The sequence below is a fragment of the Enterococcus sp. DIV1089c genome, from assembly GCF_050530965.1.
Classification (GTDB): Bacteria; Bacillota; Bacilli; order Lactobacillales; family Enterococcaceae; genus Enterococcus_B; species Enterococcus_B hirae.
This window is the reverse complement of sequence record NZ_CP172888.1, coordinates 2,512,501-2,627,843: the sequence shown is the minus strand read 5'-3', so window position 1 is coordinate 2,627,843 and position 115,343 is coordinate 2,512,501. Positions and strand designations below refer to the sequence as shown.

General features: G+C 37.8%; 103 protein-coding genes, 1 tRNA gene, 2 rRNA genes, 1 riboswitch and 1 other annotated feature (2 of these 108 only partly in view). Of the genes, 87 read left to right on the top strand and 19 right to left on the bottom strand.

What is annotated here, in order from left to right; genetic code table 11:
- A protein-coding gene (gene rpsI / locus IGL30_RS12420; RefSeq protein ID WP_002287505.1) for a 30S ribosomal protein S9 crosses the window boundary here: on the top strand, positions 1 to 203 show its 3' portion. 190 nt of this gene lie to the left of the window's left edge; 203 of the gene's 393 nt are visible here — the last part of the coding sequence; its start codon lies beyond the left edge, outside the window; it ends in the stop codon at positions 201 to 203.
- A gap of 437 nt (positions 204 to 640) precedes the next feature.
- Here rpsI and IGL30_RS12415 read toward each other — a convergent pair whose 3' ends face one another.
- Positions 641 to 784, bottom strand: a complete 144-nt coding sequence (locus tag IGL30_RS12415; protein ID WP_123875124.1) for a type I toxin-antitoxin system Fst family toxin — start codon at positions 782 to 784, stop codon at positions 641 to 643.
- A gap of 488 nt (positions 785 to 1,272) precedes the next feature.
- Between IGL30_RS12415 and IGL30_RS12410 the strand changes: the two genes are divergently transcribed.
- The 8 genes from IGL30_RS12410 to IGL30_RS12375 all read left to right on the top strand — a co-directional run bounded on the left by IGL30_RS12410 (position 1,273) and on the right by IGL30_RS12375 (position 8,008).
- Positions 1,273 to 1,494, top strand: coding sequence for a hypothetical protein (locus IGL30_RS12410; RefSeq protein ID WP_430618372.1), 222 nt, complete (start codon positions 1,273 to 1,275; stop codon positions 1,492 to 1,494).
- Positions 1,495 to 1,850: 356 nt separating this feature from the next.
- The gene (locus IGL30_RS12405) at positions 1,851 to 3,794 is read left to right on the top strand and encodes a BglG family transcription antiterminator (RefSeq protein WP_123875123.1); all 1,944 of its coding nucleotides are present in this window, start codon (positions 1,851 to 1,853) and stop codon (positions 3,792 to 3,794) included.
- A 1-nt stretch (position 3,795) separates the two neighbouring features.
- Positions 3,796 to 4,257, top strand: a complete 462-nt coding sequence (locus IGL30_RS12400; RefSeq protein WP_123875122.1) for a PTS sugar transporter subunit IIA — start codon at positions 3,796 to 3,798, stop codon at positions 4,255 to 4,257.
- A 23-nt stretch (positions 4,258 to 4,280) separates the two neighbouring features.
- Positions 4,281 to 5,627, top strand: a complete 1,347-nt coding sequence (locus tag IGL30_RS12395; RefSeq protein ID WP_096708634.1) for a PTS galactitol transporter subunit IIC — start codon at positions 4,281 to 4,283, stop codon at positions 5,625 to 5,627.
- Positions 5,628 to 5,649: 22 nt separating this feature from the next.
- Positions 5,650 to 5,934, top strand: a complete 285-nt coding sequence (locus IGL30_RS12390) for a PTS sugar transporter subunit IIB (RefSeq protein WP_010720673.1) — start codon at positions 5,650 to 5,652, stop codon at positions 5,932 to 5,934.
- A gap of 26 nt (positions 5,935 to 5,960) precedes the next feature.
- Positions 5,961 to 6,788 (top strand): class II fructose-bisphosphate aldolase, encoded by an 828-nt coding sequence (locus IGL30_RS12385; RefSeq protein WP_088745225.1) that lies wholly within the window; start codon positions 5,961 to 5,963, stop codon positions 6,786 to 6,788.
- Between the two features lie 12 nt (positions 6,789 to 6,800).
- Complete coding sequence (locus IGL30_RS12380) at positions 6,801 to 7,496, top strand: triose-phosphate isomerase (protein WP_088745224.1); 696 nt, start codon at positions 6,801 to 6,803, stop codon at positions 7,494 to 7,496.
- Positions 7,493 to 8,008 (top strand): YjbQ family protein, encoded by a 516-nt coding sequence (locus tag IGL30_RS12375; RefSeq protein WP_088745227.1) that lies wholly within the window; start codon positions 7,493 to 7,495, stop codon positions 8,006 to 8,008. The genes IGL30_RS12380 and IGL30_RS12375 overlap by 4 nt, the downstream gene beginning before the upstream one ends.
- A 250-nt stretch (positions 8,009 to 8,258) precedes the next feature.
- Here IGL30_RS12375 and IGL30_RS12370 read toward each other — a convergent pair whose 3' ends face one another.
- The 4 genes from IGL30_RS12370 to IGL30_RS12355 all read right to left on the bottom strand — a co-directional run bounded on the left by IGL30_RS12370 (position 8,259) and on the right by IGL30_RS12355 (position 11,601).
- A complete protein-coding gene (locus tag IGL30_RS12370; RefSeq protein WP_010737241.1) occupies positions 8,259 to 8,864 on the bottom strand; it encodes a response regulator transcription factor in 606 nt (201 codons plus the stop codon).
- The gene (locus IGL30_RS12365) at positions 8,857 to 9,972 is read right to left on the bottom strand and encodes a sensor histidine kinase (protein ID WP_088745223.1); all 1,116 of its coding nucleotides are present in this window, start codon (positions 9,970 to 9,972) and stop codon (positions 8,857 to 8,859) included. Before IGL30_RS12365 ends, IGL30_RS12370 begins: the two co-directional genes overlap by 8 nt.
- Positions 9,969 to 10,721, bottom strand: a complete 753-nt coding sequence (locus IGL30_RS12360) for an ABC transporter permease (protein ID WP_088745222.1) — start codon at positions 10,719 to 10,721, stop codon at positions 9,969 to 9,971. Before IGL30_RS12360 ends, IGL30_RS12365 begins: the two co-directional genes overlap by 4 nt.
- A 217-nt stretch (positions 10,722 to 10,938) precedes the next feature.
- On the bottom strand, positions 10,939 to 11,601 hold the full coding sequence (locus IGL30_RS12355) for an ABC transporter ATP-binding protein (protein WP_249509819.1): 663 nt from the start codon (positions 11,599 to 11,601) through the stop codon (positions 10,939 to 10,941).
- A gap of 585 nt (positions 11,602 to 12,186) precedes the next feature.
- Between IGL30_RS12355 and IGL30_RS12350 the strand changes: the two genes are divergently transcribed.
- The gene (locus tag IGL30_RS12350; RefSeq protein ID WP_088745220.1) at positions 12,187 to 13,620 is read left to right on the top strand and encodes a 6-phospho-beta-glucosidase; all 1,434 of its coding nucleotides are present in this window, start codon (positions 12,187 to 12,189) and stop codon (positions 13,618 to 13,620) included.
- Between the two features lie 122 nt (positions 13,621 to 13,742).
- Here IGL30_RS12350 and IGL30_RS12345 read toward each other — a convergent pair whose 3' ends face one another.
- Positions 13,743 to 14,096 carry a hypothetical protein gene (locus IGL30_RS12345; protein WP_260222093.1) on the bottom strand — a complete coding sequence of 118 codons (354 nt, stop codon included), beginning with the start codon at positions 14,094 to 14,096 and terminating at the stop codon, positions 13,743 to 13,745.
- Positions 14,097 to 14,341: 245 nt separating this feature from the next.
- Between IGL30_RS12345 and IGL30_RS12340 the strand changes: the two genes are divergently transcribed.
- From IGL30_RS12340 to essC, 11 genes are all read left to right on the top strand, one after another.
- On the top strand, positions 14,342 to 15,991 hold the full coding sequence (locus tag IGL30_RS12340) for a MutS-related protein (RefSeq protein ID WP_123875120.1): 1,650 nt from the start codon (positions 14,342 to 14,344) through the stop codon (positions 15,989 to 15,991).
- Between the two features lie 300 nt (positions 15,992 to 16,291).
- Positions 16,292 to 17,227, top strand: a complete 936-nt coding sequence (locus IGL30_RS12335) for an ABC transporter ATP-binding protein (RefSeq protein WP_010720660.1) — start codon at positions 16,292 to 16,294, stop codon at positions 17,225 to 17,227.
- Positions 17,220 to 17,990 (top strand): ABC transporter permease, encoded by a 771-nt coding sequence (locus IGL30_RS12330; protein WP_010737247.1) that lies wholly within the window; start codon positions 17,220 to 17,222, stop codon positions 17,988 to 17,990. Before IGL30_RS12335 ends, IGL30_RS12330 begins: the two co-directional genes overlap by 8 nt.
- Before the next feature lie 260 nt (positions 17,991 to 18,250).
- Complete coding sequence (locus IGL30_RS12325; protein ID WP_088745216.1) at positions 18,251 to 18,769, top strand: GNAT family N-acetyltransferase; 519 nt, start codon at positions 18,251 to 18,253, stop codon at positions 18,767 to 18,769.
- Positions 18,770 to 18,885: 116 nt separating this feature from the next.
- Positions 18,886 to 19,848 (top strand): tRNA dihydrouridine synthase, encoded by a 963-nt coding sequence (locus tag IGL30_RS12320; protein ID WP_088745215.1) that lies wholly within the window; start codon positions 18,886 to 18,888, stop codon positions 19,846 to 19,848.
- Positions 19,849 to 20,708: 860 nt separating this feature from the next.
- On the top strand, positions 20,709 to 22,199 hold the full coding sequence (locus IGL30_RS12315) for a phytoene desaturase family protein (RefSeq protein WP_088745214.1): 1,491 nt from the start codon (positions 20,709 to 20,711) through the stop codon (positions 22,197 to 22,199).
- Positions 22,186 to 23,055 (top strand): phytoene/squalene synthase family protein, encoded by an 870-nt coding sequence (locus IGL30_RS12310; RefSeq protein WP_088745213.1) that lies wholly within the window; start codon positions 22,186 to 22,188, stop codon positions 23,053 to 23,055. The genes IGL30_RS12315 and IGL30_RS12310 overlap by 14 nt, the downstream gene beginning before the upstream one ends.
- Positions 23,056 to 23,315: 260 nt before the next feature.
- Complete coding sequence (locus IGL30_RS12305) at positions 23,316 to 23,609, top strand: WXG100 family type VII secretion target (protein WP_088745212.1); 294 nt, start codon at positions 23,316 to 23,318, stop codon at positions 23,607 to 23,609.
- 151 nt (positions 23,610 to 23,760) lie between these two features.
- On the top strand, positions 23,761 to 24,036 hold the full coding sequence (locus IGL30_RS12300; RefSeq protein WP_088745211.1) for a type VII secretion protein, YukD family: 276 nt from the start codon (positions 23,761 to 23,763) through the stop codon (positions 24,034 to 24,036).
- Positions 24,037 to 25,209 carry a type VII secretion protein EssB gene (essB, locus tag IGL30_RS12295; protein WP_088745210.1) on the top strand — a complete coding sequence of 391 codons (1,173 nt, stop codon included), beginning with the start codon at positions 24,037 to 24,039 and terminating at the stop codon, positions 25,207 to 25,209.
- A gap of 214 nt (positions 25,210 to 25,423) precedes the next feature.
- Positions 25,424 to 29,593, top strand: coding sequence for a type VII secretion protein EssC (gene essC / locus IGL30_RS12290; protein ID WP_409541778.1), 4,170 nt, complete (start codon positions 25,424 to 25,426; stop codon positions 29,591 to 29,593).
- 347 nt (positions 29,594 to 29,940) lie between these two features.
- Here the strand turns inward: essC and IGL30_RS12285 are convergent, their stop codons facing one another.
- Together IGL30_RS12285 and IGL30_RS12280 are read right to left on the bottom strand one after the other, a co-directional pair.
- The gene (locus tag IGL30_RS12285) at positions 29,941 to 31,173 is read right to left on the bottom strand and encodes an SWIM zinc finger family protein (RefSeq protein WP_034700067.1); all 1,233 of its coding nucleotides are present in this window, start codon (positions 31,171 to 31,173) and stop codon (positions 29,941 to 29,943) included.
- A 156-nt stretch (positions 31,174 to 31,329) separates the two neighbouring features.
- Entirely contained in the window at positions 31,330 to 31,797 is a 468-nt protein-coding gene (locus IGL30_RS12280; protein WP_088745209.1) for an Rrf2 family transcriptional regulator, read from the bottom strand.
- Positions 31,798 to 31,924: 127 nt separating this feature from the next.
- Here IGL30_RS12280 and IGL30_RS12275 point away from each other — a divergent pair, with 127 nt between their 5' ends.
- Together IGL30_RS12275 and IGL30_RS12270 are read left to right on the top strand one after the other, a co-directional pair.
- Entirely contained in the window at positions 31,925 to 32,773 is an 849-nt protein-coding gene (locus IGL30_RS12275; protein ID WP_088745208.1) for an SDR family oxidoreductase, read from the top strand.
- Between the two features lie 444 nt (positions 32,774 to 33,217).
- Complete coding sequence (locus IGL30_RS12270; protein WP_088745207.1) at positions 33,218 to 33,658, top strand: DUF2798 domain-containing protein; 441 nt, start codon at positions 33,218 to 33,220, stop codon at positions 33,656 to 33,658.
- A gap of 153 nt (positions 33,659 to 33,811) precedes the next feature.
- Here the strand turns inward: IGL30_RS12270 and IGL30_RS12265 are convergent, their stop codons facing one another.
- Positions 33,812 to 34,327, bottom strand: a complete 516-nt coding sequence (locus IGL30_RS12265; RefSeq protein WP_088745206.1) for a PadR family transcriptional regulator — start codon at positions 34,325 to 34,327, stop codon at positions 33,812 to 33,814.
- 112 nt (positions 34,328 to 34,439) lie between these two features.
- Here IGL30_RS12265 and IGL30_RS12260 point away from each other — a divergent pair, with 112 nt between their 5' ends.
- Together IGL30_RS12260 and IGL30_RS12255 are read left to right on the top strand one after the other, a co-directional pair.
- Positions 34,440 to 35,654, top strand: coding sequence for an MFS transporter (locus IGL30_RS12260; protein ID WP_034700062.1), 1,215 nt, complete (start codon positions 34,440 to 34,442; stop codon positions 35,652 to 35,654).
- 262 nt (positions 35,655 to 35,916) lie between these two features.
- Positions 35,917 to 36,234 (top strand): hypothetical protein, encoded by a 318-nt coding sequence (locus IGL30_RS12255; RefSeq protein WP_010720643.1) that lies wholly within the window; start codon positions 35,917 to 35,919, stop codon positions 36,232 to 36,234.
- Positions 36,235 to 36,322: 88 nt separating this feature from the next.
- Here IGL30_RS12255 and IGL30_RS12250 read toward each other — a convergent pair whose 3' ends face one another.
- The 3 genes from IGL30_RS12250 to proB form a co-directional block, all read right to left on the bottom strand.
- Entirely contained in the window at positions 36,323 to 36,667 is a 345-nt protein-coding gene (locus IGL30_RS12250; RefSeq protein WP_010720642.1) for a hypothetical protein, read from the bottom strand.
- 103 nt (positions 36,668 to 36,770) lie between these two features.
- Positions 36,771 to 38,015, bottom strand: a complete 1,245-nt coding sequence (locus IGL30_RS12245; protein ID WP_088745205.1) for a glutamate-5-semialdehyde dehydrogenase — start codon at positions 38,013 to 38,015, stop codon at positions 36,771 to 36,773.
- Positions 38,012 to 38,818, bottom strand: coding sequence for a glutamate 5-kinase (gene proB / locus IGL30_RS12240; protein WP_010720640.1), 807 nt, complete (start codon positions 38,816 to 38,818; stop codon positions 38,012 to 38,014). The genes IGL30_RS12245 and proB overlap by 4 nt, the downstream gene beginning before the upstream one ends.
- 201 nt (positions 38,819 to 39,019) lie before the next feature.
- Between proB and IGL30_RS12235 the strand changes: the two genes are divergently transcribed.
- The 12 genes from IGL30_RS12235 (at position 39,020) to IGL30_RS12180 (ending at position 49,453) form a co-directional block, all read left to right on the top strand.
- Positions 39,020 to 39,550: a dUTP diphosphatase gene (locus tag IGL30_RS12235; RefSeq protein ID WP_010720639.1), complete on the top strand. Its 531-nt coding sequence runs from the start codon at positions 39,020 to 39,022 to the stop codon at positions 39,548 to 39,550.
- Positions 39,551 to 39,601: 51 nt separating this feature from the next.
- Complete coding sequence (gene radA, locus IGL30_RS12230; RefSeq protein WP_010720638.1) at positions 39,602 to 40,972, top strand: DNA repair protein RadA; 1,371 nt, start codon at positions 39,602 to 39,604, stop codon at positions 40,970 to 40,972.
- Positions 40,973 to 41,005: 33 nt separating this feature from the next.
- Positions 41,006 to 42,166: a PIN/TRAM domain-containing protein gene (locus tag IGL30_RS12225; protein WP_123875117.1), complete on the top strand. Its 1,161-nt coding sequence runs from the start codon at positions 41,006 to 41,008 to the stop codon at positions 42,164 to 42,166.
- A gap of 216 nt (positions 42,167 to 42,382) precedes the next feature.
- Positions 42,383 to 43,843 (top strand): glutamate--tRNA ligase, encoded by a 1,461-nt coding sequence (gene gltX / locus IGL30_RS12220; RefSeq protein WP_088745203.1) that lies wholly within the window; start codon positions 42,383 to 42,385, stop codon positions 43,841 to 43,843.
- Positions 43,840 to 44,080: a binding site (T-box leader), on the top strand. Its footprint overlaps the gene before it by 4 nt.
- Positions 44,081 to 44,155: 75 nt before the next feature.
- Complete coding sequence (gene epsC, locus IGL30_RS12215; protein WP_088745202.1) at positions 44,156 to 44,692, top strand: serine O-acetyltransferase EpsC; 537 nt, start codon at positions 44,156 to 44,158, stop codon at positions 44,690 to 44,692.
- Positions 44,689 to 46,101: a cysteine--tRNA ligase gene (gene cysS / locus IGL30_RS12210; RefSeq protein WP_053765951.1), complete on the top strand. Its 1,413-nt coding sequence runs from the start codon at positions 44,689 to 44,691 to the stop codon at positions 46,099 to 46,101. The genes epsC and cysS overlap by 4 nt, the downstream gene beginning before the upstream one ends.
- On the top strand, positions 46,098 to 46,493 hold the full coding sequence (locus IGL30_RS12205) for a Mini-ribonuclease 3 (RefSeq protein ID WP_088745201.1): 396 nt from the start codon (positions 46,098 to 46,100) through the stop codon (positions 46,491 to 46,493). The genes cysS and IGL30_RS12205 overlap by 4 nt, the downstream gene beginning before the upstream one ends.
- Entirely contained in the window at positions 46,486 to 47,373 is an 888-nt protein-coding gene (gene rlmB / locus IGL30_RS12200; RefSeq protein ID WP_088745200.1) for a 23S rRNA (guanosine(2251)-2'-O)-methyltransferase RlmB, read from the top strand. The genes IGL30_RS12205 and rlmB overlap by 8 nt, the downstream gene beginning before the upstream one ends.
- Before the next feature lie 4 nt (positions 47,374 to 47,377).
- Complete coding sequence (locus IGL30_RS12195) at positions 47,378 to 47,908, top strand: NYN domain-containing protein (RefSeq protein WP_034700055.1); 531 nt, start codon at positions 47,378 to 47,380, stop codon at positions 47,906 to 47,908.
- Positions 47,909 to 47,985: 77 nt separating this feature from the next.
- Positions 47,986 to 48,564 carry a sigma-70 family RNA polymerase sigma factor gene (locus tag IGL30_RS12190; RefSeq protein ID WP_034700053.1) on the top strand — a complete coding sequence of 193 codons (579 nt, stop codon included), beginning with the start codon at positions 47,986 to 47,988 and terminating at the stop codon, positions 48,562 to 48,564.
- A 113-nt stretch (positions 48,565 to 48,677) separates the two neighbouring features.
- Positions 48,678 to 48,923 carry a Veg family protein gene (locus tag IGL30_RS12185; RefSeq protein WP_005875105.1) on the top strand — a complete coding sequence of 82 codons (246 nt, stop codon included), beginning with the start codon at positions 48,678 to 48,680 and terminating at the stop codon, positions 48,921 to 48,923.
- 92 nt (positions 48,924 to 49,015) lie between these two features.
- Entirely contained in the window at positions 49,016 to 49,453 is a 438-nt protein-coding gene (locus tag IGL30_RS12180) for a GNAT family N-acetyltransferase (protein WP_088745199.1), read from the top strand.
- An 89-nt stretch (positions 49,454 to 49,542) separates the two neighbouring features.
- Here IGL30_RS12180 and mscL read toward each other — a convergent pair whose 3' ends face one another.
- Positions 49,543 to 50,007 (bottom strand): large conductance mechanosensitive channel protein MscL, encoded by a 465-nt coding sequence (gene mscL, locus IGL30_RS12175; protein ID WP_010720627.1) that lies wholly within the window; start codon positions 50,005 to 50,007, stop codon positions 49,543 to 49,545.
- Between the two features lie 235 nt (positions 50,008 to 50,242).
- Here mscL and yfmF point away from each other — a divergent pair, with 235 nt between their 5' ends.
- From yfmF to rny, 7 genes are all read left to right on the top strand, one after another.
- Positions 50,243 to 51,511 (top strand): EF-P 5-aminopentanol modification-associated protein YfmF, encoded by a 1,269-nt coding sequence (yfmF, locus tag IGL30_RS12170; protein ID WP_123875116.1) that lies wholly within the window; start codon positions 50,243 to 50,245, stop codon positions 51,509 to 51,511.
- A complete protein-coding gene (yfmH, locus tag IGL30_RS12165) occupies positions 51,504 to 52,793 on the top strand; it encodes an EF-P 5-aminopentanol modification-associated protein YfmH (protein ID WP_088745198.1) in 1,290 nt (429 codons plus the stop codon). Before yfmF ends, yfmH begins: the two co-directional genes overlap by 8 nt.
- A gap of 230 nt (positions 52,794 to 53,023) precedes the next feature.
- On the top strand, positions 53,024 to 53,914 hold the full coding sequence (locus tag IGL30_RS12160) for a RodZ domain-containing protein (RefSeq protein ID WP_010720624.1): 891 nt from the start codon (positions 53,024 to 53,026) through the stop codon (positions 53,912 to 53,914).
- Positions 53,915 to 54,082: 168 nt separating this feature from the next.
- Positions 54,083 to 54,661 (top strand): CDP-diacylglycerol--glycerol-3-phosphate 3-phosphatidyltransferase, encoded by a 579-nt coding sequence (gene pgsA, locus IGL30_RS12155; protein WP_010720623.1) that lies wholly within the window; start codon positions 54,083 to 54,085, stop codon positions 54,659 to 54,661.
- A 315-nt stretch (positions 54,662 to 54,976) separates the two neighbouring features.
- Positions 54,977 to 56,224 carry a competence/damage-inducible protein A gene (locus tag IGL30_RS12150; protein ID WP_096709822.1) on the top strand — a complete coding sequence of 416 codons (1,248 nt, stop codon included), beginning with the start codon at positions 54,977 to 54,979 and terminating at the stop codon, positions 56,222 to 56,224.
- Positions 56,225 to 56,329: 105 nt separating this feature from the next.
- The gene (gene recA / locus IGL30_RS12145; protein WP_010720621.1) at positions 56,330 to 57,370 is read left to right on the top strand and encodes a recombinase RecA; all 1,041 of its coding nucleotides are present in this window, start codon (positions 56,330 to 56,332) and stop codon (positions 57,368 to 57,370) included.
- Positions 57,371 to 57,939: 569 nt separating this feature from the next.
- Positions 57,940 to 59,496 (top strand): ribonuclease Y, encoded by a 1,557-nt coding sequence (gene rny / locus IGL30_RS12140; protein WP_010720620.1) that lies wholly within the window; start codon positions 57,940 to 57,942, stop codon positions 59,494 to 59,496.
- 160 nt (positions 59,497 to 59,656) lie between these two features.
- On the opposite strand, the gene proC is transcribed toward rny, so the two are convergent.
- Complete coding sequence (proC, locus tag IGL30_RS12135) at positions 59,657 to 60,463, bottom strand: pyrroline-5-carboxylate reductase (RefSeq protein WP_088745196.1); 807 nt, start codon at positions 60,461 to 60,463, stop codon at positions 59,657 to 59,659.
- A 234-nt stretch (positions 60,464 to 60,697) separates the two neighbouring features.
- Here proC and mprF point away from each other — a divergent pair, with 234 nt between their 5' ends.
- The 9 genes from mprF to thiT all read left to right on the top strand — a co-directional run bounded on the left by mprF (position 60,698) and on the right by thiT (position 71,631).
- Positions 60,698 to 63,211 (top strand): bifunctional lysylphosphatidylglycerol flippase/synthetase MprF, encoded by a 2,514-nt coding sequence (mprF, locus tag IGL30_RS12130; protein WP_275692992.1) that lies wholly within the window; start codon positions 60,698 to 60,700, stop codon positions 63,209 to 63,211.
- Between the two features lie 241 nt (positions 63,212 to 63,452).
- Positions 63,453 to 64,301 carry a 4-(cytidine 5'-diphospho)-2-C-methyl-D-erythritol kinase gene (gene ispE, locus IGL30_RS12125; RefSeq protein ID WP_014834412.1) on the top strand — a complete coding sequence of 283 codons (849 nt, stop codon included), beginning with the start codon at positions 63,453 to 63,455 and terminating at the stop codon, positions 64,299 to 64,301.
- A 324-nt stretch (positions 64,302 to 64,625) separates the two neighbouring features.
- Positions 64,626 to 65,576, top strand: coding sequence for a metal ABC transporter substrate-binding protein (locus IGL30_RS12120; protein WP_010720614.1), 951 nt, complete (start codon positions 64,626 to 64,628; stop codon positions 65,574 to 65,576).
- Between the two features lie 17 nt (positions 65,577 to 65,593).
- Positions 65,594 to 66,274, top strand: coding sequence for a metal ABC transporter ATP-binding protein (locus IGL30_RS12115; protein WP_010737272.1), 681 nt, complete (start codon positions 65,594 to 65,596; stop codon positions 66,272 to 66,274).
- Positions 66,247 to 67,071, top strand: a complete 825-nt coding sequence (locus tag IGL30_RS12110) for a metal ABC transporter permease (protein ID WP_010720612.1) — start codon at positions 66,247 to 66,249, stop codon at positions 67,069 to 67,071. The genes IGL30_RS12115 and IGL30_RS12110 overlap by 28 nt, the downstream gene beginning before the upstream one ends.
- 165 nt (positions 67,072 to 67,236) lie before the next feature.
- Entirely contained in the window at positions 67,237 to 68,055 is an 819-nt protein-coding gene (purR, locus tag IGL30_RS12105; RefSeq protein ID WP_010720611.1) for a pur operon repressor, read from the top strand.
- Positions 68,056 to 68,431: 376 nt separating this feature from the next.
- Positions 68,432 to 69,805: a bifunctional UDP-N-acetylglucosamine diphosphorylase/glucosamine-1-phosphate N-acetyltransferase GlmU gene (glmU, locus tag IGL30_RS12100; RefSeq protein ID WP_088745195.1), complete on the top strand. Its 1,374-nt coding sequence runs from the start codon at positions 68,432 to 68,434 to the stop codon at positions 69,803 to 69,805.
- Positions 69,806 to 69,898: 93 nt separating this feature from the next.
- Positions 69,899 to 70,867, top strand: coding sequence for a ribose-phosphate diphosphokinase (locus tag IGL30_RS12095; protein ID WP_010737274.1), 969 nt, complete (start codon positions 69,899 to 69,901; stop codon positions 70,865 to 70,867).
- Positions 70,868 to 70,884: 17 nt separating this feature from the next.
- Positions 70,885 to 70,986, top strand: a riboswitch (TPP riboswitch).
- A gap of 84 nt (positions 70,987 to 71,070) precedes the next feature.
- Positions 71,071 to 71,631, top strand: coding sequence for an energy-coupled thiamine transporter ThiT (gene thiT / locus IGL30_RS12090; protein ID WP_010720608.1), 561 nt, complete (start codon positions 71,071 to 71,073; stop codon positions 71,629 to 71,631).
- Positions 71,632 to 71,707: 76 nt separating this feature from the next.
- On the opposite strand, the gene IGL30_RS12085 is transcribed toward thiT, so the two are convergent.
- The gene (locus tag IGL30_RS12085; protein ID WP_010720607.1) at positions 71,708 to 72,484 is read right to left on the bottom strand and encodes a hypothetical protein; all 777 of its coding nucleotides are present in this window, start codon (positions 72,482 to 72,484) and stop codon (positions 71,708 to 71,710) included.
- Positions 72,485 to 72,745: 261 nt separating this feature from the next.
- Here IGL30_RS12085 and IGL30_RS12080 point away from each other — a divergent pair, with 261 nt between their 5' ends.
- The 18 genes from IGL30_RS12080 to IGL30_RS11995 all read left to right on the top strand — a co-directional run bounded on the left by IGL30_RS12080 (position 72,746) and on the right by IGL30_RS11995 (position 90,939).
- On the top strand, positions 72,746 to 74,428 hold the full coding sequence (locus IGL30_RS12080; protein ID WP_123875114.1) for a patatin-like phospholipase family protein: 1,683 nt from the start codon (positions 72,746 to 72,748) through the stop codon (positions 74,426 to 74,428).
- Between the two features lie 2 nt (positions 74,429 to 74,430).
- Positions 74,431 to 74,649 (top strand): YdbC family protein, encoded by a 219-nt coding sequence (locus IGL30_RS12075; RefSeq protein WP_010720605.1) that lies wholly within the window; start codon positions 74,431 to 74,433, stop codon positions 74,647 to 74,649.
- An 18-nt stretch (positions 74,650 to 74,667) separates the two neighbouring features.
- Complete coding sequence (locus IGL30_RS12070) at positions 74,668 to 75,558, top strand: YicC/YloC family endoribonuclease (RefSeq protein ID WP_010737276.1); 891 nt, start codon at positions 74,668 to 74,670, stop codon at positions 75,556 to 75,558.
- 16 nt (positions 75,559 to 75,574) lie between these two features.
- Complete coding sequence (locus IGL30_RS12065; protein WP_010720603.1) at positions 75,575 to 75,859, top strand: hypothetical protein; 285 nt, start codon at positions 75,575 to 75,577, stop codon at positions 75,857 to 75,859.
- Positions 75,860 to 76,162: 303 nt separating this feature from the next.
- Positions 76,163 to 76,777, top strand: a complete 615-nt coding sequence (gene gmk / locus IGL30_RS12060; protein WP_010720602.1) for a guanylate kinase — start codon at positions 76,163 to 76,165, stop codon at positions 76,775 to 76,777.
- A gap of 4 nt (positions 76,778 to 76,781) precedes the next feature.
- Positions 76,782 to 77,087, top strand: coding sequence for a DNA-directed RNA polymerase subunit omega (rpoZ, locus tag IGL30_RS12055; RefSeq protein WP_010720601.1), 306 nt, complete (start codon positions 76,782 to 76,784; stop codon positions 77,085 to 77,087).
- A 245-nt stretch (positions 77,088 to 77,332) separates the two neighbouring features.
- Positions 77,333 to 79,741, top strand: a complete 2,409-nt coding sequence (gene priA / locus IGL30_RS12050) for a primosomal protein N' (protein WP_088745194.1) — start codon at positions 77,333 to 77,335, stop codon at positions 79,739 to 79,741.
- 13 nt (positions 79,742 to 79,754) lie between these two features.
- Positions 79,755 to 80,246 (top strand): peptide deformylase, encoded by a 492-nt coding sequence (def, locus tag IGL30_RS12045; RefSeq protein ID WP_010720599.1) that lies wholly within the window; start codon positions 79,755 to 79,757, stop codon positions 80,244 to 80,246.
- On the top strand, positions 80,239 to 81,180 hold the full coding sequence (gene fmt / locus IGL30_RS12040; RefSeq protein WP_034700030.1) for a methionyl-tRNA formyltransferase: 942 nt from the start codon (positions 80,239 to 80,241) through the stop codon (positions 81,178 to 81,180). Before def ends, fmt begins: the two co-directional genes overlap by 8 nt.
- Positions 81,180 to 82,538 carry a 16S rRNA (cytosine(967)-C(5))-methyltransferase RsmB gene (rsmB, locus tag IGL30_RS12035; RefSeq protein WP_088745193.1) on the top strand — a complete coding sequence of 453 codons (1,359 nt, stop codon included), beginning with the start codon at positions 81,180 to 81,182 and terminating at the stop codon, positions 82,536 to 82,538. Before fmt ends, rsmB begins: the two co-directional genes overlap by 1 nt.
- A 12-nt stretch (positions 82,539 to 82,550) precedes the next feature.
- Positions 82,551 to 83,291: a Stp1/IreP family PP2C-type Ser/Thr phosphatase gene (locus IGL30_RS12030; protein ID WP_010720596.1), complete on the top strand. Its 741-nt coding sequence runs from the start codon at positions 82,551 to 82,553 to the stop codon at positions 83,289 to 83,291.
- The gene (gene pknB, locus IGL30_RS12025) at positions 83,288 to 85,321 is read left to right on the top strand and encodes a Stk1 family PASTA domain-containing Ser/Thr kinase (protein ID WP_088745192.1); all 2,034 of its coding nucleotides are present in this window, start codon (positions 83,288 to 83,290) and stop codon (positions 85,319 to 85,321) included. The genes IGL30_RS12030 and pknB overlap by 4 nt, the downstream gene beginning before the upstream one ends.
- A gap of 128 nt (positions 85,322 to 85,449) precedes the next feature.
- Positions 85,450 to 86,349, top strand: a complete 900-nt coding sequence (gene rsgA / locus IGL30_RS12020) for a ribosome small subunit-dependent GTPase A (protein WP_088745191.1) — start codon at positions 85,450 to 85,452, stop codon at positions 86,347 to 86,349.
- A gap of 12 nt (positions 86,350 to 86,361) precedes the next feature.
- The gene (gene rpe, locus IGL30_RS12015) at positions 86,362 to 87,012 is read left to right on the top strand and encodes a ribulose-phosphate 3-epimerase (protein WP_010720593.1); all 651 of its coding nucleotides are present in this window, start codon (positions 86,362 to 86,364) and stop codon (positions 87,010 to 87,012) included.
- Positions 87,013 to 87,648: a thiamine diphosphokinase gene (locus IGL30_RS12010; protein ID WP_123875112.1), complete on the top strand. Its 636-nt coding sequence runs from the start codon at positions 87,013 to 87,015 to the stop codon at positions 87,646 to 87,648.
- A gap of 155 nt (positions 87,649 to 87,803) precedes the next feature.
- Positions 87,804 to 88,658, top strand: a complete 855-nt coding sequence (gene mreC, locus IGL30_RS12005; RefSeq protein WP_010720591.1) for a rod shape-determining protein MreC — start codon at positions 87,804 to 87,806, stop codon at positions 88,656 to 88,658.
- Between the two features lie 3 nt (positions 88,659 to 88,661).
- Entirely contained in the window at positions 88,662 to 89,171 is a 510-nt protein-coding gene (mreD, locus tag IGL30_RS12000; RefSeq protein ID WP_010737284.1) for a rod shape-determining protein MreD, read from the top strand.
- A 217-nt stretch (positions 89,172 to 89,388) separates the two neighbouring features.
- Entirely contained in the window at positions 89,389 to 90,939 is a 1,551-nt protein-coding gene (locus tag IGL30_RS11995; RefSeq protein ID WP_088745190.1) for an NlpC/P60 family protein, read from the top strand.
- 463 nt (positions 90,940 to 91,402) lie between these two features.
- Here the strand turns inward: IGL30_RS11995 and IGL30_RS11990 are convergent, their stop codons facing one another.
- Positions 91,403 to 93,205 carry a M3 family oligoendopeptidase gene (locus IGL30_RS11990; protein WP_123875111.1) on the bottom strand — a complete coding sequence of 601 codons (1,803 nt, stop codon included), beginning with the start codon at positions 93,203 to 93,205 and terminating at the stop codon, positions 91,403 to 91,405.
- Positions 93,206 to 93,323: 118 nt separating this feature from the next.
- Between IGL30_RS11990 and IGL30_RS11985 the strand changes: the two genes are divergently transcribed.
- Positions 93,324 to 93,830, top strand: coding sequence for a VanZ family protein (locus tag IGL30_RS11985; RefSeq protein WP_088745188.1), 507 nt, complete (start codon positions 93,324 to 93,326; stop codon positions 93,828 to 93,830).
- A gap of 238 nt (positions 93,831 to 94,068) precedes the next feature.
- On the opposite strand, the gene IGL30_RS11980 is transcribed toward IGL30_RS11985, so the two are convergent.
- The 3 genes from IGL30_RS11980 to IGL30_RS11970 all read right to left on the bottom strand — a co-directional run bounded on the left by IGL30_RS11980 (position 94,069) and on the right by IGL30_RS11970 (position 97,175).
- Positions 94,069 to 94,512 (bottom strand): hypothetical protein, encoded by a 444-nt coding sequence (locus IGL30_RS11980; protein ID WP_088745187.1) that lies wholly within the window; start codon positions 94,510 to 94,512, stop codon positions 94,069 to 94,071.
- A 111-nt stretch (positions 94,513 to 94,623) separates the two neighbouring features.
- The gene (locus IGL30_RS11975) at positions 94,624 to 96,030 is read right to left on the bottom strand and encodes a L,D-transpeptidase family protein (protein ID WP_010720585.1); all 1,407 of its coding nucleotides are present in this window, start codon (positions 96,028 to 96,030) and stop codon (positions 94,624 to 94,626) included.
- Between the two features lie 170 nt (positions 96,031 to 96,200).
- Positions 96,201 to 97,175: an L-lactate dehydrogenase gene (locus tag IGL30_RS11970; RefSeq protein WP_005875171.1), complete on the bottom strand. Its 975-nt coding sequence runs from the start codon at positions 97,173 to 97,175 to the stop codon at positions 96,201 to 96,203.
- A gap of 353 nt (positions 97,176 to 97,528) precedes the next feature.
- Between IGL30_RS11970 and pth the strand changes: the two genes are divergently transcribed.
- From pth to IGL30_RS11895, 15 genes are all read left to right on the top strand, one after another.
- A complete protein-coding gene (pth, locus tag IGL30_RS11965; RefSeq protein ID WP_088745186.1) occupies positions 97,529 to 98,089 on the top strand; it encodes an aminoacyl-tRNA hydrolase in 561 nt (186 codons plus the stop codon).
- A 15-nt stretch (positions 98,090 to 98,104) separates the two neighbouring features.
- Positions 98,105 to 101,626: a transcription-repair coupling factor gene (gene mfd / locus IGL30_RS11960; RefSeq protein ID WP_010720583.1), complete on the top strand. Its 3,522-nt coding sequence runs from the start codon at positions 98,105 to 98,107 to the stop codon at positions 101,624 to 101,626.
- Between the two features lie 15 nt (positions 101,627 to 101,641).
- Complete coding sequence (locus tag IGL30_RS11955) at positions 101,642 to 103,252, top strand: putative polysaccharide biosynthesis protein (protein ID WP_088745185.1); 1,611 nt, start codon at positions 101,642 to 101,644, stop codon at positions 103,250 to 103,252.
- Positions 103,252 to 103,527 (top strand): RNA-binding S4 domain-containing protein, encoded by a 276-nt coding sequence (locus IGL30_RS11950; protein WP_010720581.1) that lies wholly within the window; start codon positions 103,252 to 103,254, stop codon positions 103,525 to 103,527. Before IGL30_RS11955 ends, IGL30_RS11950 begins: the two co-directional genes overlap by 1 nt.
- Positions 103,528 to 103,589: 62 nt before the next feature.
- A complete protein-coding gene (locus IGL30_RS11945; protein ID WP_010737290.1) occupies positions 103,590 to 104,003 on the top strand; it encodes an FtsB family cell division protein in 414 nt (137 codons plus the stop codon).
- 44 nt (positions 104,004 to 104,047) lie between these two features.
- Positions 104,048 to 104,530 (top strand): S1 domain-containing RNA-binding protein, encoded by a 483-nt coding sequence (locus IGL30_RS11940; protein ID WP_010720579.1) that lies wholly within the window; start codon positions 104,048 to 104,050, stop codon positions 104,528 to 104,530.
- 110 nt (positions 104,531 to 104,640) lie between these two features.
- Positions 104,641 to 106,083 carry a tRNA lysidine(34) synthetase TilS gene (tilS, locus tag IGL30_RS11935; protein ID WP_123875109.1) on the top strand — a complete coding sequence of 481 codons (1,443 nt, stop codon included), beginning with the start codon at positions 104,641 to 104,643 and terminating at the stop codon, positions 106,081 to 106,083.
- Positions 106,083 to 106,628 carry a hypoxanthine phosphoribosyltransferase gene (gene hpt / locus IGL30_RS11930; protein WP_010737292.1) on the top strand — a complete coding sequence of 182 codons (546 nt, stop codon included), beginning with the start codon at positions 106,083 to 106,085 and terminating at the stop codon, positions 106,626 to 106,628. Before tilS ends, hpt begins: the two co-directional genes overlap by 1 nt.
- Before the next feature lie 90 nt (positions 106,629 to 106,718).
- Entirely contained in the window at positions 106,719 to 108,791 is a 2,073-nt protein-coding gene (gene ftsH / locus IGL30_RS11925) for an ATP-dependent zinc metalloprotease FtsH (RefSeq protein ID WP_088745184.1), read from the top strand.
- Positions 108,792 to 109,005: 214 nt separating this feature from the next.
- Entirely contained in the window at positions 109,006 to 109,893 is an 888-nt protein-coding gene (gene hslO, locus IGL30_RS11920) for an Hsp33 family molecular chaperone HslO (RefSeq protein ID WP_010720575.1), read from the top strand.
- Positions 109,894 to 110,889, top strand: coding sequence for a tRNA dihydrouridine synthase DusB (dusB, locus tag IGL30_RS11915; protein WP_010720574.1), 996 nt, complete (start codon positions 109,894 to 109,896; stop codon positions 110,887 to 110,889).
- A gap of 118 nt (positions 110,890 to 111,007) precedes the next feature.
- Positions 111,008 to 112,504: a lysine--tRNA ligase gene (gene lysS / locus IGL30_RS11910; RefSeq protein WP_010720573.1), complete on the top strand. Its 1,497-nt coding sequence runs from the start codon at positions 111,008 to 111,010 to the stop codon at positions 112,502 to 112,504.
- Between the two features lie 888 nt (positions 112,505 to 113,392).
- Positions 113,393 to 114,952 (top strand): 16S ribosomal RNA (locus IGL30_RS11905).
- A 78-nt stretch (positions 114,953 to 115,030) separates the two neighbouring features.
- Positions 115,031 to 115,103 (top strand) — tRNA-Ala (locus IGL30_RS11900).
- Between the two features lie 179 nt (positions 115,104 to 115,282).
- A 23S ribosomal RNA gene (locus IGL30_RS11895) occupies positions 115,283 to 115,343 on the top strand; it runs 2,853 nt beyond the window's last position.
- The 16S and 23S rRNA genes sit together here with 1 tRNA gene alongside, the layout of an rRNA operon.

The following is a 115,343-nucleotide window of genomic DNA, read 5'->3' as shown; positions in this document are numbered from 1 at the left end:
TTGTTAACGTAAACGGCGGAGGCTACGCTGGACAATCAGGAGCTATCCGTCATGGTATCGCTCGTGCATTGCTAGAAGTTGATCCTGACTTCCGTCTAGCTCTTAAACGTGCTGGCTTACTTACTCGTGACGCACGTATGGTTGAACGTAAAAAACCAGGTCTTAAGAAAGCTCGTAAAGCTTCACAGTTCTCAAAACGTTAAGACTACTATTATATCAACGTTTCAGACACTTTCCATTTTTGGAAGGTGTCTTTTTTTGTACTTTTGGGAACGACAATGATTTGCATTTATTGGATAAAACAATGTCTTCATTAGATAGTGTTTCCAAAGAGAGTATTCCTAATTTAGCGCCAGGACAAGTTATATTGACTGGTGTATTATTTGATCTTTCAATAATTATACAAGTTGAACCCTGTAAAAAAAATTATCTTTTTTTGAGGCGTTAATAGGCTACTACTTATGAGTACCGAATCCTTTAATATAGACAATTTGATTTTTTACATTCTTTTTGATATGTTAATTATGCGAAGCAATACTATTTTTATCAATAAAGCACAAAAGCCACTCTACTGCGAATAGAGTGGTTTTCTTTTTCATCCGTTGCGACTACGAATGAGTGGGCTAGAAGCAACTTACTATTAGTCATTGTCTGTCTCATCTAACCAGTAAGAAAAAAGTTTGATAACGATACCTACAAAAATAGGCGCAATGACCAAGGATACTATATTTTTCCAATAAAGCACACCCCCTTTGAGGATAAGTTTCCAAAGTGAGTATAGCATATTGTGTATTAGAAAGTGACTTTAAATTTTATGGGTGAGGAATTGTTATTAAAGGGTTATCCATCCCTTTCCAAATTTTGGAGAGTGTCTTTTTTGTACTTTTAGGTATAGAAATGGGTATGATTTTTTTAAACCTGCCATTCATTTTCCGTTTTTTACTTCTGCTAATCATTGTTCAAATTTTTCATAAGTGGATAGATCGATAATTTAGTAGTTATCTTAGGAATGTTTGGGGTATTTAAATAATGATATTGGATATTTCTTGACTTTTCTTGACTAGAAAATGTTGTTTTTTTCTAGTGTAGAGAAAATATAATAAATGAAATACTTTCTCCGCCATTATTTGTTTTTCTCCGCCAAATAATATAAAATGGCGGAGAAAATAAGTGGATGGCGGTGAAAGAATTTAATTATTCTACACGCCTTTTGTTCGTTATCTTGTCGGAATCATTTTGCGAGCTTACGGAAACTTCTCGGAACGATTTGACATGATTATTAATCGTGAACTAACGCCTGCTGAGCGGTTAGTAGAAGAATTACAAAAGTCATTTGAACCTCTAAGCAGAGCAGATTTGGAGAACTTGTTACCAGATATTAGTCGACGAACGATTGAACGGGCATTATCTGAGTTACAAACAGAAAACAAGATTCAAAAAATTGGGCAGGGGCGTTCGACTAAGTATCAATTATTGAATACGCTTAAAGCTTAATACGATTCACCATCTCTCACCAGAAGAGGAGTGAAATCGGGTGGTTTAAGCACAAAGCCAATTGAAATTTGATATGAACTTTTCAGACAGATCGGGCGAGTTACGAGAATCACACTGGTCAAAGCTATGCTGAGCGCAGTTACCTTGAGCAGGACTTTCAAGACACTTTCCAAACTTTGGAGAGTGTCTTTTTTCATTTTAAATCATAAAAAAGTTGTCGTGAGTTTCACTGACATCAAAAATTATAGGGTCATAATAATCTGTTCCACTTTAATGTGGAACAGATTACGTATTTATATTTAGTGAGAAAAACTCTATGATATAGACAAGGAAAACGTTTTCTGAGGTGATGATGGATGTTATCAAAGCGCGAGAGTCAGTTAATTGAATTACTTTTAGAGGAGGAGAATTTTCAACCAGCAAGTTTCTTTAGTGAAAAACTCAATGTTTCGAATAAAACAATTTATCAAGATATTCAGAAGCTGGGACAGTTCTTGAATCGTTTTGAGTTAAAAATTGAAAAAAAACCTCGCATTGGGATCTACCTAATTGGAACGTCAACTAAAAAAAATGATGCCAAAATATTTATCACTAGTAAAGAAGCCATGTCAACAGAGGTAAAGTATAGTTCAAATTATCGGAGAGTGTACTTATTCGCCAATCTAATTTTTAAAACGGATAAAAAAAGATATGAGTATTTTGAAAAAAAGTTTTTTGTCAGTATTGCAACTTTACGTAAGGACTATGAGGAAATCATCAAATATTGTCGGTTAGCTGGGATTAGGATTACTTCAAATCATGTAATAGATACACAAAAAACACCTGAAGAGTTGATCCAGCGGACATTTGTTAATTATTTTGAAAAAAACATCGGTGTAGGGAATGAAAAATGTCAATATCACTTTGTTTTTGATCAAGCGATGGTTCAGTTTGTGGATGATTTTGTAAAGAATTTTTACCAACAGTCTAAACAGCAACCAACAAATTATATTGTCCATTCACTCAAACTTTCGTTGTTAACTTTGATTGGTCGAGTAAAGCATGGCTACCATTCACAAACAAATAAAAATCCTTTGTTTGTCGAAATAAAGAAAATGGAATTATATATGGTGGCACTAGATTTTTCAAATGGGATCAAAGATGAATTGAATTGTTCCTTTACGATAAATGATCTTTACTTTATTTGTTCGTTGTTTATGGGACATGGAGTGAGACCGTTTGTGAATCTGGCAACCCATAGTCAACAAATCATGGAGACCACCAAAAAATTTATTCAAGATATGTCGACACTGGTTGAGAAGGATTTGGAGCAAGATAGTCAGCTGCTTCAATCTCTATTTGCCCATATTGAGCCAATGGTTTATCGGTTGCAAATGGGGATTACCATTAAAAATCCTTTAAAAGAGGATATCATTCGGCAATACAGCACAATGTATACGCTAACAACTTACTGTATTCCAAAATTGGAAAAAGCAATGGGGATCAGAGTAACGGATGATGAAATTACTTTTTTGACTATTCATTTTCAGTTAGCTTTTGAAAAAATTGTGAATACGAAGCATGTTTTTCTTATTTGTCCAACTGGGTTGGGAACTTCGCAATTATTATTTCAGCGTATTCGTCATAGTTCTCCTAGTACCGTAGTCTATGAAGTGATTGATGTTCAAAAGTTGCAGGATTACAACTTAGATAGTGTCGATTTGATTATTTCAACAGTCAAATTGGAAAATGAGTATCAAACGCCGATTATTTATGTTCGACCATTACCAACGAAAGAAGAAATTGCATTGATTAATCGTCATCTTCTTACCTTGAATCAACAAGACAATACATTTTTACCATCCATTGCACCGGATAAAACGATTTTAAAGAAATATTTGAAGGATGGTTGGATGTTTTTGAATCAAGATTTTGATAGTAGAGAATCTGTACTTTCTTTCATCACTGAGAAATATAAAGAAGAACAATTAGTAAAGGATAATTTTCTTGAGGTTGTACTTCAAAGAGAAAAACTAGGAGCTACCGGACTTTCATCAGGCGTAGCCATCCCACATGCAAATCCTAAATATGTAGTCAAAACAAAAATTTCTATTATCACTCTAAAAAACAAAATTACTTGGGGAGATGTGGATATAAGGGTTGTTTTATTCTTAGCGATTGCAGAAGAAGATATGATTCAAGTGAAAAATATGATTGCACTACTTTATGATGTCTTTGTCTCACCTGAGAGAATAAAAAGTATTGCAAGTAATGAAACAAGGAATGAGATTATTAACGAAATTATAGGAAAGAGGAAGTAAGATGACGAGTTATTTTGGAAAGAAAATTGCATTATTTCAATCTGAGGTAAAGAGTCAGAAGGAAGCTTTATCAATTATTGCAACTTGTCTATATCAAACAGGTTTAGTGAAGGATTCGTTTGCAGAGAATGTACTGAAAAGAGAAGAAGTGTTTCCTACTGGCTTATTAATCAATGATGTTGGGATTGCTATACCACATACGGATGCAGAACACGTGAATGATTCTCAAATTGCATTTATGTCATTGAAAAAACCAGTAACTTTTTATGAAATGGGAACTGCAGATAAGGAAATTTCAGTCAGCTTGATCTTCATGTTGGCGTTGAAAGAACCACATGCACAGTTAGAAATGTTACAGAAGTTAATTACGATGTTTCAAAAAAAAGAGGTGGTTCAAAAGCTTCGAGCTGTAAATAATACTGAGGAGTATTATCAAATTATTGAAAAAGAAGGATTCGTTTAATAACCATTTTGAGGGGGAGCATTATGTTAGATTTATTACAAAAATTTGTTGATCTCGGATCAATCGTTGTATTGCCAATCTTAATTTTTGTTTTTGGTTTGATTTTAGGAACGAAACCGAGTAAGGCTTTTATTTCAGCATTAACGGTTGGTGTTGGATTTGTCGGGTTGAACTTAGTTATCGATTTATTGACCAATAGCTTAGGACCAGCAGCACAAGCGATGGTTGAACGTTTTGGACTAAACTTAACAACCATTGACGTTGGTTGGCCGGCAGCAGCTGCGATTTCTTATGGAACCGTTTTAGGTAGTTTGGCGATTCCAGTAGCTATCGTAGTCAATGTGTTATTAATTATTGTTGGCTTAACAAAAACACTGAATGTTGATATTTGGAATATCTGGCATGCAGCATTTGTTGCTTCACTTGTCTATGCGGTAACGAATGACTTTGTAATGGGCATGTTGGCAACGGTTATTTATACAATGATGATTTTATTGTTTGGCGATATTTTAGGACCAATTATTAATAAATTCTATGGATTTCCAAATATTACCTTCCCACATGGAACAGCAGCACCTGGGTTTGTTTTTGCCTTACCTTTAAATTGGTTATTCGATAGGATTCCAGGATTGAAAGATTGGCATGCAGATCCAGAAACGATTCAAAAACGGTTTGGCATCTTTGGTGATTCAACAGTCATGGGCTTTTTAATTGGTTTGGTTATGGGGATTTTAGCTGGCTATGATGTTGCGGGAATTGGACAATTAGCGGTGAAAACTGGCGCTGTAATGGTCTTAATGCCTAAAATGGTGGCACTTTTAATGGAAGGCTTAACGCCTATTTCAGAATCAGCAAATTCATTTGTTCAAAAACGTTTCCCAGGAAGAGAATTATATATCGGAATGGATGCCGCATTGTCAGTAGGACACCCAGCTGTATTGTCTTCTTCGTTAATCTTAGTCCCAATCACGATTTTATTAGCAGTGATTTTACCAGGTAACACAACCTTGCCTTTCGGTGATTTGGCAACTATTCCATTCTTAGTTTGTTTGATGGCAGCTGTCTTTGGTGGAAACATTATTCGAACAATCTTAGGTGGGACGATCTACATGGTCACCATTTTATACATCACTTCATGGGTGGCACCATTTTTAACAAAAGCAGCACAAGCGGCAAACTTTGATTTACAAGGACATTCATCAGTAACTGCGATGGCAGAAGGTGGACTGTGGACAACACTTCTATACGTGGGTGGTGCAAAACTATTTGGTTACTTTGCCCTAGTCGGAATTGGTCTGATTATTACAGGTTTACTATTCTACGTGAATCGCATTTTACCTAAAAGAGCAGCTAAACAAACTGAAGCTTAATACAAAATAGGAGAGATGACAGATGAAAAAATTATTAATTATGTGCGGAACAGGTGTGGCTACTTCAACAGTGGTAACAGGAAAAGTAAAAGAATGGTTGAAATCAAAAGGACTCGAAAATGAAGTGAAACTATATCAATCAAAAGTTGCTGATGAGATTGGCAAAATTGATGACTACGATATTGTGGTCAGTACGACCGTGGTTCCTGACAACATTAAAGATAAAGTAATTATGGGGCTTCCTTTATTAACCGGAATTGGCATTGATGGGTTGTTTGACGAAATTGAAGCGAAGATTAAAGCCTAAAAAATACTTGAAAAGAAGGTAATCAAATGTTAGTTACAACGAAAGAGATGTTTGAAAAAGCGCAAAAAGAAAACTATGCGATTCCGGCAGCAAACTTTTTTGATTTAGATTCTGCAAGAACCTTTGTAGAGGTTGCAGAAAAAATGCAAAAGCCATTAATTTTAGCCTTTGCACAAGCGCATATTGAAGAATGTCCTCTTGAAGAGGCAGCGTTAATTGCAACATATTTAGCCAAAAAAGCAAGTGTTCCAGTAGCACTTCATTTGGATCATGGACAAGATGAGGAAATCATCAAGCAAGCAATCGAGCTTGGGTTCACTTCTGTGATGATAGATGCTTCGCAGGATGAGATTGAAACAAATATTCGTCGTTCAAAAGCAATTACGGAATATGCTCATGAAAGAGGCGTTGTGGTAGAGGCTGAGATTGGACACGTGGGAACGGGAAATAGTTATGAATTTAAGGAAACCACGGACACCATTTATACCGAAGTGGAGGAAGCAGCACGTTTTGCGAAAGAAACCGGCGTCGATTCATTGGCAGTTTCGATAGGTACGGCTCATGGGCAATACAAAGGAACACCGAAAATCAGCTTTGAGCGGTTGGAAGAAATTAAAAATGAAGTTTCAATTCCATTAGTGTTGCATGGGGGCTCATCATCTGGTGATGAAAATCTACACAAATGTGCTGTTTCAGGGATCAATAAAATTAATATCTTTACTGATTTTATCACAGCAGCAATGGATGTAATTAACGAAGAAAAACCTGAGGATTATTTTACACTTAAACGATTAGCGAACCAAGCGATTGCGGATACGTTATCGCATTATTACGAAGTATTTGCAACAAAATAGAGGAGGGTTCTCATGAGAACAGTAAGAAAACCATTTTTTGTGGTTAATCCTAAATCTTATTTGTATGGTGAACAGGCATTGGAACTAGCAAAAACAGCGGATCAATTAGCTGCAGCATACGATATTGATATCATTTTTACTTGTCAACATGTTGATGTTCGGCTAATTAAGGAACAGACAACGCAGTTGATTGTGAGTGTTCAACATATCGATGGGATAGTCCCTGGTAGAGGGATGGGACACGTTTTACCTGAAGGCGTTGCAGCGGCTGGAGCAGAAGCGACCTTCCTTAATCATGCAGAACGTCCTTTATCGGTTAGTGAGCTGTGTGATGCCGTCAAGCGAGCAAAGGAACTTGGTCTATTGACTATTGTCTGTGCGAATTCTTTAGAAGAGGCGAAGCTCGTAGCTTCATTGGAGCCGGATGTAATGGTTTGTGAGCCTACGGAATTAATAGGTACAGGTCAAGTAAGTGACATTTCTTATATGATTCAAACCAATGAAGCTGTACGCAAGATGGATCCTGAAATTTTTGTTCTGCAGGCAGCAGGGATTTCAACGGTAGCAGATGTTCGCAAAGCACTTGATTCGGGGGCTGATGCAACGGGTGGAACCAGCGGGATTGTTTGTGCCAAAGATCCTGTGGACACATTGAAAGCGATGATTGAAGAAGTAAGTAAATGGAAAAAGGAGCAATCGACAAAATGACAACTTATACTGAGCAACTTGTTTTGACTTCAAATGGACAGCGAGTGACGTATCATAATATTACCGAACAAGTAAAAGAAATTGTGGCAAAAAGTGGGATAAAAAATGGCATTTGTCTTGTTCAGTCGCCACATACTACTTGTTCAGTTATTTTTGAGGAATTCATGCACGATTTGGATTTTAATGGGGATGAATTTTTACAGGTTGATTTAAATCGGATTCTTGATCGGATCATTCCTCGAGAATTAACGGAAAATACCGATTATCGTTATCCTGGTCCGAAGCATCTTGATTTCTTGCTGTCCTTAGATGATCCAGACTATGCTGGTGATGCTGGAACGATTTTAAATGGAGATGCACATATCCGAGCATCATTCTTCGGAGCAAGTGAAAATTTCATTGTCAAAGAGGAAACATTAATGACAGGAGCTGTCGGCTCGATTTATTTCATTGATTTTGATCAAAACCGTGTTAGAAATCGAAAATGCCATATTTTAGTAATGGGTGAATAGAAAAGTAATAAGAAACAAACATTTGGGAAACTAATTGAATGATCACACCTATAAAAATTAATACGAAAGATAATAGTTAGTTCATTCCGTTTTTTTGGTTAAACTACTAAAATTCATCATAGAGAATACTATAGGGAAACAAAAACTATTTAGTTTAGAAAAAGTATAGCCAGTTATCTGATCGGTAAATAAGATCATTGGGAAGACCTTGCTTAAGGCGTTCTTCTCAGTGATCTTAATTTATTGTTATTTAAATCCATCCTTGCTTTATTGCAAAATTTATCGCTTCAATTCGTGAACGTGATGCTGTTTTGCTTAGAATAGCAGAGATATAATTACGTACAGTTCCCTCACTCAAAAATAGAGTTTGGGCAATTTGTTGGGTGCTGATGCCGGTTTTTAACAACGTTAAAATTTCAAGCTCTCTTGGGGTTAAAGGGTTTTTTTGAGTAATGAATGATTGAATAACCAATTCAGGTGAAAAAATCGTATCACCCGCCATGATTGAGCGGATCGAACGAATAAGTTCTTCACTGGGACTATCTTTTAGCATATAACCGTTGACATTGTTCTGTAAAGCTTGCTGAAAATAGTGTTCTTGCGCAAAGGTAGTCAGAACCATAATTTTCACATCCTGTTTTAATAAACGAAGCTGCTTAGCAATTTCCAAGCCAGTCAACTTAGGCATTTCAATGTCTAATAAAACGATATTTGGTTTCAATTTGATGATGTCAGATAATGCCGTATCACCATCTGTTGCAGAACCAATAACTTCAAAATCTGTTTCAAGATTCAAAATCATCGTTAATGCAGTGTTCAATAATTGTTGATCCTCTGCCAAATACAATTTAATCATGCTCATTCTCCTTAGGCAACGAAATGACAATCTTTACTCCTTGTGTTCCAGTGATCGTCAACTGTCCTTTTTCAGTTTGAATCCGTTCTTTCATTCCGCTGATTCCATAGCCGGTTGATTTTAGTTGAGTGAATCCTTGTCCATTATCTTGAATGGTAATAAAATAGGTGTCTATATTCTCGGTAAAATCAATCATCGCAATACTAGCTTTGCTGTGACGAATCATATTTGTGATGGCTTCTTTAATAACTGCGGATACTGTATGTTGAATGTTCGTCGGCCATTTTTCGGCTAGTTCCTCTCCTACAGAATGAAGCTGAATATTGGTAAGAACTAAATTTTTTTCTTCTTCTAGCATCGTTTGGGCAATTGTTCGCTCTTGTAAATTTGAAACGATCCCACGAACTAATGATAAGTTTTTTCGGGAAGTCTCAGCAATATCATGTAATTCATTGGTTGCTTGGCGTGAATCAATTGCTATTAATTTCTCCGCTAATTCAGCCTTTAATGAAATGATGGAAAACGCTTGGCCTAAATGATCATGGAGATCACGAGCAATACGATCTCGTTCATTTTGGCGCACAACTGCTTCTAAACGTTTATTTTGTTGGTTGAGGCGATAGATCCGCCGATAAGATTCCCCTACCGACTTAGCTGCTAGTGGTGTAATAATAGCAGCTATGATAGTGATACCTACATTAATGTAACTGGATGAATGGGTGAAACGAGTGGTCCACAACATAGCGCCAAGACTAATCATGACGTTTACATAATAACCAGTCAAATAATGATAGAATAAACGTTTGTTTACTGGCAGGGAGCCAATCTCCCAGGCAACGAAAATAAAGAGATATCCATTTTTTTGAAAGATACCAAATAAGCAGGCAATCAATAATTGAAGGAAAACGTCCCATGTTAAAAATTTATGAACTTCATAGCCATCTCGGTAAGCTTTTAAAAAAATAACTAAAAGTAATATAAATAACCAGTCAAACCAAGAAGTAAGGGGGAACAATGAATAGATCGTCGGTATTAAAAATACTAACCAGAAATAAGGTGCAATGCCGAATCGTTTTGGGAAAAATATGTGCTTTTCGAAAAAACTCATATGGTAGAAACCTCACTTTTACTTTGAAAAAAGACGACTACTTTGAACAGTACGAATAAAATGATCGTCCAAACTAAGAGTACCCCAAAACTAACAAAATTAAAACGTTGATAATTGATAAATCTTCTTAAAATTACAGCTGTTTGATAAGTGGGTAGCCAGTGTCCAACCTTTTGTACCCATGGGGGCATTATGCTAAGTGGCCACCATAGTCCGCTTAAAATTGCCATGGGAAAAACGATGAGATTACTAAGCAAATTTACTACGTTATCTGAACCTAATAGAGAGATGATCATTCCAATCAATATAAGTGGGAATGATAACAATGGAACGAGGAATAAAAGACCTATTAAATGAAACCAATTAATTGTTAGCTGATTTACTAAAATTCCAGTCATTATTAGTGCCAAAACCGAAAGTATATTTAACGATAGAAAGACGATTAACATCGATAGATAATATTGTGATTTTGAACCTGGACGTAGTGCTACAAATAAATCGAACTTTCTAGTATGATCCTCTAACAGAGTATGTGCGACTGTCATAACAGAACTAATCAATGAGCTATACACAATCATACTAATCATATAAGCGATATTCCATGTTTTCGAAGCTGCTGGTTGTGTTATTACCTGAGTAAATATAAGGTAAAAGCCTGTTGGCATGGCGATACTGAATAAGAGGAAGCGCAAGTTACGGAATACGATGCGTTTATAGTTGATTTGAACTTGAAACAAAAATGTTTTCATTTACCGCTACCTCCAATTACTTTTTGAAATAAAGAAGCCAACGAATTTTGCTGAATGGCTAATTCGTCTAATTGATTAAGATAAGGAATTAAAGCTTCCATCACTACGTTTGGCTCATCAGTTATTAATTGAATATGTTGATTAGTTTTGGAACATTCTTTAACAGCTGAAATGGTTGTGAATGTTTCTTTTGGTAATGGAGTGGTAAATTGGATGGTTATATGACCACTTTTTTCCGCAATGATTTCAAGGTACCATCGTATACTAACCTAGTATCTTTTAAAATAAGGATTCGATCTGCAATCTGATCTAGTTCCTCCAGATAATGGTTAGTGATAAAAAAAGTCTTTCCATTTTGCTTCAAACGGTCAATACTTTCCCAGAATGATTGTCGACTATTACTATCCATTCCAGCAGTCGGCTCATCTAAAAAAATTAGTTGAGGGTTTCCTGCCATAGTTGTTGCAAAAGTCAACCGACGTTTTTGTCCGCCAGACAATTGATCTAAGTAACACTTCTCCTTTTCTTTTAAGTTGGCTAAGCGAATCAAGGCTTCATAAGATAATGGGTTGTGATAGTAACTACGAGCAAGATTTAAACACTCTTTGACGGTGACTCGTTCGAGTGACAAGTTTTGTTGCAACATTACACCGACTTTGTCACGGACTTTCCTGACATCTTGGGTTCCCATCACATAGGTAGTCCCTGAATTTGGTTGAATCAATTGGTTAAGTAGATTGATCAGAGTGGATTTTCCTGCACCATTTTCTCCTAATAGTGCGACAGTCTCTCCGGGTGCAATCTGAAATGAGATATTATCTAAAACGGTTGTCCGGTTATACACCTTCGATAAGTTTTGTACATCGATTATTGGATTCATATTCTTTCCTCCTGCTGATGTTATCTTAGCTATTTTTTGAGTTGTAAAACAGTCATGGATGTCATCAGTTGGACATGACAATTGTCATGTCTAAAGAACACAGAAATGTAGACTGCTGACTGAATAGTCAAAAAGTTGTTATTATTAATTAAAGAAGTGGAGAAAAGCTAAACTACCTTGTTGATTGTTCATTATGGAAACTCTTTTCACTTATATCTACTATTAAATTTCGCTAATTTTGATGTGGGGGAGGACTTTTGTTACTTGGCAACCAACTGATTTTTTTTGGAAGTTTGTGATTCATGGGGCACGTAAATTACTTTTATCAGACGTTCTACGGTATAATAAATGACGAACATGTTTCATTCATTTTCCTCTTACAACTAATTGAAAGCGTTTGTATTTTTGGTTCAAGAAAGATACTTAGATGCTTGGAGTATACTTTCGTTGATATCATTGATTGGAAAACGATACCTGATGCGCTTGTCACTAAAGTTTTTCCTGACAAGTGTGCATTTGGTGGTGTTCTAACTTCGTTTACTAAAGCAATTGAAATAAATTTGAGATGAAAAAGGAGCGGATAGGATGGCTTTTCCAGAGAATTTTTTATGGGGCGGTGCATTAGCAGCCCATCAATTTGAAGGTGGTGTAATTGGAACGTCAAAAGGGCTTTCGGTGGCTGACGTGATGACAGCTGGCTCACATGGTGTACCTCGAATGATCACGGATGGAGTTGTGGAAGGTAATTATTATCCCAATCATGTAGGGATTGATTTTTATCATCGCTATAAAGAAGATATTGCACTGTTTGCTGATCTTGGGTTCAAATGTTTTCGTACATCGATTGCTTGGTCACGTATCTTTCCAAATGGAGATGAGCTGGAACCTAATGAAGAAGGGCTTCAATTTTATGACGATGTCTTTGACGAGCTGTTGAAATATGGGATTGAACCAGTTATTACATTGTCCCATTTTGAAATGCCCTATCATATTGCCAAAGAATATGGTGGATTTATGAATCGTCAAACGATCGATTTCTTTCTTAAGTTTGCAGAAGTGGTATTTAAGCGCTATCAAAATAAGGTGAAATACTGGATGACATTCAATGAGATCAACAACCAAATGAACTATTCAAATGATATTTTTGGTTGGACAAACTCAGGGGTTCATTTTGGCGATTATGAAAATCCAGAGGAGGCGATGTACATTTGTGGCCATCATACGTTAGTTGCTTCTGCTAAGGCGGTTAAACTAGGAAAATCAATCAATCCTGATTTTGAGATTGGGAATATGATTGCGATGGTGCCTATTTATCCATTTTCTTCTCGACCAGCGGATCAAATCTTAGCGCAACAAATGATGCATGATCGTTGGTTCTTCTGTGATGTACAAGTTCGTGGACACTATCCAAATTATGCCCTTAAAATGTTTGAGCGTAAAGGGTACCAGATTGATATAACAGAAGCAGATCGACAAGCACTCGCTGAAGGTACAGTGGATTATATCGGTTTTTCATACTACATGAGTAATACGGTCGATTCACAAGTTCATCAAGATGTGTCAAATAATGTTAGTGGTGGAAGTACGTACTCCGTAACGAATCCTTTCATTAAGGAATCTGACTGGGGGTGGGCGATCGATCCAGAAGGTCTCCGTTATTCATTGAATGCTTTTTATGAGCGTTATGAACTCCCATTATTTATTGTTGAAAATGGGTTTGGTGCCATTGATGTTCTGGAGGCGGATCACACGATTCATGATCCTTACCGTATCGAATATTTACGTAGTCATATCCAAGAGATGGAAAAGGCGATCAATGAAGATGGTGTCGTGCTTTTGGGTTACACGCCGTGGGGTTGTATTGATTGCGTGTCATTTACAACAGGGGAGATGAAAAAGCGTTACGGTTTTATCTATGTTGATCGGAACAATGATGGTTCTGGTACGCTAGAAAGGTATAAAAAAGACTCCTATGATTGGTATAAGCGGGTAACAACTTCTAATGGAACAGATCTTTAGGCGAGCACACATGTAAATAGATCACAAAAAATCAGCTGGTTGTTTTCAAATCAGCTGATTTGCTATTTATTTGTATTAAATTGAAAGAGAGTAAAAAGTTTACGCACGATGACCATCCTTGTTTATAGAACTGTTTTTAGTTTCTCCCATAAGTGATCCATATCCATTGTTCCGTACTCTGCTTTAGAAATAGCTATCACTGGTACCTGAGGGAATTTCTTTTCAATTTCTTCTTTGGCATAGGCAAAAGTTGGAGTTAGTAGAATAATATCTGCTTCCGAGGCGTGTTCGTCTACCTGACTTGCTTCATATATTTTAAGAGCCCAAGGTTGATTTTTTTCTCTTAAAAACTTAGCTAATTTCATTTCTAAGAACTGGGTTTGCAAACTACCATTGGTAGAAATAAAATTAAAAGACATATCGAAAATAACAATAGTTTTCATTTTTTGCTCCGCATCTTTTGGATGATTGTTCATCGAAGTAGTAGCCATCTATTTTCTTCCTTTCTTTTCATCTATTCGTTATCTCTAGTATACGACAATTATTTTGTAAGCGCTATTTTTAGCTGGCGGAAATGAGTATGCTTCTTCTTTTAAGTTCATTTCACGTAGCTATCTATGAATAAACAGCTATTTTATGTTGAACTTTCATTATTCAGCTCCTAAAGGGTTCAAACAGTGCTATACTTTATCCAATGAAAAACAGAATAGGAGAAAAATGTATGGATCAAAAAACATTTATTGTGCTATTGATTTGTGGCGTAATAGTTTTGCTGATTGCTTTAGATCTCAATGCGCGACGAAAACTAAAAGAAAGTGTCCATCAGAAGTGGGGAAGAGTGCCTTATCAACCTCGATTTGATAAAGAAAAAAGTTTAAAGGAAGCGTGGCTCACAGAAAAAGAATTTCGTTCATGGTCAAGTGAAGTGGATGACTTGACGTGGTACGATTTGGATATGTTTGAAGTTTTTGAAGGAATCAATCTGACGTACTCTAGTATTGGTTCGGAAGCTCTGTATCAACGGCTGAGGAGCTTTAACTTTGGAAAAGATCAACGATTAGAGAAGTTAATTGCTTTTTACCAAGAAAACCCTCAAACAAGAGAAAAAATCCAATATCAATTTGCACGACTAGGGAAAAAAGATGGCAATTTTACGAAGCAATATTTAGCGGATGGTCAAAGTAAACAGATCGGACATGTCGGCTTTTATACTTTTTTAGGTCTCTTACCGATCATTGGTTTAATTTTATTATTATTTGGACAAGTCTTGGGTATTTATCTAGCGATTGGTAGTTTGATTTTTAACACACTTTATTATCAAGTAAAGAAACAGACATTAGAAACTGAGATCAATAGTATGGGTTACCTAGTCTCAACGATCTCAACAGCGAATCAAGTAGCAAAGATTGCTACACCGGTTCAAGATGAATTACGGCAAAATGTTAAACCATTAAAAGATATTCCTAAATTTGGGTTTTCCTTTCGAGTTAAAAGCGGGTCGGAAGCAGAAATTTTATTTGATTATGTCAATATGATGTTCATGTTGCCGTTTATTTCTTATCACTTTGTTATTAGCAGGTTAGAGAAAAAAACGAAAGAAGCAATGAAGGTTTGGGAGTTGTTGGGAGAAATGGAAGTAGCGGCTGCGGTTCTCAACTACCGTACCTACATGCCTATTACCTGTCAGCCAGAATTTACGGATAATGGCGTAGAGGCGGAAGATCTCTATCATCCTCTCTTGGAAGAAGCGGTAGTGAACCCGGTAGATTGGCATCAGAACATCTTAGTGACGGGCTCGAATGCTTCAGGTAAATCTACTTATGTGAAAAGTATTGCGATCAATTGTATCTTAGCACAGACGATCCAAACAGCCCTCGCAGAAAAATTCACCTTGCAGCATGGTCACGTACTGACTTCTATGGCGATCGAAGATGACTTGTTTGCAGGAGATAGTTACTTTGTTTCAGAAATCAAATCGATTAAACGACTACTAGATCAAGTAGAAAAAGGGGAAAGATGTTATTGTTTTGTGGATGAGATTTTAAAGGGAACTAATACAATCGAACGGATTGCTTCTTCTGCAGCAGTGGTAAGATGGTTGGCAGATTATCCTTCACTAGCTTTTGTGGCGACTCACGATATTGAATTGACTGAGATCTTGAAAAATGAATGTAAGAATGTCCATTTTGAGGAACAGGTCACAGCAGAAAAAGGAATCAGTTTTGATTTTAAATTAAAGCAAGGTCCAGCAAAAACCAGAAATGCGATTGCATTATTGAAAGTCTTAAATTATCCGGAAAAACTAGTTGCGGATGCAAAAGAAGCAGCAACATTTTTTGATCAACATCGAAAATGGGAGATTTTTGACTAAAACGTACGGACTTAATATGTCAGGCTTGAAGGGTTTGGCGCAAACTCATTTATATCAAAAAAGGAAGAAAGCGTGCCTTTTCCTGATGGAGAAATCATGCTTTCTTCCTTTTTGGACATGGATAAAAGGATTCATTTATTTTAGTAGAACAATTGATCGAAAGAAGATGAAATGATTGATTTTATATTAGATGCTCGAATACATAAAATTCTATTTTATTTTGAAAACTTTATTCATTTTCTTTCAATCATTCCATGTTACAATAGAGAATCAGATGGAAAAAAGGAGATCGTTAAAAAAATGACACAGGCTCTTGAAATAAAGAATTTAAAAAAAGTATACGCAACGGGAGTTGAAGCGTTGCGAGGGATTGATTTAACGGTGGAAGAGGGCGATTTTTATGCCTTGCTTGGTCCTAATGGTGCGGGGAAATCTACGACAATTGGGATCATCACTTCACTTGTGAATAAAACTTCTGGTGAAGTAAAAGTGTTTGGTTATGACTTGGATACTGATTTGGTTCGTGCCAAACAACAAATCGGATTAGTACCGCAAGAATTCAATTTTAATCCTTTTGAAACAGTTCAACAGATCGTAGTGAATCAAGCAGGATATTATGGTGTTTCACGACAAGAAGCAATCAAGCGTAGTGAAAAATACCTTAAGCAATCCAATCTATGGGAAAAAAGAAATGTTCGTGCACGCATGCTTTCTGGTGGAATGAAACGGCGACTGATGATTGCTAGAGCATTGATGCATGAACCGAAACTATTGATTTTAGATGAACCTACTGCAGGTGTAGATATTGAACTAAGACGTGAAATGTGGGAGTTCTTGCGAGAATTAAATGAACAAGGTACTACGATTATTCTAACGACTCATTATTTGGAAGAAGCCGAAATGTTGTGTCGGAATATCGGGATTATCCAATCAGGTGAATTGATTGAAAATACAAGTATGAAATCATTACTTTCTAAATTACAATTTGAAACGTTTATTTTTGACTTAGCACCGTATGAACAAGCGCCAGTTCTACAAGGGTACACTAGTACGTTTGAAGATGAGCGGACCCTTGCTGTTGAAGTAGAACGGGATCAAGGGGTCAACGGAATCTTTGATCAATTAAGTGAACAAGGGATAAAAGTGCTTTCGATGAGAAATAAATCGAATCGCTTAGAAGAATTATTCTTGAAAATCACGGAAGAAAATGGTCATGTGGAGGAAAAAAATGTTTAGTCTTTATTTTACAGCTTTAAAAAGTTTAGCCATCAAGGAAACCAATCGCTACTTGCGGATTTGGGTCCAAACACTGGTTCCACCAGTGATTACCACCTCACTTTATTTTGTGATCTTTGGGAAAATGATTGGCGGACGTATTGGTGATATGGGTGGATTTTCCTACATGGAATTTATTGTTCCAGGGTTAATCATGATGTCCGTTATCACTAGTTCTTATTCCAATGTTTCGTCCTCATTTTTTTCTCAAAAATTCCAGAAAAATATTGAAGAAATTTTAGTTGCGCCCGTTCCCACACATGTGATTATTTGGGGATTTGTGATTGGTGGACTGGGACGTAGTATCTTGGTCGGGGCGTTGGTAACGATGATTTCGCTATTCTTCGTTCCGCTAAATGTCTTCTCTTGGGGCATCGTGATTGTTACTTTGCTGATGACATCGATTTTATTTTCACTAGCGGGTTTGATCAATGGGATTTTCGCACAGTCGTATGATGATGTGTCGATCGTGCCGACCTTTGTCCTTCAGCCATTGACATACCTCGGTGGTGTCTTTTATTCGATCTCTATGTTGCCACCAATCTGGCAGGCAATTTCTAAAGTTAATCCGATCGTTTACATGATTTCAGGATTTCGTTATGGGTTCCTTGGAACGACAGATGTACCCATCATGATTTCGATCACGATTCTTGTGTTATTTAGTTTAGTGCTTTATTCACTATGCTGGTATTTAATCAATAAAGGTAGAGGGTTAAGAAGCTAGAGTTTGTGGAATGATCAAAAAAACTTATTCGGTTTTCTACAGAAACGGATTGATTTGATCAAATTTTTGGTAATAGGCAAGAAATAGTTGAGTCTAGGATAGATGCTTATCCTAGACTTTTTTTGTTCGATTAAAGGACTTCCTGATACAAATTTAGACGATCTCTACTTAAACTAGCTAAATATAATGTGTTAAAATGATAACTAATCTTTAGCTTTTAGTGTCTTATCTAGTATAGAAAAATAAAAAGGGGATATGGAATGACAATTGAATTTCGCGAAACGACGTTAGCTGATGTGCCAGCCGTCATGAAAATCATTAATGAAGCAAAACGGTTGTTAGCTTCCGCTGATAGTCCGCAATGGCAAAATGGTTATCCAAATGAAGAAACGATCAGGCAAGATATCGAAAAAAAATGGTCTTATGTTTTGGTAGTCGATGGAATCATTGCTGGAACATTAGCCTTACAAAAAACACCTGATAAAAATTATCAAGAAATCTTTGAAGGAAGTTGGGAAAAAGCTGATGCGCCCTATACAACAATCCATCGCATTGCACTAGCTGATGCATTTCGCGGACAAAAGCTGGCTTACCGACTCGTTGAGTATGCAGAAGCAGAAACAAAGGCCTTAGGAATGGCACAAGTAAGAGTTGATACGCACAAAAAGAATACTAGTATGCAACGTATCATGGCTCATTGTGGGTTTGAGTTACGTGGTATCGTCTATGTCGACGATGAGATAGACAATGAACGATTGGCGTATCAAAAATTACTTTAGTAAAGGAAGCAGTGGTTTTGCTTCTTTTGTTGATTCCTAGTATAATGACTCTGTTTTTTAGAATAGTGAACGAAGAGTATTACATGGCGAAACTACAATGAAATGGAGAGTTATCAGTGAAAGAAAATTTTTGGGCAGAATTACCGAAGCCCTTTTTTATATTAGCACCAATGGAAGATGTCACAGATGTGGTGTTTCGACATGTTGTGCAGGCGGCAGGAGCGCCCGATGTGTTTTTTACAGAATTTACAAATTCCGATAGTTTCTGCCATCCTGATGGTAAAGAAAGTGTCAGAGGTCGCTTGACATTTACCGAAGATGAACAGCCGATGGTTGCTCATATCTGGGGGGATAAACCAGAATTTTTTAGACAAATGAGTATCGAACTAGCAGAAATGGGTTTTAAAGGGATCGATTTGAATATGGGATGTCCGGTTTCTAACGTTGCTGAACGTGGGAAAGGGAGTGGCTTGATTCTTCGTCCGGAAGTTGCAGCGGAACTGATCGAAGCAGCGAAAGCAGGAGGATTACCTGTAAGCGTCAAGACAAGAATCGGCTATACAGAACAAGAAGAGTTGGAAGGTTGGTTGAGTCATTTATTGAAACAAGATATCGCCAATCTTTCTGTTCATTTACGTACGAGAAAAGAAATGAGTAAAGTAGATGCTCATTGGGAGTTGATCCCTCAAATCGTAGCATTAAGAGATCAACTTGCGCCACAAACGTTGCTTACGATCAATGGCGACATTCCTGATCGGCAAACGGGCTTGGAATTAGTTGAAAAATATGGTGTAGACGGGATTATGATCGGTCGTGGGATCTTTAAAAATCCTTTTGCTTTTGAAAAAGAACCAAGAGAACATTCAGCAACTGAATTGATTGATCTTTTACGTCTGCAATTAGATCTCCAAGATCAATATGCCAAAGAAATCCCCCGTTCAATGACTGGGCTACATCGTTTCTTTAAAATCTATGTCAAAGGATTTCCGGGTGCAAGTGACTTACGTGTTCAATTAATGAATACTAAATCGACCGACGAAGTCAGAGCGCTTTTAAATGCTTTTTCTAATCAAGAGTAACCGATGAAAATTTCAAGAATACTGTATTCTGTTTGTATTTTTGAATCTTATAAAAGAAATCAGAGGTAGATAAAACGCCGAATGATCCGAATGAATTTTCGTGATCATTGGGCCTTTTTTGTAAAAGTAGTTATTTAATGAGAAAATTGAATGGCAAATGAGACAAAACTTGTCACAGTCTCTTCTAGTATCTCTAAAAACGAATAAACGGCGTTCAAGAAGCAACTCCTCAAGAATAAGCGATGATTTTCTAAAATATGAGGAGCTATTTTAAAAAATCCTCTCTTATTCGCTCGGAGCTGAACGCTTCTTTCGCAGCCTCTTGCTAAACGGTATTCAAACATCAGCTCCTTGAAATAAGCCTGAATTTTTCAAAACATGAGGAGCTGTTTCAAAAAATTCTTTCTTATTGTCATCAGAGCTACCCGATGTTTTCACGACCTCTGATTCACGGTGTTCAAAGAGTTGACCTTCGGCGATAAGTCAAAAAATCTCAAAACATGGGAAGCTGTTTCGAGATTTCCATCCTTAATGCTCCTGCGATTACTCGTCGCAGTTTTTACTTGGTGAGCGCTCAGGTCAAAACACTCTTTTCACGACCTCTTGTTCACGGTGAGACAAAAGTAGCATCTTCGGAAAATTTGCCGAAATTTACCAAAAATTTGAGAAGCACCAAGTAGGTAACAATCAACATCAAAAACTAGTTTTTGTGTTTCTTGTCAATTTTCGGAAATTCCTTCTTATTTCTTGATGCTCAACACTTTTGTCTCAACCTCTTTGAGCATATTAGTTTATCACTTGATAAATTTTGCGTTATCATTAAATTTATCAAGTGATAAAAAAGGTAAGTAGGTGATCCCATGAAAAAAATTATTGTCATTGGGGCGGGAGTAGCTGGATTAAATGCCGCAGTTCGGTTGCAAAAGCTAGGATATGAAGTCACACTGTACGAAAAAGATCGTCAAGTTGGCGGGAAAATGAATCAAATCAAAACGGCAGGATTTACCTTTGATTTAGGGCCAACGATTGTGATGATGCCAGAAATTTATCGGGAAGTATTTGAATTTTGTGGGAAAGACCCCGATGACTACATTCCAATGAAAAAAGTTGATCCAATGTTAAAACTGTATTTCAACAAAGAGGAACCAATCGAGTTTTCCAATGATTTAATTGAATTGACAAAGACGTTGGAAAACATTTCGCCAGAAGATACACAAGGTTATTTCGCATTTTTAGCAGATATCTATCAGCGATATACGATCGCAAAAGAAGCCTTTATCACGAAATCATTTCGTGGTTTTTGGGATTTTTATAATCCTAAATCATTATGGGCAGGGATCCGCTTGCGGACATTCAGCGATGCGTATACGTCTATTTCTAAATTTGTGAAGGATGACCGTTTGCGTAAATCATTGGCTTTTCAAACACTTTATATCGGGGTATCGCCTTATCAAGGACCCTCTTTATATACGATTATTCCAATGATCGAATTATTTTATGGTGTTTATTTTATTGAAGGTGGAATGTATACGTTAGCGACTTCATTGGCTCGATTGTTTGAAGAATTAGGTGGAAAGATCGTTTACGAAACATCAGTAGATGAAATCCTAATTGACAATAAGATTGCTAAAGGGATCCGAATCGGGAAAGAACAAGTGATGGCTGATGCTATTGTATGTGGCGCTGATTTTCCTTATGCGATGAAGGAATTAATTCCTGATGAAAGAAAACGGGGAAAGTATACAAATAAAAAAATCGCTAAATTTGAATATTCATGTTCTTGTTTTTTGATGTATCTTGGCTTAGACAAGAAATACCCAGAGGAACACTTGCATAGTATTTATTTTGCAGAAGACTTTAAACAAAATGTTGATGATCTCTTTGAACGAGGAAAGTTACCAGATGATCCATCTTTTTATTTGTACCGACCGTCATTGATGGATGATTCGCTTGCACCTGAGGGTCAGGAAGGCTTATATGTCTTAGTACCAGTGCCAGAATTGTCAAAATATGAGAAGTGGACGGAACAAACGATGCAAGCCTATCGCCAAAAAATCATCCGATTGCTCAAAGAAAAGACGATTTTTAAGGATATCGATGAGCATATCGTATCCGAAACATTGATCACGCCCAAAGATTTTTCTGAACGTTTCAATGCTTATAATGGAGCGACTTTTGGCTTAAAACCGACATTGAAACAAAGTAATTATTACCGCCCGCATAACAAATTTTCTGCAGCAGAAAATTTATATTTTTGTGGGAGTAGTACCCATCCTGGCGCAGGGGTACCAATTGTTATGCAAAGCGCAAAATTAGCGGTAGAGGAGCTGTTGAGAGATGATAACCATTAACAATGATCCTTTTCAAGAATACCAAAAAGATTTTGCCTATTGTGAATCAATCATCAAGAAAAATTCAAAATCGTTTTACCTGGCTTTCTCACAGTTGCCTAAACGAAAAGCTCAAAGTGTCTATGCCGTGTATGCGTTTTGCCGACGTGCAGATGATTTGATTGATCGCGACAACAATCAAGCGGGATTGAGACAGTTAGAACGGCAATTGCTAGATTTTAATGAGGGAAAGGTTCCCAACGATCCAGTCTGGCGTGCGCTATCAGTGGTCTTTGACAATTTCCCCATGGTAACCGCTCCTTTTTTTGATATGCTGACTGGTCAACGAAAAGATGCTGATTTTAAGCAACCAGAAACAAGAAAAGATCTTGAAGAATATTGTTATTACGTTGCAGGTAGTGTAGGTTTGATGTTGCTTCCGCTTTTAACTGAGCGCCCAGCTGACATCGTTGTACCAGCTAAAAAATTAGGAGAAGCGATGCAGTTAACGAATATTTTACGAGATGTTGGAGAAGATTATCAAATGGGGCGAATCTACCTGACAAAAGAAGACATGACTAGATTTGGGGGGGCAACTACCATGTTAGAAGAAAAGCAAGCCCAAACACAATTAGTCGCTTTATGGGAATCACTGGCTAAGCAGGCTGAAAACTTATATGAAGAATCATTTGAAATGTTTCCTCTTATTACAGAAGATTGTCGTCAAGCACTTGCCAGTGCTGCGTTTATTTATCGTGAGCAATTAAATATCGTGAGAAAACAGCATTATTCTTTATTTGATAACAAGAATAAAGTTAGTCATTATCGAAAAGTACAGCTTTTAAAAGAGGTCAAAAGTTATCTCAAAAGCTATTGAACCGTCTGATTATTAAAGAACCGAATATAAATTCAATATTGTTGTTTTCAAACGATCATTAGTTGAAAAAATTGAAAGCAATGAGCCCGAGACTAAAAAGGTTGTCGGGCTTTTTATCACTGTTTTGTTACATAGGTCTTTCTATGCGAGAAAAATTTTCAGATAAAAATAAAGATTTAGCGGAATATTTTAGAACTTGTCGTATATTATTCATGACCAAGGTAATAGTTTTACCAACTAAATGCTAGGAGGATGGAAGAATGGAACCAATTGCAGTTACGCCTGATCAATTAAAATCACAAGCGAAGATCTATCAGCAATCAGCGCTCCAAATACAAGAGGCTATCCGAAAAGTAAATACGATGAACCAGCAAATTGCTCATAATTGGAAAGGACAAACTTTTCAAGCATATCTTGATCAGTATCACCAGTTAGAAGGTAGCGTTAAACAAATGACACAATTATTTGAAAGTATTTATGAGCAACTCAACAACTATGCGAATACCGTTTCAGAACGGGATCGTCAAGATGCTCGGAATTTTGGGTTGCTATAGCGTTTATCAGTAAAAACCAATCTTCGTTTGACTTGTACCCATTAAAGCAGCAAATGTCAGTTGTTTTTTAGCTATTTTCATTTGGTTTTTGTTTTGATTCCTTGACTTTGACTGTAAAAAATAAGCCATACATGAAAAAAGGGGTAACTCAATGAAACAGGGAATAGTCATTGATATTTGTTTGCAAATCGAACAGCAAACGATCGACTTGCAAATACCTAGGGAAATAACCATTAGGTGCTTAAAGGAATTATTTGTGAACGCACTTCAGGTTTCTTCGATCGTGCTACCGGCTGCGTTCGATTTAGAAGTGACAAATAAATCAATACGATTGAATGAAGAATTTCTTTTATCAGATTATCCAATTAGTCATGGTGACCAACTGTTAATCAAGCCACGTATCCTTAATGGTGGTGACAACAAGTAATTGAAGAGCGAAAAGGATGTATTTGAAAAAGAAGGTATTAAAATAACTGATGAACGAGTGGAAATTCAGCTACAAGCGAATCAATATGCGCTGGATCAGATCGAACAATATACATTTTTTTTAAAACCTAAAAGAAATTTACTGGCAGGTGACGTTAGCCATTTATCTACAGAAAAATTAATTATTCAATACAAAAAAACAAGTCAAATGAAGTGTTTCTCACAGGTTTTGATTAAATTAGATTTTTACCAACGATTATTGCTTGCCCAAAAAGTCAATCAATTGTGTGATTTTATGAATGGACCGATCCAACCATTGTTTCATCCCGATAATTTGTTTCTGTTTGGAGAAGAGATTTTTCTTGCACATCGAGGGTTTATGCAAGTTATCGCTCCATATACGGTCACTGAAAATGATTTTCTGAAGCAATATCGGGCACTGGTGTTGGCTATCTTATATCCTAATTTGAGTTATGAGAGTTTAAATGGAGGAAGTGAAGGATTAACAGATGACTTGTCGAAATTGCTCCATGGAGCAAAAAATGTAACAGAAATCAATCAGATTATTAGCGACCAAATCGAAACACAAAAGGAGATTCGAGCGACAGAATTACGTGTGGTCAGTAGGAAAAATTACTTTATTTTTAAATGGGGTAGCCTTTTATTCAGCTTGTTAACCATCCTTTTTGCTTTATTAACAGGAAATTATGCGTTTTATCAATTACCACAGATAGAACGGAGCATGGATGCACAAGCAAAATATATAGCCAAGGATTATGCAGGTGTTTTAACGGCTTTAGCAGATGTATCCCCCAGTTTGTTTTCTCAAAGTATCAAATATATAGCGGCTGTTAGTGTCATTCAATTAGATCATTTAACCTCATTAGAAAAAACAGCTATTTTAAATCAATTATCTCAAGAGTCAAGTGAGAATCGTTTGCTTTATTGGATTTACATTGACAGAAATAATCTCCAACAGGCATTGGATATCGCTCAAAATATAGGAGATGAGCAGTATCTTTTGCATGTCTATACTAAGTTATATCTGACAGTAAAAATGAACGATCAAATGAGTGGTGAAAAAAAGCAAAAATTACTAAAAAACTATCAAGAAAAAATTAGTCAATATAGCAAAAAGCCAGGAGAGAATAAATCTGAAAATCCCACAAAATAAGACACTATGCACCGAGAATCAGATGAATATCAGTCTTTCCATCCTTTTTGATCTCTTTTATTTTGGGGAGATGTTTATTCATGAAGTATTTACTCAAAATGATAAAGAGCTGGTGATCGCCGGCAAAAAAATCTGTTATATCAAACAGCATATAAATTTTTCAGACTCTTCGATCAAAGATGATCCGAGGTTTCTGATATTAAAGCATGAAACATTGCAGAGAAAGTGGATCGATCCACCGAAGCAATTGATTGATATTTCATGTGCAACAACCTCTGCCTTGATGATTGAATCAGATGCAATGATTGCGATAGATTATCAGGATAATAACTATCAATTGAGTATATATCCTAGTAAAGCACCCGTTTATTATAACCAGCAACTTGTAACAAAAGGTGTATTTACTTTCCAAGTAGGTGATCAGATCGTAGTGGATCAGTGGATTATCGAAAGGCGGGAAAAGCAGTGGCAGATCATCGGTTTAGGTCAAGCGATCCAATTAAATCCATGGGTACTTTCTGAAGTCCCTTATATACCTGAATATCCTAAGCACTTCCCCTTTTTTAGAAGAAGCCCTAGAATCTATCTGGAAGAGCCAAAAGTACAAGTGGAGGTTCGATTACCGAGACACGAAGCAGCTCAGGAGAAACAATCCTTTTTTAAATTGGTTCTCCCGTCTTTAGGTATATTTATCTTAAGTGGAATGTTTCTATTTTTTAGCAATCGAAACCTGCTTCTGATACTAGGTATGTATGGACTTAATTTATTGACGTCCAGTATCTCTACTATCAATTATTTATTAAATAAAAAGAAAATAAAACGAAAAAAAAGTGAACAAAAAATAACTATCCAACAATATAGAATCAAAAAAGCTTTTGAATTAAACAGGTTACAGCAAAGACAAAAAGAAGTTTTACAGTACATCTATCCTTCTAATAATCAATTAGCACGAATGACAAAGGAATGTCATCCAAGAATCTATGAACGTCGACCAAAGGATAAAGATTTTTTAACCGTTCGCTTAGGAATAGGCGAACGTCCATCCAGTTTTAAAATTGTTAGTTCTCATTTGGATGAGGATCAATGGAACGATGAAGTTCTATCCGATTTTATTCGTCCTTATCAGAAATTAAAGAACGCTCCTATTGCGATTTCGTTTGCAACTCAGTCAGTGGGGCTTGTCGGTCCATCGAATGTTTTGCAGGAAGCTCTTCAATCTTTACTATTTCAAATTTCTGTCTTGCACTCTTACCAAGAGGTTGAGTTTATCACGCTTCTTCAAGAAAAAGAATATGAAAAAACATGGAAAAATTGGCGTTGGTTACCACATCATACGTTGCGAGCCTTTCCACTTAAACAAAGAGGGCTCCTCTTCAATTTAAAAAATCGAGAGTTGGTTTTAAGTGCATTTTATAAGATCCTTTCTAAAAGGAAGCAAAAACTACAACATGCTGATTATCAGAAGATAGCTTTTAAACCAACTTATGTTTTTTCAATTATCACAGAAGAAGGCTTGTGGGAGCATGAAATCAGTGAGTTTTTAACGGAAGAATTAAATCGGTATGGTGTCGTAGTTATTTGGGCGAAGGAATCTATCGATCAGTTGCCTGAAACTGTAACGACGTTAATAGCGTATCAAAGTCAAGATATTGCTATGTTGATCAATCATAAAGAACAACACATTAATCAACCATTTACACCTAATCGTTTACCAACTAGTTATCCACTTGAACAAGTAATTTTTCGCTTAGCTAACTTATTCCATGAAGAAATTGAAAATCAAAATCTGCCAGAAAAAATCAATTTATTAGAGCAATATCAAGTTCAGACTGTTGAGGAGTTAATGATTTCTAAGCGCTGGTTGAACGCAGAGCCAAGTAAGACATTGCGTTCATTGATCGGCTGGCAGAGAAAAAATCAGGGGATCTACTGGGATCTCCATGAACAGGCACATGGACCTCATGCTTTAATTGGTGGCACGACTGGTTCAGGGAAGTCAGAATTTCTGATTACTTATTTAGTGAGATTAGCCATCAATTTTTCTCCTGAAGATGTAGGGATTCTAGTGATTGATTGGAAAGGTGGCGGCCTCGCACAAACAGTAAGTAAGTTGCCACATTTTATGGGTGCGATCACTAATTTAGACCGAGTTGGTACGTCCCGTGCATTGATCAGTATCAAAGCGGAGCTGGAAAAGCGACAAAGGTTACTTGCGACCTATGAAGTAAACAACATCAATGAGTATATGCAGTTATACAAACAACGAAAACAAAGGAACGTTTCTGCGTACCCTGATCAGCCGCTGCCTCATCTTTTTCTAGTATCCGATGAGTTTGCCGAATTAAAAGTCAATGTGCCAGAATTTTTGGAGGAGCTGACTTCAGTAGCGCGGATTGGTCGTTCACTTGGCGTCCATTTAATTTTAGCTACCCAAAAACCAGCCGGAGTAGTCAACGACCAAATCGAGGCGAATAGTAAAAGTAAAGTGGCATTGAAAATGGCAAGTGTTCAAGACTCAAAGGAACTTTTACAAACAACAGATGCAGCTTATGTGTCAAGACCAGGGAGGGGTTATCTTAAGGTAGGAGAAAATGACGTCTATGAATTGTTCCAAAGTGGTTATACAAAAGCACCCTACGCACCAAACCAATCTCTTGAAGATGAACGGATCGTTGTTGTGAATGCATTTGGTCAAAAGGAAGTCCTCTTTGCTCCTACAGAAAAAGATTCGAGGAAAGCAGCGGGCAGTATAGTTACGCAATATGAGGCAGTCAGAAGGTTGATTGTACAAACTTTTCAACAATCAACATTCAGCCAACCATCACAACCTTGGTTACCAGAATTACCAACGTGGTTAGTAATGCCTATCTTTAAAGGAAATGAACGGAATACATTAAAGGTTCCCATAGGCTTGTTAGATGTACCTCATGAGCAAAAGCAAAGTCATTATTACTATGATTGCGAGAAAAGTAGTCATACCGTTGTATTCGCTAGTTCTGGATATGGAAAATCTACGTTATTACAAACAATTGTTTTAAGTCTTGCAAGACAAAATACTCCAAATCAAGTATGGTTTCATCTAGTTGATTTTGGTACTAATGGCCTTTTACCGTTGAAGAAGTTGCCACATGTCGTTGACATCGTCACTTTAGAAGAAGAAGAAAAAAGACAAAAAATGTTTGTGAGAATCAATCGATCATTGGCGGAGAGAAAACAACTGTTTAAAGAAAAGGGTGCCACAAATCTCTACCAATACCAAGAAAAAACGAGCATCCAATTACCGATCATTTTTATTATATTAGATAGCTACGAGAGTTTGGGGATAGAGGATAAACGAAAAGATTCCATCGATGAAACAATCGTGCATTTACTAAGAGATGGTGCAAGTTTAGGGATTTATCTTATTCTATCTGCAAATCGTGTCGGGAGTATTCGCCTAAATATGATGAGTCAATTTGCAACAAAGCTGTTTATGTATTTACATGATGAAAGTGAAATCAAACAAGTGCTGGGAAGAGAAGCGATTGTTGCGTTGCCTATTAAAGGAAGAGGGCAAGTGATGCTTGACCGACCAACGATATTACAATTTTATTTACCCACTAATGGTCAAAATGAATCAGAAATATTCGAAAAAATGGCAGAAGAAATAACAAATATAGATCAAGACTGGGTAGGAAAACGTCCTGAAAAAATCCTGATGGTGCCCGAACGGTTAACGCCAAAAATTTTCAGTCAGTTTGTGCGCAATAAAGAAAAAGACTTGGTGTATCTAGGTTTGAATAAGCAAACAGTTGAGGTGGAATCATTTGCATTTTTTCTTGGAAAGCAGCTAGGTTTATTTTTTACTTCCAATGTACAATTGCAGAGGATGTTTTCATGGTGGCTATCACAAATGATGGATGTGGAAGAAAATGTTGTTTTAATTGATGTTTCTGGAACATTGGAGCAAATAAAAAACGAAGTGACTTCGTATTTTAGCTTGCATGATGTCGCAAAACGAAGTGAGAAATTTACTCATTTCTGGGATGAACTGTGGTTCACGCCAAAAACGAGAAAAATCGTGGTTCTTAATGGACTGGCTGATTTCGTGGAAGAAATGGGGTTACTCTCGGGAGAAGTAAGCAAGTTATTAAATAGAGGAAATTCGTGTTTTCAATTCATTTTTATTGATCTGTTAGCGAAAACTGGCAATTTTTATGGTGGAATGACTCAAATAGTAAAAGAAAATGTTTCTCAGATCCTTTTTGATGGGAGTCTCCAAACTCAAAGATTTGTTGATGATTTTACATTTACAAGAGAAAATAACCCAAATAATAAAAATAGTTTTTACAGTTTAAAGGATGGAAAGTTGGAAATCATAGTAGTTCCTGTCGAAGAAGAGTGAGGGTAAAAATGATACCGCACTAAAAATAATGTACCCGAACAAGAGGGCACGGGTGCAAGGGTTAGCTCCAACAACAGAAGGAAGAATTTTTTGTAATAGCTTCTCAAGTGTTCGAAAATTCATGCGATTTCGAGGAATTAATTCTGGAATGTCTATTTGGTAAGAAGGTATGCTCACCATTTATTCATTTTTATACCTAAAAGAGTCTGGGAAGTCCTTTTTTGTCCCAGACTCTTAACGGTAATTTTTTTGAAAACTTCTTCTTATTATTGAAGTTTAAAGCGTTTTTTTCTGTATTTGGCAAAAAACTCAGGATCACTCGTAAATAACGTTGGCATAATAAATAGTTACATTTTTTTTTCGAGTAATTTTAATTCTTGGATCATTGCTTTTTTTCGCGGGTATTTTTCTTTTAATTCTTTGATCAACAATTGAACTGAGATCATGCTGTTTGGTAAAGTAGCCATTTCTTCAATATATCTCACCAGTTTATGATAATGATTCCGAGTAGTCATAGTGTGGGCTATTTTCCGCAATTCATATTCATATTTCTGTAATAGTGCTTCGGGAGTCTGTTTTTTTAAAATATTGAAATAACGATTAGCTTCTTTGATTCCAGAGGTCTCTAACACACGATTCAATAATAGATCATAGCATTTTTCCTGTGAATAAAGTAAGCCAATGTCTTGATGATTATGTAATTCTTGGAACAAACGGTTTCGCAACGATATCCATTCGTCTTTTGAACAAGTTTTTTTCAATTGATGAACTAGATTCATATCTAATGCATCATTCTCAATCAATAACTTAAAAACTTGATTTATGTATGCTTCTTTTTTTCCTAATTTATAATAGAGTTTTTTTAGAGAATAACGATGAAGTTGAACGAGATCAGGAGATTGACGATCCAAAAGCAGACTCTCCTGTAATACTTTTTCTGCTTCTTTGTATATTCTGTTTTTAAGTAAGTAATTAACATATTGTGTCCTGATAGTAGGGGAGTGCCAGTTTTCTTGGATAGTATGTTGAATTTTTTGCTTGGAATAGTTTAAGTACTCCATTTGTTTAACAGATAAAATTTGTTTCTTTTTTTTCAATCCTCTTTTTTTGTCTGCGGGTTCTTTCTTCAACGAGGAAGCAGATTGTTTCTCATAGTATGCTTGGTATTTATTGATATCAAAAGAAGCATCTGAATAAATATATTGTTGAAAACGTTTTGCTAAGTGGTCATTTTCCTTTAAAATCATCTTTAAAAAAGGACGGATTTGTGAATCTTCCGCGTAGGAAACCAAATATGCGCTGTTATTTGCATCTTTCTTTTGTAAGTATTTATTGTATTCGAATAAAACGGCTACTAAATGGGGACAATGATCGTTCGATAAGCAGGGGCAGCTACAAACCATTTTTTCTAAATAAAAGTGGTCAACGAGGTCAATGATTGCATGATAGTTTTCATTACTAGTAATGTTGGCAGTAATCTGTTTTTGCTTAACCTTAAAGTTTTTTACCTGTTCCCCAATAAAATAGGAGTATCCTAAATCTATTGTAGTTTCTAAAAAATATTCTTTCCAGTTGTTCACCTAATCTCCTCCTTTATATTAATTCTTACTTAATAAGTTTAACGGATAAATGAATGAAAAACAGTATTTTTTTGTTGATACATAAGTTATTTAATTTTAATATAAATGGCTATTTTTAGGTATATTTTTTATAGTAAAATAATTACCAATTGTTGTTTAAAGAAATTTTTTTATTCTTTTGTGATTGTGAGGGCGTTTTTCAATTTCTAATACAGCAATTTTGTGTAGCAAAGAGTCTAACGTGATATGTGACATTTCTTCCTCTACTTTTGCTTGGAGTTGGGTATAGCTTGCCCTCAATGTTTCTTGAATATTCGCACCAACGATACAATTTGGGTTTGTTTTCGGATCCACTTGAATGAGATTAGTATTTCCTTCAATACTTTTATAAATATCTAAAAGTGAAATTTTTTCAGGAGAACGAGCTAAAGAAGGTGCAGCTTTTCCGACTTGCGTAATAATCAAATTCGCTTTTTTTAATCGGCTCATGATTTTACGGACATTAGCTGCACTGGTTTCAATACTTTTCGCAATCATCTCACTAGATAACATATCGCTATCTTGAAAAATTGCTATGTAGGCTAAGATGTGGATCGCATCGCTCAATTGTAAAGAATATTTCATACTATCCCATTCCTTTCGACGTTTATTCTTGACTTATTTTAACATACTCTTTAAGATAATGGTGTAACTTAAAAATGTACAGGTTTCATTTAAAAAATTTATCAATGTGAAAAAAGGAGTGGTTAGAATGAATTATCTCATTACTGGAGCAACTGGTGGTTTTGGTAACTATGCTATGGAGTACTTAAAACAGCTCGTTCCTCAGGAAAATATCTATGTGTTGGCGCGGAATAAAGAAAAGGGGAAAACACTTGAAGAAAAGGGTTGGAATGTCCGTTTCGGAGATTATGCTGATTATTCTTCTATGAAAAATGCCTTACAGGGAATTGATCGCTTGTTGTTTGTGTCTGGTGCACCTGGTAATCGGCAAGCTGAGCATGAAAATGTTGTGAAGGCCGCAAAAGCAACTGGTGTTTCTTACATTGCTTATACTAGTTTTGCTGATGCCGATCACTCGACCAGTATTCTAGCGCCAGATCATCAGTTTACAGAGAAAGTAATTGCTGATTCTGGAATCGCACATACTTTTTTACGTAATAATTGGTACTTAGAAAATGAATGGCCACTCATTGAACTTGCCTTAAAGAATGGGCGCTTTATTTATTCAGCAGGTGAAGGTAAAACTGGCTGGGCATTAAAACGAGAATATGCCGAAGTTGCAGCAAAAGCACTAGCGAACTTGAACTTTCCAGAAGTTCTTGAATTATCGGGTAAACCGATTACGTATGAAGAACTAGCTAAAGAATTGAAAGAAGTGACAGGCAAACCTATTGATATCGTGGCTACCAATGACCATGAGTTCATCAAAAATTTAGAGGAGGCTGGTTATCCTGAATCTGCTGCACAAATGTTTGCAGCTATTCAAAAAGATATCAAGAATAATCAACTCGATGTTTCCTCAAAAGATTTTGAACAAGCTTTGGGACATCCACTTGTCTCTTTAAAAGATGGACTAGAAGAATTGTTGAATCAATAGTTGTAAAAAGCGGTTGAGACAACGTTTTTAATTTTATAAAACAAGGGTAAATTCTCACAAGTGACAAGAAGTATAAAAATAAGGTTTTTACGGTTGACACTTACCTGCTTACTGTTTCTTATTGAGTTTATTGCTGAAAGTTTAGTCAGTGAAAACCGTGAACAAAAGGTCGTGAAGCATGGTTTAGCTCTGATAACCATAAGAAAGATTTTTTGGAACCAGTTTTTTGGTTTTGAAAAATTCGGACTTATTTCAAAGAGTAGCTGGTTGAACACTGTTTATTCGTTTTCACACCTATTTAAAGAGTCTGGAATCAGACTCTTTTTTTGCATTTAAGTGATAAGTAGAAGATTGACTTTTTTGAATGTAATAAAAAAAACACTTACGAGAAAATGAGAAATATGCTACGATACTTTTCGTGACAAATTTAAAGGAGTGGTATAGTTGCCTACAAACAAAAAAGAAGGAATTATTTTTACATCACTAATGTGTTTTCTCATGGTCTTAGGAATGAGTGTGTATAATCTCTGGCTTCATGGGGATTTATATTTTTCAAATCTATTGATTGGTTTAGTTCCAGGATTCATCGTGGCTTTTATTCTAGATGTCTTTATTGTTGGTGTGATTGCGAAAAAAATAGCTTTCAAGTTGCCAGTAAATTCAGAAAGTAATTTTCAAATGATCGTAACGATTTCTTGTCTGATGGTCTTAGGAATGGTTACCTGTATGTCGTTGTTTGGTGTTGTGATTGAGCAGGGAATACCTGACCAATTACTTTCAGCGTACCTTACTGCATGGAAAATGAATGTGATTGTTGCATTGCCTTTGCAATTACTAATCGTAGGTCCCATCTCTCGATTGGTATTAAGCACGATCCAAAACTAAAAAGATCTTTTAGATTATAAAAAAAGAGGATGCGACTTGTATAGCATCAAGAGATAAAAGAACTTGCCTAAAATTGCGTATACGCTTATTAGGAAGTTTCGTTTATTTTTTGAATGAGCTACTTCAGTCACATGCTCTTTTTTTTAAGAACAATTAATCAAAAAATGTTTGCATCATTTCACGAACCTGTGTACACCATTGTAGTTCTTGCTGGCAAAGTAAAATTCTTCGTTGAATAACGACATAACGTCCAAATTCCTCTTTTTTATTTACTGAAAGATCTGCTAGTTTTGCTTGGTTTTTTTGCATGATTTTGTTTAATTGTTGTTCTCTTGTAAATAAAAGACCCGTCGCTGTTGTTTTATCTAAGGTAGAAAAAGCGTACAGTTTGGCTAAAAATTCATCTTTTTGAGTAGGAGCAGGGGTCTCTTCTTTGATCCATTCTTCTACGATCGCTTTTCCTTCATTGGTGAGGGTATAAATTTTTTTCTGCGAATGTTCTTCGATTTCCAGGACAGAAATATAACCTTTCTGGTCTAATTTAGACAGTGTCGTGTAAATCTGACTGTGGTGAGCTTCCCAGAAAATGGTGATTAATTGTTTTAGTTCATAACCGGAACGAGGTTTAGACAAAAGAACGCATAATAAGATATAGGCTAAAGTATTCATACGATACCTCCTGACTGATTTTCTCTTATTATAGCATATTTTTTATTTTTGTTTTTACATGTGCATATTGACATGTAAAATAAATCATGTATGATGCTAGATAGAGAAAGGAATGGGGAATTTGGAGAATCAAATAGAAATCAAAGAAGAACTAACAGAGAAAGGACAGGAACAAAGTAAAGGAAAGAATTCAGCGTTAGTAGTCGCTGCGACTTGTATGTTTGCATTTATGGGAGTCGGCTTAGTAGATCCCATTTTAAAAACGATTGCTGCTCAATTAGATGCAACACCTGCCCAAACGACATTATTATTTACGAGCTACATGTTGGTAACGGGAGTAGTGATGTTGTTTACAGGTTTTTTATCGAGTCGAATTGGTTTGAAAAAAACATTGATGGCAGGTTTGGTCATTATTGTTGTATTTGCTGGCTTAGGTGGATTATCCAATGATATTGGTACATTGATCGGATTGCGTGCTGGTTGGGGTGTAGGGAATGCTTTATTTGTTTCAACAGCACTTGCGACTATTGTAAGTATTTTAGTGGGGAACACTGAAAAAGCTATTATGATGTATGAAGCAGCACTAGGCTGTGGGATGGCTGTTGGACCATTAGTTGGCGGCATACTAGGAAGTGGCTCGTGGCGTTATCCTTTTTATGGGGTAGCTACGTTGATGTTTATTGGCTTTTTAGCATTGGCGATTCTTCTTCCAGAGGCAGGAAAACCACAAAGAAAGGTTGGTTTTTGGGAAGGGGTCAAGGCGTTAAGTAATCACAAATTGCGTTCCGTTGGTCTGATTGCCTTATTATATAATTTTGGTTTCTTTACGTTACTTGCCTATGCACCATTCTTATTAGTGGGGTATAGTGAGTTAGAGGTCGGTTTTGTTTTCTTTGGTTGGGGCGTTTTATTAGCAATTGCTTCGATTTTTGTCGCACCAGTACTAGAACAAAAATTCACTACTTACCGAACGATTTTAGCAGCGTTTGTTTTCTTTATTATTTGTTTGGCGTTACTAGGTGCCGGTTCAACTATCCAAATTTTAGTGCCAATCAGCATTGTACTTTCAGGTTTTTTCCAAGGGATCATCAATACATTATTGACAACGATTGCTATGGAGATACCAGGTTTACCAAGAAATGTGGCTTCTTCAAGTTATAGCTTTGTTCGTTTCTTTGGTGGGGCATTAGCGCCATTTATTGCAGGGATCATTGGCGAAAAACTAGGTGAAAGTTATGCTTTTTATTTTGCTGCGATCATTGTCGTAATTAGTGTCTTTTGTATTATTCATCATCAAAATTATTTTGTAACAGATGAAGATCAATAAAAATGAGGTTTTGAAAGAAAGAATAAAAACCGAAAAAAATAGTTAATGATGAATCAATAAAACCTTGAATTTCACATACTGTGTTTCAAGGTTTTTTTTCTGTTATTTGTGACGTTCGATCTACAGTTCTGGTAACTGGTATCGTGAGAGGGTTTATTTTTAACATGTGTTTCAACGAAAAAGGACAATGAATACACTGTTTTTGTCATAAATCATGTTATGATGAGAATAAGACACAGCCAGTAAAAAGTGAGGAAAAGCGATGATTGAAGAATATTTCAAAGAAGTAGGTATCACGTTGGTTGAACTTCCCATCGAGTTGGTGGATGATCGACCCGTTTATGGTGGTTATCTAAAAGAGCTGCCTGTAATCAATGCGACAGGAGAATCTCGAAAAATCATGCACCAGAAACTAGCGAGTATGTATCAAGCCTATCGTGAACAACTACTTACAGATATGGAAATAGAAAAAGAAAAAACAATGAATCTGTCGACAGAAGAATTGTTAAGATATTATGATGGTGAGACATTCGATGGGTTTGCCATTTTTGCTAACGATAATGAAGATCATCTTGGCTAAAATAAGCTATTATCGACTTGAAGTTACGCTTAATGCGTTTCTTTTAGTCGATAATAGCTTATTTCAATCATTGCAGTTATGAGGCATTCTAGTTAAAGCGCTTGGGTAAATTATTTTTGTTTAATTGATATTTGAAAGACAAATGGAAAATCCCGGCAATCAATAAAGTGATCGTATAAGCAATCGAATGGTGGAACGCTAGATTGTAATTGATCACAGCTAAAATGCCTAAAGCGAGCATATAACTAACATGTAGCCTTTGAACAATGCCTTTAGGGCCAATTTTTTGAAGATAAACTTGCCATTTTTCCTGAGTGGGATTAAAATTTCTTTTTTTTATTTGGAAAAAAGTGGCTAAAATCATCACTCCTATAAAGGCAGCGATGTTTAAAGAAATCAAGTATACTAAAAATATCGTGAAAATTTCGAACATAAAAGTAACCTTTCTAACTAAAAAACTTTTCAAGAATCAAAAAATAAAGAAAAATTTTGTCATATTTTTATTGTGAAGACTAAAATGTTTCGTGTGAAACATTTTAGCGGATTTGACCTTCGCCGTAAATGATATATTTCGTAGAGGTCAGTTCATTCAATCCCATCGGACCTCGAGCATGTAATTTCTGAGTAGAAATACCGATTTCAGCACCAAAACCAAAAACAGCTCCGTCAGTAAAACGAGTTGAGGCATTCACATAAACCGCAGCGGCGTCCACTTCGTTCAAGAAACGTTGGCTTGCTTGGTAACTATCCGTAACGATGGCTTCAGAATGTTTTGTATTATGGCGATTGATATGGTCGATCGCTTCATTTAAAGAATCAACGACTTTCACAGCCAGAATATAGTCTAGATATTCCGTATCCCAATCAGCTTTTTCTGCAAGGGTTGCAGTTTCTAAATATTCCATTGCACGCGTATCTGCACGTAGAGAAACCCCATGTTCTACTAATGCTTTTTCAATAACAGGTAAAAAGAAAGGGGCGATCTCTGAATGGATCAACAATGTTTCTGCAGCATTACAAACAGATGGACGAGAAGCTTTTGCATTGACGATGATATTCGTTGCCATGGTCAACTGAGCATCTTTATCGATATAAATATGATTGTTACCAGTGCCAGTCTCAATGATTGGCACTGTGGCTTGTTCCTTCACTCTTCTGATCAAATTTGCGCCGCCTCGAGGAATCAACACATCTAAGTACTCTGTTAATTTCATTAATTCAGCAGCCGTTTCATGAGATGTATCGTCCACAAATTGAACAGCGTAAGGAGACAGGCCAGCATCAGTTAACGTTTGTTGCAGAAGCTTCACTAATAATTGATTGGAAAAGAAAGCTTCCTTTCCGCCTCTAAGAATAACGGCATTTCCTGATTTAAAAGCCAAACTGGCTGCATCAGTCGTCACATTCGGTCTAGATTCATAAATGATTCCGATGACACCAAGTGGGACACGTTTTTTTCCAATCAGTAACCCATCAGCATTCTTCCACATTTGTTCTACTTTTCCAATTGGATCCTCTAATGAAGCGATTTTACTGATTTCTTCAGCCATATCATGGATACGCTCAGGCGTTAAGCGTAAGCGGTCAAGCATCGTTTCGCTCATCTGATTTTCGGTTGCTTGCTCTAAATCTTTCTGATTGGCTTCAAGTATCGCTCCTTGATTTTTTTTGAGCATCAATGCCATCTGTTTGAGAAGGTCATTTTTCTGTTCTGTACTCATCAAAGCAAGAGTTTGGGCGCTTTGTTTTGCATTTTTTCCAAGTTGATTTAAATCAGTCATACGTGTTCCTCCTTAAATAAGGTTCCAAGTTCTTTACCGGCTAAAAGATCGAAGATAATGGTAGGATTTTTTCCGTTTGCCAGGATCATTGTACTGTTGGCTTCAAAAATACGTAATGCTGCTTGTAACTTACTAGACATTCCTCCTGTTCCAAAGGTGCTGCCAGCACCACCCGCTTGTGCCATTAAACACTCGTCAATGACCGAAACGGTTTGATACATCTTTGCATCTGGATTTTTTGAAGGATCGGCGGAATAAAATCCGTCAATATCAGATAAGACAATTAATAAATCTGCTGTGATCAATTTTGTAACGATCGCAGATAGTTGATCATTATCACCAAATTTCGTTGTATGTTCAAGTTCATCGACTGCTACAGTATCATTTTCATTAACGATCGGGATGGTTCCCATTGCTAATAACTGTTCAAGTGTGTTGATCACATTGACTCGACTTTGAGGAAAATCGATCACATCCCGAGTAACGAGGATTTGAGCTGTTTGCTGATTGTAAACACTGAAACGTTGATTATAAATGTTCATCAATTCTGCCTGCCCGATCGCAGCGATTGCTTGTTGTTCCGGGATCGTTGTGGGGCGTGTAGCTTGATTCATTTTGTGCATCCCGACACCAACAGCGCCGGATGAAACTAAAACGACTTCTTTCCCTTGATTCCGAAGATCAGACAAGACAAAGGCAAGCTGATCAATCGCAGCGAGGTTGATGTTTCCATTGGGATAGATTAAAGTACTCGTTCCCACTTTAATAACAATTCGTTTGGCTTTTGTAACTTCTTTTCGCATGTGACACCTCTAACTAAATACACGTTTTGATTTCGTTCTATTCTACTTGTTTTACATCATAAAGTCATGTATAAAATTTATTTTTTTATGACAGCAGTATTTTATTCATCTTAACATAAATTAATGAAGAATTTTTTAAGTCGTCCTTTTGGTATCATGAATATGGTAAAATAAATATAGTCTATTTTGGGAGGAAATTCGGTGAGAAAAAGAGGATTTGAAGTTATTTCAACATATGCACAACAAAAGATACAATTACCTCAACGAGCAACTCATCATGCTGCTGGATATGATTTTGAAGCGGCAGAAGATATTGTTATTCCAAGTATTTGGAAAGCTGGATTAAAACAAGGGATAACAGCTCTTTCAGAGGTATTGAAAAATGAAGAAACAACAGTCGACGAGAAAAAATTAAAACCAGTTCTTGTTCCTACTGGGATCAAAGCCTATATGGGAGAAGATGAATTTTTACAGTTAGCCAATCGTTCAAGTAATCCGTTGAAGCGTTTTTTAGTTTTAAGTAATGGAGTAGGTGTCATTGATAGTGATTACTATAATAATGATGCAAATGAAGGGCATATCATGTTCCAATTTACTAATTTTGGTTTGAAGGATGTTGTCATCAAAAAAGGTGAGCGAATTGGACAAGGAATTTTCTTGCCATTCTTAAAAGCAGATCAAGACCAAACAGAACAGGCCCGTAAAGGCGGCTTTGGTTCATCAGATGTATAACCATTCAAGGTTTATTTAATTCAAAAATAATTATTTAAAGGAGGCGGGACAATGGCAAAAAAAGCGAAAGTCCAGTTTGTTTGCCAAAATTGTGGTTATGTTTCGCCTAAATTCTTAGGGCGTTGCCCAAATTGCGGGAAATGGAACACGATGGTCGAGGAAATCGAGCAAGATACGACTGACCGTAGAACACGAACAAGTTTGACTGGAGAAAAAGCCAAACCAACGAAAATTGCAGAAGTGATTCCTAAAAAGGAACCACGAGTCAAAACAAAATTAGATGAATTGAATCGAGTTTTGGGTGGGGGCGTCGTTCCGGGGTCAATGATTTTGATTGGTGGCGATCCAGGTATCGGTAAATCCACATTACTTTTACAAGTATCCCAACAATTAGCTGATATCGGTGGAAAAGTATTATATGTTTCTGGAGAAGAAAGTGCAGAACAAATTAAATTACGTGCCGAGCGTTTGGGCTCAATCAATACAGAATTTTACTTATATGCTGAAACTGATATGAATGAAATTAGCCGTGCCATTGAACAGATTTCACCAGATTATGTGATCATTGATTCGATTCAAACGATGACACAACCTGATATTACGAGTGTAGCAGGGAGTGTCAGTCAAGTGAGAGAAACGACTGCTGAGTTGTTGAAAATAGCGAAAACAAATGGGATTGCGATTTTTATCGTAGGACATGTAACGAAAGAAGGCTCGATTGCGGGTCCACGTATGCTTGAACATATGGTTGATACTGTTTTGTATTTTGAAGGAGAACAGCATCATAGTTTTCGTATTTTGAGAGCAGTAAAGAATCGATTTGGTTCAACAAATGAAATTGGTATATTTGAAATGCATGAACATGGATTAGAAGAAGTTGCGAATCCTTCCCAAATCTTTTTGGAAGAACGATTAGAAGGAGCAACAGGCTCAGCGATTGTTGTGGCGATGGAAGGTACCCGCCCAATTTTAGTGGAAATCCAAGCACTGGTAACACCAACAATGTATGGAAATGCTAAACGAACCACTACTGGCTTAGATTTTAACCGAGTATCATTGATCATGGCAGTTCTCGAAAAACGAGCAGGCTTACTGTTGCAGAATCAAGATGCTTACTTAAAAGCAGCAGGTGGGGTAAAATTAAATGAACCAGCCATTGATTTAGCGATTGCTGTGAGTATTGCTTCCAGTTACAAAGAAAAAGGGACACAACCGACAGAATGTTTTATTGGCGAAATCGGGTTGACGGGCGAAATTCGCCGTGTCAGTCATATTGAACAGCGTGTCAAAGAAGTACAAAAGCTGGGTTTCACAAAAGTTTATTTGCCAAAGAACAATCTAGGAGGGTGGAATCCTCCGACTGGCATTGAAGTCGTAGGTGTCGCTACCTTGGCGGAAACGTTAAAACGTGTCTTTCGTTAAAAATAGTAAAATTAAAGAAATGGAGGAAAGAGTATGCAAAAACGTGTCATCACCTTGCTGATGATTATTGTCGGTGCCAGCTTAGGTATTTCTTTTTTACCAATGGCTTGGCAGACAATTGGTCAGCAAACAAATGGATGGCTGAATAATACATTTACCAATAGCCTGTTAGGTGCACTTATTTTCTTTTTATTGTCTTTGCTATTGGCAAAACATATCTCAGCTGTTATCAAGCAAATTGAGGAAAAATTAAGTGAGGTTAGTTTAACTTACCTATTGTTTGGTGCAATTGGTGGGATTATCGGGCTAACTTTAGGTGTAATTATTTCAACGCCACTATATAATTTGAAAATTCCGTTTGTAAATAGTGTTCTTCCCATCTTATTAATGGTTATTTTAGGCTATTTAGGATTCAGGATGGGAACCACTCGAATCGATGAATGGAAAAAAATCTTTGGTTCAAGAAACAAGAAAGTGGAACAAGAAACACCTAGTCAAGTGGAGAGCCAAATACTGGAACGGAAATTAGGCGAGAACTTTCATAAATACAAGATCTTAGATACTAGCGTGATCATTGACGGACGAATCTATGACATTACCAAAACTGGTTTTTTAGAAGGCACACTGATGATTCCGAATTTTGTGCTTTATGAATTACAGTATATTGCTGATTCTGGCGATAGCCTAAAACGTGTTCGCGGACGCCGCGGGCTGGATATCCTCAATGCTTTGCAAAAAGAAGAAGGAATCTCTGTTGAAATGTATGACGGTGATTTTGAAGATATCACTGAAGTGGACAGCAAATTGATCAAATTAGCGAAACTTTTAGATGGTGTCATCGTGACAAATGATTATAACTTAAATAAAGTCTCAGAGTTTCAAAATGTACCAGTGTTGAATATCAATGCTTTAGCGAATGCAGTAAAACCGGTAGTTATTCCAGGTGAAAACATGAATGTTTTAGTCGTAAAAGCAGGAACAGAACGTCAACAAGGGGTTGCTTATCTCGATGATGGCACCATGGTGGTCGTGGAAGATGGACAGCATTATATGAACGAACATATCGAAGTGGTTGTTACAAGTTCCTTACAAACAGCTGCCGGGCGGATGATTTTTGCAAAACCAGCCCATGCAGGTCGTGGGATCGATAATAAAGACAATAAAAAAGAAACTGAAAAAAGTAAACATGCTTAACGAAAGAAAAATCGGAATATGAGTATAAAAAGTAGCCAACTGGTAAGGAAATTCAACCAGTTGGCTTTACTATTTCCCATATTAAAGGTAAAATTTGTGCTGAGTGGCTTTCATTTTAATGAAAAAGCCTTTAAGAAATATGAGGATGTAAAACAGAACATGTTTTTCGTGTTTTGTCTCATATTTTAAAGTCTAGTTTGAAAGAAGAGGAAGAAAATGACGAAAGTACGCGTACGCTATGCACCAAGTCCAACTGGGCACTTACATATTGGGAATGCTCGAACAGCATTGTTCAATTATCTATTTGCTCGCCACAACGATGGAGACTTTATTATTCGTATTGAGGACACAGACCAAAAACGAAACATTGAAGATGGTGAAAAGAGCCAATTGGAAAATTTGGCTTGGTTAGGTATCAATTGGGATGAATCTCCTGAAAATCCTGGAGAATATGGTCCTTATCGTCAATCTGAAAGAAAAGAAATTTATCAGCCTTTGATTGATCAACTTCTTGCAAGTAATCGGGCATACAAATGTTACTGTACAGAAGAAGAGTTAGAAGCAACTCGTGAAGAACAACGTGCACGTGGAGAAATGCCTCATTATGCGGGTACTTGTGCAAATCTAACACCAGAAGAACAAGCAGAAAAAGAAGCGCAAGGGATTGAACCAGTGATCCGATTCCGTGTACCACGTAATACGGAATATGCGTTCAAAGATATGGTCAAAGGGGATATCACCTTTGAATCAGATAATATCGGTGGCGACTATGTCATTCAAAAACGTGATGGTATGCCAACATATAACTTTGCTGTAGCTGTAGATGATCATATGATGAAGATTACTCATGTCTTACGTGGGGATGACCATATTGCAAATACACCTAAACAATTGATGATCTATGAAGCTTTTGGTTGGACACCACCAACATTCGGTCACATGACATTGATCATCAATACAGAAACTGGGAAAAAACTAAGTAAACGTGATGAATCGATTTTACAATTTATCGAACAGTATCGTGAATTAGGTTACTTACCAGAAGCAATGTTCAACTTTATTGCATTATTAGGTTGGTCACCAGTAGGCGAAGACGAAATTTTCAACCAAGAAGAATTGATCAACATGTTTGATCCAAATCGTTTGAGTAAATCACCTGCAGCCTTCGATGCGAAGAAATTACAATGGGTGAATAACCATTACATGAAAGAAATGGATTTAGATAAGTTAACAGACATGTGCTTGCCTTACTTGATCGCTGACGGTCGAGTACAAGAAAATCCTGATGAAAAAACGATCGAATGGGTCAAAAGAATCGTTAGTCTGTATCAACCACAAATGAGTTACGCAGCTGAAATCGTAGAAGCTTCTTCCTTATTCTTCAATGAACATCCTGTATTGAACGATGCGGCTAAAGAAGTATTAGCAGGCGAAACTGTTCCACTTGTTCTTAATGCGTTTAAAGCACAACTAGAACAAATGGAAGTCGTGGATACCCCAACCGTAAAAGCAGCAATCAAAGCTGTCCAAAAAGAAACTGGCGTTAAAGGTAAAAATCTTTTCATGCCGATCCGAGTAGCTGTTTCAGGACAAATGCACGGACCAGAATTACCAGATACGATCGAATTGCTTGGTCGTGAAAAATCATTAGCACATTTAAATCAAGTCATCAACTAAACACGATGAACAGAAAGAAGTAAGTAATCATTGATCTCAAGAGAGGTGACGGGCGGTGGAAGTCACTGATCGATGTTTACTGAAATGCCTCTGGGAGTGGTTTCGGCGAGTGAAATAGACACATCTCTTTGTGACGAATTTCAGGTAGTCGAGAACGTATAAGCTTACGTTAACAGCTAGAGGTAATCATATCTGATTATAAATAAAAGTGGAACCACGCCAATTAGCGTCTTTTAATAAGGAAACTTGTTAAAGGCGCTTCTTTATTTGTCAGAGAACTACATAAATTATTGAGAGGAAGGAGCGATGACGATGGGGTGGTTTGCCCGAGCGGTAGAGGCAGCTAAAAAAAATGACCCGGCTGCTCGTTCAACATTAGAAATCGTTTTGACATATCCAGGGTTTCATGCCTTATTTTGGCATCGGGTGTCACATTACTTATATCAGCATAAATTTTACTTGCTGGCAAAAATCAATGCACAATTTTGGCGATTTATAACAGGAATCGAGATACATCCTGGAGCCCAGATCGGACAAGGTGTTTTTATCGATCATGGGATGGGGATCGTGATTGGAGAAACCGCAGAGGTCGCTGATGATGTAGTTCTTTTTCATGGAGTTACGTTAGGTGGTACAGGTAAAGAAACGGGCAAAAGGCATCCCACAGTGAAACAAGGGGCAATGCTTTCTGCCAATGCTCAAATATTAGGACCGGTCACGATTGGGAAACATACGAAGATTGGTGCCGGTGCAGTCGTTTTAAAAGACATTCCAGATTATGCTACAGCCGTGGGGGTTCCTGCAAAAGTAGTACGGATTAATGGAGAAAAAGTGAGGAGATCAGAATGATAAAAATTTACAATACATTGACTAGACAAAAAGAGGAATTTGTACCGATTCAAGCAGGAAAAGTCGGTATGTACGTGTGTGGTCCGACTGTTTATAACTATATTCATATTGGAAATGCCCGAAGCACGATTGCTTTTGACACGATTCGACGCTACTTTGAATATCGGGGATATCAAGTCGATTATGTTTCCAATTTCACTGATGTAGATGATAAAATCATTCGTGCTGCTAATGAATTAGGGATCACGGCGCCAGAAGTAGCCAACCGTTTTATCCAAGCATTTGAAGAAGATACCAAGGCGTTGAATGTGGAGCCAGCTACAGCGCATCCTCGTGTGATGGAACATATGTCAGATATTATTTCTTTCATCCAAGTATTGATCGAAAAAGGTTATGGATATGAATCAAATGGCGATGTCTACTACCGTACAAGAAAATTTCCAACCTATGGACAACTTAGTGATCAATCGATTGATGAGTTAGAAGTGGGCGCGAGTCAACGGACGGGAGCAGAACAAAGTCAGAAAGAAGATCCGCTTGATTTTGCACTATGGAAAAAAGCAAAACCTAATGAGATCTCTTGGGATTCTCCATGGGGACCCGGACGTCCAGGATGGCACATCGAATGTTCCGTTATGGCAACGAAACATTTAGGGGAAACAATTGACATCCATGGTGGTGGGCAAGATTTAGAGTTTCCACACCATGAAAATGAGATTGCCCAAAGCGAAGCAAAAACGGGAAAGAAATTTGCCAATTATTGGATGCACAATGGTTACGTCACGATTGGCGATGATGATCAGAAAATGAGTAAATCATTAGGTAACTTTATTACTGTCCATGAAATGATCCAAACAGTAGATCCACAAGTGTTACGCTTCTTCATGGCAACAACTCAATACCGCCGACCGATTCGTTATAGTGAGGCAACGATGAAGGAAGCAGCGACAAACTTGCAACGCTTAAGAAATACATTTGATAATCTTAAATTCCGCCTAGCAACAGCAGAAAAATCTCTGGCGGATGACACAAAGTATTTAGCTGAGCTTGAACAAATCGAACAACGCTTTATTGAAGAAATGGACGACGATTTTAATGCTGCGAATGGAATTACCGTCGTTTATGAATTGGCAAAATGGTTAAACACGTATTTGGAGAAAACAACTGTTTCAGCGGATGTTCTAGCAAAAGGGGAAGCATTATTTACCCAATGGTTGGCTATTTTTGGTATTTTATTTACATCTGAGGAATTACTTGATGAAGAGATCGAGCAGTTGATCGAAGAACGTACGCAAGCAAGAAAAAATCGTGATTTTGCCCGTAGTGACGAAATCCGTGACCAATTAAAAGAAAAAGGGATCTTGCTTGATGACACACCGCAAGGAACTCGTTGGAGAAGAGAAGCATGAAAGACTATACACAATTAAACGGACTAGCTTTAGCTTATGTAGGGGATGCCATCTATGAGATCTATATTCGTGACTATTTGATCGAACAAGGGGCGACTAAACCGAATAAACTTCATAAAGCAGCCACGAATTATGTTTCAGCAAAAGCACAAGCTTATCTGATTAAAGAGATGCTAGAAGAAAAATTGATGACACCAGAAGAAGAAACTTTTTATCGTCGTGGTAGAAATGCCAAAAGTCATACAAGTGCAAAAAATGCAGATGTCACAACTTATCGAATTGCCACAGGTTTTGAAGCTTTGATGGGGTATCTGCATTTGACGAAACAAACAGAACGGTTAGAAGAATTAATTGAATGGTGTCTCCAGAAAGTCGGTGAAAAAAATGGGTAGAGAACAAAAAGAACGTCATTATAACAAACGTAAAAAAGCAACGAAACAGCCAATGAACGCTTCATCACAGAAAAAATCGCAAAAAAAGCGAAACCATTATGACACTTCCTATGAACCTGTAGTTGGGGAGAAAAAAGAGGAAACAATCGAAGATAATTTTGTCTTTGGTCATCATGCAGCAGTAGAAGCCTTACAACAAGGCAGAGGGAATAAATTATTTTTACAAGAGGACTCACGGGGAGAAAAAACCGAAGAGTTAAAGAACATTGCTAGAGATCAAGCTGTACCAGTTAAATGGGTACCAAAACAAAAATTAGATACCTTAAGTGATCATGGTGTACACCAAGGAGTAGTCTTAGCGATTACCCCGTATGAATATTTATCCTTAGACCAGCTTCTTCAGCAAACCAAAGAAAAAACAGAAACACCTTTCTTTGTCATTTTAGATAGTATTGAAGATCCTCACAATTTTGGTTCGATCCTACGAACAGCGGATGCAAGTGGGGTAGACGGCGTAATCATTCCTAAGCATCGGGCGGTAGGCATTACGCCAATCGTCACAAAAACCTCTACTGGAGCAGTCGAACATGTACCTGTAGCACGAGTGACCAATCTTGTTCAAGCAGTCCAACAATTAAAAGAAGCCGGTTTTTGGGTTTTTGGGACAGATATGGATGGTACAAATTTCCAAAAATGGAATGCAAAAGGCGCTATTGCTTTAGTGATTGGTAACGAAGGACGAGGAATGAGTCCTGGATTGAAAAAAGAAATGGACGAACTTTTGACCATTCCAATGGTCGGTCACGTTCAAAGTTTGAATGCGAGTGTTGCTGCTGGATTGTTGATGTATCAAGCTTTTTCTCAACGTCAAGGAGAGTGATCAGATGAAAAAGCAGCTCCTAATTGTTGATGGTTATAACATGATCGGTTCTTGGCCAGAACTCGTTTTGTTGAAAAAACAAGAAAAGATGGCGGATGCTAGAGAAGCTTTGTTGCATCGTTTGTCAAATTATGCCAAATACGAAGGAATTGAAGTGATAGTTGTTTTTGACGCACAATTGGTTCCAGGCATTCAGCAAAACTACAAGAAATACCAATTAGAAGTCGTCTTTACAAAAGAAGATGAAACGGCAGATAGCTATATTGAACGTATTGCTGGCCAATTGAATGATCGTTTAACGCAAGTAACTGTTGCCACGAGTGACTTAGCCGAGCAATGGATGATCTTTTCACAAGGGGCTTTGCGGACTTCTGCCTATGAATTATATAAAACGATCCAGAAAACAGAGAAAAACATTGCACAAGATAATATAAATATGCAATTTGATAATTTTCGTCGTAATTCGCCTTGGAGTAAAGAACAATTAGAAAAATTGTCCCAAAAGTTAGACGATTTAATGCGAAAAGATAGATAACATAATTATATGATTAGTCAATCGGATGATTGATGGTAAGATTCCTCCATAATCGAAAGAGATGGAGGAATTATTTTATGTCTGAGGAGTTATTGCGCGCCGCACGTGACGGTGATGAAGAAGCATTCGCTATCCTATATCAAAAATATTTTCCACTTTTGTTACGTTTAAAAAATATGTACTACCTAAGAAATTATGTGTATGAAGATTGGGAACAAGAAGCAAGGATCGCCTTATACCAAGCTTTAAAGACTTATGAAAATAACAAAGGCGTTAGCTTTGGCAGCTATTATAAAAGCATTATCAGTAATCAAATTTATTCATTATTAAGAAAACAAAATGCCTTGAAACGTAGAGACCAAAAAGATGAATTATCGATTGATCAGAAGGTTGAAACAGAAGGGCCGGACTTTTTAGCAGAAATCACTACTCAAGAACCACTTGCGATGCAACGATTACTGTTAAATGAAGCCATTGAAGATTGTGAAATCAAATTTTCAAAAAAGGAAGCAAAAATATTTTATTATTATATGCAAGGAACCGATTTCAAGAGGATGGCAGAGGAACTTTCAATGGATGTCAAACAAGTCAAGAGTGCGTATAGCCGTGTGAAATTTAAAATAAAACAACATCTCAAAAATTATCATGAGGAATAATTTATAAAATTATTAATGTTTTTCTTATTTGTTTTTATTGCATTTCTTTTTTTTATATGGTAAACTTGAAAATTTTTAGAAAGTGTGGTATATTGGGTAATGAGGTGAACTGTATGCCAACAACTTTAGCTACAATCAAAAAAGATTTAGAAGGTCGTATCGGCAGCCCAATCATGCTGGTTGCTCAGACAGGAAGAAAGCGTCAAACAGAACGCCGAGGCGTTTTAACAGAAACCTATCCTTCAGTATTCGTTGTTGATTTGGATCCTGAAGAAAATTCTTTTGAACGAGTATCGTATAGCTATTCAGATGTACTTACTCGAACAGTCGAGATTGAATTTTTAACTGAAGCAGTTTAAAAAGCAAGCGAGCCTAGTTTTTTATAAGGTTCGTTTGCTTTTTTGTTTGGAAATAGGTATGCTGAAAAAAAGAGAATTGGAGGCGCTTTCAAATGGAACATTATGTAAAAAAATTTGCAGATTTGACCACTCAAGAATTTTATGAGATTGTCAAAGAACGCATTGCTGTTTTTGTCGTAGAACAAAATTGTCCCTACCAAGAAGTGGATGAAATTGATAGCCAAGCTTGGCATACGTATTTCAAAGATGAAGCAGGGAAAATTTCTGCTTATACACGTATTTTTGAAGAAGATGGAACCATTCATTTTGGTCGAGTGTTGGTCAATAGTGAACATCGTAAAGAAGGGTTGGGACGTAAGATCGTGCAACGTACGATGGAAGTAATTGAAGCCAATTACCCGCAACGACCGATCATCATTGGGGCGCAAGTCTATCTTCAATCTTTTTATGAGTCATTTGGATTCGAGGCCATTTCAGATGTTTATTTAGAAGATGACATTCCCCATATCGATATGAAAAAATCGAGCTAAAGTGATCATGACGATAGGTAGCGCAATACAAAAAAGAACAGTTACAGTGAAAACTGATAGCTGTTCTTTTTTGTATCATTTAGTTTTCTTTATTTTTCAGTTGTCTGATCAACGGTTGCTTGTGTAGTTGGTCGTCCGTTGTTTTCTGCTGTTTGTTGTGCAAGTAGATCACGAATGTCGCTCAAATAATCTTCAGCAGTTGGTTTGGCAGGTGCTTCTTCTGTTTCTTTTTCAGGACGTAATCTTTTAGCGTGGTTGGCTGCTTTCACCACTAAGAATAAGACAAACCCTGTAATAATAAATGTTATGATTGCACTAATAACATTGCCGAAAGCAAACGTAACTCCTTTAGTAGGTGACCAGTCCAAGATAGAAAGGGCGCCTTCCAAATCAGACGTGCCAGTAATCATCGCTACAACCCAGCCTACAAGAGGTGTGATCAAACCTTGAACGATCTGATTGACAATGCTAGTAAATGCACTCCCGATAACAACCCCAACGGCTAAATCTAATACGTCGCCACGCATAATAAACTCTTTAAATTCTTTAATCATTTTTCTCCTCCTCTCACTTATCCTTAGTATAACGAAGAATAAAAAAATATAAAAACGACATGCATTTATGGCTAAGGTCTGTCGTTCAAGTACTTATATGCTATACTAGAAGGTGACTCTTAAGTGATGCAAGAGAGAATTAAAGCAGTAAAAAATAGTAGCCACATATTCTTTTATCCTCCAAGATAAAATCAACCATGTCGGAGAACGAACTGCTAATAAAGGAGCATGTACTATGACATATCAACTGGCAGAGGGTGTAAACCTCCACGTCTTGCAAACAAAACAATATAAAACGGTTCGTATCTTTGTTCGCTTTACTACGCGTTTAAAAAAAGAAGTCATCACGAAACGTTCCCTTTTAAGTAGCTTGTTAGAAACGAACAGTTTAAATTATCCTGACCAGACTCAGTTAAGTGCAAAATTGGCGGATCTTTATGGTGCTAGTTTTGGAACGTCCGTGAGAAAAAAAGGCAATCTTCACTGGTTGGATGCTAGCATCAACTTTGTCAATGGCAAGTATATCAACGATACCAACATTTTAAACCAAGCTGTTGCTTTTTTGAAAGAAGTTCTCTTTTATCCAAACATTACGGGGAAAAAATTTGATCCAGCCACTTTTGCTTTAGAAAAAAACAATTTGAAACTTTATTTAGAGAGCTTAAATGAAGACAAGCAAACGATGGCTTCACTGGCGCTTCAAGAGTTGTATTTTGATCAGTCGGAGGCGCAGAAAATACCAAGTTTTGGAACAATCGAAGATCTAGATGAACTCACAGCTGAAGTGTTAGCTGACTATTATCATCAGATGATCACAGAAGATCAGATCGATATCTTCGTAGTGGGAGATGTCTCTCATGCAGAAGTCCAAGCAGCTTTTAGTGAATGGGCATTTCCAGAGCGAGAAAGATTACACCCGGAAATTTTTTATAGCCAACCGCAAGAAAATATCATCAAAGAACGACAGATCGAAGAACCAGTGACTCAGGCGAAATTAAATTTGGCTTATCAAACCAATATCTATTATGACCAACCGGATCGTTTTTCATTGATGGTCTTCAATGGATTATTTGGCGGTTTCCCACACTCTAAATTATTTATGAATGTTCGTGAAAAAGAGAGCCTAGCTTACTATGCTTCCAGCAGCATTGATACTTTTCGTGGGTTCCTAAGTGTACAAACAGGAATTGATGGACGTAAACGTAACCAAGTATTGCATCTGATCCATGAACAATTAGAAAGTCTACGAAATGGGGAAGTCACAGAACTTGAATTGACACAAACTAAGGCCATGTTACGAAACCAATATCTATTATCATTAGATGCCCCGCAAGTAGCTGTCGAGACTGCCTATTTAGAGAATTGGTTGCCAGAAACGAAATTAACAGATGAAGAATGGTTAAAACGGATGGAAAAAGTAACGGTCGAAGACATCCAAAAAATAGCTCGACAAATCGAGTTGCAGGCAATTTTCTTTTTAGACGGAGGTACAACAAATGAATAAAACAGAATATGATCAAATCAACGAAACACTGTACCATGAAGTATTACCAAATGGTTTGACTGTTTATTTATTACCTAAAAATGATTACCATAAGACATATGGTTTATTTAGTACAAATTACGGTTCGATCGATAATGAATTTATTCCATATGGTTCAGATAAAAAGATAAAAGTTCCAGATGGTATTGCCCATTTCTTGGAACATAAATTGTTTGAAAAAGAGGATGGCGATGTCTTTCAATTATTTGGACAACAAGGAGCCTCAGCTAACGCGTTTACCAGTTTTACCAAAACAAGTTATTTATTTTCAACGACAGATCAAGTTGAAAAAAATTTGACGACTTTACTTGATTTTGTCCAAGCACCTTATTTTACGGAAGAAACTGTTAATAAAGAAAAAGGGATCATTGGACAAGAAATACAAATGTATGATGATGATCCAAATTGGCGGATGTTTTTTGGCATTTTGAATAATTTATACCCTGAACATCCTTTGCATATCGATATAGCTGGCACAGTTGAAAGTATTGAAGCAATCACTGCTGATGATTTATACACGTGCTATCGGACATTTTATCAGCCAAGTAATATGGTCTTGTTCGTAGTAGGAAAATTAGAGCCGGAAAAGTTGATGGAATTGATTCGAACCAATCAAAATGCTAAGGATTTTCCACCAGCTCAAAAAATCAAACGTTATTTCCCTGACAATAATGGTGATATTATTGCGAAAAGCTCAATGCGCTCAGCAATCACTAGAGATAAGTTTGTCTTGGGGATCAAAGGGCTAGATGTTTTACCAGCAGAAGGGAAGGAATTATTGAGATACAAGACCGCTCTCAATCTTTTATTCCAATTGTTATTAGGGAATACTTCTCAAAATTATTTGAAAATGTACAATGATGGTTTAATTGATGACAGCTTCGGTTTTGAATTTAGTTTAGATCGAGAATTTCATTTTGCTGACTTTAGCGGAGACACGGATCAGCCAGAAAAAGCAGCTGAAAAAGTGAAAGAAATTCTTCTGCATTTTGAAGAGGATCAAGAACTGTCTGAAGAAAATCTAACATTGTTGAAGAAAAAGATGTTAGGACAATATTTCCAAACATTAAATTCACTGGAATACATTGCAAACCAATTCACGCAAAGCCTATTTGGGGATCAAACATTATTTGATTTACCAGAAATTATTGAATCCATTCAATTAGAAGATGTATTAAAAGTAGGTCGTTCTTTTATAAAAGAAGAAGCGTTCAGTGAGTTTTATATGCAGCCAAATGTCTGATATAGAAGTAGAGATGACGAATGGGAAAGTAGTTAAACTCTTAAATTTCGTTATAGAGTACATTCAATGTTACCCTAAGATAACTTCGTTTATGGTATTCTTAAGAAGATAAAGAATAAAAAATGGGCGTTGGTGTATGGCGTGTTACATTCTTAACGAAAAGGAACAATTAGACGACTAGCGTTTATACAATTGCTAGTTAGAATAAAAAGACTGGAGAAGATGAACGAGTGGCTTTTGAAACCATCGGAGAAACATTAAGGCAAGCTCGCCTAAATAAGAAAATATCTTTAGATGAATTACAGCAGATTACGAAAATTCAAAAACGTTATCTAGAAGCAATCGATAATGATGATTTTGATCAACTACCTGGAAAATTTTATGTTCGGGCATTTATTCGTCAATATGCAGAAGCTGTCGGTGAAGATGGCGATCATTTAGTTGATGTATTTGATGGGAAAAGCAAATTATCAGCTGGAGAAGTTGTCGCACGTCCTGAACCAGAAACAGTGAGTGGTTCGAGAAAAGCGATGCATCAGGAAGAAGCCAATCCAAGTAAGTTTTGGACAAGTCTACCGGTTATTTTACTTGGTTTAGTCGCTTTAGCAATTATTACTGTTGTGGGTTATATGACTTGGCAGGATCGAAAATCTGACCCGATTATTGATACAACGGCAACTTCAGTTTCGGTTGACGGAGCAATTACACAAACGACATCTAGCACTAAGAAAGAGCGTGAATCCTCTTCTTCAACAAGTACGACAACCACTTCAACAACACAAGAAGAGAAAAAGATGGCGATTACGGCTGGTGAAGACACAGGCAGTACGATCGCAGTGAATGTTACGGATGCGAAAAAACCTGTTACACTTGAATTTGCAGCGACTAACCGAATTTGGATCGGTGTATTAGTGGATAATGCCTATGTTTATCAAGGGACATTAGCAGCAAATGAAACACAAAGCACGCAATTACCGGAAACGGCAACCAATGCAACGATTCGATTAGGAGCTGCAAGTAATGCAACGGTTAAGATAAACGGGGAAGAAATCCCTGTTAATCCAGGAGCGAATAATCAAAATCCTAAAAATGTCACATTGACACTACAGTATGCAGAGTAAATCGCTTATAAGTAGAATGATGTGAAAAAAGAAAACAAGATAAGTACCTGGGAAGGCAGATTCATCTTAGGTGCTTATCTTTTTTCACGACTGCTGATAAAAACTGATCATTATCGGTGGAAAGTTTAGAACGAGTCACGTAGAATAGGGAAGAAAGGAGTCGATAGTGTGAATTTACCAAATAAATTAACTGTACTTAGAATTTGTATGATCCCGATTTTTATTTTAGTTGTCGGATTACCCTTAGATTGGGGACAAGTAACCGTAGGAACAACATCACTTGCTGTGACGCAATTAGTAGGAGCGATTATTTTTGCTTTAGCAAGTATTACCGATTGGCTCGATGGAAAAATTGCTCGTGCCAGAGGATTAGTCACCAATTTTGGAAAGTTTGCTGATCCATTAGCAGATAAAATGTTAGTGATGACCGCTTTTATCATGTTGGTGGGGCAAGGTAAGGCACCAGGATGGGTAGTTGCGATTATCGTTTGTCGAGAACTAGCTGTTACCGGTCTGCGACTATTGTTAGTCGAAGATGGGGAAGTCATGGCAGCAGCGTGGCCAGGAAAAGTAAAAACGGCTACGCAAATGGTGGCTATTATTTTATTATTCATCAATAATATTCCATTTAATCTGATCAATTTACCGATGGATCAAATCATGCTGTATGCTTGTTTGATCTTCACGATTTATTCAGGTGTTGATTATTTTATGAAAAATAGTGGTGTGTTCAAAGGTTCGATGTAAGATTCCTTACAAAGATGTACCATTTCGATAATTCGTCTTACCCCAAAATAACATTTTATATTTTGGGATAAGACGAATTTATTTATGTTGATTCACGTTTCAATCATTTATTTGATCGCCATTTTTCTAAACTAGCTAGATGCCTAGCTATCTTATGATGAAGATGAAAATGATGAAACTCTTTATCAGAAAATGAGCAAATGATAAATGAAACGTTTAGCAAATGGCGTATACTATTAGTAGATAAAAAGAGATTGAGAAGAGACCAAAACAGGCCAACGAGAATTCGTCTGTTGTAATGAAGGAAGCGAAAAAATGAAATCAGAAATCATAGCAGTAGGGACAGAACTTTTACTAGGACAAGTAGTCAACACGAATGCCACGTTTTTATCCGAACAGTTAGCAGACCTCGGGATTGATGTGTATTATCAAACGGTGGTTGGTGATAATCCCGACCGCTTAGAATCATTACTCCAATTAGCAGAAACCAGAAGTGACTTGATCATTTTATGTGGAGGGTTGGGACCGACAGAAGACGACCTGACGAAAGAAGTTACTGCGAAACATCTAGGGGAAGAATTGATCCAAAACACCGAAGGCTATAAAAAATTGTTAGCATTTTTTGAAACGACCAAGCGTAAAATGACTGAAAATAATTTACAACAATCACAAATCATCGATGGGGGGATTGCTTTACCTAATCGCACAGGCTTAGCATTAGGTACGTTCTATCAAACAGCAGACCATGTCTATCTCTTGTTACCTGGACCACCGAGCGAATTAAAGCCAATGTTCATTGAACAAGCTCGCCCATTATTGGAGCAAAACTTTCCATCTGAAGAAATGCTGATCTCAAAAGTTTTACGTTTTTACGGTATCGGGGAATCCCAACTAGTCACAGAATTAAAAGACTTGATTGAAACACAGATCAACCCAACGATTGCCCCTTACGCAAAACCTAACGAAGTCACTTTACGATTAACTGTGAAGACCAAAGACAAACATGCAGGAAACCAAGCCTTACTTGCTTTGGAAGAAAAAGTATTGGCGAGAGTAGGTGAGTACTTCTATGGATATGGTGATGATAATTCATTGCCTAAAGTGGTCGTAGAATTATTAAAGGAAAGAAACCAAACAATTACTGCTGCAGAAAGTTTGACTGCTGGAGCCTTTCAATCAGCTTTGGGAGAGATCTCTGGTGTTTCTCAAGTCTTCCCAGGAGGCTTCATTACCTATTCTTTAGAAACTAAATCAGAATTTTTACACATCGATGATGCACTATTGAAGCAGCATGGAACCGTCAGCCAAGAATGTGCAGAACAAATGGCTATCCAAGCACGTAATTTAGCAAAAACAGATTATGCGATTTCGTTTACTGGAGTGGCTGGACCAGATACCTTAGAAGGACAGCCAGCTGGAACAGTTTGGATCGCGGTTGCAACAAGTGAAGGGGAGGTCATTTCGCAGAAATACCAATTTACCAGAGACCGTTCTCATATAAGGAATAGCGCAGTAATGCAAGGATTTGATCTCATTAGAAGACAACTATTAAGAAAAAAATAAATGCGAATATTTGTTCGGTTTTTTCTTGCTTTTTGTCATTAAAAACGATATGATTAGTACAATGAAATGTCGCACTGATTTGTGAATATAAGGAGGATTATCGTATTGGCAGATGATCGTAAAGCAGCCTTAGATGCTGCGTTGAAAAAAATTGAAAAGAACTATGGGAAAGGCTCGATCATGAAACTTGGCGAAAAAATCGACCAACAAGTTTCGACTATCCCAAGTGGTTCTCTTGCATTAGATGTTGCTTTAGGTGTTGGTGGTTACCCACGAGGACGTATCATTGAAGTATATGGTCCTGAAAGTTCAGGTAAGACAACCGTTGCCTTACATGCAATCGCTGAAGTACAAAAAAATGGCGGAACAGCCGCTTTTATCGATGCTGAGCACGCTTTAGACCCACAATATGCTCAAAAATTAGGGGTAAACATTGACGAATTACTTCTTTCACAACCAGATACTGGAGAACAAGGACTAGAAATCGCTGATGCGCTTGTATCAAGTGGTGCAGTAGATATCGTAGTAGTCGATTCGGTTGCCGCTTTAGTTCCGCGTGCTGAAATTGATGGAGAAATGGGTGACTCTCACGTAGGGTTACAAGCTCGATTAATGTCACAAGCACTACGTAAACTATCTGGGTCGATCAATAAAACCAAAACGATCGCTATTTTCATTAACCAAATTCGTGAAAAAGTTGGAGTGATGTTCGGTAATCCTGAAATCACACCTGGTGGACGTGCATTAAAATTCTATGCAACGATTCGTTTAGAAGTGCGCCGTGCGGAACAATTGAAACAAGGAACAGACATTGTTGGTAACCGTACGAAGATCAAAGTAGTTAAAAATAAAGTAGCGCCACCATTCAAAATTGCTGAAGTCGATGTGATGTATGGGCAAGGAATTTCTCAAGAAGGAGAATTGCTTGATATGGCGGTTGAAAAAGATATCGTTGATAAAAGTGGTGCTTGGTATTCTTACAAAGAAGATCGTATTGGACAAGGTCGTGAGAATGCAAAAAATTACATGTCCACTCATCCCGAAATGATGGCAGAAGTTTCTGCTTTAGTCCGAGCGGCTTATGGGATCGGTGAAGATGTAGAAATACCCGAAGAAACGCAAGCAGAACTTCCTTTAGAGGAATAAGACAAAGTAAGAATAGAAATAATCGAATAACTATTCAAAGGATGTTTGAGCATCGAGAGAACTCGCGTCGTTCAGAGAGAGTGTTTTCCTTTGATATGTTGTCGATTGAATCTAATAAGCCGAAATTTTTTAAAATTTCGGCTTATTTTTTGTCTTTTAAGTAGTCATTTGACTATACTTTCTCCTAAAACATAATGGAAAATGGGGGATGTTTAAGCAGTGATTGACTACATCGACAGAAAGGGACTATTCTACTTAAATGAAAGGATAACATGTTACTTAAAAGTCATTTTTTGTTCTTAATTTTCATTAATGCAAAATTATTTGTTCTTAATATGTTTTGGTTATTATTTAATATTATCTTTTATTCATAAAATGACCTTTAAATGAAAATCGAGAAAGCCGTTTCTTATGTATTTAAAGTTGACACTACGGGGTACAAACATTAGAATAAACTTGTGCATGTTTTTGTACACCTATGCATAAAGCATATTAACAAGTTTAGAGTACTTTATCATAAAAGTTATATAGATGATAAAAATGAAAAAGATAGTATGGAGGTGGATTTTATGGTATTCAATATTCTCCTCGCTATCATCGGTTTAATTGTCGGTCTTGGTTTAGGGTTTATGGTTGCAAAGTCACGTCATGAAAAAGAAATTGCAGGTGCTCAATCATCAGCAGCTGGAATTATTGATAGTGCAAAGAAAGAAGCAGAAACTCTAAAAAAAGAAGCATTGTTAGAAGCTAAGGAGGAAAACCAGAAATATCGTTCTGAAGTGGAGAGTGAGTTGAGAGAAAGCAAGTTAGAATTAAAATCTCAAGAAAATCGTTTAATTCAGCGTGAACAAACGTTGAATCGTAAGGATGACTCATTGGAAAAACGTGAGACCTCACTTGAAAGCAAAGAAGAAGCACTTAGTTCAAAACAGCAATTGATTGAAGAGCGAGAAAAAGACGTTGAAAAGTTGATTGAAGAACAACAAAGAGAATTAGAAAAAATTGCTGGTTTATCTAAAGAAGATGCAAAAGATGTCATCATGAAATCAACTGAAGAAGAATTGAATCATGAATTGACGTTAATGGTCAAAGAATCGGAACAACGTGCAAAAGAAGAAGCAGATCGTAAAGCCAAAAATCTTTTATCGTTAGCGATTCAGCGCTGTGCGGCAGACCAAGTATCTGAAACAACTGTATCCGTAGTAACTTTACCAAATGATGAAATGAAAGGACGCATCATTGGTCGAGAAGGACGAAATATCCGTACACTAGAAACATTGACTGGAATTGACTTGATCATTGATGATACACCAGAAGCAGTGGTCCTTTCAGGTTTTGATCCAATTCGTAGAGAAATCGCTCGGATGACTTTAGAAAAACTGATCCAAGATGGACGGATCCATCCTGCACGAATCGAAGAAATGGTCGAAAAATCGCGTAAAGAAATGGATGAACGAATCCGTGAGTACGGGGAAGAAGCGGCGTTTGAAGTTGGTGCGCATACCCTTCATCCAGATTTGATCAAAATCATGGGTCGTCTTCATTTTAGAACTAGCTATGGACAAAATGTTTTGAAACATTCAGTAGAGGTTGCTAAATTATCAGGTATACTAGCCGCTGAGTTAGGCGAAGATATCCAACTAGCTAAACGAGCTGGTTTGCTTCATGATATCGGGAAAGCATTAGATCATGAAATCGAAGGTTCTCACGTAGAGATCGGCGCAGAGTTAGCTGCTAAATACAAAGAAAATCCTGTAGTAATCAATGCGATTGCATCTCATCATGGAGATGTTGAAGCAACGTCAGTTATTTCTGTCTTGGTAGCTGCTGCAGATGCCTTATCCGCTGCACGACCAGGAGCTAGAAGTGAATCCTTGGAAAATTATATCCGTCGCTTAAGAAGCTTAGAAAACATTTCAAATAGCTTTGCCGGAGTAGAATCTAGTTTTGCTGTTCAAGCTGGACGAGAAGTTCGGGTTATGGTAAAACCAGAAGAGATCTCTGATTTAGATGCAGTTCGTTTAGTACGAGATATCCGTAAACGAATTGAAGAAGAATTAGATTATCCAGGGCATATCAAAGTCATCGTTATTCGTGAAACGCGTGCGACAGACTACGCTAAATAAAAACAAAAATACTCTGCGATCAGTACGACTGATCCAGAGTATTTTTTTGAGTTAGAGCGATCCTTGATACATAGAAAAACATGGCATAGCAATCGTATTTTTCATATGTTTAGTATGAAAAAACGGCTGACACTTTTAACAACGTCCAGTATGTTCAGTACTATTTGTTTTCCAGCATTTCTCGATCTTTTTCGATTGTTGTATTGATCCCTTTGATAATAGCAGGAATGAAGCCAGCTTCTTCTAAAGCCACAACACCTGCAACGGTTGTTCCGCCAGGGGAAGAAACCTGGTCAACTAGCTCCCAAGGGTTTTCATCACTTGCTAGGAATTTTTGACAAGATCCCATAATAGCTTTGGCAGCGATCTCGGTTGCCATTTTTTTAGGTAAGCCATTAAAGACACCCGCACGACCCATGGCATCGATCAACATATAAATAAATGCTGGTGAACTACCGGCTAACCCAATAAACGTACTGAAATCACCTTCTGCTAGTGGATAGACACTGCCGATCGCTTCAAAGATTTGCGTTGCTTCTTTGAATTCCTCATATGTGACATGATGATTTTTACAGATAGCAGAGACACCTGCACCCACACTAACGTTTACGTTTGGCATGACACGAATGATTTTCGCTTCGGGGTCATTTAGGGCTTTTTCCAGATCATGTAATGATTTTCCTGAAGCAATTGAAATAAAGAGACATTTCTGACTATATTTTCTTAAATCCTTCAGTACTTGGTCAATGATTTTAGGTTTGACTGCCAGTAAAATGACATCTACTTGTTTTGCGACTTCTTGATTTGTTTGACAGGCGGTTACACCAGTTGCTTCTGCAAAACGTTGTGCATTTTCGAAATGACCACTTGAGACAAAAATATCTTCTTTAGCCACTGTTTCGTGTTCAATCAAGCCGTTAATGATTGCTTGCGCCATATTACCTGTTCCAATGAATCCAATTTTCATGTTATCCTCTCCTTTTGTTTTAGCATAGCTTTCTTTTCAATGAAGGGCAAGCAAAGAATAAAGCGTGTGGATAGATACATAAACAGGTGAAACTAGTGCATAAGTGGTAAAAATAAGGTAAATAAGCTAACATTGATTTATAAATTGAAAGTTTTCAAGTAAGGATGGTAAAGTGTGAAAAATAAAAGTCATACGGCATTTCAGTGGTTGAAAAATCATAGCTTGATTTTAAAAATGATTTTTTTTGGATCTATTATAGTTTTCGTTGCCAATCAAGTCGTAAATATTGCAAATGGAATGAGTTGGCAAGATATTTGGCAAACTATGCGACAACAAAGTTATGTTACGCTGTGTTTAATGGTTTTAGTGGGGTTGATCGGTGTTTTGCCAATGTTGTTGTATGACTGGGTGACGATTCGCGTGTTGGAAAAACAAGGGAAACCTAAAATGAAGCGTCACGATTTTTTCTTAGCTGCTTTTATTACGAATACAATTAATAACTTAGCGGGCTTTGGAGGAATTGTTGGAGCTAGTCTTAGAGCAAATTTTTATGGAAAAGAAACAAATCGGAAAATGGTACTTGCTACCGTTTCTAAAGTTGCATTATTTATGTTGACTGGTTTATCATTATGGTCATTTCTAACGTTCATTGATGTTTTTTTTCTACAAACTACTAGTATTTTTAGAAGTTATTGGATTTGGTTACTTGGCGGTAGTGTGATAGCACCGGCTATTTTTTTCTTTGCTTATTTAAAAAGAAGAACATTATTTGCGGAATTCTATCCTAAGGGTCTAGTCGGGTTACTGTTAGCTTCTGTGGGGCAATGGACTGGAGCATTGATCGTTTTTTTAGCGATTGGTTATTTAATGGATGTAGATATTTCCTTATTTTCGATTTATCCAATGTTTATTATCGCTACGTTAATCGGTATGTTGACAATGGTTCCTGGGGGTGTCGGGACATTTGATGTGTTGATGATCTTAGGTATGAGTCAGTTAGCTGTTCGACAAGATATTGCAGTGGTTTGGTTACTTTATTACCGTTTGTTTTATTATGTGGTTCCTTTTGCGGTTGGCTTATTTTTATTTCTGTCACATACTGGAGTAAAAGTGAATCGTTTTTTAGACAATATACCACGACTGCTCTTTCAAAAAATCGCGCATTTTATTTTGGTCACAGCCGTTTATTTTGCAGGGATCATGATGGTGTTACTATCTACGATTACGAATCTTTCTGCGATCAGTCGATTGTTTCAGATTTTATTACCTTTCTCGTTTAATTTTTTAGACCAAACGTTGAATCTATTGATTGGATTCTTATTGCTTGGGTTGGGAAGAGCGTTAGCAATGAAAGTGAAGAAGGCTTTTTTACCAACTATTGCTTTATTAGCATTTGGAATCATTAACACAGTTACTCGAACATTATCTTGGCAATTGATTTTAGTGTATATCTTGATTCTTCTGGCTGTCTGGCTAGCTCGGAAAGAATTTTACCGTAAGAAATTTGTTTATTCATGGGGTGCCATTCTTTTTGATCTATGTTTGTTTGGGTTTCTATTTATCGTCTATGCAATTGCAGGGTATCATAGTGGACGTTTTTGGGTAAATCGATTGACAGCTGATCGCTTTCTCCTGTTCCCATCCGATGAAGTTTGGTTTTCAGGCTTGATTGGTCTAGGGATCTCGCTGTTGGCATTAGTAGCATTGTATCAGTACCTTGCTTCTGAAACGAATGAGTTAGGGTTAGATTTACAAATCGAAAGATTCAAACAGATGTTGACCGTCTATCAGGGGACATCTGCTAGTCATTATCTTCGTTTACCAGGATATAAATATTATTACTATCAACAAAATGGAGAGGATCAAGTCGTCTTTGGTTACCAGATCAAAGGAAATAAATGCTTTGTTTTGGGAGACCCGATTGGCAATCCTAAAATGATTCGTCCTGCTATTACAGAATTTATGCAAAAAGCTGATTGCTTAGGGTATCAAATTGCTTTTTACAAGATCTCAGAAAAATATGTGGTAATGTTGCATGAATTAGGTTTTCATTTTACAAAAGTCGGCGAGGTGGGAATGGCAGATTTGACTACAGAAGAAATGCCTTGGGTCAATCAACAGCTAGAGTACCAGCGTCTAACTAATGAAGGCTATCATTTCACTTGGTACGAACAATTACCTGAGGAATTATTAGCTGCGGTGAGTGAGGTTTCGGATCAGTGGTTACATGGTGCGAGAGAAAAGCATTTTTCTGTTGGGCGTTTTGACGAATCTTATCTGTTAGCCAGCGGTGTTGGAGTGGTACGCAAAGAACAAAAAGTGGTCGGATTTATTACAGAGCAACCAATATCTGAAAGCCAAGCAGGCTATGATCTATTACGTGTATTGCCAGATGAACCTGCTGAACTATCCGATTATTTATTAGTCAATCTATTTGTTGTCTACCAAGAAAAGGGTTATCTTGAGACAAATCTTGGTTTAGCTCCGTTAGCAAATGTAGGGGAAACAGACTTTGCATTCTTTCAAGAGCGCATCATGCATATTGTTTATAATTATGGTAGTTTCTTTTACTCCTTTCAATCGACCTATGAAGAAAAACTGCGCTATGTCACTCGTTGGGAAGGTCGCTATTTTGCTTACATGAAGGGAAGCAGTTTTACATTTGCCACATTACAGTTGTTTATACTAATTGGGAAGGGAAAAGAAAAAAGTATCAGTTTTGCAGAAGAAGTATTAACGGAATTGTAAATTGCGTAAATAGAGGAATAACTGGTGACGTGTTTTAGCTACCCATAGTTTAAAACGTGAAAAAGCGATTGACGGTAGCTAGAGAAAATGAATGTGGTCGAAGGATGGTTTGTTTTATCTGTAGACAGAAAAGGTCTGAGAAAACCGCTAAGATCGTAAACACGTCACTCGTATGAGCTATACTTTTATTTTTCTCTGTGATAGAATACTTGCGACTTAGACTTTTTGAATGGGTGAGAGGATGGAACTGATAGAAAAAGCACCAGCTAAGATCAATTTGGGATTAGATGTCTTGTACAAGCGTCCCGATGAGTATCACGAGCTGGAAATGGTAATGTCGAGTGTAGATTTAGCAGATCACTTATTCTTTGAAGAGATACCTGAGGATCGAATCATCGTAGAAACGAATAAGGCATTTTTGCCAGTAGATCAACGAAATAACGTTTATCAAGCAGCAACATTGCTTAAGAATAAGTATCATATCAAAAAAGGCGTAAAAATATTTGTGAAAAAAAATATTCCAGTTGCAGCTGGACTGGGTGGGGGCAGCACAGATTGTGCAGCTGCACTGAGAGGGATCAATCAACTATGGAATCTCGGTTGTTCTCTGGAAGAATTAGCTGAGATTGGTTTGGAAGTTGGTACGGATGTGCCTTATTGTGTTTATGGTAATACTGCGTTTGTTGGCGGCAAAGGAGAAGTGGTCCAAGTTCTCCCTTCAATGCCTCAGTGTTGGGTAATCTTGGTGAAACCTAAAATGAGTGTTTCGACTAGGACCGTCTTCAAAGAAGTAGATGCGCAAAAAATCCAGCATCAGAACATTCCTAGACTAGTGGAGGCAATCCAGCAACAAGATTACCATACGATGATTCAATACATGGGAAATAGTTTAGAAGATGTTACCGGCAAACGTCATCCAATTATCCATCAAATCAAAGAACGCATGTTAAAGTATGGGGCAGATGCCGCTTTGATGAGCGGAAGCGGACCGACAGTCTTTGCCTTATGTCAACATTATTCAAGAGCACAAAGAGTCTATAACGGGCTGAAAGGTTTCTGTGATGAAGTATATTTAGTACGCACGTTGTAAAATAGGCCAGAACTAGTTGTTGCTAAGAGATGAAGAATAAAAAATCTCAAAACAGAAGAAGCTGTTTTGAGATTTTTTTGAGTTGGTTGCAGTTTAGCTACTCTAAACGTTATTTATTCTATTTAGAAGTTGGAAAAAATGGACTAGAAAGCTTTTTTTGCTCTCAGTAACATGAACAAACTATCATTCATTTTACGGTTTACATTGAATTTATTCGTATAAATCAGAAATTGAAGGATTTCTATTGACTCTATTTTTTTATTCTGATACATTAAGTTCCGTTGGTAAATCGTAATTTTACGATTTGTTCGAAAGGAGAGTCTTATGAAAAAATATATGATTGGTTTAACACTAGCTGTAGGGATGTTTTTATTAGCGGCTTGTGGTGGTACGAACCAAAAGGATTCAAAGAAAAATGAGTTAACGATTGTTACGACCTTTTATCCGATGTATGAATTTACGAAAGAAGTAGTTGGAAATGAAGGAAACGTCAAGTTGTTGATCCCGTCTGGGACTGAACCACATGATTTTGAACCTAGTGCAAAACAACAAGCAGAAATCGCTGATGCGGATGTGTTTGTTTATAATAGTCCAGATATGGAATTTTTTGTTGACTCATTGAAAGATTCTGTCGATACGAATAAAACATTGATGATTGAAGCAGCTAAAGGAATTGATCGTCTGAAATCAGCAGAAGAAGACCATGACCATGATCATGAACATGAAGAAGCTTCTTCTGAAAGTCATTCGCATGAGTATGATCCACATATTTGGTTAGATCCTGTGTTAGCAATCAAAGAGGTCAAAACAATTGCTTCAGAGCTTGGGAAAAAGTATCCTGATAAAAAGGCAACTTTTGATAAAAATGCGGATGCTTATATCAAAAAATTAGAAAACCTGAACCAAAAATATACGGATGCACTCAAAGATGCCAAAAACCGCACGTTTGTGACGCAACATGCCGCATTTGCGTATTTAGCGAATCAGTATGATTTACACCAACAAGCGATTGCAGGGGTAACGCCTGATCAAGAACCCACACCAAGCCGCTTAGCTGAACTAAAAGATTTTGTGAACAAAAATAAGATCAAAGTGATTTACTTTGAAGAAAATGCATCATCCAAAGTGGCGGAAACATTGTCGAAAGAAACGGGTGTTAAATTAGAAGTATTGAATCCATTAGAGAGTTTGACAAGTGAACAAATCAAAGCCGGCGAAAATTATATTTCGGTAATGGAAGAGAACTTAAAAGCGTTAAAAGAAAGTATTAATTAAGAACGGAGGCATTTCGCGTGCATTATATCGAAATATCCGATTTGACTTTTTATTATGATGAAGAACCTGTATTAGAAGATGTGTCTTATCACGTTGATGCAGGAGAGTTCGTTATTCTAACAGGAGAAAACGGTGCAGCAAAATCAACATTGATCAAAGCTTCCTTAGGCTTGTTAAAACCTTCTAAGGGAACAGTGAAAATCGCCCCAAAAAATCAAGAAGGACAAAAATTAAGTATTGGTTACATTCCCCAACAAGTGGCATCTTTTAATGCTGGCTTTCCAAGTACAGTCTTAGAATTGGTTCGTTCCGGTCGCTATCCGAGAGGACGTTGGTTCAAACGACTTTCTGAAAAAGATCATCAGCATGTTAAACGAGCTTTAGAATCTGTTGGAATGTGGGAGATGCGTCATCGACGGATCGGAGAATTATCCGGTGGACAGAAACAACGGATTAGCTTAGCCCGTATTTTTGCGACTGACCCAGATTTATTTATATTGGATGAACCGACAACGGGGATGGATGAAGAATCTCGTAATGAATTTTATCGATTATTGCGTCATAGTGCCCATGAACATGGCAAGGCAATTTTGATGATTACTCATGATCATGAGGATATCAAGCAATATGCAGATCGACAAATTCGTTTGGTAAGAAAGGAGGATTCTCCATGGCGTTGCTTTCATATGAATTCATGAGACGAGCTTTTTTAGCAGCCATTTTTATTGCGGGGATTGCTCCAATGTTAGGTGTCTTTTTAGTGATCCGAAGACAATCATTGATGGCAGATACACTGTCACACGTTTCACTGGCAGGGGTGGCATTGGGTTTCTTTTTGAATATCAATCCAACGTTGACTACGATGTTCGTAGTAATATTAGCTGCGGTGATTTTAGAATATTTACGTACGATTTATCGTACTTACTCAGAAATTTCAATTGCGATCTTAATGGCTGGCGGACTGGCGCTGGCATTAGTTTTGATGAATCTTAGTGGTGGAAACTCAGCCACAAGTATCCAATCGTACCTCTTTGGCTCGATTGTGACGATTACTTGGGATCAAGTTATCTTTTTAGGTGTATTATTTGTTATTATTGGTTTCTTATTCTTTTTGTTCAAGCGACCAATGTACGTGCTGACTTTTGATGAAGATACCGCCCATGTTGATGGTCTGCCTGTTCACCGTATGTCAATGCTGTTCAACGTGATCACGGGTGTTGCGATTGCTGTCATGATCCCAATTGCCGGGGCATTATTGATTTCAGCAATTATGGTCCTGCCTGCAGCGATCGGTATGCGCTTAGGCAAAAGTTTCAATGTGGTGATTGCCATTAGTATCGGTGTTGGCTTTATCGGCATGTTATCGGGTCTAACAAGTTCCTTTTATCTAGATACGCCACCGGGTGCGACGATCACACTAGTCTTTATCGTGTTGTTTCTTGTGGTCAATTTGTTCAAGCGGGTGCTTGTTTCCATTAAGCGAAAAAATAAATAAAAAATCAAAAAGAAAAGCGATGAAAACGAAAAATTTTCATTGCTTTTTCTTATATTTAGATAAATACCGAACTATTTAACTTATTTTCTTACAAAATGCTCGAATTTTTAAATGAAAACTTATATAATGTAAAACGATATAATTTCTTAAAAGGAGCTGAAATATGTGAAAGTACGTCGCAGTGAACGTCTTGTTGATATGACTCAGTATTTATTAGATCATCCTCACGAATTAATTTCATTGACAAGTTTTGCCGAACGTTATGAATCTGCTAAATCTTCGATCAGTGAAGACTTGGCAATTATCAAAAAAACATTTAAGGAACGAGGGTATGGTACCCTAGAAACAATTCCAGGTGCCGCTGGTGGGGTTTTATTTATACCAGAGATTTCTTACGAAGAAGCCAAAAAATACATTGAGTCGTTAGCTGAACGATTGTCTGAACAAGATCGTTTGTTGCCTGGAGGTTATGTTTATCTATCCGATTTACTAGGTGAGCCCGAATTATTGCGCCAAGTTGGAAAAATCATTGCTTCTAAGTATTTAGGTGAAAAAATCGATGCAGTGATGACAGTTGCTACGAAAGGCGTACCGATCGCGCAAGCTGTGTCCTATTATTTAAATGCACCGTTTGTTATCGTACGCCGTGATTCAAAGATCACAGAAGGATCGACAGTTAGTGTGAATTATGTTTCTGGTTCTTCTGAACGAATCGAAAAGATGGAATTGTCAAAAAGAAGTCTTAAACGTGGTTCTCGTGTCCTAGTCGTTGATGATTTTATGAAAGGCGGCGGCACAGTCAATGGAATGAAGAGCTTGATCGAAGAGTTTGAATCTGAACTTGTAGGAATCACCGTTTTTGCAGAATCCAAATTTAATGGTCATCGTGCAATTGACGATTATACTTCATTACTATACGTGAAAGATGTCGACACGAAGACCAAAAACATTACAGTTGTACCAGGAAATTATTTCAAAGATTAGAGATTGAAAATTTATTTATTTGCCGATCAATAATAGCTGGAAGAGATTGTGACAGAAGTGTCCAGCTCTGAGAAATAAGCCGGAGAATCCGAAAATAGTTTCACCTATTTTGGGAATTCTTTGGCTTATTTTCGATAGAAACACTACAGCAACAAGCAACAACAAATCAGATATCCAGCTGTTATCTGTCAGATGAGAGAAATTCGTTCTCCTTTTTCATAAAACCCTATTTTTCTCTCACTATTGTTGAGTGACTAAGTGATTTTTTAACCCCCAAGATAAAAATGGTCTAGTTACAAATATAGTCTGCTTGGTTGAAAAATTGAGTAGAGTGGGCTAAACTTAAAACCATCAAATACAATTAGGAGTGACGCAGTTGGACGTACGTTATGCAATCATTTTGGCAGCGGGAAAAGGAACTCGCATGAAGTCAAAATTATATAAAGTTTTACATCCAGTTTCAGGACAGCCGATGGTGGAACATATTATCAATCGAGTAAGTGAAACCAACCCAGATCAAATCATCACGATCGTCGGGCATGGCGCTGAGCAAGTAAAGGCACAGTTGGGTGAACGTAGTGAATACGCTCTGCAAGCAGAACAACTTGGTACAGGTCATGCAGTATTACAAGCCGCATCTTTTTTACAAGGGAAAGAAGGCACGACACTGGTGATCAGTGGCGACACACCGCTTTTAACCACTGAAACATTGAACAATTTATTTGAGTATCACCAAGGAAAAAATGCGAGTGCCACGATTCTAACCGCACAAGCCGAAGATCCAACTGGATATGGTCGTATCATTCGTGACCATATTGGGATCGTTGAAAAAATCGTTGAGCAAAAAGATACTACACCAGAAGAAGCATTGATCCAAGAAATCAATACAGGAACTTATTGTTTTGACAATCAAGCTCTGTTTGAAGCATTGAACAAAGTAGGAACAGACAATGCACAAGGGGAGTACTACTTGACCGATATCATTGAAATCCTCAAAGATGCTGGAAAAACAGTAGCAGCTTATCAGACAGAAGACTTTGACGAATCAATGGGAGTCAATGATCGTATTGCATTAGCTAAAGCTAATGAATTGATGCGCCAAAGAATCAACAAAATGCATATGGTCAATGGTGTAAGTTTTGTTGATCCAGCAACGACTTATATTGATGCCGGGGTAGAGATTGGTTCTGATACAGTGATCGAAGCAGGCGTCCAACTTCAAGGTAAAACCGTCATTGGATCAGATTGCGTGATCGGTGCCCATTCTCGAATCGTAGATAGTGTGATTGAAGATCATGTGGTAGTTGAACATTCTGTGATCGAAAAAAGTCTTGTGAAAAGTCATGCGGACGTGGGACCATTTGCTCATTTACGACCAAAAGCAGAAATTGGTGAAGGTGTCCATATTGGTAATTTTGTGGAAGTCAAAAATGCTGAAATTGGTAAAAATACCAAAGTTGGTCATTTGACTTATGTCGGTGATGCCACATTAGGCGAAGAAATCAATGTTGGTTGTGGCGTGGTCTTTGTGAATTACGATGGGAAAAACAAGCACCGCACGACAATTGGTGATCATAGTTTTATCGGTTCTAATGCAAATATCATTGCCCCAGTGGAAATTGCTAAAAATACATCAGTAGCTGCAGGGTCAACAATCACAGAGGATATCCCTGAATATGCTATGGCAATTGCCCGTGCAAGACAGGTCAATAAAGAAGAGTATGCTAAAAAACTCCCTTATTTAAACTAAGACTTTTGTAAAACCCCTTGATTTATTCAGAAAATATGACTAGTATTTAATAGGTAGAATTCTAGAGTTGTGAAAAAGAAAGTGGAGGTCCCCATGTCAAAACATTACTTTGACCCAAGATTAAAAATTTTTGCGTTAAATTCAAATCGCCCGTTAGCAGAAAAAATTGCTGCAGCTGTCGGTGTCGAATTGGGTAAATCATCGGTTACTCAATTTAGTGATGGAGAAATCCAAGTGAATATTGAAGAAAGTATTCGCGGATCACATGTTTATGTTATTCAGTCAACGAGTAGTCCTGTAAATGATAATTTAATGGAATTGCTGATCATGATTGATGCCTTGAAACGTGCCAGTGCAAAAACGATTAACGTAGTAATGCCTTACTATGGATATGCACGTCAAGATCGTAAAGCTCGTGCCAGAGAACCAATCACTGCAAAACTTGTGGCGAACATGATTCAAAAAGCTGGAGCAACTAGAATGTTGACGCTTGATTTGCATGCTGTCCAAATCCAAGGATTCTTTGATATTCCTGTTGATCACTTGATGGGTGCACCATTGATTGCAAATTATTTCTTAGAAAAAGGGATTAAAGGGGACGATGTAGTAGTTGTATCACCTGACCATGGTGGTGTAACTCGTGCGCGTAAATTGGCTGAATTTTTAAAAGCACCAATTGCGATCATTGATAAACGCCGTCCAAAAGCAAACGTAGCAGAAGTAATGAATATTATTGGGCAAGTAGAAGGAAAAACTTGTGTATTGATTGATGATATGATCGATACAGCAGGGACGATTACCTTAGCGGCTAATGCACTAAAAGAAGCAGGCGCAGTAAGTGTCTATGCATCATGTACACATCCAGTATTATCTGGACCAGCTTTACAGCGTATTGAAGATTCTGCGATTGAACGCTTAGTTGTAACAGATTCGATCTATCTGCCAGATGACCGTAAGATCGAAAAAATCGATGAAGTAAGTGTCGGTGGTTTGATGGGTGATGCAATTAAACGTATCCACGAAAACAAACCTGTTAGTCCATTGTTTGAAACAAAAAAATAAGAATTAAAAAATTGAATAGTATCACAAAGGGGAGCCTTATGAGGCTGAGATTGAAGTTTTTCTAAACCCTTCGTACCTGTATCGGTTATGCGAGCGTAGGAATTGTGACGATCAATTGACGTTAGTCATGTAACGTTAGTTGTAGAAGTATGTTGTATTTACTTCCTCCTTTGTGATTTCAAATGAACGGAGGAAGTTTTTTTATGGAGAAAAAATATAAAGTATGGATTGAGGGGACACTTGTAGCTGCACTAGCGATGGTGTTATCCTTTATTCCTCTTCAAATAGGTAGTAGCTTTGAGATTTCATTAGGACAGATTCCACTGACATTGTTTGCGTTAAGAAGAGGCTGGAAGGCAGGGATTTTATCAGGATTTATTTGGGGGATTTTACATTTTCCAACAGGACAAGTGTATTATCTCAGTGTCATTCAAGTATTGATCGAGTATCCGATTGCTTTTACCTTTGCAGGATTTGCAGGAGTGTTCGCTAAAAGGCTGCAAAACAGTCTAACGATGGGCAATAAAAAAGGGATGACAACCACTATTATATTAGGAACTTTAGTTGGTGTTGGTGCTAGATATTTCTGGCATTTTGTCGCAGGCGTCGTTTTTTGGGGAAGTTATGCTTTGTGGGGAATGAATCCATGGCTCTTTTCTTTAGTCATGAATGGTGCAAGTGCCTTGGCTACAGGAATTGTTACAATGGTTGTTTTGCTTGGGATCGGGCGGACAGTTCCAGCTTTGTTCATTGGGAAAAAATAAACGAAAAGAGCCTCAGTCACTATAAAAGTGTCTAGGCTCTTTTTTTATAAGTATAAAATGATGGAACATCCAAGCATCAGCTTAAAGGAGTATAGTTGAGTTCCGCAGCTTCTCCTACAAGCTCCCAGCGTTTTTCTTCTGCATGATAAACTAAGGTGCCAATTGCTTCTTCATCAAGGTATCTTGTTCCTTTTAGCTTCCAAATATAATCTTCAATGACATAGATCGGGATATGATAATCGTTATCGATCAATCCACCTTGTTCAAAAGAAAAAATGATTCCTTCTTGCATCAAATTACGCATATTCTTCAGTAATTCCACACTAATTTTTTCGACCGGAATATCTCGTTTGAAAAACGATTTTTTCTCATTGATTTTTTTTGACAAGATGATACTTAGTTTATTGGCAAAGATCCGATAAAATTCATCTAAATAGCGATAATAGATTCGTTCTAATTGATCGTTAAGATCGAAGTAGACGAAATTATTTTGTAATTTATAAAAAAATGGTGAGTGAAGATGGGTCTTCATGTGTCCAAAATATAACAATTCTGAAATTTCTAATGGCGTTAATTCTTTCAGCATCGTTAAGTCGTTAAAATCGATCCATTTTAAATCACTCGAATGATTACGATTACGTGCAGAAGAGAAAAAGCGTTGGATATTTTCTGTTCCACGAATCACTTTCAACCCAGTATGGGATTCGTATTCACCGGCATTTTCTGAAGGATCTAATAACAATAAATTTTGTGGGAAATGCACGATGTTGTTTGAAAAATCACTAATAGTCAGCCCCTTAGTCACAACCGCATTGCTAGTAGTATCAATATGTACATAAACTGACTCAGACATCATGCTCCTCCTCTCACTCATTATCACTTTCATTTTACAACATTTATTAAAAAAAAGCTTGTTTCTTTTATTTTAAAATTCCATTACAAAATCACTTTTTTTGTGATAAACATGGACATTTTCATTGTTTTTGTATAAATGGATGGAATGGATTTTGTTATAGCTTTTACAAGAACAATGTATTCATTTTAGTATTTCTCAAAAAAATAGTATACTTTAAAAGAATATATTTGTCTTGTTATAATAAAAAAGGAGAAGATTATGCTGATTCAACAAGTGTACGGTTCAGAAAAAACAGTCCTCTACTCTACACTTCAACGAGCCAAACAATTGCTACCCTTTTATGCTACCCATCAGGAAAGCCGTGATGCCTTTTGGTTGGCAACAAAGAAAAGGCAAGCTTGGCGGATGATCGGTAACAAACATACCCTTTATTTTATTGCCGAACGAACCAGTGAACAATGGCTGATTAAAAATGTGCTAGTGGTGGGTGACATGCCTGGTTGGACGCTTTTTTTTAAAGAGATAGAGTGGTGTTCCCGTTTTTATTTCAAAAAATATTGTTCTTTTCAATGGATTGAACCACTGTCGACATATTGGCAGACACTCCTATCTCATCATGGTTATACGCAAGACAATCAGTTGGCTCAGACAATCTGGCAAAAAAAACTGACCTATCATATTGGTTTAGTATTAGGTGGCGGTGGCGCTCATGGTGCCTATCAAATCGGTGTTTGGCAAACGTTAAAAGAACATCAGATTCATTTTGAAGTAATTACGGGAACTTCAGTTGGTGCGTTAAACGGTGTATTGATCTTGCAAGATGATTTATCGCAAGCTCTTTCTTTATGGCAATCCCTCGCAACGAATCAAGTATTACAGCTGCCACAAACTGCATTATCAGAAGATCTACGGAAAAGGTTTATCCAAGAAACACGGCAAATGACGAGAGCAGCAATTATCAAGGGGGGAGCCTCAATCACCCCTTTGGAAAAGTTACTCAAAAGTAAATTAGATGCTGAGAAGATTTTAAAAATGAAAAGTCCTCGTTTATTTACCGTTTCGACTCGACTTCCTGATTTTAAAGAAGTGGTGACACCGATCCAGCAATTGGCAAGCAATGAAATTGCTGATTGGATCCTAGCTTCGGCCTCGTTTTATCCCGCTATGAGTTATCGAAACATTGCTGGACAAAAATATATTGATGGTGGTTATCGAAATAATTTGCCTGTGGATGTAGCAATTAAAGAAGGGGCAACGGAGTGCTTAATAGTAGATGTGGATGGTCCCGGAGTGACTAAGAAGATTACGATACCAGAAGAGACTGTTCCATGGCTCTGCCGCTCTAATTGGTCATTGGGAACCTTCTTGATTTTTGATCGGCAGAGAAACCAATTCAATCTCCAATTAGGCTATCTGGAAATGAAAAAAAAGTTAGGTGATTTTGAGGGGAATTGGTATACGTTCTATTCAACGAAACTTGCAGAACAATATTGGCGTAAATTTTTAAGCTATCTAGTGAATGATCTTCAGCTAGAAACAACTTTTGTTCAACAACCAAAATTTTGGCAAACTCTGCGTAATATATATAAAGACAGGGTAGTAATTGAAACATGCGGGGTGGCGATGCTTGAACTATTAGCCAAAAAAAAGCTCGTTTTACCGAATAAAGTTTATGATGTAGATGAATTGATCGAACAGATCATTCAAAAAGAATCAAGTTCATTTTTCGATCAAATGATTCGAGAGGTCGGACAATTAAATAGTAATGAGTGGCGCAGAGTCCAAAAATACCAAAAAAAGCAAAAGAGTGAACAGGAACAAATCAATGAAATTGCTCATTTAGTTAAACAAAAAAAGAACGAGCAACTTCAATCTAAGCTTCATACGCAGTTATTTGACACCCTATTGAATTTATATTTACTTTATCTAAAGGAGGAATAACCATGGCACAAGAATTTTCCTACGAAATCATAGAAGAGATCGCTGTTTTATCCGAAAACAATAAAGGATGGCGAAAAGAGCTGAACCTAGTCAGCTGGAATGGCCGCCCACCTAAATTCGATCTTCGTGACTGGGCGCCCGAACATGAGAAAATGGGTAAAGGGCTTACTCTAACCAATGAAGAATTTGAGGCATTACAAAAAGCTATCGAAAATATGTAACAGAAAGGACCCTGTTGAATGAAAAGTATGACTGGTTTTGGTAAAGCCACCCGTGAAACCGCAGAGTATCAATTAGAAGTTGAGATCAAAAGTGTCAATCAACGCTTTTTAGATATGCAAATACGTAGTCCTAAATTGTTAAATTATCTCGAAAATGATATTCGCCAATTGATGAAACAACATTTAAGTCGAGGTCGAGTCGAAGTTTTTATCAATCTGACGTATTTGGGACAAAATCAAAAACAAGTTTTTGTTGATTGGAATTTGATTGACGAGCTGATGACGAACTTAACTGAAGGAATAACCCAACGTTATGGAGAGAAACAGCAATTACAGATTGGACGTCTATTAGAGACTTTGACAACGAATGAATCTTTTGTCGTGATTGAAGAAAAAAATGAAAACAATATGGATGAACTGACAGCCTTGGTTTTAGAAACGGTCCATGAAGCACTAGCTGAAATTGAAAAAAGTCGCCAAAAAGAAGGGACAGCCTTAGAGGCGATCATTCAGAAAAACAGTGATGAACTGAAACAAGTATTAAATGACTTACAACAATTTGTTGAGTTATACGAACAAGAGTATCAGGAAAAATATCAAAAGAAACTAGAAGATTACTTGGGAGCAACGGTCGATCAACAAAGATTGCTGACTGAACTCGCTATTTTATTAGAGCGAGGAGATATTCATGAAGAATTGGATCGCTTAGTGATCCATATCGGCAAATTGGATGAATTACTTCAAGTAAAACAGCCAGTTGGCAGAGAACTTGACTTTTTGATCCAAGAAATGAATCGAGAAATCAATACGATTGGTTCAAAATCAAGTGCGATTGAAATCAAAAACCAAGTGATCCAGTTAAAAACGATTTTAGAAAAAATCCGAGAACAGATCCAAAATATTGAATAGCAAGGAGACGAAAAAAATGAACTATTATGATATCACGTTTCATGAATTAAGTGGGAAAACGGTCATCAAAAGAAATGTTCCTTCTGAAAAAGCAGGATTTGAAGCTTGGCAAGATGCCTGTGCGCAAGTGACGGAGAAAGAAATCCAATTGTTAGTTAACGATGGGACTTATGTGACGATGAATCGTCAATTTATTGTGAGAATCGATGCAGAAGAAGTGAAAGACCCAACTGAAAAAGCACTCTCTCGAAAAGATGAGATCATGGGTGTTGTCAATACCTTGTCAAACATGGGTTTTTAAAAACGACGGTAATCGGCATGTTAGTGAGAAGAGCTGCAACCATATGTTGCGCTTCTCACTATTTTTTTGAAAAAGAATGCTGCTCAGTTAGAACCTGTAAGGTGAGAGGGACCTTTTTTTGAACTTTTGAATGAAGGATGAACTTGATAGTTAATCACTATCATCAAAAGCCCGAGTGAAAAGCAAAGGTTTTGCCAGTCAAAGGCGCTTTTTTTTGCTATAATCAAAGATGCCCTTGAAAGTTGTCGAAAAAAAGTGCAAAATAAACGTTAGTATAAAAAGACTAGTTGAAAGGACGTCGTCATGTCAGAGCGTGGATTATTAATCGTGTTGTCTGGACCATCAGGTGTAGGAAAAGGCACAGTGCGAAAAGCAATTTTTGAGAGTGAGGATAATGATTTCCAATATTCGATTTCAATGACTACTCGTAAGATGCGTGAAGGAGAAGTCGAAGGAGTCGATTACTACTTTAGAAGCAAAGAAGAATTCGAAGCAATGATCGAAGCCGGAGAAATGCTGGAATATGCTGAATATGTAGGGAATTATTATGGAACACCTTTGTCTTATGTCAATAAAACATTGGACGAAGGAAAAGATGTATTTTTAGAAATCGAAGTCCAAGGTGCTCAACAAGTCAAAGAAAAAGTACCAGATGGCGTATTTATCTTCCTAACTCCTCCCGATTTAGCCGAATTAAAATCAAGAATCGTTGGCCGTGGGACAGATGCAGATGAAGTAATCGAAGAACGAATGAAAGTTGCCAAAGAAGAAATTGAAATGATGGCACTATATGATTATGCCGTAGTCAATGACCAGGTACCCCTGGCGGTAGAACGAATCAAAAATATCATTGCCAGTGAACACTTTCGTGTCGACCGTGTGATCGGCAAATATATCAAAATGTTAAAGGAGATGTAGTCTTATGATGTTAAAACCTTCAATCGACTCATTGTTAGATCGCGTAAATTCAAAATATTCTCTAGTTATCTTAGCAAGCAAACGTGCACACGAGCTAGATGCAAAAGCACAACCTACGATGGATTCATTTGAATCAGTAAAAAGTGTTGGACAGGCATTAGAAGAAATCGAAGCAGGAAATGTGATCAATGATCCTCATCCTGAATTAAAACGGGAACGCTTGAGAATGGAAGATGAAGAGCGTAAAGCCAAAAAAGATCGTGAACAACAAGAGTTAGAGTCACGTATCCGTGAAGAGCAAAACCAATAAAAAGTGCTAGATTCTTTGGATAAGCCGAAATTTCCGAAATTTGTATTCTCAAATTTTTGTGGAATTTCGGCTTCTTTTTAGGATCACGTTTTAGCATATAAGAATGACTTTTCTGCGGAATGCTGCTGGGCCGTTAATTTTTTGTAAGGATTCATCAGAAAATAAGACAAACCAAGCAATCTCTAGTAAAATAGGCAAGAACGATTTTGTCTATTTGATAGAGTAACTAAAGGAGGAAGGAAACCATGCCAATCACAGCTGATGTTATCGTCGATGTACCCACTATGCAAACCGATCAGCCTTTCACCTATCTGGTTCCTTCTGAAGTAGAAACGGCGATTCAAGTCGGGATGCGGGTAGAAGTTCCTTTTGGTAACGGCAACCGTCATGTTCAAGGGTTCGTTGTAGGTTTGCGAGTACAAGATAGCATCGAACAAAAAAATTTAAAAGCGATTGTCCAAGTATTAGATTTAGCACCTGTGGTTAATCAAGAACTACTTCAATTGGCTGATTATATGAAGACGATCACTTATGCGTTTAAGATCACTTGCTTACAAACGATGCTTCCTGCTGTCATGAAAGCATCCTATGACAAACAAATCTATCCTGTAAGTGAAGCGGCGGACGTCCAGGCATTCTTTAAAGGACGAACAGAAATCTCCTGGAAAGAAGCGCAAGAAGAGGGCATTTTATCCCAATTGATCCGTTGGCGTCAGGACAAGTTAGTAGATATCAGATATGAAGTACACACTAAGAACAAAGTCAAAACGATTCGTTTGATCCGCTCAAATTTGAATAGTGTCCAGCTTGAGGAAGAGTGGGGAAAGTTAAGAGCGAATGCGAAGAAACAAAAAGAACTTCTGCTTTGCTTATCTGAGCAAAAAAAGGCTGAACCAATTAGCTATTACAAAGAAAAAGGTATCAGCACGGCAACTTTGAATCAAGGAAAAGACAAAGGCTGGTTAACTTTTGAAGAAGTAGAAAGTTATCGTGATCCTTATAAAAATCGCACGTTTGAACAAACACAAGCATTCCAGCTAAATAAAGAACAACAACATGCAGTAGAACGTATCGTTGAAGCAGGGCAACAAGAGAAGAGTCACACTTTTTTATTAGAAGGAATTACTGGAAGTGGAAAAACAGAAGTTTATCTACAGGCCATTGCTGAGGTATTAGCTCAAAATAAAACAGCGATTATGCTTGTTCCTGAAATTGCTTTGACACCACAAATGGTAGAGCGTTTTAAAGGGCGTTTTGGAGAGGCGGTAGCTGTCTTACATAGCGGGCTATCTCAGGGAGAAAAATACGATGAATGGCGTAAAATCGAAAGAAATGAAGCCCAGGTTGTTGTTGGCGCCCGTTCGGCAATTTTTGCTCCTTTAGAAAATATCGGATTGATCATCATTGATGAAGAACATGAATCAAGCTATAAACAAGATGAAACGCCACGTTATCATGCCAGAGATCTAGCGATTTGGCGTGGAAATTATCATCATTGTCCAGTAGTACTAGGAAGCGCGACACCATCTCTTGAATCACGTGCTCGAGCACAAAAAGGGCTGTATGAATTACTCCATTTGAGTCAAAGAGCCAACTTGTCTGCTCAGCTTCCAACAATTGAAGTTGTTGACATGCGACAAGAATTGCAACAACATAATACGTCCACATTTTCCAAACAGTTACAAGCAAAAATCCAAGACCGTTTGGCGAAAAAAGAACAGATTGTGCTGTTACTAAATCGGCGAGGATATTCTTCCTTTGTGATGTGTCGGGATTGTGGTTTTGTTTTACCTTGTCCCAATTGTGATATTTCTCTGACCCTTCATATGGACACCCACTCCATGCGTTGTCATTACTGTGGACATGAAGAACCAATCCCACACCGTTGTCCTAACTGTGGAGGGAATAAAATTCGTTACTATGGAACAGGGACCCAAAAAGTCGAAGAAGAATTAAAGACCCTTTTCCCAGAAGCTGGTGTTTTACGTATGGATGTTGATACGACCAGAAAGAAAGGTGCGCATGAACGTATCTTGCAACAATTCGGTCAAAAAAAGGCGAATATCTTACTGGGGACGCAAATGATTGCCAAAGGGTTGGATTTTCCTGATGTGACGTTGGTCGGCGTTTTGAATGCTGATACTTCCCTTAACTTGCCTGATTTTCGTTCAAGCGAGCATACGTTCCAATTGCTTACGCAAGTTTCGGGAAGGGCAGGCCGAGCCGAAAAAGCAGGCGAAGTGATTATCCAAACCTTTAATCCGCAACATTATGCAATTGAATTAGCAAAAGAACAAAATTATGAGCGATTCTATCAACAAGAAATGGCCGTCCGACATCGTAGTGGATACCCACCTTATTATTTTACTGTCAAAATCACGACCAGCCATGAGGAAGAACAAGTTGCTGCTAAGAAGATTTTTGAGGTTGCGAATCAGTTACGGCAAGTGTTAGGAAATCAAAGCTTGTTATTAGGACCGACCCCTAGTACAGTGAATCGGGTAAAAAATCGGTACTATTACCAGTTGATCATTAAATATAAACATGAGCCTAATTTAGCGAATATCTTAAAAAATATTTTAGACCAGAGCCAAAAAGAACAACGACAAGGATTATTTGTCGCGATTGATAATGAACCATTACACTTTATTTAAGAAGGGAATTTACATGCGCTATCCTATATTGATCCACCCCAATGATAAATTGAAACGTGTCGCACAACCAATCGATGTGATCACAGATGAAACAATTACTTTACTAGATAACCTATATGAAACGATGGTTGCTAACGACGGTATTGGCATTGCCGCTCCACAAGTTGGTCAAAACAAGCGAGTTGCAATCGTAGAAGTAGATGAAGGTGAAAAGTTTGAATTAATCAATCCAGAAATTATTGATGCAAAGGGAGAAAGCATTGATGTAGAAGGTTGCTTAAGCATCCCTCATGTTTATGGGACCGTCAAACGGTTTGACGAAGTAACGGTTCGCTATTATGATCGTGAAGGCGAAGAAATCGAAGTAGTAGCCTTTGGTTACTTAGCTCGTGCCTTTCAGCATGAGATCGACCATTTAGACGGTATATTATTCGTTGAAAAAATGATTGAGCAAATTCCAGAAGCCGAATTAGAAGAGTATATGGAGGAACATCTTGATGACTAAATTAGTATTTATGGGAACGCCAGCTTTTTCAGTACCGATCCTTGAAGGCTTATTAGAAGAAGGGTATGAAGTAGTCGCAGTCGTGACACAACCTGATCGCCCTGTGGGACGTAAAAAAATCATCACCCCTACCCCAGTAAAAGAAGCAGCCGTGAAACACGGTTTATTGGTTTTACAACCTGAAAAAATCTCTGGTTCAGAAGAAATGGAAAAAATCATTGCCCTACAACCAGATGTGATTATCACAGCTGCATTTGGTCAATTTTTACCAGAAAAATTATTACAGGCACCTGTTCACGGAGCTATAAATGTACATGCATCTTTATTGCCAAAATATCGAGGAGGGGCGCCAGTTCATTACTCGATTATCAACGGGGAAAAAGAAACCGGTGTAACGATCATGGAAATGATCAAAAAGATGGATGCAGGGGGTATTTATGCTCAAGAAAGTTTACCAATCACTAAACAAGACGATGTGGGAACCATGTTTGAAAAGTTAAGTGCATTAGGGAAACAACTATTACTTAAAACATTACCTGATATTTTGAATGGAAATTTGAGTCCACGTCCACAAGATGAATCAAAGGTAACTTTTTCGCCAAATATCACGCGGGAGCAAGAAGCAATTGATTGGAACAAGACAGCAGAAGAGATCGACAACCAAGTCCGTGGGATGCGACCATGGCCGATTGCATTTACGACATACGAACAAACCCGTTGGAAACTTTTAAATGTAGAAGCGTTAGCTGAGAAAACTACGGCGGAGCCAGGGACCATCATCAAAAAAGATAAGAAAAATCTGTGGATTGCTTGTGGTAAACAAACGGTGTTGGCAATCAAAGAATTACAGCCAGCAGGTAAAGGAAAACAAGCAGTCAATGAGTTTTTGAATGGTAGTGGACAACAGGTAATGATTGGGCAGCAGGTGAAATAATGGCAAAAATACCAAAAAAAATGAAAAAATCTGTTCGTTATATGGCACTGATCACCCTTGAAAGAGTAAACAAGGGCGGTGCTTATTCTAATTTATTATTGAACGAAATGATCAATCAAGGGGACTTAAATCAAAAAGATGTTGGCTTGTTTACTGAATTAGTTTATGGAACGATCAGTCGTCAACTTTTACTGGAATTTTATGTCGCTCCATTGATAGCAAAAGCAAAAAAAGTGGATGATTGGGTTAAAACATTACTTTATTTGTCAGTTTATCAGTTGGAATTTCTAGATAAAGTTCCAGCTCATGCGATTTTAAATGAAGCGGTCGAAATTGCTAAGATCAAGGGAAATCCTGGTACTGGGAAATTTGTAAATGGTGTTTTAAGAAATTATCAACGACAAGGTAAACCAGATGTTGAACAAATCAGTGATCCGATTGAACGCTTATCCGTAAAAATCAGTTTACCGATCTGGTTAACCAAGCGATTGACTGATCAAATCGGGTATGAAGAAACGGAAAAATTAGGACTTTCACTCTACCAGCCAAGTCACGTCAGTGGTCGAGTAGATATCAGAAAACACCCTAGAGAACAAGCAATCGAGACACTCCAAGCAGAAGAAATTTCAGCGACAGCAAGTAAACTTAGTCCTTATGGGGTAATTGCTGAAAAAGGACATTTAGCATCTAGTTCCTTATTCCATGACGGGGTCATGACGATCCAAGATGAAAGTTCGATGCTGGTCGCACCCGCTATGCAAATCGAGCCAGAACATCATGTTTTAGATGCTTGTGCGGCACCAGGAGGAAAAACAACGCATATTGCCACGTTTTTAGATCCAACATGTGGTGGTGAAGTTACAGCACTGGATGTTCATGAACATAAAGTAAAACTCATCGAAGAAAATGCGGAACGCTTAGGTGTTTTTACAACTGTTTATGCACAAAAAATGGATGCACGTGAAGTGAAAGAGGAATTTTCAGCTGAAACATTTGATCGTATCTTAGTTGATGCCCCATGCTCAGGATTAGGACTATTGAGAAGAAAACCGGATATTCGTTATAAAAAAAATGCCAGCGAGTTAGCTAATTTACCAGCGATCCAATTGGCGATTTTGGAAAGTTGTGCATCTGTGTTAAAATCTTCTGGAATATTAACTTATAGTACTTGTACGATTCTTAAAGAGGAAAACCAAGAAGTCATTGAAACATTTTTACAGCGACATACTGATTTTGAAAGGATTGATGTTTTAGTTGATCCTGTGCTACAATCATCAATCGAAGATAAAATGTTGACTTTATACCCACATCAGTTCTATACAGATGGGTTTTTCATTTGTTGTTTGCGTAAAAAGTAATGAGGTGAAAGAATGCAGATTGAATATCAATCAGATGTAGGAAGACGACGTAATACAAATCAAGACTATGCGAGTGTTTTTACGAATCAAGCTGGAATTAAACTAGCAGTATTGGCAGATGGAATGGGCGGTCATCGTGCAGGTGATATCGCGAGCCAGATGGCAGTGACAAACTTAGGAACTGCTTGGGAAAATCTAAGTTTAAGTGATGACGAAAAAGTAGCGCAATGGTTCATCCAAACGATCCAAGAAGAAAATACTCGTATTTATCAACGTGGCCAAGAGCAACCAGAATACAATGGGATGGGAACGACGATCGTAGCAGCAGCTTTATCAGAAGATCAGTTTACTATTGCTCATGTGGGGGATAGCCGTGCCTACTTGATCCGTGAAGATAAAATCATTCAACTGACAGAAGATCATTCTTTAGTGAATGAACTAGTAAAATCTGGAGAAATCAGTGAAGAAATGGCAGCGAACCACCCACGAAAAAATATTTTAACTCGTTCTGTAGGAATGCCAGGATCTGTAGAAGTCGATGTATCGACTTATATTTGGCAATTAAAAGATCGTTTGTTGTTGTGTTCAGATGGGTTAACGAATATGTTATCTGAAGAAACGATTGGAACGATTATCAATCAAGAAGGGGCTTTGTTCGACAAGGTAACAGAATTAATCGAACGTGCAAATGAAGCAGGCGGAGCAGATAATATTACCGTTCTTCTGATCGAATACAAGGAGGACGTAGCATGATTGAGTTAGGCAAAAAGTTGAATGGTCGTTATCAAATCACTGGAAATATTGGTAGTGGGGGCATGGCAAATGTTTTTCTAGCCCATGACCTTATTTTAGATCGTGATGTCGCAGTCAAAGTGTTACGATTCGATTTCCAAAATGATCAAACGGCAATTAGACGATTCCAACGAGAAGCACTAGCTGCGACTGAACTAGTTCATCCTAATATTGTTAGTGTGTATGATGTTGGAGAAGAAGACAACATGCAGTATCTCGTGATGGAATATGTAAAAGGAATGGACCTGAAACGCTATATTCAAACCCATTATCCTGTTCCTTATGATACAGCAGTCAATATTATGCAACAAATTTTATCAGCTATTTCTTTAGCACATACGCACCAAATCATTCATCGTGATTTGAAACCACAAAATGTCTTGATCGATAATGAGGGCGTAGTCAAAATCACTGATTTTGGTATAGCAATCGCATTATCTGAAACATCGATCACACAAACGAATACGATGTTAGGCTCTGTCCATTACTTATCTCCTGAACAAGCTAGAGGAAGTATGGCTACGAAACAATCAGATATCTATGCCTTAGGGATCATTCTTTACGAATTATTAACTGGCAGTGTTCCTTTTGATGGTGAGTCTGCAGTGACGATTGCCTTGAAGCATTTCCAAGATGAGTTACCTTCAATCAAGGATCTAGACCCAACAACGCCGCAAGCTTTAGAAAATGTGGTATTGAAAGCTACTGCAAAAGAACCGGCAGATCGATATAAAACAGCAGAAGAAATGTCAGAAGACTTAGCAACAGCGCTGTCTCCTGTTCGGGCAAATGAAGCCAAATGGGTGCCACAAGCAATGACCAAAGAAACTCAAGTGATCACACCATTAGAAGAAGATACACCAATGCCAGAGTCATTTAAATCCATGCCATTACCTAAAGAAAAATCAGAAGAAACTCCTGTGATGGCAGAAGAGACAGTTCCTGATCCAAAGAGTAAAAAGCATAAAAAATGGTGGATTATTTTATTGGTGATCTTAGCCTTATTAGGAATCGGAACAGCCGTCTTTTTTGCTTCTGGAGGTCGTGGAGAAGTCGAAATTCCTGACGTTTCGGGATTATCAGAAGCGTCTGCCAGAGATACTTTAGCAAAAGCTAAATTAGAAGCAGCAACAAAAACCGAAGAGATCCCTGATGAACAAATCGAAGAAGGAGACGTTGTCAAAACGGACCCAGCAGCGGGAACTACAGTGAAACAAAACCGTGAAGTTACCCTTTACGTCAGCACAGGTAAGAAAAAAATCAAGTTAGATGATTATACGGGGATGAATTTTGACGAAGTAAGTAGCCGATTGAAGAAGCTTGGTTTTCCAGCTGATAGTATCGAGAAAAAAGACGAGTTCAGTGATGAAGTAGAAAATGGACGAATCATTTCCCAGTCGGATGAAGAAGGAACGGAAGTCGATCCAACGACAGATAAGATCACATTTATTGTGAGCCAAGGCGCGCAACCAACGATGGGGGATTATACTGGTCAAAATTATGACACCGTTCGTGGGATATTGAGCTCAAATGGTTATAAAAGGATCAGTGAGACTTATGATTACAGCGATACGGTTCCAGCTGGTTCAATCATTAGCCAATTACCTAGTTACGGTGAACCATTGACTGAAAATAGCTATATCAGTTTTGTCGTTAGTCAAGGACCAAATGCGAAAACATTAAATGATATTTCAGGCTATACGAAAAGTGATGCACAAAGTTATTTATCAAGTATTGGCGCAGAATACATCGGACATGAGTCTTATGAATATTCTGATACCGTAGAAAAAGATAAAGTGATCCGAACAGCTCCTGGCGTGGGTGCATCGATTACTCCAGGAACGATCGTCAATGTCATTTATTCAAAAGGACCAGAACCAACCAAAGAATCAAAAGAATCATCAAGTTCAACCAAAGAATCGTCAAGCAGCAAAGAAAGTTCAAGTACTACTACGTCTAAAGAAGAAAGCACGTCTTCTTCATCCAAATAGTAATAACAATAAAAAATAGCAGAGCGTTTCTAAACGTGCTCTGCTATTTTTTATTGAGTTTCGCTAAGTTTCTTGTCAGGAACGCCACATGATTTTTCTTTCCTGTGGTAAAATAAGGAAAACTGGAGGTGGCATACATCAAAGGACAAATCAGAAAAGCAATTAGTGGGTTTTATTATGTACACGCAGACGGTGAGACCTATCAAACGAGAGGACGAGGAAACTTTCGTAATCGAAAAATCACTCCGTTAGTGGGTGACCAAGTACTATTTGAAAGCGAAAACAAGACGGACGGTTATTTGTTAGAAGTGATGCCTCGTAAAAATCAACTGGTGCGTCCACCGGTAGCAAATGTCGATTTAGGTGTCGTAGTTACAAGCTTGGTAGAACCAAATTTTTCTTATAATTTATTGGATCGCTTTCTAGTGACTTTAGAATATGAATCCATTGACCCTGTCATATTTTTGACAAAAACAGATCTCGCTTCGAACGAACAGCAAATCGATGAGATCAAGCAAACGTATGAAACGATCGGTTATCCAGTGATTGTTCCGAAATATCCTGGAGATACTGCAGAATTAATTCGTTACTTCCCAGAACGATTGACCGTTTTTATGGGCCAATCTGGTGCTGGAAAATCTACACTCTTAAACCAAATTTCGCCAGATTTAAACTTAGAAACGGGGGAAATCTCTGATTCTTTAGGACGTGGGAGACATACAACGAGACATGTGGAATTACTCCCATTGTATGATGGCTTAGTAGCAGATACACCAGGATTCAGCTCGATCGATTTTTTGACGATCGAAACGACTGAATTGCCAAAACAATTTCCTGAATTTGTCAGTGCATCGAACCATTGCCGTTTTAGAGAATGCATGCATGCTAAAGAGCCTGGGTGCGAGGTGAAACGCCAGGTCGAAACAGGTGAGATTGCCCAAACACGTTATGAGAACTATTTGCAATTTTTACAGGAAGTCGAAAATCGAAAACCAATCTATTCTAAAAAAGAAGGTAAACGAAAATAGGAGGAAGCATTGATGAAAATAGCACCATCTATCTTAAGCGCAGATTTTTCTAATTTACAAAGAGACATCGAACTAGTAGAAAAAGGAGGGGCAGATTACATCCATGTAGATGTAATGGATGGACAATTTGTTCCAAATATTACATTTGGTCCCAATATCGTACAAGCTATTCGACCAATTACTAAGTTACCACTAGACGTGCATTTGATGATTGTTGACCCGGAAAAATATATTCCGGCGTTTGCGAAGGCTGGAGCAGATATCATCACGGTGCATGTGGAAGCCACTCCACACATTCATCGAGCATTGCAAATGATGAAAGATCTAGGCGTGAAATCAGGAGTCGTGATTAATCCAGGCACACCTATAACGATGATCAAACATGTTTTACCGATAGCAGATCAGGTCTTAGTGATGACTGTTAACCCAGGATTTGGCGGACAAAGTTTCATTGAAGAAACGGTAGAGAAAATTGCTGAATTATCAGAATTACGCGAGCAAAATAATTGGCATTATTCCATTGAAGTAGATGGCGGTATCGTTCCTGAAACCGCACAAATTTGTCAAAAAGCTGGAGCAGATGTTTTCGTTGCCGGTTCTTATATCTATAACTCAGAAGATCCAGTGGGTCAAATCAACCAGTTAAAAGAGGCATTGAAATAAATGCAGGTTTTATTAGTGGCAGGAGGTTCTCCTGAAAATTGGCCAGAACTACAAAACAGTTATGACTGTTATGTAGGCATTGATCGTGGTGCATGGTATCTTCTTCAAAACAATTTCCCCTTGGATTTAGCAATCGGTGACTTTGATTCGTTATCGGTAGATGAAAAAAAACAAGTTGAACAAGCAACGAATGAACTGCTCCAAGCACCAGCAGAAAAAGATGATACAGATACGCAGTTGGGGTTGTGTCAAGCCATTGAACGATATCCGGAAGCAACAATCACGATCATTGGCGCAACTGGTGGTCGATTGGATCACCTGCTTGCTAACCTTTGGCTACCGTTAGAACCAAGATTTAAACCACATGCTCAAAAGATCATTATTTGGGATCGTCAAAATCATGTCACCTACTATTTACCTGGCAAACATGTGATTACCAAGATGGATAAAATGCGTTATTTGGCCTATTGTTGTTTGACGCCTGTAACAGAGCTGTCCATCCAAAAGAGCAAGTATGAACTGGAAACAACTGATGTGAGCCAAGCAACTTCTTATGCAAGCAATGAATTTGTTTCAGATACGGCTGATTTTTCCTTTTCAACTGGGATGGTCGCAGTGATTCAAAGTAAAGATTAAGTTTGCTCTAACCGAGTAAATACAACAGAAATAGTTAAAAATGACAAGTCAAATTATTTACTAAAAAAAAGCTTAAGAGAGGTGTCATACCTTTTGTTTCGCCTCAATTAGTGATAAAATTGACCATAAGAGTCTAATTAATTCGAGGTGTCTTTGTGAAGAAGTTCAATCCTAATAAAAATATTATTATTACCTTAATCATTGTTATCATTGTGGTGACAATCTTAAGTGTGACTGCCGCGCAACGAGCGAATGAAGGAAAACCTAATTTCTTCCAGTCTTTTGTCAATGACAGTGTTTCATTTGTTGACCGTGCAATCTCTGCGCCCGTAAGATGGGTCGAAAATGGAGTGGATTCAGTCCATAATCTTTTCACGACTTATTCTGAAAATGAGCGATTAAAAGAGAAAATCGATAGTTATGATGAATTAGCATTAAAAAATAAAAATGACCAAAAAGAAATCGAAGCATTAAAGAAAGAACTTAACTTAAATCAAACATTGACTAACTATGAAAAAGTAACGGCGAATGTAATTACACGCTCACCAGATACTTGGCAAGATATGTTGATCGTTGATAAAGGATCAAAAGATGGCATTGAAGTGAACATGGCGGTAATGGCACAAAAAGGATTAATTGGTCGAGTAGTTGAAGTCAATCGTACTTCTTCTAAGATCGAGCTGCTGACTTCGTCAAATGAAAGTTCGAATCATTTCCCAGTTCGGGTATCTTCTTCTAGTGGAGAAGCATTTGGATTATTGAAAAACTATGACGAAAAACTGCAAGCGTTAGTCGTGACACAATTAACTGGAGATACGAATATCAAAGAAGGCGACGTCGTTCAAACTTCTGGCTTAGGTGGGAACTCACCAGCAGATCTGCCGATCGGAACAGTCATCAAGACCAAACCAGATAGCTATGGCTTGGATCGTGAAGTATATGTGAAGCCTTACGCTGGAATGTATGATCTGCCAGTTGTGACGATCGTGCAACGACTGGTGGAGGATTAACCTATGCTGAAAAAAGATACAATGAAATATTACTTGCCAGTTGTATTGTTCTTATTGATGTTGATCGATGGGCATTTGACTAGAATGTTTGTCGAGTGGTCAAATGGGCAATACATGGCTAGTGCCCATTTTCTCATTTTGGCTTTGCTGTTTTGCAGTATGAAATTTCCTAAAAGGTATTTATTGATTACAACGGTCGTCCTTGGAGCAATCTTTGATACCTACTATATCGGTGTAATCGGGATCTATGCAGTGGCATTACCACTGATGGTCTTTATTATGTATTCGATGAGTTCTTATATCCATTTTAATATCTTTACAGAATTTTTTAGTATGATTATTTTTGTTACGGGGTATGAGTTGTTCACTTTAGCTGTACAATTGATTTTCAAATTAGTATCTGTAAATAACACTTACTTTATTACTAGATATCTTGGGCCAACTTTATTATTAACGATGATTCTATTCGCAGTTTTTGTTTTTCCATTCAAGAAATTATTCAGTGATGAATAATTTCTTTTTTTTGTACTGATTTCTGAAATAAATGTCATATTTTGTGAATAATCATTGAAACTTACATGTTTGTCATTTTAAGATTTTATTTTGAAATGTTTTTGTAACATAACTATTATATCGTTGACATACTGCTATGGTACAATTTTTATATCGTTAAGAAAGACTTAAATATATTTAGATATTTATTAAATTAAGCCAGTCGGAGGAATGAAGAGTGAAAAAGAGTTTATTATCAGCGGTAATGCTAAGTTCAATCGCTTTAACTGCCGTAGGATCACCGATCGCTGCCGCGGCGGACGATTTTGATTCTCAGATACAACAACAAGACAAAAAAATTGCAGACTTACAAAACCAACAAGCAAGTGCACAATCACAAATTGAAGCATTAGAAGGTCAAGTTTCTGCTATTAACACAAAAGCGCAAGATTTATTAACTAAACAAGATACATTGCGTAAAGAATCTGCTCAATTAAAACAAGAAATCAAAGATTTACAAGAACGTATTGAAAAACGTGAAGCAACAATCCAAAAACAAGCACGTGAAACACAAGTAAAAAATACTAGTTCAAACTATATTGACGCTGTGTTAAATGCAGATTCATTAGCAGATGCTGTTGGTCGTATCCAAGCAATGTCTACAATCGTTAAAGCAAACCAAGACTTAGTACAACAACAAAAAGAAGACAAACAAGCAGTAGAAGCGAAAAAAGCTGAAAATGAAGCAAAACAAAAAGAACTTGCTGACAACCAAGCTGCTTTAGAGTCACAAAAAGGCGATTTATTAGCAAAACAAGCTGACTTAAATGTCTTGAAAACTTCATTGGCTGCTGAACAAGCAACAGCAGAAGATAAGAAAGCTGACTTGAACCGTAAGAAAGCTGAAGCTGAAGCAGAGCAAGCACGTATCCGTGAACAAGCTCGCTTAGCAGAACAAGCTCGTCAACAAGCAGCTCAAGAAAAAGCTGAAAAAGAAGCACGTGAACAAGCTGCTGCACAAGCTGCACAAACACAAGCTTCATCATCAGCATCAACTACAACAGAAAGCTCATCAGCTGCACAATCTTCAAGTGAAGAATCAAAAGCTCCTGAGTCTTCAACAACAGAAGAATCAACATCTACTGAATCTTCTACAACAACAGAAAATTCATCAACTGGCTCTTCTTCTACTGAATCATCTTCAACAGAAGAATCAACAGTTCCTGAATCTTCTACACAAGAGTCAACACCTGCGAATACAGAAAGCAGTTCAAGCAGCTCTAATACAAATGTAAATAATAATACAAACAATAGTACTAATAATAGCACTAATAACAGTACAACAAATAACAACAATAACAATAATACTGTAACACCAGCTCCAACACCTACACCAACGCCTGCTCCAACACCAGCACCAAATCCTTCTGGTAGTGTGAACGGCGCTGCGATTGTAGCAGAAGCTTACAAATATATTGGTACTCCATATGTATGGGGTGGTAAAGATCCAAGTGGCTTTGACTGTTCTGGATTTACACGCTATGTATATTTACAAGTAACTGGCCGTGACATCGGTGGTTGGACAGTACCTCAAGAATCAGCTGGAACAAAAATTTCAGTTTCTCAAGCAAAAGCTGGAGACTTATTATTCTGGGGTTCTGCTGGCGGAACTTATCACGTAGCTATTTCATTAGGTGGCGGACAATATATCCATGCACCTCAACCAGGTGAAAATGTTAAAGTTGGTTCAGTTCAATGGTACACACCTGATTTTGCAGTAAGTATGTAATAATAAATAGAATGAACAGGAGGAGAAATCTTCCTGTTCATTTTTTTGTGGCTCTATTCTTTTTGATGTTGGTGAAATTCACTAACATCTTTTTTATGGTTTAAAAAGTATAAAAATGACATCCTATGATTCTAAGATTTCTTTTTACCAATATCCTTTGACAACGTGTCTTTTTTTAGTCTGTAATGCAATCAGTGAGTAAAGAATGAAGTTTATATGTAGCTATAAAATAATAGAAGACGTTGGTGATTTTCACAAAAAATGATCATGGATGTTTGGAATGAGAGACGAAGCGACCAAAATAAATGAGCTAGAGTGAAGAAGGTTGGTGTAAACCAATCACTATTCTCTCTAGCTCATTTGGACTTATTAGTCAAAATAGGATTTCCGATGAATGAAAAAAATGCTATTTTTACTGTTTGTGAATCGATCGTTTTACCTAGTAATGATTTAGCTTGATCAATTAACGAACATATTCTTCAGAAAGTGTCATGAAACTATTGATATCCTCTAAAACCATATCGATGCCAGCTTGCCAGAAATCTGGTTTCGTTAAGTCAACACCTAAATGTTTTTGAGCAAGTTCTTCGGTTGTCATTGAAGCTGTATCTCTTAATAACTCAATGTATTCTTGCTCAAAACTTGTCCCTTTTTTGTTTGCATAAGCATAAATACCTAAACTAAACAAATAGCCAAACGTGTAAGGGAAGTTATAAAAAGGAACATCATCAATAAAGAAATGCAATTTAGCTGCCCAGAAGTGTGGGTGGTAAGTAGCTAAGGCATCATGATAACCTTCTTTTTGAGCTTCAACCATCATTTGAGTGATTTCTTCTTCTGAAACAAGTCCTTCTTGTCGCGCAGAATAGAAACGATTTTCGAAAATGAAACGAGAATGGATATTCATAAACATGGCCAAAGCATTTTGTAATTTAGTATCTAATAAATTGATTTTTTCTTCTTTCGTTTTGGCTGCTTTTAAGGTAGCATCAGCGACAATCAATTCAGCAAACGTGCTAGCAGTTTCAGCAACATTCATTGCGTAATCACGGTTCAATGCTGGCAGATCCCACATGACACTACTATGAAAAGCATGACCTAATTCGTGGGCTAGCGTAGCTACTTCATTGACTGAGTTACTATAGGTCATAAAAATTCTGGATTCTTGGGTTTCTGGCAGCTCAGTACAATACCCGCCAGGTCGTTTTCCCGGACGATCCTCTGCTTCAATCCAACTTTTTTCAAATGCAGATTGTGCAAAGGTTGCCATTTTGGGACTGAATTTTTGAAAATTCTCAATGATAAAAGAGGCAGCTTCGTCAAAGGTAAACGTCTTTTCCTTTAGATCTCCTAAAATAATTGGTGCATCTTGATCTTGCCACTCCATTTTTTCTTTACCGAAAAGATTGGCTTTTCTTGTTAAGTAATCAACTAACGGTTGTTTATTTTTTTGGATAGTTGCCCACATCACATCAAGTGTTTCTTTTTTCAAACGATTGTATTCTAATGGTTTTTGTAAATAGTCGTTCATACCATGTAGTTTATAGGTTGATAAACGGAAACCATCTAAGTGATTTAATGTGTCCGATAGTAAAGACGTTTTTTCTTGCCAAGCTTTTTCCCAGGCAATAAATAACTTTTCACGTACGAGTGGATCTGGATCACCCATCATTTTATTGAATGCTTGACCTGCTGACAAGTCAGTTACCTTGCCATTTTCTTCAAATGGAATCACGATTGTTCCCACAATTGTGTCGTAATGACTGCTCCACGCATTCAGCCCGTCTAATGAGAGTGTATTGATGATGTTTTCTTCTGCTTCGGACAATAAACGATGACCGTCTCTGCGAATCTCATTCATACGAAAAGCAATCAAAGAAAATTCATCTGTTTGGAGCAATGTTTGCCAATTATTGTCAGATATTTCTGCAAATTTTTTCGATAAAATCGTATCGGCTGATTGCCAACGTGGTAATAGTGCATATAATTTTCCTGATAAAAGCTTTGCTTGGGTATCTTTGACATTCGCAGATAACAAAGCCGTAATATAACTATTACATTGAGAAAAACCTTCTGTAATTGTTTCTTGTTGTTTGATCAGTGTCGTAAGTTCATCATTTGTACTGACTGAATGATCCCATTGATTAACGGATTGATAATAGGTATTGATTTGTTTTTCTAATTGTTCTAAGCGTTCATTTAAGGCTGGGGAATCACTTCCACCTGAAAAAATTGAATCAAGATCCCAATTTAGTGAATATGTCATGAAAAAGCTCCCTTCAATTTATAATACAATTAGTATAGCATTATTTTCTTATTTAAGTCTCTAAGAAAAGTTTGTTGTTTCGCAAAAAAAGAGCTATTATAAATGGCAGAGGTGACTTATGAATTCAATAAAAAAACAAATGAAAAATGGCAACTTTTATTTAGTTATTGCAGTACTCATCATGGCTCTCTTATTTTACAGTTCATCGCAAACTTACGGACAACAATCCCAAGTCTCCAGGATCGAAGAGTGGTTTCCCAATCATCCGTTTAAACAAGTATTTGATAATATTCGTTTTACTTATGGCGATGGTGTAGTGAGTGTAGATCATTTAGGTTATGGTAAATTCGTTGAATTTTTCTTACGAAAAGGTGCTCATTTTGGGTCTTATTTTATTTTAGGTGGTAGTTTGTTTTTAGGGGTCTTTCCTAAAATGAAAATCTGGTGGTTAACAAGTGTCTTAGCTTGGTTATCGGCGACCGGTTATGCTGGGTTAGATGAATTTCATCAGATGATTACAGGGGATCGAACACCGTCTTTCCAAGATGTCATGCTCGATTCAATGGGGGCATTGACAGCGATTGTCTTATGCTTGATCGTTGGTTTTGTGAGAAAAAATTTTTAGGTAGAAGGATCAATTAGTGTACATGAAAAAATGAGTTATAGAAGTAATTAAAATTGAGTATGAAGCCGAAAAATTCTAAAATAGTTTTCTATTTTAGGATTTTTCGGCTTCATTTCGTAGTATACTTGTGATTCATTTTTATACAATAGAACTTGTGGATCAAAGCCAACTGTTGTTTATTTATTGATAGATTGGATTGGAATTTATTTTAGGAGTAGTTGATTTTATCCTTGAATCATTATCTGTACCTCTCTTTGGGCACTAGTTTTTTATACGGTGACGCCTTTTGTGTATCGCTGTATAATCCTTTCATTATTTCTTCAAACAGAAGTTCATATGTATGTAATAATTTCTGGTGATTAGCCAACTCATTTGATGATGAGCGAAAAAACCTATTCCATAGCGAATTATTTTGATCTTGATTCGCGATCGTAGTATGAATATTATCCAGCTGCTGAAGGATTGAACAGAGGAGGCCCTTACCATTTAAAAATGATTGAATTTTTCTCTTGTCACTAGCTAGTTTTTTGACTAAAATCTTTTGTTCAAATTCATTATTCTCTGGTTTGACGAGTAGTTTTTGCTGGTCTGCGATACTGGCGGATAATTCTAAGATCTGTTGCTCAGTGTAATCAAGAAACTGTTGATAATAAGTTTTTTTAGCTTGTAACTTATCGTCCATTTTATTCCCCCTTTGATAGTGATAGACGTAAAAAAAATGGTCTCTCTAAAGTTTAAGATAAACTTTGTTGAGAAACCAGTTTTTTTATGAATTCATTTTTTATTGAAGCTATCAGAAAATGATTACTGGTGTACCTTTTTCTACCATGCCAAACAATTCTTTCATGACACTTGGCGGCGTATTGACACATCCATGAGATCCACGAGTTTTCCAAAGATCGCCACCATATTCAGGTTGCCAGTCGGAATCATGAATACCAACGCCTGTCCAGTCCACTGGCATCCAGTAGTTTACAGGACTTGCATAAGGGGTTCCATCATCATTCGTTCCTTTTAATGTGGCATTTTCCTCTTTGTTCCAAACATAGAAAACACCAGCTGGAGTAGGGGTCTTAGGTTTTCCAGACACGATGTCAGTTTCTAGCGCAACTTTACCATCCTTGTAATACCACATATGCTGGTTTTTTAAATCAACTTCGATATAGGTATCTTCTATTAAAGGATGATCAGCTGTTGTGGCACCTTGAACAATTGGTGAACGGGTAAAGTCTTTACCTGCCAAAATGGCTGACTTCAAAGCTTCTGTTTCTGCATCAGTTTTGATTGACCAACTATAGGTACCAACAGGAACCGTTACTTCACCACGTTTTGTACTTTTAAATTTCGTGTCATTCGTACTCGTGTTATATTTTTCTCCTAAACCTGTTACATAGTTTTTAACTTGTGTTGTATCTAAATCAACTTTACCATCTGTGTAAGTTAGCCAGTTAGCAATTTCAGAACGAGGTATCTGGAAAGTATTGCCGTTGATACTATAGGTTCCTTTGATATTAGCAATGGCATTCATTTCATCGACTTGTTTTGTTAAATTTTTATCGGTCGCTGTCACTTTTGGTTTTGTTTGAAATTTAGTTAAATCAATTTTGTTTTTGCCATCCTTCACACTGGTTTTCAGCGCGTTGATAGCTGCTGTCACATCAATCGTATCGCCAGTTACTTCTGGTTTTATTTTGAAAGAGTCACCAGATTTTTCAATCGTCGCATCTTGTGTCTGTGTCCGATCTTTATTTAATTCGGTTAGCTTATTCGTCGTGGAAGCCAGCGTTTCATCTAGTTTTTGATGATCAGTATCTTGTGGATCAATTTCTTGTTTTTCACTAGCGGAAACATAGTTCATGCCCCATGACCAAGCATTTTGTTGGTTTAACAATCGAGATAAATCTGCTGAAAAGTCATCTTTATAACCAAGCTCAGATTTTGCGATCTCTTCCCAAACTTTCCCATTTTCTTCAATCGTCAGCTTTTTATTGGAAAAGGTGTCTTTTAATTTGTCATTTGCCTGTTGCACGGTCAGGTTACTTACATTGATGGAATTAATTTCCGTGTTAGGTAAAAAATGATTGGTGTAATATGTACTGCGGTAAGCGTAAAAGCCGATTAATGCGAGGAATACGCCTAGCGTAGTTAATAGACCAATGTGTAGCGATTTCGATTTTTTATGATGAGAAGATCTTGTCATGCGGGCAGCTCCTTATTTGATAGTTTAGCGTATAACGAACTAATCATAGCATATTTTGAGAAAAAAGACGAAGGGGACAAATGATTTAGCAAAAATTTAACGATCGTTAAGTAAAAAAATCAAGCAGAATGCTGACATTCTGCTTGATTAAGTGGTTAAATTTATTCTAATTATTCAGCGTCTAATTTAGAAAAAGCTTCATCTAAGATTTCTTTTAATTGTTTAGCTGAAGCAGCCATACGATCTTGTTCGCTGTCACTTAGAGGGATTTCGATAACTTTTTGGATACCTTGACGGTTGATTACTGCAGGGGCACCAATGTAGATATCGTTCAAGCCGTATTCACCATTCATAAATACAGATAGTGGAAGTACAGCATTTTCATCATCTAAGATGGCACGAGTGATACGTGCTAAGGCTACAGCGATACCATAGAAAGTAGCGCCTTTCTTTTCAATGATTGTGTAAGCAGCATCACGTACACCAAAGAATAAGTTAACCATTGCTTCTTCATCAACGTCTGGATTGTTTTTAACCCATTCATAAATTTGTAAACCAGCAACGTTAGCATGTGACCAAACAGGAAATTCTGAGTCACCGTGTTCACCTAAGATATAAGCATGGACGTTACGTGCATCAACATCAACTAATTCTGCAAGTGCTTGACGGAAGCGAGCTGAGTCAAGTGAAGTACCTGAACCGATTACGCGTTCTTTAGGGAAGCCTGAGAATTTCCAAGTTGAGTAAGTTAAAATATCTACTGGGTTAGCAGCAACTAAGAAAATACCATTGAATCCTGATTCAACAATTTGTGTTACTACATCGCGGTTGATTTTTAAGTTTTTATTTACTAAGTCTAAACGAGTTTCACCTGGTTTTTGTGGTGCACCAGCAGTGATAACTACTAAGTCAGCATCATGTGCATCTGCATAAGTAGCAGAGTAGATTTTTTTAGGTGAAGTAAATGCTAGAGCATGTGATAAATCAATAGCATCTCCTTCAGTTTTTGCTGTGTTGATATCTACGATACCTACTTCTTGTGCAATGTTTTGAGTAACTAGAGCAAAGGCATAGCTAGAACCTACGGCGCCATCTCCAACAAGAATTACTTTTTGATGATCTTTTTTTTCTGCAGCTGCAGTCATTATATATCAATCCTTCCATTGATTTTGTTTTTTCCCATGCCTATGCTAACATTTATCAAGCCCGCTGTCACGCTATTTGGCTATAAAATATAACAGATAACAAGGTTGTATTATATGTAAAAGCTTACATGTGCGTGATTTCACTATTTTTAAAAGGTTATTAATTTATTAGACTTTGAAGAAAATTTTAATTTCTTTATCATTTGTTAAACATTCTCTTTTTGTTGAAACAGGTACTTGTGTGTTATACTTAATAGTAGAAAGTAAAAAAATGAAAAAATGAGTCAAAGACTGGATTGCTTTAGGGCGCTCCAGCCTTTTGTGCTGCTTTTTTCAATTAGGTGGTAGAACAAATGAAAATGATCGTAGGGCTTGGAAACCCAGGAACCAAATATGCACAAACCAAACATAATATCGGCTTTATGGTCGTTGATCGCATGGCTGAAAAGCAACAAGCTGTGTTTAAAAAAAATACATTTGAAGCGGAAGTTGCAGAGTTTTTCTATCAAGGAGAAAAAATCTTATTAGTGAAGCCGCAAACTTTTATGAACGAATCTGGTCGTGCTGTAGGACCATTAATGACTTATTTCGGTATTTATCCGGAAGAATTAGTTGTTGTTTATGATGATTTAGATCTTGTAACTGGCAAGATCCGCTTGCGCCAAAAAGGGAGTGCTGGGGGACATAATGGAATAAAAAGTATCATTTCTCACTTGAATACGAATGTATTTGACCGTATCAAAGTAGGCATTGGTCGACCAGAAGGAAACAAAACTGTTGTTCAACACGTGCTAAGCCCATTTAGTAAAGAAGTTCAACCATTGATTGAAGCAAGTATCGATCAGTCAGTGGCAGCACTCGAGTTTATGCTGGATGGTCATACGTTTATCGATACGATGAACAAATTCAATTAGCGAAGGAGGAAAAAAATGGATATCGTTCAATTAATTGGTAAAGATCCACAGGTAAAGGAATGGCTCAACCAGATAGAAGAAAAATCACCAAGACAATTGATCACTGGTTTAGCTGGTTCAGCCAAAACTCTTCTCTTTGCTCGAGCGTTCAAAAAAACAAAGAAAAACTTAGTCGTATTAATGCCTAATCTGTATTATGCGAATCAACTAGCAGAAGATTTGCAACATGTTTTGCCAGCAGAACAAATACATTCTTTTCCAGTAGATGAAGTTCTTTCTGCGGAAATGGCTTTTTCTTCCCCAGAAGCAAGAAGAGAACGAGTTGCTACACTAAATGCCCTGCAACAAAAACAACCAGGTGTCTATTTATTACCAGTAGCAGCATTGCATAAACGATTACCCAGTCCAAAAGTTTGGAAACAAGCCCAATTGACTTGGCGAACGGGAGAGGAAATAGCCGTTGACGATCTGCCTCGTCTATTGACTTTATTAGGCTACGAACGAGTTGAGATGGTGGCAAAAACAGGAGAGTATAGTATTCGTGGCAGCATCATTGATATCTATCCGATCAATCTCGAACATCCCGTACGTATCGAATTATTTGATGTAGAGATTGACTCCATGCGATATTTTGAAGTAGAAACTCAACGCTCGATCGAAAAAGTAACAGAAATTTGGATCGCACCGACAAGTGAACAGGTCTACGACCAAGCTGATTTACTTCATGGGATCGACCGACTGGAAAAGTTGTTAGAAAAGAAACTAGCGACGATTTCAGAAGAAACAGACCGCCAATTCGTGCAGGATTATTTTGGACAAGTGATCGCGCAATGGCAAGCAGGAAATCCGACAGAAGACGCGAAACTTTATGCTGATCTTCTTTATCAAGAAGAAACGACGATCCTTGATTATTTTCCAACAAGTAGTTTATTCATTGTGGATGATTATCAACGAATCATGGAAACAAATCGGGAGATCGAAAGAGAAGCAGCTGAATGGCAAACACAAAAAATTAGTGAATTACGTGTCTTCTCAGAGCAAGTCTTTGTCAATGATGTGCATAAATTAGTTCAAAAAGAAAAATTTGTGACGACTTTTTTTGCGCTTTTTCAAAAGGGTATGGGGAATTTACGTTTTCAAGCGATTCACAATTTTCAATATCGTACGATGCAACAATTTTTCGGTCAAATGCCATTATTGAAAACAGAAATGGACCGATGGCGTAAGCAAGAACAAACAGTAGTCATCTTTATTCCTACGAAAGAACGGATTAGAAAAGCGGAGCAGATGTTACGTGATGAAGAGATCCTAGTCGTGGAAACCGAAAAAGAAAAACTGATCAGAGGACAAGTGCAACTAGTGGAAGGGGCGCTGCAAACAGGGTTCGAACTTCCTCAAGAGAAAATAGTCGCAATTACGGAAAAAGAAATTTTCCAAAAAACGACGAAGAAACAAACACGGCGACAAACCGTAACTAATGCGGAACGTTTAAAAAGCTATAATGAACTAAAAGCAGGCGACTATGTCGTTCACGCAAATCACGGGATCGGTAAATATATTGGGATGGAAACGTTAGAAGTGGATGGTGTCCATCAAGACTACATGACGATCCTTTATCAAAATGACGATAAATTATTTATTCCGGTTACCCAGCTGAATTTGATCCAAAAATATGTTGCTTCTGAATCAAAAGCACCTCGTATCAATAAATTAGGCAGTAGTGAATGGACGAAAACCAAAAGAAAGGTTTCGTCTAAAATTGAAGATATCGCAGATGATCTGATCAAACTATATGCTGCCAGAGAATCAGAAAAAGGGTATGCGTTTGGACCGGATGATGGGTATCAAAAAGAATTTGAAAATGCCTTCCCATACTCTGAAACGGATGACCAATTACGGAGTGCCGCAGAGATCAAACGAGATATGGAAAAAGAAAAACCGATGGATCGTTTGCTCGTTGGTGATGTTGGCTACGGTAAAACGGAAGTGGCTTTACGAGCTGCTTTTAAAGCCGTCAAGGAAAGTAAACAAGTTGCCTTTTTAGTTCCTACGACCATTCTCGCCCAACAACATTATGAAACGATGTTGGAACGTTTTGAAGGATTTCCAGTAAATGTAGGTCTATTGAGTCGTTTCCGAACGAAAAAACAACAAAAAGAAACGATTGAACAATTACGTACTGGACAAATCGATATCGTAGTCGGAACGCATCGTATCTTATCTAAAGACATTGAATTTAGTGACTTAGGGTTATTGATCGTTGACGAAGAACAGCGTTTTGGTGTAAAACATAAAGAACGTTTGAAACAACTACGTGCCCAAGTGGATGTCTTGACGTTGACAGCGACACCGATCCCACGGACACTCCACATGTCAATGCTCGGGGTTCGTGATTTATCAGTGATCGAAACACCGCCTGCCAATCGTTATCCGATTCAAACTTACGTGATGGAAAAAAATCCTGGAGCGATTCGTGAAGCTATCCATCGAGAAATGGGGCGTGGCGGTCAAGTGTTCTATCTCTATAATCGAGTAGAGACGATCGAACAAAAAGTGGAAGAAATCCAAGAACTTGTACCAGAAGCACGAATCGGTTATGCGCATGGTCAAATGACTGAAGCACAATTAGAAAATACATTGTTTGATTTTATTGAAGGACAATATGATGTGTTAGTCACAACGACGATCATTGAAACGGGTGTCGATATTCCAAATGCGAATACGCTCTTCGTTGAAAATGCTGATTACATGGGGCTATCGACTCTTTATCAATTACGTGGTCGTGTGGGACGAAGCAACCGAGTGGCGTACGCCTACTTCATGTATGAACAACAAAAAATCTTGAATGAAGTCAGCGAAAAACGTCTTCAAGCCATTAAAGATTTCACCGAACTAGGCTCTGGTTTTAAAATCGCTATGCGGGATTTATCGATCCGAGGAGCAGGAAATCTGCTAGGTGCGCAGCAGCACGGCTTTATTGATGCTGTCGGATTCGACATGTATTCGCAAATGTTAAGTGATGCTGTTTTACGTAAACAAGGAAAGAACAACCAAGTGGAAAAAACAGCAGTTGAAATCGATCTTGGGGTCGATGCTTACTTGCCAGAAGAATATGTTTCGGACCAAAGACAGAAAATTGAAATTTATAAACGGATCAGGGAACTTGATTCACAAGAAATGCTTGATGAATTAGAAGATGATCTTTTAGACCGTTTTGGGGAATACCCTGAAGAGGTGGCACATCTCTTAACGATTGGTCAAATCAAAATGGATGGCGATCGCGCCTTGATTGAAACAATTCGCAAGCAACAGCAGACTATCGTCTTTAATCTAAGTAAAGCAGGAACAAAACGCTATACTGTAGAACAGTTATTTGAAGCTTTGACTGCAACAAAACTAAAAGCAAGTTTAGGTGTAGAAAAAGAAAAAATGGTGATTCGACTAACGGTTCCTAACAAGACCGATGAAGCAGTTTGGTTGCAAGAAATCCAACGTTTTGTCAAAGCTTTACGTGAACAAAAATATCTGTCTGCTTAGGAAGGAGCGAATACTTTGGACCATAAAGAGATGCGTCGCGTGATGCATGGCGCATTTATATTGACGATTGCTTCTTTCATAGCAAAAGTCCTAAGTGCGCTGTACCGCATTCCGCTCCAAAACTTAGTTGGTGATGAAGGATTTTATGTATACCAACAAGTATACCCAATCTATGGGATTGCCATGACTTTAGCGTTGTCTGGTTTACCGCAATTCATTTCAAAATATGTCGCTGAACGAAAAGATCCAATTCAGCGAAAAGAAGCACTGCAACGGCTTTATCCATTAGTTTTTTGGACAGGGATTGTTCTGTGGCTGTTTACTTTTCTCTTTAGCCGTTGGATTGCTTGGATGATGGGGGATCAGCAATTACGACCGCTGATCCAAATCGTTTCATTTACTTTCTTACTGATGCCAGGACTATCTTTTTATCGAGGAAATTTCCAAGGCAGATTTTTGATGGAACCGACAGCTGTTTCACAAGTCGTTGAACAATTTGTGAGAGTGGCGATCATCGTTTTCAGTGCCTTTGCTTTTCGACTATTTGGCTGGTCAGTTTACCAAACAGGAACTGCTGCTATGAGTGGTGCAGTCATCGGGGGACTTTGTGCCTATGGTGTGTTGCGCTATTATGAACAAAAGATCCATGGTGGGGCGTTAAATTTTCGACATTTTTCGGTCACGAAACGACCTGACAAACGATTGATCCGGCGTTTTTTAGTTGAAGGGGGCTTAGTGTCAATCTATAGTGGTCTGCTGATTTTCTTTCAGCTGATCGACTCATTTTTTGTAAAAAATGCGCTTCAAGTTTATGGACTATCTGAACAAAGTGCAAAAATTGCAAAAGGGGTCTATGATCGTGGGCAACCGTTAGTTCAATTAGGACTAGTGATTGCAACTGCATTAAGTGCGACTTTCTTACCTGCATTGACGAAGTACTTGATGACGGCTGTGCATAGTCAATTTCTAAAGACTGCCAAAATCTATTTACGGTTAACAACGACTTTAGCATTAGCTGCTTCTGTAGGACTAGCTATGCTTTTACCGTATATCAACTATGCGCTATTTAAAGATTACGCTGGGAATGCAGCGTTGGTGCTATTCGTCTTTGCAATTGCTTTAACAGCAATCATCCAAACCTATCAAAGTATTGCCCAAAGTAAAAATTCTTTTCGTCCCTCTTTGAAAGGTGCAGGCTGGGGGCTGTTAGCCAAAGCTTTGGCAACCCCGTTTCTAACTGGTTATCTAGGGACAGTAGGAGCTAGTTTGTCGACCTTGCTAGGATTGGCTGTCACTCTATGGTATTTTGTCCACACGGAGACTAGTGAAATCAATCAGTTCTGGAAAGAACGTCGCTTTGGAAGTAAATTGCTTCAATGTTTGGGATGGATGATCTTAGCCTTACTGATTTATTATGGCGGACTGACGATGATTTTTGGCCCGGTTGCTCATCGGTCTTCTGCATTCTTTGCCAGTTTAGCAGGTGTAGGAATCGGAGCGTTCGTCTTTGTGAATGCTGTGATCTGGACAAAATTATTTACGGTTAGAGAATGGTTGATGTTACCGTTTGGAAAAAAGATTTTACGATTTAATAAACTTATAAAAAATAAAAGTGAGGAATCCTAATGCGATTAGATAAATTTCTTAAAATTTCCCGAATTATCAAACGCCGCTCTGTAGCAAAAGAAGTGGCAGATAAAGGAAGAATTCAAATCAACGGAAAATTGGCTAAATCTTCTAGTGATGTCAAGGTAGGCGATCAATTGAAGATCCAATTTGGAAACAAAACAATGGAAGTAAAAGTCAATGAATTACATGAGTCAACAAAAAAAGAAGATGCTCAAAAAATGTATGAGATCATTTCGGAGATTCGCAAGCAAAACACTGACGAAATAGATTAGACAACCCTCAATGATATTGGTATAATGAAAACGACAATCAAAAAAGATTGGAGCGAAGAGAAGTGACAAAAAAAAGCAACAAAATTGCTGCTTTAGATACAGAGTATGCAAAGAAAAAATATGTCGAATTTCAAGAACAACAACGCCAGTTGATTTTTCGTAGACGTCGATTAGCAGTTATTTTTATAGGTGCTTTGGTCATTTTCGCAATTTTAGGTTTTCAAATTTTTCGTGATATGCAAAGAATGAATCAATTAAACGAATTGAAAGTTGAAGCAAATACGGAATTAAGCCAAGTCAATGCTGATGTGGATCAGCTAACACAGGATGTCTCATTATTGAAAGATGATGACTATGTGGCGAAACTTGCGAGAAGCAAATACTTTTATTCAAAAGAAGGCGAGCAGGTTTATCCAGTATTAGAATCAAATACGGATGACACAGACCAAACAACTAGTTCAACAACTGCAAAATAAGCAGTATTATAAATAGGTTAATAATTAGGAGGAACATTTTTTTTATGTCAATCGAGGTAGGAGCAAAACTGCAAGGGAAAGTATCAGGAATTACAAATTTTGGCGCGTTTATTGATTTAGGAGCTGGAAAAACTGGTCTAGTTCATATCAGTGAAGTCTCAAATGGCTATATCAAAGATATTCATGATGTTTTAAGTGTCAGTGATGAAGTAACTGTTAAAGTTATCTCAGTTAATGATGATGGTAAAATTGGATTATCAATCCGTCAAACACAACCAAAACCAGCGGAATCAACAGAATCAGATGATGATAAGCGTCCAAAAAAATACCAACAAAGAGATCCTCGCGATAATCGAGGTCGTTCAACACAGAAAAAACCTTTTTCTCGCAGTCAATCTTCTAATAACCATAAAGAAGACTTCGATTCATTAATGAGTTCATTTTTAAAGGATAGTGATGATCGATTGACTTCCTTGAAGCGCAATACAGAAGGTAAACGTGGCGGACGCGGCGGACGTCGCAGCTAACCAAAAACTTAAGAGCAGGCAATTGTCGCAGACTTTTGTCCGCTCTTTTTTTCATTGGAATCTTTGATGGTAGGTTGATTGAAGCCGAGAAGGAACAAGGAAGTGATTCGATGGAAGAAGAACAAGACGCAAGGAAGATCAGACAACGTTTTTTGACAAATTGTGAAATCAATGGTTATTTGAATGAAAAAACAAGAGCGCTACTGGCGGTTTCTGGGGGAGTAGATTCTATGGTTCTTCTGGATTTAATGATGGAAGCGCAAAAAAAATGGGGTTTCTTTTTGGCAGTGACCCATATCAATCATCAATTAAGAGAAGAATCTGTTCATGAAGTTGCGTATTTAAAGAAGTATTGTCAACAACATCAACTCCCGTTACAAATGGAAGTTTGGGAAAAGCCAACAAAAAAGGGCATTGAAACAGCGGCTCGAGAGTTTCGTTATCAAGTGTTTGCGAAGCAGATGCAAAGCGGCAGCTATGACTGCCTAATGACGGCACATCATGGGGATGACCAAATGGAAACGGTTTTAATGAAGTTGTTGCGTGGGGGGCAACTTAGTACCTATGCTGGAATCAAAGAAGCCCAACCCTTCTCCAATGGGCGATTGATTCGTCCGTTACTAGGATTTAGTAAGGCGCAATTATATCAATATGCTTCAGAGCGAGAGCTGGTTTATTTTGAAGACCATACGAATCAAGAGTTGGATGTTCAGCGTAATCGCCTTCGTCATTTGGTTCTGCCTCAACTAAAACAAGAAAATCCACAAGCAATGGTTCATTTTCAACGTTTTTCGCAGCAGATCCAATGGGCAGATCGATTGATTCAAACACACATGAAGAAAGTCTTGATGGAAAATGTCGTAGAAGAAAACGAACGGGTGCATTTTCCTTGGAAACTATTAGCGGAGATGCCAGAAGAAGAAAGCTATTATTTCTTATACGCATTCTTTGATCATTTTTTTGAAAAAACAGCGATCGTGATCAAAGAAAAACAAATCCAACTGATTTTACAACAGTGTCAACAGAAAAAAGGCCAATGGAAAATTACTCTTGAACGAGGGTGGGTTCTGCAACGTAGCTATGAAAAAATCTATCTTATCCAAGAGAAAGCTGATCCCTCAAAAACAATACAAGAACGAACAGAGGCGTATAAGTTGGAGTTGAATCAACGCATCAGGTTAGATGAAAGCTGCTGGATCGGCTTGTTTACACCTGAAGCAGCCGAAGAAGCTAGAAAAGTAGATGATTGGGACGAGTTTTCTCATGATCTTTGGCTATCTTCACATCAAGAACTGTTTGTAGGAAAGAGACAAGCAGGAGAGCGTATCCAGCTAAATAGCAAACTAAAAAAGAAAATATCCAGATATTTGATTGATAACAAAGTACCTGATTCACAAAGAAAAGAGGCATGGGTCGTGAGGGATCAAAATGAAAATATTTATAGTTTAGTCCCATTTACCTATTCCTATTTGAGTATTGGTGTAGAAACTGATAAAATACACTACATACTTCTTTACAAATATCACAAAGAAGCAATTGGAAGGAGAACCTGATGTTAGAAAAGGATATTGAAAAAGTTTTGATTACAAGAGAAGAAATACAAGTTCGTTGTGAAGAACTAGGCAAAGAATTGGCAGAAACTTATAAGCATAATAATCCACTCGTTGTTGGTGTTCTAAAAGGCGCTGTTCCATTCATGGCAGATATCATACGTTCGATTGATGCTCACTTGGAAATAGACTTTATGGATGTTTCAAGTTATGGAAATGCAACGGTTTCATCAGGAGAAGTCAAAATCGTCAAAGATTTAGATACCAATGTTGAAGGCCGTGACTTACTGATCGTTGAAGATATCATCGATAGTGGAAGAACACTCGCTTATTTGGTTGATCTATTTAAATACCGTAAAGCAAAATCAGTGAAAATTGTCACATTGCTTGATAAACCAGAAGGTAGAGTAGTTGATATTGAAGCAGACTATGTTGGATTCAATGTTCCTAATGAATTTGTAGTGGGTTACGGATTAGATTATGCAGAAGCTTACCGTAATTTACCATACATCGGTGTATTGAAGCCTAGCGTTTATCAATCAAATTAGTGCTGTATCTACTATAAATTGTGTTACAATAGAATGGTCAGGATTGATAAAAAAAATGCTAAATTAAAATAACGCATAGGGAGGGCAACTATGAACAAAAAAAACAATGGCATGATGAAAAATGCCTTGTATTATGTCCTCGTAATCTTAGCGATGGTTATGGTCGTATATTTTATCTTTGGTAATAACGGCCAACGATCGTCAGATATCGAGTACACAAAATTTACAGAACAATTACAAGCAGGTAAAATCAAAGAATTTGAAGTGCAACCTGCAAATGGTGTATATAAAATTTCTGGAGAGTATAAAGAACAGCAAACCGTCTCTAACAGTGGTGGACTTGCTATCTTAGGATCGACAGATACAAAAACGACACACTTTACAACGATTATTTTGCCAAACGATACCACACTTAGCCAAGTGACTGATTTAGCGAAAGAACATAACGTAGCTACAACAGTCAAAGAAGAATCAAGCAGTGGCGTATGGGTATCCTTATTGCTAAGCTTCTTACCAATTATCATCCTTGTGTTCTTCTTCTATATGATGATGGGGCAACAAGGTGGTGGCGGAGGCGGCGGTGGCCGTGTCATGAACTTTGGTAAATCAAAAGCCAAAGAAGCCGACAAAAAAGCTAACCGTGTACGCTTCTCAGATGTCGCTGGTGCAGAAGAAGAGAAACAAGAGTTGGTTGAAGTTGTTGAATTCTTAAGAGATCCGCGACGTTTTGTTGAGTTAGGCGCACGTATCCCAGCTGGTGTTCTTTTAGAAGGACCTCCAGGAACTGGTAAAACATTGTTAGCAAAAGCTGTAGCTGGAGAAGCGGGTGTACCGTTTTACTCTATTTCAGGTTCTGACTTTGTAGAAATGTTTGTGGGTGTTGGGGCAAGTCGTGTTCGTGACTTATTTGAAACAGCGAAGAAAAATGCTCCAGCAATCATCTTCATCGATGAAATTGATGCTGTTGGTCGTCAACGTGGCGCAGGCATGGGCGGTGGACATGATGAACGTGAACAAACACTGAACCAATTGCTAGTTGAAATGGACGGATTTGATGGGAATGAAGGTGTTATCGTCATTGCTGCAACAAACCGTTCAGATGTACTTGACCCTGCACTTTTACGTCCAGGACGTTTTGACCGTCAAATTTTAGTTGGTCGTCCAGATGTGAAAGGCCGTGAAGCAATCTTACGTGTTCACGCACGAAACAAACCGATGGCAGATGACGTTGATTTGAAAGTCGTGGCACAACAAACACCAGGTTTTGCTGGTGCAGATTTAGAAAATGTCTTAAACGAAGCAGCTTTAGTTGCGGCTCGTCGTAACAAGAAGAAAATCGATGCTTCAGATATTGATGAAGCAGAAGATCGCGTGATTGCAGGTCCAGCTAAGAAAGATCGCGTAATCAGCAAAAAAGAACGAGAAATGGTGGCTTATCACGAAGCAGGTCATACGATCGTTGGTTTAGTCTTGAGTCGGGCACGTGTGGTTCATAAAGTAACCATTATTCCACGTGGACGTGCAGGTGGTTATATGATCGCCTTACCAAAAGAAGATCAATTCTTGATGACAAAAGAAGATATGTTTGAACAAATCGTTGGTTTGCTTGGTGGTCGAACAGCAGAAGAAATCATCTTCAACGTTCAATCAACTGGGGCTTCTAATGACTTTGAACAAGCAACAGCTTTAGCACGAAGCATGGTAACTGAATATGGAATGAGTGATCGTTTAGGTCCAGTTCAATATGAAGGAAATCATCAAGTATTCGTTGGTCGTGACTATGGTCAAACGAAAGCTTACTCTGAACAAGTGGCCTTTGAAATTGACCAAGAAGTGCGTAAGATTTTGATGGAAGCTCATCAAAAAGCGCATGAGATCATCGAAGCACATCGAGCTCAACATAAATTGATCGCTGAAAAACTGTTAGAATTTGAAACACTCGATGCGAAAGCAATCAAATCTTTATTTGAAAAAGGTGTTATGCCTGAAGGTTCAGAATCTGCTAATTATCCTAGTGAAAAAGAAGCGCAAACTTTTGAAGAAGCAAAACGTGCTTTGGAAGAAAAAGACGCAGAAAAACAAGCGGAAGAAAAGCAAGATTTTGAGCACGATAAGAAAGAATTTGAAGAAGAGAAAAAAGAATTAAATGAAGAAGAACATTAAACTTCTTCAACAGATGATTCGGATGATCAACCGAAATAATCGCTAAAAAATGAGAGCTACGACAAAAGTCGTGGCTCTTTTTTAGTAGTTGTTTTATTTTTTATTATAGAATAGGCAAATAAAAGAAAAGATAACATTCATAAGTTGAAAATTATCAGCGTAACTAGTATGATTCACTATGAATTTAAAAATCGGAAAAGAGGTACATAAATAAATGGAAGATTATTTGATTAAGGCACTGGCCTATGATGGCTATGTACGTGCTTATGCAGTTCAAGCAACAAATACTGTTGCAGAAGCCCAAAAGCGACACGACACTTGGCATACATCATCGGCTGCATTAGGTCGTACGCTTGTTGGCGGACTTTTACTAGGTTCGACGCTAAAAGGGGAAGACAAGTTAACTGTGCGGATTCAAGGGAATGGTCCGGCTAATGGGATTGTGGTAGATGCGAATGGCAAAGGAGAAGTCAAAGGCTATATCCAAAACCCTCATTTGAGCCTACCTTTGAATGAAGCAGGAAAAATTGATGTGCGTGGTGCTGTGGGAACGCAAGGGATGTTCAGTGTTACTAAAGACCTCGGTTTGAAAGAACCATTTTCGGGACAAACACCTATTGTTTCTGGAGAAATTGCGGAAGACTTTACCTATTATCTTGCAATCTCAGAACAGATTCCTTCAGCAGTTGGATTGAGCGTTTTAGTTAACACGGATGACAGTATCAAAACAGCTGGTGGATTTATGATCCAAATCATGCCTGGTGCAGATGAAGAAACTATCAGTAAAATTGAAGAACAATTAAAAACGACACCACGTATTTCTACTTTATTAGACGAAGGATTAACACCTGAAAAAATTCTTGAAGGTTTACTAGGAACTAGTGAGTTGAATATTTTAGAGAAAATGCCGGTACAATTCAAATGTGATTGCTCAAAAGAAAAATTTGGGGAAGCAATTATTGCTTTAGGGGCAGAAGAAATCCAAGCAATGATTGATGAAGATCACGGAGCAGAAGCCGTTTGTTCATTCTGCAACAACAAGTATGAATACAGTGAAGCAGAATTATCCGAGCTAAAAGCAGAAGCGCTGGGAGGAAAATAAGTGGAACATACATGGAAAATCGGACATGTTGAAATTCCCAATCGAGTAGTTGTCGCACCGATGGCTGGAATCACTAATTCAGCTTTTCGTGTGACCGTCAAAGAGTTCGGTGCTGGATTAGTCGTCTGTGAGATGATCAGTGACCAAGGAATCCATTTTAGAAACAAGAAAACATTAGAGATGCTGCATATCGAAGAAACAGAACATCCACTAAGCTTGCAAATTTTTGGTGGAAACAAAGATACTTTGGTCGAGGCTGCCCAATTCGTTCAAGAAAATACAGCGGCTGACATCATTGATATCAATATGGGTTGCCCAGTGAACAAAATCATCAAAGCAGAAGCAGGCGCTAAATGGTTATTGGATCCAGATAAAGTTTATGAGATGGTGCAAGCTGTCTCTTCTGCCGTTGATGTACCAGTTACCGTGAAAATGAGAATCGGTTGGGATGACCAACATGTCTTTGCTGTGCAAAATGCTTTAGCGGCTGAAGCAGCTGGCGCCAGTGCAATCGCCATGCACGGACGTACGAGAGTACAAATGTATGAAGGTAAAGCAAACTGGGAAGTATTGAAAGAAGTTAAAAGTCAGCTCAAGATCCCATTTATGGGCAATGGAGATGTCAAAACTCCGGAAGATGCTAAAAGAATGTTAGAATACGTAGGAGCGGATGGTGTAATGATCGGGCGTGCAGCGTTAGGCAATCCTTGGATGATCCATCGCACCCAGCATTACTTAGAAACCGGCGAGTTAATCCCTGAACCAACACCAAGAGAAAAAATCGAGACCGCTAAATTACATTTGAAACGTTTAGTCGATTTAAAAGGGGAGGTTGTTGCGTGCCGAGAATTTCGGACACATGCTTCCTATTATTTAAAAGGAATCTCTCGAGCAGCAAAAGTAAAAGTTGCAATCAATCAAGCAGAAAAACAAGTAGAAATCAATGAACTGCTTGACCGCTTTTTAGAGAAAACAGAAAAAGTATCTGTGAAATAATCCAGTGATTTTCTAAGTTTTTCGTGAATTTTCAAGTCGAACTTTAAGTTCGGCTTGCTTTTTTTGTGTTTCATTGGCATTATAGGAAAGAGAATAACATGAGAATGGAGGAACTTTTGTGACACAGGAACAACAACATCAAGTAGAAGATTTAAACGATCAAATGCTTGTTCGCCGTCAAAAAATGGAGCAATTAAGAGAAAATGGGATTGATCCTTTTGGTAAACGATTTGAACGTACGCACAATTCAGAAGAATTACATGAATTGTTTGATCCAAGAACAAAAGAAGAATTAGCAGAGATGGGGCTAACTGCAAGTGTAGCCGGTCGAATGATCACTCGTCGTGGTAAAGGAAAAGCTGGATTTGCTCACTTACAAGATCGTGAAGGCCAAATCCAAATTTATGTACGTAAAGATCAAGTAGGTGATGAAGCCTATGATGTATTCAAACATGCTGATTTAGGCGACTTCTTTGGCGTAACAGGTGAAATCATGAAGACTGATACTGGCGAAGTTTCAATCAAGGCATCAGAAATCACTATTTTATCAAAAGCTTTACGTCCGTTGCCAGATAAATACCATGGATTGACTAATATTGAACAACGTTATCGTCAACGTTATCTTGATTTGATCAGTAACCGTGAAAGTTTTGATCGCTTCATGAAACGTAGCCAAATTATTAGCGAAATCCGTCGTTACTTAGATGGTAATGGCTATATTGAAGTAGAAACACCAGTCTTACACAATGAAGCCGGTGGTGCTGCAGCTCGTCCATTTATTACACACCATAACGCACTAGATATTGATTTATACTTACGTATTGCGTTAGAACTTCATTTAAAACGCCTAATTGTGGGTGGAATGGAAAAAGTTTACGAAATCGGTCGCGTTTTCCGTAATGAAGGGATCGATACAACTCATAATCCAGAATTTACGATGTTAGAAGCTTACACCGCTTATACAGATTTCCAGGATGTCATGAACTTGACTGAAGGAATCATTCGTAATGCAGCCCAAAAAGTTCTTGGTACAGCAGAAATCACTTATGATGGCCAAGCAGTTGATTTGGAAAGTGACTTTAAACGTATCCATATGGTTGATGCGATCAAAGAGCAAACAGGTGTCGATTTCTGGAAAGAAATGACATTAGAAGAAGCATTAGCACTTGCTGAAGAGCATCACGTAGAAGTGACCGAAGCAATGGGCGTAGGGCATGTCATCAATGAGTTCTTTGAAACTTTTGTGGAAGAAACATTGACACAACCAACTTTTGTTTACGGACATCCAGTAGAAGTATCTCCATTGGCGAAAAAGAATCCAGAAGATCCACGCTTTACCGATCGTTTTGAATTGTTTATCGTTGGTCGGGAATTTGCGAATGCCTTTACCGAATTAAATGATCCAATTGATCAAAGAGAACGTTTTGAGGCCCAAGAAAAAGAACGTGAGCTAGGAAACGATGAAGCACACGGTGTCGATGAAGACTTCTTGGAAGCTTTAGAATATGGTATGCCACCAACTGGCGGTCTAGGTATCGGAATTGACCGTTTAGTTATGTTATTGACGGATGCACAGTCGATCCGTGATGTTTTACTATTCCCAACGATGCGTTAGGTATGGTAAATATGATGAATAAAAAAGAAGCCAAGAACTGTTGGCTTCTTTTTTTATAGTCTAGTAAAAGAGAGAAGTCAAAGGATCACTCTATTTTTAATAGATAGCGTAAAACTTACACCACTTTTTGTCAGTTTCTTTTTTTGAAATAATGAGGTACGGTAAAAAACGCAAGGCGAGGATAATCGAGAAATTTATTATGCGGAGGCATAGATAAAGGAATTGCTTGCTTGTATTTGAGTGGATTGATTAAACGATCTTCTTATTTATAACGAATATTAAAGAATAAGGGAGGAGTAATATCGCAGGAAAACTATTAAAATACGAATGATTATTTTTAAAATTACAGAAATGATCGTCCAATGAAAAAAACTTGAAAAAATACAAAAAATTCGTTGACCGTTAAAGGTTTAGTTGGTATATTATTATTTGTTCAAAAGTTATCACTAAATAACTTCTGATAAAAATAAAAAATAACTTCAAAAAGTTCTTGACGTGTGAGAGATCACATGATAAGATAACTGAGTCGTTAAAAAACAATAGCTTACGAAGCTTGATTCTATCGAAAAAAACTTCAAAAAAGTTGTTGACAAATAACAAACGACGAGTTATGATAAATGAGTTGCTGAAACACTTCTAAAAAACGAAGTCAAAAAAACTTTTGAAAAAAGAGTTGACAAACAAACGTCGCTCTGATATGATATAAAAGTTGCTACGGCAATCTCAACTGATTAGCTTTTAATCAAGTAGACCTTTGAAAACTGAACAAAGCAAAGACAAACCAAATGTGTAGGGCGTCTTGATTGATTCAAGACAACAAACATTTTTAACAAGCAAGCAATATGCTAGCAAACAATTGAGCTTAACAATCGCAAGATTGTTCGAACTTTTTATGAGAGTTTGATCCTGGCTCAGGACGAACGCTGGCGGCGTGCCTAATACATGCAAGTCGAACGCTTCTTTTTCCACCGGAGCTTGCTCCACCGGAAAAAGAGGAGTGGCGAACGGGTGAGTAACACGTGGGTAACCTGCCCATCAGAAGGGGATAACACTTGGAAACAGGTGCTAATACCGTATAACAATTGAAACCGCATGGTTTTGATTTGAAAGGCGCTTTCGGGTGTCGCTGATGGATGGACCCGCGGTGCATTAGCTAGTTGGTGAGGTAACGGCTCACCAAGGCGACGATGCATAGCCGACCTGAGAGGGTGATCGGCCACATTGGGACTGAGACACGGCCCAAACTCCTACGGGAGGCAGCAGTAGGGAATCTTCGGCAATGGACGAAAGTCTGACCGAGCAACGCCGCGTGAGTGAAGAAGGTTTTCGGATCGTAAAACTCTGTTGTTAGAGAAGAACAAGGATGAGAGTAACTGTTCATCCCTTGACGGTATCTAACCAGAAAGCCACGGCTAACTACGTGCCAGCAGCCGCGGTAATACGTAGGTGGCAAGCGTTGTCCGGATTTATTGGGCGTAAAGCGAGCGCAGGCGGTTTCTTAAGTCTGATGTGAAAGCCCCCGGCTCAACCGGGGAGGGTCATTGGAAACTGGGAGACTTGAGTGCAGAAGAGGAGAGTGGAATTCCATGTGTAGCGGTGAAATGCGTAGATATATGGAGGAACACCAGTGGCGAAGGCGGCTCTCTGGTCTGTAACTGACGCTGAGGCTCGAAAGCGTGGGGAGCAAACAGGATTAGATACCCTGGTAGTCCACGCCGTAAACGATGAGTGCTAAGTGTTGGAGGGTTTCCGCCCTTCAGTGCTGCAGCTAACGCATTAAGCACTCCGCCTGGGGAGTACGACCGCAAGGTTGAAACTCAAAGGAATTGACGGGGGCCCGCACAAGCGGTGGAGCATGTGGTTTAATTCGAAGCAACGCGAAGAACCTTACCAGGTCTTGACATCCTTTGACCACTCTAGAGATAGAGCTTCCCCTTCGGGGGCAAAGTGACAGGTGGTGCATGGTTGTCGTCAGCTCGTGTCGTGAGATGTTGGGTTAAGTCCCGCAACGAGCGCAACCCTTATTGTTAGTTGCCATCATTTAGTTGGGCACTCTAGCAAGACTGCCGGTGACAAACCGGAGGAAGGTGGGGATGACGTCAAATCATCATGCCCCTTATGACCTGGGCTACACACGTGCTACAATGGGAAGTACAACGAGTCGCAAAGTCGCGAGGCTAAGCTAATCTCTTAAAGCTTCTCTCAGTTCGGATTGTAGGCTGCAACTCGCCTACATGAAGCCGGAATCGCTAGTAATCGCGGATCAGCACGCCGCGGTGAATACGTTCCCGGGCCTTGTACACACCGCCCGTCACACCACGAGAGTTTGTAACACCCGAAGTCGGTGAGGTAACCTTTTGGAGCCAGCCGCCTAAGGTGGGATAGATGATTGGGGTGAAGTCGTAACAAGGTAGCCGTATCGGAAGGTGCGGCTGGATCACCTCCTTTCTAAGGAATATTACGGAGACTACACTGTTTGTTTTATACTTTGTTCAGTTTTGAGAGGTCTACTCTCAAAAATAAATCGGGGCCTTAGCTCAGCTGGGAGAGCGCCTGCTTTGCACGCAGGAGGTCAGCGGTTCGATCCCGCTAGGCTCCATTAACAACATTAGTTGTTAAAACATTTTGTTCATTGAAAACTGGATATTTGAAGTAAATTAGTAATACAAACCGAGAACACCGCGTTGAATGAGTTTTTTAATAAGTTCAATTGCTTATTTTCTTGATTGGACTTCTATCGCTAGAAGAAAGATCAAAACCCAACCGTAAGGTTGATAAGGTTAAGTGAATAAGGGCGCACGGTGGATGCCTTGGCACTAGGAGCCGATGAAGGACGGGA

Coding starts and splice junctions, on each gene's coding strand:
- IGL30_RS12415 (WP_123875124.1), bottom strand. CDS start 784: ATGCTATACTCACTTTGGAAACTTATCCTCAAAGGGGGTGTGCTTTAT.
- IGL30_RS12410 (WP_430618372.1), top strand. CDS start 1,273: ATGATTATTAATCGTGAACTAACGCCTGCTGAGCGGTTAGTAGAAGAA.
- IGL30_RS12405 (WP_123875123.1), top strand. CDS start 1,851: ATGTTATCAAAGCGCGAGAGTCAGTTAATTGAATTACTTTTAGAGGAG.
- IGL30_RS12400 (WP_123875122.1), top strand. CDS start 3,796: ATGACGAGTTATTTTGGAAAGAAAATTGCATTATTTCAATCTGAGGTA.
- IGL30_RS12395 (WP_096708634.1), top strand. CDS start 4,281: ATGTTAGATTTATTACAAAAATTTGTTGATCTCGGATCAATCGTTGTA.
- IGL30_RS12390 (WP_010720673.1), top strand. CDS start 5,650: ATGAAAAAATTATTAATTATGTGCGGAACAGGTGTGGCTACTTCAACA.
- IGL30_RS12385 (WP_088745225.1), top strand. CDS start 5,961: ATGTTAGTTACAACGAAAGAGATGTTTGAAAAAGCGCAAAAAGAAAAC.
- IGL30_RS12380 (WP_088745224.1), top strand. CDS start 6,801: ATGAGAACAGTAAGAAAACCATTTTTTGTGGTTAATCCTAAATCTTAT.
- IGL30_RS12375 (WP_088745227.1), top strand. CDS start 7,493: ATGACAACTTATACTGAGCAACTTGTTTTGACTTCAAATGGACAGCGA.
- IGL30_RS12370 (WP_010737241.1), bottom strand. CDS start 8,864: ATGATTAAATTGTATTTGGCAGAGGATCAACAATTATTGAACACTGCA.
- IGL30_RS12365 (WP_088745223.1), bottom strand. CDS start 9,972: ATGAGTTTTTTCGAAAAGCACATATTTTTCCCAAAACGATTCGGCATT.
- IGL30_RS12360 (WP_088745222.1), bottom strand. CDS start 10,721: ATGAAAACATTTTTGTTTCAAGTTCAAATCAACTATAAACGCATCGTA.
- IGL30_RS12355 (WP_249509819.1), bottom strand. CDS start 11,601: ATGAATCCAATAATCGATGTACAAAACTTATCGAAGGTGTATAACCGG.
- IGL30_RS12350 (WP_088745220.1), top strand. CDS start 12,187: ATGGCTTTTCCAGAGAATTTTTTATGGGGCGGTGCATTAGCAGCCCAT.
- IGL30_RS12345 (WP_260222093.1), bottom strand. CDS start 14,096: ATGAACAATCATCCAAAAGATGCGGAGCAAAAAATGAAAACTATTGTT.
- IGL30_RS12340 (WP_123875120.1), top strand. CDS start 14,342: ATGGATCAAAAAACATTTATTGTGCTATTGATTTGTGGCGTAATAGTT.
- IGL30_RS12335 (WP_010720660.1), top strand. CDS start 16,292: ATGACACAGGCTCTTGAAATAAAGAATTTAAAAAAAGTATACGCAACG.
- IGL30_RS12330 (WP_010737247.1), top strand. CDS start 17,220: ATGTTTAGTCTTTATTTTACAGCTTTAAAAAGTTTAGCCATCAAGGAA.
- IGL30_RS12325 (WP_088745216.1), top strand. CDS start 18,251: ATGACAATTGAATTTCGCGAAACGACGTTAGCTGATGTGCCAGCCGTC.
- IGL30_RS12315 (WP_088745214.1), top strand. CDS start 20,709: ATGAAAAAAATTATTGTCATTGGGGCGGGAGTAGCTGGATTAAATGCC.
- IGL30_RS12310 (WP_088745213.1), top strand. CDS start 22,186: ATGATAACCATTAACAATGATCCTTTTCAAGAATACCAAAAAGATTTT.
- IGL30_RS12305 (WP_088745212.1), top strand. CDS start 23,316: ATGGAACCAATTGCAGTTACGCCTGATCAATTAAAATCACAAGCGAAG.
- IGL30_RS12300 (WP_088745211.1), top strand. CDS start 23,761: ATGAAACAGGGAATAGTCATTGATATTTGTTTGCAAATCGAACAGCAA.
- IGL30_RS12280 (WP_088745209.1), bottom strand. CDS start 31,797: ATGAAATATTCTTTACAATTGAGCGATGCGATCCACATCTTAGCCTAC.
- IGL30_RS12275 (WP_088745208.1), top strand. CDS start 31,925: ATGAATTATCTCATTACTGGAGCAACTGGTGGTTTTGGTAACTATGCT.
- IGL30_RS12265 (WP_088745206.1), bottom strand. CDS start 34,327: ATGAATACTTTAGCCTATATCTTATTATGCGTTCTTTTGTCTAAACCT.
- IGL30_RS12260 (WP_034700062.1), top strand. CDS start 34,440: ATGGGGAATTTGGAGAATCAAATAGAAATCAAAGAAGAACTAACAGAG.
- IGL30_RS12255 (WP_010720643.1), top strand. CDS start 35,917: ATGATTGAAGAATATTTCAAAGAAGTAGGTATCACGTTGGTTGAACTT.
- IGL30_RS12250 (WP_010720642.1), bottom strand. CDS start 36,667: ATGTTCGAAATTTTCACGATATTTTTAGTATACTTGATTTCTTTAAAC.
- IGL30_RS12245 (WP_088745205.1), bottom strand. CDS start 38,015: ATGACTGATTTAAATCAACTTGGAAAAAATGCAAAACAAAGCGCCCAA.
- proB (WP_010720640.1), bottom strand. CDS start 38,818: ATGCGAAAAGAAGTTACAAAAGCCAAACGAATTGTTATTAAAGTGGGA.
- radA (WP_010720638.1), top strand. CDS start 39,602: ATGGCAAAAAAAGCGAAAGTCCAGTTTGTTTGCCAAAATTGTGGTTAT.
- IGL30_RS12225 (WP_123875117.1), top strand. CDS start 41,006: ATGCAAAAACGTGTCATCACCTTGCTGATGATTATTGTCGGTGCCAGC.
- gltX (WP_088745203.1), top strand. CDS start 42,383: ATGACGAAAGTACGCGTACGCTATGCACCAAGTCCAACTGGGCACTTA.
- epsC (WP_088745202.1), top strand. CDS start 44,156: ATGGGGTGGTTTGCCCGAGCGGTAGAGGCAGCTAAAAAAAATGACCCG.
- cysS (WP_053765951.1), top strand. CDS start 44,689: ATGATAAAAATTTACAATACATTGACTAGACAAAAAGAGGAATTTGTA.
- IGL30_RS12205 (WP_088745201.1), top strand. CDS start 46,098: ATGAAAGACTATACACAATTAAACGGACTAGCTTTAGCTTATGTAGGG.
- rlmB (WP_088745200.1), top strand. CDS start 46,486: ATGGGTAGAGAACAAAAAGAACGTCATTATAACAAACGTAAAAAAGCA.
- IGL30_RS12195 (WP_034700055.1), top strand. CDS start 47,378: ATGAAAAAGCAGCTCCTAATTGTTGATGGTTATAACATGATCGGTTCT.
- IGL30_RS12190 (WP_034700053.1), top strand. CDS start 47,986: ATGTCTGAGGAGTTATTGCGCGCCGCACGTGACGGTGATGAAGAAGCA.
- IGL30_RS12185 (WP_005875105.1), top strand. CDS start 48,678: ATGCCAACAACTTTAGCTACAATCAAAAAAGATTTAGAAGGTCGTATC.
- IGL30_RS12180 (WP_088745199.1), top strand. CDS start 49,016: ATGGAACATTATGTAAAAAAATTTGCAGATTTGACCACTCAAGAATTT.
- mscL (WP_010720627.1), bottom strand. CDS start 50,007: ATGATTAAAGAATTTAAAGAGTTTATTATGCGTGGCGACGTATTAGAT.
- yfmF (WP_123875116.1), top strand. CDS start 50,243: ATGACATATCAACTGGCAGAGGGTGTAAACCTCCACGTCTTGCAAACA.
- yfmH (WP_088745198.1), top strand. CDS start 51,504: ATGAATAAAACAGAATATGATCAAATCAACGAAACACTGTACCATGAA.
- IGL30_RS12150 (WP_096709822.1), top strand. CDS start 54,977: ATGAAATCAGAAATCATAGCAGTAGGGACAGAACTTTTACTAGGACAA.
- rny (WP_010720620.1), top strand. CDS start 57,940: ATGGTATTCAATATTCTCCTCGCTATCATCGGTTTAATTGTCGGTCTT.
- proC (WP_088745196.1), bottom strand. CDS start 60,463: ATGAAAATTGGATTCATTGGAACAGGTAATATGGCGCAAGCAATCATT.
- mprF (WP_275692992.1), top strand. CDS start 60,698: ATGATTTTTTTTGGATCTATTATAGTTTTCGTTGCCAATCAAGTCGTA.
- ispE (WP_014834412.1), top strand. CDS start 63,453: ATGGAACTGATAGAAAAAGCACCAGCTAAGATCAATTTGGGATTAGAT.
- IGL30_RS12120 (WP_010720614.1), top strand. CDS start 64,626: ATGAAAAAATATATGATTGGTTTAACACTAGCTGTAGGGATGTTTTTA.
- IGL30_RS12110 (WP_010720612.1), top strand. CDS start 66,247: ATGGCGTTGCTTTCATATGAATTCATGAGACGAGCTTTTTTAGCAGCC.
- IGL30_RS12095 (WP_010737274.1), top strand. CDS start 69,899: ATGTCAAAACATTACTTTGACCCAAGATTAAAAATTTTTGCGTTAAAT.
- thiT (WP_010720608.1), top strand. CDS start 71,071: ATGGAGAAAAAATATAAAGTATGGATTGAGGGGACACTTGTAGCTGCA.
- IGL30_RS12085 (WP_010720607.1), bottom strand. CDS start 72,484: ATGTCTGAGTCAGTTTATGTACATATTGATACTACTAGCAATGCGGTT.
- IGL30_RS12080 (WP_123875114.1), top strand. CDS start 72,746: ATGCTGATTCAACAAGTGTACGGTTCAGAAAAAACAGTCCTCTACTCT.
- IGL30_RS12075 (WP_010720605.1), top strand. CDS start 74,431: ATGGCACAAGAATTTTCCTACGAAATCATAGAAGAGATCGCTGTTTTA.
- IGL30_RS12070 (WP_010737276.1), top strand. CDS start 74,668: ATGAAAAGTATGACTGGTTTTGGTAAAGCCACCCGTGAAACCGCAGAG.
- IGL30_RS12065 (WP_010720603.1), top strand. CDS start 75,575: ATGAACTATTATGATATCACGTTTCATGAATTAAGTGGGAAAACGGTC.
- gmk (WP_010720602.1), top strand. CDS start 76,163: ATGTCAGAGCGTGGATTATTAATCGTGTTGTCTGGACCATCAGGTGTA.
- rpoZ (WP_010720601.1), top strand. CDS start 76,782: ATGATGTTAAAACCTTCAATCGACTCATTGTTAGATCGCGTAAATTCA.
- priA (WP_088745194.1), top strand. CDS start 77,333: ATGCCAATCACAGCTGATGTTATCGTCGATGTACCCACTATGCAAACC.
- def (WP_010720599.1), top strand. CDS start 79,755: ATGCGCTATCCTATATTGATCCACCCCAATGATAAATTGAAACGTGTC.
- fmt (WP_034700030.1), top strand. CDS start 80,239: ATGACTAAATTAGTATTTATGGGAACGCCAGCTTTTTCAGTACCGATC.
- rsmB (WP_088745193.1), top strand. CDS start 81,180: ATGGCAAAAATACCAAAAAAAATGAAAAAATCTGTTCGTTATATGGCA.
- IGL30_RS12030 (WP_010720596.1), top strand. CDS start 82,551: ATGCAGATTGAATATCAATCAGATGTAGGAAGACGACGTAATACAAAT.
- pknB (WP_088745192.1), top strand. CDS start 83,288: ATGATTGAGTTAGGCAAAAAGTTGAATGGTCGTTATCAAATCACTGGA.
- rpe (WP_010720593.1), top strand. CDS start 86,362: ATGAAAATAGCACCATCTATCTTAAGCGCAGATTTTTCTAATTTACAA.
- IGL30_RS12010 (WP_123875112.1), top strand. CDS start 87,013: ATGCAGGTTTTATTAGTGGCAGGAGGTTCTCCTGAAAATTGGCCAGAA.
- mreD (WP_010737284.1), top strand. CDS start 88,662: ATGCTGAAAAAAGATACAATGAAATATTACTTGCCAGTTGTATTGTTC.
- IGL30_RS11990 (WP_123875111.1), bottom strand. CDS start 93,205: ATGACATATTCACTAAATTGGGATCTTGATTCAATTTTTTCAGGTGGA.
- IGL30_RS11985 (WP_088745188.1), top strand. CDS start 93,324: ATGAATTCAATAAAAAAACAAATGAAAAATGGCAACTTTTATTTAGTT.
- IGL30_RS11980 (WP_088745187.1), bottom strand. CDS start 94,512: ATGGACGATAAGTTACAAGCTAAAAAAACTTATTATCAACAGTTTCTT.
- IGL30_RS11975 (WP_010720585.1), bottom strand. CDS start 96,030: ATGACAAGATCTTCTCATCATAAAAAATCGAAATCGCTACACATTGGT.
- IGL30_RS11970 (WP_005875171.1), bottom strand. CDS start 97,175: ATGACTGCAGCTGCAGAAAAAAAAGATCATCAAAAAGTAATTCTTGTT.
- pth (WP_088745186.1), top strand. CDS start 97,529: ATGAAAATGATCGTAGGGCTTGGAAACCCAGGAACCAAATATGCACAA.
- mfd (WP_010720583.1), top strand. CDS start 98,105: ATGGATATCGTTCAATTAATTGGTAAAGATCCACAGGTAAAGGAATGG.
- IGL30_RS11950 (WP_010720581.1), top strand. CDS start 103,252: ATGCGATTAGATAAATTTCTTAAAATTTCCCGAATTATCAAACGCCGC.
- IGL30_RS11940 (WP_010720579.1), top strand. CDS start 104,048: ATGTCAATCGAGGTAGGAGCAAAACTGCAAGGGAAAGTATCAGGAATT.
- tilS (WP_123875109.1), top strand. CDS start 104,641: ATGGAAGAAGAACAAGACGCAAGGAAGATCAGACAACGTTTTTTGACA.
- hpt (WP_010737292.1), top strand. CDS start 106,083: ATGTTAGAAAAGGATATTGAAAAAGTTTTGATTACAAGAGAAGAAATA.
- ftsH (WP_088745184.1), top strand. CDS start 106,719: ATGAACAAAAAAAACAATGGCATGATGAAAAATGCCTTGTATTATGTC.
- hslO (WP_010720575.1), top strand. CDS start 109,006: ATGGAAGATTATTTGATTAAGGCACTGGCCTATGATGGCTATGTACGT.